We start from the raw sequence: 113,712 nt of genomic DNA, 5'->3' as shown, positions 1-113,712 counted from the left end.
AAAGCTCAGGCCGGTTTCTTTCACCACCAGGCGGGCGAGATTGCGCTCGCTCATGGCAAACAGGCTGGCCCACTGGTTGAGCGTTTGCCACTGGGCAGGCTGGCTGGCCATGGTATCGACCATCTGACGGATTTTAGGATGGGCTGACACGGGCAAGTGCAGGTGCGTTTGTGGCTGCTGCGGTAACTCATCAAACAGCACCTGAACCAGACGCTGCCGGGCCGGGTCCCGCTTCGTCGGGCGGGTCGCCAGCGCCATGATCAACTCACGCACCAGCGACGAAATTTTGAGGGTGCAACAATAATCGGGCATCTCCACCGCCCCCGGCTCAATAAACAAAAAGCAGAGCCTGGCGTCGGGCGTGGCCCGGTTGCTGTGCGGATACTGGCCGGGTATCCACACGGCATATTGCGGAGGCACCATCCACAGTGCGTTTTCCACCTCACAGGTAATGGCCCCCGACAGCGCCAGGATAAGCTGGCCTTTGCGGTGATAATGCTGCGGGATGTACTGCTCGCTGGCCGCAACGTGAATACAAAACGCCGTTGCAGCGTCAGCGTGGCGGTCCGGCTCATAGCCGTCAAGTCCAAGTCCTGGCATAAATTTGTCCGGTTTTAGCGATATTCTGTCAATTTAGCTTGATTTCATCATCTCTGAAAACCGCTAAGGTACGTACTGATTTTTGGAATGAGAAGACAATGATTAAGGTCACCCCCTCTTTAGCCCGGCAAAATATCGTACTCATACTCGGTATGTTGCTGATTGCCACCACCCTTCGCGTCACCTTTACCGGTGCGGCACCGCTGCTGGACGCGATCCGCAGTGACTATGGACTTTCTACCGCGCAAACCGGGCTGCTCACCACGCTGCCGTTGCTGGCCTTTGCGCTGGTTTCACCGCTGGCGGCGGGCATTGCCCGGCGTATCGGTATTGAGCGCAGCCTGCTGCTGGCCCTGCTGCTGATCTGCGCGGGTATTGCCCTGCGTTCCCTGCCGGTTCCGGCGCTGTTATTTACCGGCACGGCCGTGATTGGCTGCGGGATCGCGCTGGGTAACGTGCTGCTTCCGGGTCTGATCAAGCGTGATTTTGCCGGTCAGGTGGCAAAGCTGACCGGCGCGTACTCGCTCACCATGGGGGCTGCGGCTGCGCTGGGCTCAGCGCTGGTGGTTCCGCTGGCGTTAAGTGGATTCGGCTGGCGCGGCGCGCTGCTGGCCTTAATGGCGTTTCCCCTGCTGGCCCTGCTCTTCTGGCTGCCGCAGATGCGTAAACAACATATGCCAGCCACCCTCACCGCCTCCGGCGGGCTGCATAACCGGGGTATCTGGCGCTCATCACTTGCCTGGCAGGTGACGCTGTTTTTAGGTCTTAACTCGCTGATTTATTATGTGATTATCGGCTGGCTACCCGCGATACTGCAAAGCTACGGCTACAGTGAAGCACAGGCAGGATCGCTGCACGGACTACTACAACTGGCAACCGCGGCACCTGGCATTTTGATCCCGCTGATATTGCACCGGTTACGCGATCAACGTTATATCGCCGTTCTGGTGGCGCTCATGTGCGCGGTGGGCACGGTAGGCCTGTGGCTGTTACCGTCGCAGGCGATCCTGTGGACGCTTATTTTTGGCTTCGGATCGGGGGCAACGATGATCCTCGGACTGACCTTTATCGGCCTGCGCGCAAGTTCCGCACATCAGGCGGCGGCCCTGTCAGGCATGGCGCAATCGGTGGGTTATCTGCTGGCGGCCTGCGGGCCACCGCTGATGGGCAGCCTGCATGACACGCTGGGGGACTGGCATCTCCCGCTGCTGCTTTGCGCACTGTTATCCGCGCTGATGGCAGCGTTTGGCGCGTATGCCGGGCGCGATCAGGAAATCAGCGCCCGGTAAAGACTCAGTTGCTGGCGGCGCGCAACAGCGCCTGCACCAGCGGCACAGGCCGCCCGGCCAGCGCGCCCCGCTCGTGCTGGAACAGGGTGGTCACGAAGAACGGATGGGTGACCAGCTCAACGGCACGGATCTCCCCCTCTTCATCCCAGCCGGTGACGCGCAGATCGCCGGTTTCCAGTTCGTCAGCAAAATCACCGGAGACGCCGAAGCTGCAATGGTAACCCTCTTCGATGCTGTCGCGGCCATAGGCTTTGGCAATCAGCGTATTCGGGCGCAGCTCAACCACGCCGGTTTGTTCGACCAGCGAGCAGAGCAGCGGCGTGATCACCATCCGGCCACTGGCGTCGGTTTCAGCATGGGCGGCATCTTCCCAGTCCATGACGTTACGGGCGTATTCGATCATGGCGTGCTGGAATCCGCCGCAGGTGCCAAGGAAAGGAATGCTGTTTTCGCGGGCGTAGCGGATGGCGGTAAACGCACCATCGGCATTTTTATACGGGCTTGCAGGCACAACCCAGATGGCGTCATAGCCGACCAGATCTTCGCCACTGGTCACCTCTTCCGTTGCCAGCCAGTCATAATCAGCGGTGATGTTTAAAACGGCGGCGGCATCGTCGATAGCCAGCGGAATAGCCTGATGCGCGGCAACGTCAGGATTGTAATCACCGACAAGCGCGATACGCAGGGTTTCTTTGGATGGCGTGGTTTCCATGCAAGGTTCCTTATGTGGAGCAATTTTCAGATAACATAAGGCACCTCAAACTACCGATCTTTTGTCGATTTCACAATACCTTAAACAGGTAGCCTGCGATTAAAAGCATTTGCCCGCAGGATGTATTACCCTGACGGAAATCCGTTAAAGAAAGCCCCGTTGAATGAAAACAAAGATACTGGTCAGCGCCTGCCTGATGGGATGTAAAGTGCGCTATAACGGCAGCGATAAAAGTGAACTGACCGCAGCCCTGCAACACTGGCATCAGGAACAGCGGCTGGTGATGCACTGCCCGGAACTGGCCGCCGGGCTGCCTGTTCCCCGTCTGCCCGCTGAAATCGTCGGCGGCAATGGCGCGGACGTAATGCGCGGAGCCGCACGAATTGTGGAAAGCGATGGTCAGGATGTCACAGGCCACTATCAACTGGCGGCGTGGCTGGCGCTGCGTGCCGCGCAGGACGCGGGTTGTGTTGCCGCCCTGCTCACCGACGGCAGCCCCACCTGCGGCAGCGAGGTGATTTATGACGGCAGTTTTAGCGGCAGCCAGCAGCCGGGCATGGGCGTGGCGACGGCCCTGCTCAGGGCGCACGTAATTGCCGTTTTTTCACAGCACCAGATCCCTGAACTCATCAACTGGGTGAATGAGCGGGAGCGATCTTCATGATTTCTCCATTGTTGCCACCGCTTTTCGCGCTACAGTCGTTCTGTTCTCAGCCAACCCTGAGAATAAAATATCATTCCGTAATAAATGTATTTTTTGCCCCGATTTAACCGCGGGGCTTTTTTATGCCCGCGATCGGTGCCCCCGAATTTCACATTCCCCTACTAAAACACGATATATGAAATTTTTGATATTCATGTTTTACTATGCGGCCGTTTAAAAATTCAGCATAAGTACCCTCGCGGTCAGTCCCGGAGTTAGTCATCGTTATGTCAGATATCATCCTTGCTCGCGTCTCAGAAACCCTCTCCTCAGAACAAACCGTTGAAAGCCTGGTGCGGCAGCTTCTGGAAATGCTGGAACTGGTGACCGAGATGGAATCAACCTATCTGACAAAAATCGACCTGGAGAGCCGTTTGCAACAGGTTCTCTATGCCCGTAACAGCAAATCGATGAACATTCCCGAAGGGCTTTCTGTGCCCTGGGGCGACACGCTGTGCAAACGCGCGATGGACGAAAGCTGTTTCTTTAGCGAGGACATTAGCCAGAAATGGGGTGACAGCCAGGCCGCAGCGGCGCTTGGGATCAAATCCTACCTCAGCACACCGATTCATCTGTCTGATGGAACGCTGTACGGCACCCTGTGCGCTGCCAGCAGCGACACCCATTCACTCAGCGTGCGGGCCAATCAGGTGCTGCACCTGTTCGCCGGGCTGATTGCCCAGGCCATTCAAAAAGAGTCGCTGGTAGCGCAGTTGCGTGAAGCGAATGCGGCGCTGATCGCCCACTCTTATACCGATCCGCTGACCGGCCTGCCCAACCGCCGGGCGATTTTTGATAATCTCACCACCCTCTTTTCGCTGGCCCGCCACCTCGATCTTTCCGTGATTATTGCCTTTATCGATCTCGATAATTTCAAAACCATTAATGACGATTATGGTCATGAAGCGGGTGACGCCTTTCTTATCCAGGTCGGCGAGCGCATTTTGCGTCTGTGCCAGGCCGACGACATCGCTGGCAGGCTGGGCGGCGATGAGTTTATGATCGCCTGTCCGGGCAACCCGCGCGATAGCGACACGCGTACCGATCTGGCAGCCATGAAAGCGCGTCTGCATGGACAAATCGCCGGCGAGTATTCCCTGGGCCAGGTGCGTATTTCCTACCCTGGCGCAAGCATTGGCATTATTGAGGTTGATCCGACGCAAAGCGATCCTGATAGCGCGTTGCGACAGGCAGATGTTGCGATGTATCAGGAGAAAAAAAGTAAGCACAAAACCCCGTTTATCCGGCTGGATTAACCCGGCGGGTCATGGCAAGGTAGCCGACACATTTTAATTTGCCCTGTTCGCTGGAGAACACTGTGAAAAAGACCACCATTATTATGCTTATTGTCGCCATCGTTGTTGTCGCCGGAACGCAATTCGGCTGGTGGTAACCCTTATTTATTTTGGTTAAGTAAAACCTTATGCCAGTTAACAGGCTGGCGTGGGTTTTACCCTCTTATTTACTTTACGAAAATAATCCTCAGCTTATTGCCCGCGCGGTGATTAAACGCGTTTCGGGCCATAGCCGCTGTGTTATTTTGATGTTACAAATAGACTAATATTATTACTCTGACACAGAGAAAATCAGCACAGTCATTTGAGCGGGAGCTCGTTATGTTCACCGGACTTAATAAAAATGAAACTAAAAGACTGGCGGCCATTGCGTTGCTTCGAAAGCAGGATATCGCAAGGGACGCCGCGCTTGGCGAATTCGCGAATCTGGCGGGAGAAGTTATGGGCATCAACGGATGCTTTGTGACTATTTTCGACGACGAATACCAGTATATTAAATATGTAAAAAACGTCCCGCTGAAGACGGAAAAAATGCCGGTTCAGGAATCGATGTGTCAGCATTCGGTTCGCACCTGTAGCCCGATTATTTGCGCCGATACCCGTCTCGATTCGCGCTTTTCCGATCATGAACTGTGTGTCTCTGGCGCAGTGATATTTTATGCCGCCGCCCCGCTGATGACCCGTGAAGGGCTGGCGCTGGGCACCCTGTGCGTAACGCATCCTTTAACGCTCACTCCGTCTGAACAGCAGATCAACAACTTTCTGCGCATCGCCGCTCTGGCCAGCACCTATCTGGAAGCCTGGTATTCCCTTGGCCGGGTGGACCCACTGACCGGCCTGCCGAATCGCCAGTTTTTGCTGAAAGAGATGGAAAGACTGGCGCACCAGAAAGAGCACCGCCCGCACACGCTGATTTTGCTCGACTGCATTGATATGCCCAAAGCCTACGAACTGACGCGTTATCTGGGTTTATCGGCGGTGGAGAAAATGCTGCGCGGCTTCGGCCCGCTGCTACGCCTGCGCCTGAAATTGCCAAAGAACGCCCATCTGTATGCGTTTGCGCCGGGGCGCTTCGCCATTCTGGTCGATGCAGGATATGGCAAAGTCTTAATTAAAAAAGCGGAAACCCTGCCGGATATTGAAGCGCAAATTAGCGGCGACATTGATATTCAACTGAAGATTTTTACCGGCTATGTGCAGTTCAGACCCGGCGATGACGATCCGCAGGAAATTCTGCGTCAGGCGATCAGCACGCTTCACGAGGCGATCCGTCTGCGTATACCGGTGCTTAGCTTTAACGCCGATGTCGATCAGAAGCGCAATGATGATTTCAGATTGCTGTATGACTTAAGCGAGGCGATCAAGGCGCAGGATCAACTTTATATGGTCTATCAGCCCAAAATTTCGCTGCATACGGGCCACACCGAAGGGTGCGAGGCGCTGCTACGCTGGGAGCATCCGGTCGTGGGGAACGTCTCTCCCGCTACCATTGTCCGGCTCGCCGAAAAGACCAGCCTGATGACCGATATCACCCACTGGGTGATTAAAACCGTCATTGCACAACTGCAACGCTGGCGCAGCATGGGCATCACCATGCCCGTCTCCATTAACGTGACGGTGAGCGATTTTTCCCGCCAGGGGTTTGCCGATGCGCTGGAAGAGGACATGCTGGCCGCAGGTCTGGTGCCAGCCGACATTCGCATTGAGTGTCTGGAAACGGAAAAAGTGCTGGAGAGTGGCACCGCGCTGGATGAACTGGATCGCCTGAAACTGAAAGGCTTTAAAATTCTGCTCGACGATTTCGGGGCCGGATACAGTAATATCAGCTACTTACGCCGAATTCCTATCGACATTATCAAGCTGGATCGCTCGCTGATAAGCCAGGTCACTACCGATCAGGGCAGTCGTATCATCGCCCGCAACGTCATCATGATGCTCAAGGATCTGGATTATCTGGTGCTGGCGGAAGGCGTGGAGGATCAGGAAACCGCGACGATACTCAAAGAGTACGGTTGCGACGAGGCGCAGGGATATTATTTCTCGCGGCCGCTTGCGCCGGAGGCGATCCCGACCTGGCTTGCGCAAAACAGTCCGCTGGATCTTCACGCCCTCACCCCGCCGCGTCGCCCGTAATAGCGCTGACCCTGTGTGCCGCCGCATACAGGGTAAAAATCCGCCCGATCGTGCCGCTTTTTCACGCTGTCACATAACTGTCACAAAATTCTTTATCGCCAGCATTTCAATGCATTAAGTCACATTTCGCTCCGGTTGCCATTGGCGGTCAGTTAAAGTCGCTCTCCCTTCAGGTCGATATCTCTCAGGCGCGTGATCATGCTCGCTGTTAACTGACCCGGGAAGTAATGAGAAAGATGAAACTTAACCACCTGACTATCGGGCAGCGCCTGGGCGTGCTGTCCACCCTGCTGCTGCTGGCCACCCTGTTTATCGGCATTCGCGGATTACAGATCAACACCGACGGGCTGACGCAAAACCAGCACATTATGGCGACCGAGAAACGCGTCGCACAAAGTATCGATACCGCCCGCAACGCGCAGGTGCAGTTTAAAATCCAGGTCCAGGAGTGGAAAAACATCCTGCTGCGCGGCGGTCAGAGTCAGGAGCAGTTTGATAAATATAAAAATGCTTTCGTCGCACAGGGCCAGAAAACCCAGGATTTGCTGGCGCAACTCAGCGAACTGCTGCCGCAAATTGGCCTCGATAATCAGCTTGATGAGCAGACCCTTCGCCTGCACGCGGAGCTTGAGCAGCACTACCTTTCCGCGCTGGAACAGTTTGTGATTGCTGATGCCACCAGCGCCCAGCGCGTCGATAAACTGGTTTCCGGTATCGACCGCGAGCCGACGCGCATGATCGACGCCATGGTCACTAATACGCTCAAACAGGCGGACGTGATCCGTCAGCAAACCAATGACCGCAGCCAGGCGCTGTATGAGCAGACCCGCCTGATGGTGCTGCTGGTAATGGCGCTGACGCTGATCGCGGGTCTGTTAATCACTTTCTGGCTGGTACGCAGCATCACGCGCCCGCTGGCCCAGGCAGTCTCCATCGCCCGCCATGTCGCCGCCGGAGATTTACAGGCGTCGATTAACGTTAGCGGGCGCGATGAAACCGCTGAGCTGATGCGCGCCCTGCATGAGATGAACGATAACCTGACGCGGATCGTCAACGGCGTGCGCAGCGGAACTGAAACCATCGCCACCGCCTCAAAGCAGATTGCCACCGGCAGTCTTGAGTTGTCTGCGCGCAACGAAGCGCAGGCCAGCGCGCTGGAAGAAACGGTCGCCTCCATGGAAGAGCTGACCTCGGTGGTGAAAAACAACACCGAGAACTCGCGCATCGCCAGCGGCATTACCCGCGAAGCCTGCGCCGTGGCAAGCCAGGGCGGTGAGGCGGTCGCTAAAGTGGTCACCACCATGAGTGAAATCAACAAACTGGCCAGCGAGATCAACAACATCATTGGCGTGATTGACAGCATCGCCTTCCAGACCAATATCCTGGCGCTGAACGCTGCCGTGGAAGCCGCGCGTGCGGGTACCGAAGGCCGGGGTTTTGCGGTGGTCGCCAGCGAAGTTCGTGCTCTGGCGCAGCGTTCAGCTACCGCGGCAAAAGAGATTGGCGAGCTGATCGCCCGCTCGGTGAACCGCATTAGCGAGGGCAATACGCTGGTGAATCATGCCGGGACGGCGATGGAGGAGATCGTGCAGAGCGTCGAGCGCGTCAGCCAGCTGGTGGAGACCATTTCGATTGCCAGCAACGAGCAGAGCGTCGGTATTGACCAGGTGCATATCGCGATGACGCATATGGATACCGCGACGCAGCAGAACGCCACGCTGTCAGAGGAATCGTCGGCGGCAGCGCATTCAATGCAGGATCAGGCGCACAAACTGCTGGATATGGTGCAGGTGTTTAAGCTGCGCACCGACGCGGCGTAAGAGAGGCCCGGCGCTGATTAACGCTTACTCAGCGCCAGCTTTGTGGCAAATAACAGGAACAGCGTGCCGGTACAGCGATCCATCCAGCGTGACACCGCGTCACGTTTTAAGAATCGCGCCAGCGGGCGGGTGGCGAGGATCAGCACCGTTGACCAGCTCATCCCCAGCATCACGTGAATGGCGACCAGTCCAAATGTCCAGGCAATCAGCGGCTGACCCTGCGGGATAAACTGCGGCAGGAACGACACGTAAAACACACCCATTTTCGGGTTTAACAGGTTGCCGAGCAGCCCTTTGACAAACCAGTTTTTCTTCTCTTTGCCCCCGGCATCAACGGCGGTTAATCCGCTGCCGGGGCGCAACAGCATAATGAGCCCGAGCCAGCACAGATAGGCCGCGCCGCAGTATTTTAAAATGTTATAGGCCAGCTCAGACACCGCAATCAGCGCGCCCAGCCCAAAGGCCACCATCGCTCCCCAGATAAAACACCCGACGTTAATCCCCATCGCCGCTTTGAACGCGTTGCTTTTGCTCTCAACCGAGGCGGTGCGCAAAATCAGCGCCGTATCCAGCCCCGGCGTCAGCGTTAAAAGTGCGGCGGCAGCGGTAAAGGCCAGCAGGCTGTCATAGATGTTCACGATGGTTCTCCGTGTTTGGGGTGAATACAACGTGCCGGATAATAACAGAAACCGGCGGCACAGGCGGCGTGACTACTAAAGCCAGGGATGGTAGTTTCGTCAGCTATCGCAATAACATTGAGAAAGAGCGCATGATTTCATTTAAGCCCATGGAGGGAAGCGATTATCAGGAGTTCCTGAGCTATTTTGTCGCTGATTACGCCGCGGAAATAGAAGCGAATTATCGCCTGCGCGCGCAAGCCGCCCTGCTTCAGGCACAAACCGAAATAGAAACCAGCCTTCCGCAGGGTGAAAAAAGTCCGGGCCAGGTATTATTGTGCATTCAGACAGAAATTACCGGTAAGACCGTAACCATCGGTTATTTATGGTACAAGCCAGACAGAGCACTCAAATCCATTTATATCTGTGATTTTTATCTGCACCCCGACTACCGCAATCAGGGTTTTGGCAGCGAGGCCTTAAAAGAGCTGGAAAGGATGCTGCTTGACGAAGGCTATAACCAGATAAAACTACGGGTCGCCGCTGAAAACCATCGCGCTAAACATGTCTATGAAGGCTGCGGATTTAACGTCACCGGCATCAATATGAATAAGATTCTAGGCGAATAGTTCGGGGAATGAGGTCATCAGGCAATCTCACGCGACACACCACCCACTATAAAAATAAGTCAAAAGAATGAGGAAAAGCTTAGCAGGCTGCCTACACTATGAGGTAGTCGTGAAACTTATATCATTTTGCGTGATTCTTCTCGCCAACATTAAAAAAGGATGCATTGATGAACGTATCCAGTCGAACGGTGGTTTTACTTAACGTGCTGGCTGCTGCTGGCCTGTTTCTCGCATTGTCGTCGAAATATAACTGGTTTTAAGACTGTACTTAAGTCGACAAATAAACGGGAGCCATCAGGTTCCCGTTTTTATTAATAAGTGGAGAGCGTATGTGCGGACGATTTGCTCAGGCCCGGACCCGCGAAGAATATCTGGCGTTTCTGGCTAACGAAGCCGAGCGCGATATTCCCTACGATCCCCAGCCGATTGATCGCTATAACGTCGCACCGGGAACCAAAGTTCTGTTGCTGAACGAGCGCGACGATCTGCTGCATCTTGATCCCGTCCACTGGGGTTACGCCCCTGGCTGGTGGGATAAACCGGCGTTAATTAATGCCCGCGTCGAAACCGCTGCCACCAGCCGCATGTTTAAACCGCTGTGGCAGCATGGCCGGGCAATTGTGTTTGCCGATGGCTGGTTCGAGTGGAAAAAAGAGGGCAACCGTAAGCAGCCCTATTTCATTCATCGCGCAGACGGAGAACCCATTTTCATGGCGGCCATCGGCAGCACCCCGTTTGAGCGCGGCGATGAGGCGGAGGGATTTTTAATCGTCACAGCCGCTGCGGATAAAGGGCTGGTGGATATTCACGATCGTCGCCCGCTGGTGTTAACCCCGGAAGCTGCACGCGAGTGGCTGCATCAGGAGACGCGCGGTGTTGATGCCGAAGAACTGGCAAAAACCGGCGCGGTAGCGGCTGAGGAATTCACCTGGCACCCGGTCACACGCGCAGTGGGGAACGTGCAAAATCAGGGCGCGGAGTTAATTGAGCCGGAAGGTGACGTATAAAAACCGCTTAAAAATTCCCCGCCTTCAACTATAATGGTGCCAATCGCACGATCCGCACTATTAGCACGTAATTAAGGAATCCCTATGCTCAGTTTTACTGCGAATCAGGCTAAAACGCAGTTTGGCGAACTCATGACAAAGGCGCAGCGTGAAGCCGTAACCATCACCAAAAACGGTCGCGCGGCAGTCGTCGTTATTCCGGTCGAAGAGTACGAAGATTATGAGGAACTCAAGCTGGCTGTATTGCGCGATAAGCTGGCGCACTCCCTCGCTCAGGCGAAAAAGGGTCAGTTGCATGACGGCGATGCGACCTTTGATGAGTTAATGAAGGACTTGTAATGGGAACATTCACGCTTACGGATGATGCGAAAGAAGATTTAAAAGAAGTGAAAGCTTACTCATTGCAGCACTGGAATTCGGCTATTACGCGGGTGTATTTGCAGGGTATGCGCAATACGATGCAGATTGTGGCTGATAACGACATGGGCATTGATATCAGCGCGGAAACCTGGCCTGGCATACTGTGCTGGCCTTATGAACGCCATTCATTCTTTTTCGTGCGGGTTAAAGGCGTTATTCAGGTAATCGGAATCCTGCATCAGTCGCGATTACCAAAGGTATTGCTTAAACGTCGGCCTGCCTGACGCATAAAAAAACGGGAACCCTTCGGTTCCCGTTCTTGTTTAACCCGTCTTGCGGATTACATGTTCGCGATGATCGCGTCGCCAAACTCTGAACATTTCAGCAGTTTAGCGCCTTCCATCAGACGTTCGAAGTCATAGGTCACGGTTTTGGCAGCGATTGCGCCTTCCATGCCTTTAACGATCAGGTCTGCGGCTTCGAACCACTGCATGTGGCGGAGCATCATTTCAGCAGAAAGGATCACGGAACCTGGGTTCACTTTGTCCTGACCTGCGTACTTCGGTGCGGTGCCGTGGGTGGCTTCAAACAGGGCGCATTCGTCGCCGATGTTAGCACCTGGGGCGATACCGATACCGCCAACCTGAGCGGCCAGGGCGTCGGAGATGTAGTCACCGTTGAGGTTCATACAGGCAATCACGTCGTATTCAGCCGGACGCAGCAGGATCTGTTGCAGGAACGCATCGGCAATCACATCTTTAATGATGATCTCTTTACCGGTGTTCGGGTTCTTGATTTTCTGCCACGGGCCGCCGTCGATCAGTTCGCCACCGAATTCTTCCTGCGCTAACTGGTAGCCCCAGTCTTTGAATGCGCCTTCGGTGAACTTCATGATGTTACCTTTGTGAACCAGGGTCACAGAGTCACGGTCGTTGGTGATGGCGTATTCAATGGCCGCGCGGACCAGGCGCTTAGTGCCCTCTTCAGAGCACGGCTTGATGCCGATACCGCAATGTTCCGGGAAGCGAATTTTCTTCACGCCCATCTCTTCACGCAGGAATTTGATCACTTTTTCCGCGTCGGCAGAGTCAGCTTTCCACTCGATACCTGCGTAGATGTCTTCGGAGTTTTCACGGAAGATCACCATGTCGGTCAGTTCCGGGCGTTTAACCGGGCTTGGGGTACCTTCGTAATAACGTACCGGACGCAGACACACGTACAGATCCAGTTCCTGACGCAGGGCCACGTTCAGGGAACGAATGCCGCCGCCAACTGGCGTAGTCAACGGGCCTTTGATCGCCACGCGGTATTCGCGGATCAGATCGAGAGTTTCAGTCGGCAGCCAGACATCCTGGCCGTATACCTGGGTGGATTTCTCACCGGTATAAATTTCCATCCAGGAAATTTTACGCTCACCTTTGTAGGCTTTCTCCACAGCGGCATCAACCACTTTCAGCATTGGCGGCGTGACGTCCACACCGATCCCATCACCTTCGATGAAAGGGATAATCGGATTATTGGGAACATTCAGCTTGCCGTTTTGCAGGGTGATCTTACTACCTTCCGCCGGAACAACTACTTTGCTTTCCATTAACCTCTCCTTCGAGCGCTTCTGGTTATGACTGATTATTTGTTAATAAATTGTAATGAGCATGTCGATACTAACTGATTGTTGCGCGTCATGAAAGCCGCTCGTGATTCCGTTATAATGCGGCAATTGATAACTTCTGAAAATACCATGAACAAAACTTCTTTTAGAAATCACCGCGTTGAGCGATTCAGCTCACGACAAGCTGCTAAGCGCCGCAACGAAAACGTGCCAAAACGGGTGATCCTGTTCAATAAACCCTACGATGTGTTGCCGCAATTTACCGATGAAGCCGGGCGCAGTACGTTAAAAGATTATATTCCGGTATCCGGAGTCTATGCCGCCGGGCGTCTGGATCGCGACAGCGAAGGGCTGCTGGTGCTGACCAACGACGGCGCGTTGCAGGCGCAACTCACCCAGCCCGGCAAGCGCACCGGGAAAATTTATTATGTGCAAATTGAAGGGGAACCCACGCCTGAGGCGCTTGATGCGCTGCGTAACGGCGTGACGCTTAACGACGGTCCCACCCTGCCCGCAGGCGTGGAACTGGTTGCCGAACCTGACTGGCTGTGGCCGCGTAATCCACCGATTCGTGAGCGCAAAGCCATTCCCACCGCCTGGCTTAAAATCACCCTGTATGAAGGCCGCAATCGCCAGGTTCGCCGTATGACTGCCCATGTGGGCTTCCCGACGCTACGCTTAATACGGTATGCGATGGGCGCTTACACCCTCGATAATCTCGCCAATGGCGAATGGCGCGACACCTCTGTTTAAGGACTCATTAATGTTTAAACCGCATGTCACTGTTGCCTGCATAGTCCATTCACAAGATAAATACCTCGTGGTGGAAGAGACGATTAACGGCAAAGCGCTGTGGAATCAGCCCGCCGGACATCTGGAAGCTGATGAAACGCTGGTACAGGCCGCGCGCCGCGAGCTATATGAAGAAACCGGCATTGAGGCCACTCCGCAGCATTTTATCCGTATGCATCAGTGGATCGCCCCCGACCGGACGCCGTTTTTGCGCTTTCTGTTTGCCATTGAACTTGATGAAATGTGCGCCACTGAGCCGCACGATAGCGACATCGATCGCTGCCTGTGGGTCAGCGCGGAGGAGATTTTAACGGCTAACAATCTGCGCTCTCCGCTGGTTGCGGAAAGCATTCGCAGCTACCTGAGCGGGCCGCGCTATCCGCTTGCGATGATCGGAGAATTTAACTGGCCGTTTACAGGGGATGCCTGAGTCGCTAACGCGTGATAGAATACGCCGCCTTGAAGTTCAATGTCGTGAGTATTCTATGTCTGATAGCCCAAAAAAAGTGATCGTCGGCATGTCCGGCGGTGTCGATTCTTCCGTCTCCGCTTACCTGTTGCAACAACAGGGCTACAAAGTGGAAGGCCTGTTCATGAAGAACTGGGAAGAAGATGACGGCGAGGAATACTGCACCGCCGCCACCGATCTTGCCGATGCGCAGGCGGTGTGCGATAAGCTCGGCATTGAGCTGCACACCGTTAACTTTGCCGCAGAATACTGGGATAACGTGTTCGAGCATTTCCTGGCTGAATATAAAGCCGGACGCACGCCGAACCCGGATATCCTCTGCAACAAAGAGATCAAATTTAAAGCCTTCCTTGAGTTTGCCGCTGAAGACCTGGGTGCGGATTATATCGCCACCGGTCACTACGTGCGCCGTGCGGACGTAGACGGTAAAAGCCGCCTGCTGCGCGGTCTGGATGGCAACAAAGATCAAAGCTATTTCCTCTATACGCTCGGCCACGATCAGATCGCCCAAAGCCTGTTCCCGGTCGGCGAGCTGGAAAAACCGCAGGTGCGCCAGATTGCTGAAGAGCTTGGGCTTATCACTGCGAAGAAAAAAGATTCCACCGGCATCTGCTTTATCGGCGAGCGCAAATTCCGCGAGTTCCTTGGCCGCTACCTGCCTGCTCAGCCGGGTAAAATCATCACCGTTGACGGCGAAACTATCGGCCAGCATCAGGGGCTGATGTATCACACTCTCGGCCAGCGCAAGGGCCTTGGCATCGGCGGCACTAAAGAAGGCAGCGAAGATCCGTGGTACGTGGTGGACAAAGACGTTGAAAACAACGTGCTGGTGGTCGCCCAGGGTCATGAGCATCCGCGCCTGATGTCCGTTGGTCTGATTGCCCAGCAGTTACACTGGGTGGATCGCCAGCCGGTCACCGGGACGCTGCACTGCACGGTGAAAACCCGCTACCGCCAGACGGATATTCCCTGCACCATTACGGCGCTTGACGACGACAGAATTGAGGTTCGCTTTGACGAGCCGGTTGCCGCCGTTACGCCGGGTCAATCCGCCGTGTTCTACAACGGCGAAGTGTGCCTCGGCGGTGGCATTATTGAACAGCGCCTGCCGCTGCCAGTTTAACGACGAAACAGAGAGCGAAAGCACAAGGAGAACGCGTGGCTAAAAATTATTACGACATCACCATCGCCCTGGCCGGTATTTGCCAGTCCGCCCGTCTGGTGCAGCAACTCGCGCACCAGGGACACTGCGATGCGGATGCGCTCCATGTTTCGCTCAATAGCGTTATCGATCTGAATCCCGACTCCACGCTGGGGGTGTTTGGCGGTAGCGAAGCCAATCTGCGGACAGGGCTTGAAACCCTGCTCGGCGTGCTCAACGCCAGCAACCGTCAGGGGCTGAATGCCGAACTGACCCGCTACACCCTGAGTCTGATGGTGCTGGAGCGTAAACTGGCCGCCCACAAAGGCGCGATGGACACCTTAGGCGAGCGCATTGCCGGCCTCGATCGCCAGCTTGAACACTTCGATCTGCAATCGGACACCCTGTTAAGCGCGATGGCGGCGATTTATGTGGACGTGATCAGTCCCCTTGGCCCGCGCATTCAGGTGACCGGTTCCCCGGCGGTGCTGCAAAGCGCGCAGGTACAGGCAAAAGTCCGCTCTGCCCTGCTCGCCGGGATCCGCGCCGCCGTGCTGTGGCACCAGGTTGGCGGTGGCCGCCTGCAATTAATGTTTTCCCGTAATCGCCTGTCCACACAGGCAAAACAAATTCTTGCTCATTGTTAACTCCCGGAGTTGTGACCTATGGAATTATCCTCACTGACCGCCGTTTCCCCTGTCGATGGACGCTACGGCGATAAAGTCAGCGCGCTGCGCGGGATTTTCAGCGAATACGGTTTGCTGAAATTTCGTGTTCAGGTAGAAGTTCGCTGGCTGCAAAAGCTGGCCGCGCATGCAGCGATCAAGGAAGTTCCTGCTTTTGCTGCCGACGCAAACGGTTACCTTGATAAAATCGTTGCCGATTTTAATGAAGAAGATGCCGCACGCATCAAAACCATCGAGCGCACCACCAATCACGACGTGAAAGCGGTGGAATACTTTCTGAAAGAGAAAGTGGCCGACGTTCCGGCGCTGCACGCCGTGTCTGAGTTCATCCACTTCGCCTGTACGTCAGAAGACATCAACAACCTGTCCCACGCGCTGATGCTGCAAACCGCGCGCGAAGAAGTGGTGCTGCCGTACTGGCGTAAAATCATCGACGCCGTGAAAGATCTGGCGCACCAGTACCGCGATATTCCGCTGCTCTCCCGTACCCACGGCCAGCCCGCTACCCCGTCAACCATGGGTAAAGAGATGGCGAACGTGGCGTACCGCATGGAGCGCCAGTACCGCCAGCTCGCGCAGGTGGAGATCCTCGGTAAAATCAACGGTGCGGTCGGCAACTATAACGCCCACATCGCCGCTTACCCGGAAGTGGACTGGCACCAGTTCAGCGAAGAGTTTGTGACCTCACTGGGTATTCAATGGAACCCGTATACCACTCAGATCGAACCGCACGACTACATTGCCGAGCTGTTCGACTGCATCGCGCGCTTTAACACCATCCTGATCGACTTCGATCGCGATGTGTGGGGCTACGTGGCGCTGAACCACTTCAAACAGAAAACCATCGCCGGTGAAATCGGCTCCTCCACCATGCCGCACAAAGTGAACCCGATTGACTTCGAAAACTCCGAAGGCAACCTGGGGCTGTCGAATGCGCTGTTGCAGCATCTGGCGAGCAAACTGCCGGTGTCCCGCTGGCAGCGCGACCTGACCGACTCCACCGTGCTGCGTAACCTCGGCGTGGGTATCGGCTATGCGCTGATCGCTTATCAGTCCACGCTCAAAGGCGTGAGCAAACTGGAAGTGAACCGCGACCGTCTGCTGGACGAGCTGGATCACAACTGGGAAGTGCTGGCTGAGCCGATCCAGACCGTGATGCGCCGCTACGGTATTGAAAAGCCGTATGAGAAACTCAAAGAACTGACGCGCGGTAAACGCGTTGACGCGGAAGGCATGAAGCAGTTTATCGACAGCCTTGCGCTGCCGGAAGACGAAAAAACGCGTCTGAAAGCGATGACGCCTGCCAACTACATTGGCCGTGCGACGGCGTTTGTTGACGAGCTGAAGTAACCGCCCTCTGCCCCCTTTCCGCCCGGAGAGGGGGCTGTTGAAGCAATGTTTATCCCATCAGTGACATAATCCGCGTTAAACTAAATTCATCAAAATACGAGGGGAACCGGACGATGCGCGTACTGGTTGTGGAAGACAATGCCCTGCTTCGTCACCATCTTAAAGTGCAGCTTCAGGAACTGGGGCATCAGGTGGATGACGCCGAAGATGCGAAAGAAGCCGATTACTATCTGAATGAACATCTGCCGGACATTGCTATTGTTGACCTCGGGCTGCCCGATGAAGACGGCCTGTCGCTTATTCGCCGCTGGCGTTCCCATGATGTGTCACTTCCGGTGCTGGTCCTGACCGCCCGTGAAGGCTGGCAGGACAAAGTGGAAGTGCTGAGCGCCGGGGCCGATGACTACGTGACCAAGCCGTTTCACATCGAAGAGGTGGCAGCGCGGATGCAGGCACTGATGCGCCGCAATAGCGGGCTGGCCTCGCAGGTGATCTCCATGCCTCCGTTCCAGGTCGATCTCTCCCGCCGTGAACTGTCGGTGAATGGCGAGCCTATCCGGCTGACCGCTTTCGAGTACACCATCATGGAGACGCTGATCCGTAACAGCGGCAAAGTGGTGAGCAAAGATTCGCTGATGCTCCAGCTTTACCCGGACGCCGAGCTGCGCGAAAGCCATACCATTGACGTGCTGATGGGCCGCCTGCGTAAGAAAATTCAGGCGCAATATCCTGTTGATGTCATTACCACCGTGCGCGGTCAGGGCTACCTGTTCGAACTGCGCGAATGAAAAAATTGCTGCGTCACGTCCTGCCGCTCTCCCTGCGGGTTCGCTTTCTGCTGGCCACCGCCGCCGTGGTGATGGTGCTCTCCCTCTCCTATGGCCTGGTGGCGCTGGTCGGTTACAGCGTCAGTTTTGACAAGACCACCTTTCGCCTGCTGCGCGGAGAGAGCAACCTTTTCTATACCCTCGCAAAATGGGAAAACAACAGGTTCAGCATTGAGCTACCGGAAAACCTGAATCTGCAAAGCCCCTCCATGGCGGTGATTTACGATGAGAAAGGCAAACTGCTGTGGGCGCAGCGCGACGTGCCCTGGCTTATCAAGCGCGTTCGCCCGGAGTGGCTCAGCGCTAACGGTTTTCACGAGATTGAAGCGGATGTGGACGCCACCAGCCTGTTATTGCGTAACGATCACCGCGCACAGCAGCAGTTAAAAGCCTTCCGTGAAGACGATGACGACAGCGCAATGACGCACTCGGTGGCCGTGAATGTCTACCCTGCCACGGCGCGTATGCCGCAGCTGACCATCGTGGTGATCGACACCATTCCCATCGAGCTTAAACGTTCTTATATGGTCTGGAGCTGGTTCATCTATGTGCTGGCAGCCAATCTCCTGCTCGTCATTCCCCTGCTCTGGCTTGCCGCGCGCTGGAGTTTGCGCCCTATCGAAGCGCTGGCAGGCGAAGTGCGCGAACTGGAAGAGCATCACCGCGAACGACTGAATCCGGAAACCACCCGCGAACTGACGAGCCTGGTGCGCAATCTGAATCGCCTGCTCAAAAGCGAGCGCGATCGCTACGACAAGTACCGCACCACCCTGACCGATCTGACCCACAGCCTGAAAACGCCGCTGGCGGTGCTGCAAAGCACACTGCGCTCGCTACGCAGTGAAAAACTCAGCGTCAGCGAGGCGGAACCGGTGATGCTGGAGCAAATCAGCCGGATCTCGCAACAAATCGGCTACTACCTGCATCGCGCCAGTATGCGCAGCGGCAATATGTTACTCAGCCGTGAACTGCATCCGGTGGCCCCGCTGCTCGATAATCTCACGTCGGCACTGAATAAAGTTTATCAGCGCAAAGGCGTGGACATTACGCTGGATATTTCGCCGGAAATCAGCTTTGTCGGTGAGCAAAATGATTTTATGGAAGTGATGGGCAATCTGCTGGATAACGCCTGTAAATACTCCCTTGAATTTGTTGAAGTTTCCGCGCACCAGTCAGACGATAAACTGCATATTGTAGTGGAAGATGACGGCCCCGGTATTCCGGCCTCTAAACGCGATATGGTGTTCGATCGCGGCCAGCGGGCGGATACGCTACGACCCGGCCAGGGCGTGGGGTTATCAGTGGCACGGGAAATCGTCGAGCAGTACGACGGGCAGATCCTCGCGGGTGAAAGTCCGCTGGGCGGTGCGCGTATGGAAGCGATTTTTGCCCGCCAGCAGGCTACCGCCGGTGATAATTAACGCAGACAGTTAAGAGTTCGTTAAAAATAAGCGGCCGCCCCACACGCAGCCCGTCATCCTTCCGTTATAATCCGTCTCAGGTACGTAAGCCCTGGAAAATTATATGGACTATCACTTAACGTTAGACTGGCCCGACTTTATCGCACGCTACTGGCAAAAACGCCCGGTGGTGCTGAAGCGGGGTATTGCGAATTTTGTCGATCCTCTTTCGCCGGATGAACTGGCGGGGCTGGCAATGGAAAGCGAAGTAGACAGCCGCCTGGTCAGTCATCACGAGGGCAAATGGCAGGTCAGTCACGGGCCATTCGAAAGCTACGATCACCTGAGTGAAAACAACTGGTCGCTGCTGGTGCAGGCCGTCGATCACTGGCACGAGCCGACCGCCGCGCTGATGCGCCCGTTCCGCGCCCTTCCCGACTGGCGCATCGACGATCTGATGATCTCGTTTTCCGTACCGGGCGGCGGCGTAGGGCCGCATTTCGATCAGTATGACGTGTTTATCATTCAGGGCACCGGTCGCCGCCGCTGGCGCGTGGGCGAAAAAGTGCCGATGAAGCAGCACTGCCCGCACCCGGATTTGCTCCAGGTCGATCCGTTTGACGCCATCATTGATGAAGAGATGGAGCCGGGCGATATCCTTTATATTCCGCCAGGATTCCCGCACGAAGGCTATTCGCTGGAAAATTCGATGAACTATTCGGTGGGCTTCCGCGCGCCGAGCGGTCGCGAGCTGATCAGCGGTTTCGCCGATTATGTGCTGCAACGCGAGCTGGGTAGCCATCGCTATACCGATCCGGATGTCCCGATGCGCGATCACCCGGCGGATATTCTGCCGCAGGAACTGGACGGACTGCGCGGGATGATGCTCGATTTGATCAATCAGCCGGAGCATTTCCAGCAGTGGTTTGGGGAATTTGTCTCGCAGTCACGTCACGAATTGGACGTGGCTCCGCCGGAGCCGCCGTATCAGCCGGATGAAATCTACGATGCCTTACAACAGGGCGACAAGCTGGTGCGTCTCGGTGGACTGCGCGTGCTGCGCATTGGTGACGATGTGTTTGTTAACGGCGAGAAGATTGATTCGCCGCATCGCCCGGCCCTCGCTGCGCTGGCTAATCATATTGTGATCAAAGCTGACACGCTCGGCGATGCGCTGGAAGATCCGTCATTCCTCGCGATGCTCGCCGCACTGGTCAACAGCGGGTACTGGTTCTTCGAAGATTAAGCGGTAAAAACAGGCCGGGGTGAAGGGACTTCCCCTCACCCCGGCCCTCTTCCCCGGAAAGGGGGAAACTAAACCCGTCTTTCAGGATTGATTCTTCGCCACCAGCTCCGCAATTCGCACAATCACTTTCACCGCTTTTTCCATCCCCTCCAGCGTCACAAACTCATGCTTGCCGTGGTAGTTGTAGCCGCCGGTGAAAATGTTCGGGCATGGCAGTCCCATAAAGGAAAGTTGCGAGCCGTCGGTGCCGCCGCGAATCGGTTTTAACTGCGGTTCGATATCGCAGTCGCGCATCGCCTGCTGAGCGATATCAAGGATAAACGGATACTCAAGGACCTTCTCACGCATGTTGTAGTAGCTGTCTTCGATGATCAGCTCAATGTAACAATCCGGGTGCAGCCCTTTACCGACCTTTTTGGCGATCTCCATCATCTTACGTTTGCGGGCTTCAAACATTTTGCGGTCGAAATCGCGGATGATGTAATGCATTTCGGCACGATCTACCGTGCCTTTAATGCTGGTCAGATGATAAAAACCTTCGTAGCCTTCGGTCTGCTCCGGGCTTTCTTCCGCGGGCACTTCTGCGTGGATCCGCGTGGCAAGCGACAGCGCGTTCACCATCACCCCTTTCGCCGAGCCGGGATGGACATTATTGCCGACGATTTTAATGGTCACCGATGCGGCGTTGAAGTTTTCAAACTCCAGCTCGCCTACTCCACTGCCATCAATGGTATACGCCCACTGTGCGTTAAAGGCGGCGACGTCGAAATGCTTCGCCCCTTTGCCCACTTCTTCATCCGGGGTAAAGGCTACGCGAATATCACCGTGGGGAATGTCTTTGGCGATCAACACCGCCAGCGCGGTCATGATCTCCGCCACGCCCGCTTTGTCATCCGCGCCGAGCAGCGTTTTGCCGTCGGTAGTGATCAGCGTCTGCCCCATCAGTTGATGCAGCACCGGGAACATCACCGGGGAGAGCACTTCGTCGCCGATACCGAGCGCAATATCGCCGCCACGGTAGTTTTCAATAATCTGCGGTTTGACATTCTTACCGCTAAAATCGGGTGAGGTGTCAACATGAGAGATAAACCCGACGGCGGGAATATCGCCCTCAACGTTGGCGGGAAGGGTCGCCATGACCGTGCCTTTCTCGCTCAGCGTAACGTTAACCAGCCCCATCTCTTCCAGTTGTGTTTTGAGCAACTCTAACAGTTTCCATTGCCCCTCCGTGCTCGGAACCTGTCTGACACCGGGTTTCGATTGCGTATCCAGCGACACGTAGTGCAAAAAACGCTCAAGTAATTTATCCATGCGGGCCATCCTCACTATTTGAGACAACATTATTGATAAGCGCGAAAACTTAAATATTGCGTCAGGTCACTTTTACTCCTGCAAACGTTATTTTTTTATCCCGCTCCGCCGCGCAAATAAGCCGGGTTAAGAAATTACCTGGCCGACAGGGTAAATAATAACAAGCATTGGCGATTTCAGTGGTTTGCCGTAGAATGCCAGGCCTCAATAATGTGTCAGACCCTAAGGTGGTTAATCACAAACCCCGCACCGGTTAAGCTATCCGCTGCGTTTACACGGGACAGAGTCAAAAATTGAATACACAAACACGTTCGCGTTCGCCGCTGGTGCATCTGGAGGGAATTCGAAAAGGTTTTGATGGCAAAAATGTCATTTCCGATCTCGATCTCACCATCAATAATGGCGAATTTCTCACACTGCTTGGCCCTTCCGGCTGCGGTAAGACCACCGTTCTGCGCCTGATCGCAGGGCTTGAATCGGTCGATGCCGGTTATATTCACCTGGACCAACAGGACATCACGAACGTCCCGGCGGAACATCGCCACATCAATACCGTCTTCCAGAGTTACGCCCTGTTCCCGCACATGACCGTGTTTGAAAACGTGGCCTTTGGCTTGCGGATGCAAAAAACACCGTCCGATCAAATCCCCCCGCGCGTGACTGAAGCGTTACGAATGGTGCAACTCGACGAGTTTGCCGACCGTAAACCCCATCAGCTTTCCGGTGGCCAGCAGCAGCGTGTGGCGATTGCCCGCGCCGTGGTCAATAAACCGCGACTGTTACTGCTCGATGAGTCGCTTTCCGCGCTCGATTACAAACTGCGTAAGCAGATGCAAAACGAGCTGAAAGCACTGCAACGTAAGCTCGGCATTACCTTTGTCTTCGTCACCCACGATCAGGAAGAAGCCCTCACCATGTCCGACCGCATCGTGGTGATGCGCGACGGCCGCATTGAGCAGGACGGTACCCCGCGTGAAATTTACGAAGAGCCGAAAAACCTGTTCGTCGCCAGCTTCATCGGTGAAATCAATATCTTCAGCGCGACTGTCATTGAACGTATTGACGGCCAGCGCGTGCGCGCCAACGTCGAAGGCCGCGAATGCAATATCACCGTCACCTTCCCGGTGGAAAAAGGCCAGCGCCTGAACGTGATGCTGCGCCCGGAAGATCTGCGCGTGGACGAGGTCAACGACAGCAGCGAAGTGGAAGGCCTGATTGGTTTTGTGCGCGAGCGCAACTATAAAGGCATGACGCTGGAATCGGTGGTGGAGCTGGAAAACGGCAAGATGGTGATGGTCAGCGAATTTTTTAATGAAGATGACCCGGACTTTGACCACTCGCTGGATCAGAAAATGGTCATCAACTGGGTAGAAAGCTGGGAGGTCGTACTGGCTGATGAAGAGCACAAGTAAATTCCAGAATGTGGTAATTGCCACTATCGTCGGTTGGCTTGTGCTGTTTGTCTTTCTGCCTAACCTGATGATCATCGCCACCAGTTTTTTGACCCGCGACGATACCTCATTCGTTAAGCTGGTCTTTACGCTGGAAAACTATTCGCGCCTGCTTGATCCGCTCTATTTTGAGGTGCTGCTGCATTCGCTGAATATGGCGCTGATAGCCACCCTCGCCTGCCTGGTGCTCGGCTATCCCTTCGCCTGGTTTCTGGCGAAACTGCCGCAAAAAGTGCGTCCGCTGCTGCTGTTTTTACTGATTGTTCCTTTCTGGACCAACTCGCTGATCCGCATTTACGGCCTGAAACTGTTTCTCAGCACCAAAGGCTACCTGAACGCCTTTTTGCTGGAGATGGGGATCATCGACACGCCGATCCGCATCATGTTTACGCCGGGTGCGGTGATCGTCGGGCTGGTGTATATCCTGCTGCCGTTTATGGTGATGCCGCTCTATTCCAGCATTGAAAAGCTGGATAAACCGCTGCTGGAGGCGGCAAAAGATCTGGGTGCCAGTAAGCTGCAAACCTTTATTCGCATCATTATTCCACTGACCATGCCGGGCATTATCGCCGGGTGCCTGCTGGTGATGCTGCCTGCGATGGGGCTGTTTTACGTGTCGGATCTAATGGGCGGGGCGAAAAACCTGCTGATCGGCAACGTCATCAAAAGCCAGTTCCTGAATATCCGCGACTGGCCTTTCGGTTCAGCCACCAGCATTACACTGACGGTCGTGATGGGACTGATGCTGCTGGTCTACTGGCGGGCGATGCGTTTCCTGAATAAAAAGGGGGATCTGGAATGATTGGTCGCCTGCTCCGCGGCGGTTTCATGACCGCCATTTATGCGTACCTGTATATCCCGATCATTATTCTGATCGTTAACTCGTTTAACAGCGCGCGCTTTGGCATTAACTGGCAGGGGTTCACCACCAACTGGTACCGCCTGCTGATGAACAACGACAGCCTGCTCCAGGCCGCGCAGCACTCGCTGACCATGGCGGTGCTCTCCGCCACCTTTGCCACGTTGATTGGCTCGCTGACGGCGGTGGCGCTCTACCGCTACCGTTTTCGCGGCAAGCCGTTTGTCAGCGGAATGCTGTTTGTGGTGATGATGTCGCCGGATATCGTGATGGCGATTTCCCTGCTGGTGCTGTTTATGCTGATTGGCATCCAGCTTGGCTTCTGGTCGCTGTTGTTTTCACACATCACTTTCTGCCTGCCGTTTGTGGTGGTCACCGTCTATTCACGGCTGAAGGGCTTTGATGTGCGGATGCTGGAGGCGGCTAAAGATCTGGGGGCCAGCGAAATCACCATTCTGCGCAAAATCATTCTGCCGCTGGCGATGCCTGCGGTGGCGGCGGGCTGGGTGTTAAGTTTTACCCTGTCCATGGATGACGTGGTGGTGTCGTCGTTCGTCACCGGTCCCGGCTATGAAATTCTACCGTTGAAAATCTATTCGATGGTGAAAGTCGGCGTGTCACCGGAGGTGAATGCGCTGGCGACTATTCTGTTAGTACTCTCGCTGGTCCTGGTGGTTGCCAGTCAGCTTATTGCACGTGATAAAACCAAATCTCAGGGGACGTTAAAATGATCACATGGTCACGCCACCTGCTCGCTGCGGGCGCTCTGGCACTGGGTATGAGCACCGCGCATGCGGACAATAAAACCCTTTATTTCTATAACTGGACGGAGTACGTGCCGCCTGGTTTGCTTGAACAGTTCACCAAAGAGACCGGCATCAAGGTGATCTATTCGACTTATGAATCGAACGAAACCATGTACGCCAAGCTTAAGACCTACAAAGAAGGCGCGTACGACCTGGTGGTTCCGTCTACCTACTTCGTCGATAAAATGCGCAAAGAAGGCATGATCCAGAAGATCGACAAAACGAAGCTGACCAACTTCCATAATCTCGATCCGGACATGCTGAACAAGCCGTTCGATCCGAATAACGATTACTCCATTCCGTATATCTGGGGAGCCACGGCGATTGGCGTCAACGGCGATGCGATCGATCCTGACACCGTGACCCGCTGGGCAGATCTGTGGAAACCGGAATATAAAAGCAGCCTGCTTTTGACCGACGATGCGCGCGAAGTGTTCCAGGTAGCGCTGCGCAAACTGGGGCTGTCCGGCAACACCACCGATCCGAAAGAGATCGAAGCGGCGTATAAAGAGCTGCAAAAACTGATGCCAAACGTGGCGGCGTTTAACTCCGACAACCCGGCAAACCCGTATATGGAAGGCGAAGTGAATCTGGGGATGGTGTGGAACGGTTCGGCATACGTGGCGCGTCAGGCAGGCACGCCGCTGCGCGTGGTCTGGCCGAAAGAAGGCGGCATTTTCTGGATGGATAGCCTGTCGATCCCGGCTAATGCCAAAAACGTCGATGGCGCGATAAAACTGATCAACTTCCTGCTGCGCCCGGACGTGGCGAAACAGGTCGCAGAAACCATCGGCTATCCGACGCCTAACCTCGCCGCGCGTAAACTGCTGTCGCCGGACGTGGCAAACGATAAGTCGCTCTACCCGGATGCAGACACCATCAGCAAAGGCGAATGGCAGAACGATGTCGGCGACGCCAGCCGTATTTATGAAGAGTATTACCAGAAGCTGAAAGCCGGGCGTTAATCCCTCTCTGCCGGGGCGTTAATGCCCCGGTATCTTGATAAATTCTGATTTATTCCAGCCGACACGTTACATGCAAAGCGCCATGGTAATCTGCTGAGGTTTAACAACCTCTACTAACGCCATGGATGAGCTTAATGACCCCTGAAAAAAAAGTGGCTCCACGCAGCCTGCAAATTATCATCAGCGCACTGGTCGTGCTGTTTCTGCTGTTTCTCTCTTATTACACCATCAACGAAGGCGAACGTGGCGTGCTGCTGCGCTATGGAAAAATCGTGAAAGTGGCCGACCCGGGACTGGGATTTAAGATCCCGTTTATTGAACGCATTGAAAAAATCTCAACCCGTAATCAGGCGCTGGTTTACGAAGGCGTTCAGGCCTACAGCCGCGATCAACAACCCGCAACGATGAAAGTATCGGTGAGTTTTCATTTACAGCCATCTGATATCGCAGCCGTGTATGCGACCTATAACACTATCGATGCCTTAAAAGAACGCTTAATCATCCGGCAGTTGCCGACCCAACTGGAAAACGTCTTCGGTCAATACACAGCGATTAGCGCCGTCCAGGACAGAACCCGGCTGGTTCAGGATCTGCAAAACGCTATTCGTAAGGCCATTGTCGGGCCGGTGATCATTGACAGTGTGCAGATAGAGAACATTGATTTTTCAGACGCGTATGAAAAATCGATTGAAGACCGCATGAAAGCAGAAGTGGCTATTGCGACCCGCAGACAGAATCTGGAGACGGAGAAGATTCAGGCCCAAATTGCAGTGACACAGGCGCAGGCCGAAGCAGACAGCCGACTGGCCGCCGCTAAAGCAGAGGCGGAGAGCATTCGCCTGAAAGGGGCCGCCGAAGCAGAAGTTATTCGCCTGCGCGGTCAGTCAATTCGCGAAAACCCCGCGCTGATTGAACTGACGACCGCAGAGAAATGGGACGGTAAACTGCCACAAACGATGCTGCCCAACGCTACCGTACCGTTTATTTCCACGACCCGATAAGGTCCCCCCTCACCCCGGCCCTCTCCCTCAGGGAGAGGGAGAAAGGCGGTCCCGCACTCGATCTGTCCCCTCTCCCCATGGGAGAGGGTTAGGGTGAGGGGAAAAAACAAATCCGCACTCGATCTCTCCCCGTGGGAGAGGGCTAGGGTGAGGGGAAAAAACAAATCCGCACTCGATCTCTCCCTGTGGGAGAGGGCTAGGGTGAGGGGAAAAAACAAATCCGCACTCGATCTCTCCCCTCTCCCCTCTCCCCGTGGGAGAGGGTTAGGGTGAGGGGTCATCTGATCTCATCGCAAATCCCCGCCGCCAGGCTACGCTTGAAACATCCCTTTATTCTCTCATCCGAGTGAATAACCATGAACACACTCTATCTGCTGATTCAGCTGGCTAACCTTGTGGTCTTCGTCGTGTTTATCTACGACAAACCCAACAAGCCGGGCGTGCTGCCGCTCATCGATCCCCGCGCCATCACCCTGTTAAAAATCCTTTATCCGCTCCCCATTCTCACCTTCGCTTACAGCCTCTTTTTACCCGCTGTCATCACGCACCTCGACTGGATTGCTATGGGGCTGGCGATCATCGGGACGGGACTGGTGGTGAAAGGAAAAATCGATTTGGGAGAGAGTCATACCTGGGCGGGCTACTATTTGCCCCATGCGCCGGTAGTGGAGGATGGGATCTTTCGCTGGCTGGCGCATCCCATGTACTGCGGAATTATTATCGTGATCCTGTCATGCAGCACGGTCTACGTGACGCGTCTGCCGTGGTTTGTCAGCATGATCGCCCTGCTGTGCTGCATTTATATTATTGCGTTTCTGATCCTGGCGGCGCGGCGGGAAGAAGGGCTACTGCTTCAGGTGCAGTAGCCCTCAGGCGGTTACAACCCTTTAAGCAGCTTATCGATATACTCCGGCACCACCGCGCTTGCCAGCCCGTAGTGCTTCTCGGCAAACTCGCTGCCGACCTGGCTTGGCTCCAGATTCAGCTCGACGGTGTGCGCGCCATGCAGACGGGCTTCATGCACAAACCCGGCGGCGGGATAGACGTGCCCGGAGGTGCCGATGGCGATAAACACATCGGCCATCGCCAGCGCGCTGTAAATTTCATCCATGCCCAGCGGCATCTCGCCAAACCACACCACGTGCGGGCGAAGCGCAGCCGGGAACTGGCAGCAATGGCATTTGTCTTCCGGAGTAACATCGCCTGTCCACTCCAGCACCTGCCCGCTGCTTGCACAGCGCACCTTGAGTAATTCGCCGTGCATATGGATCACATTGCGGTTACCCGCGCGCTCGTGCAGGTTATCGATATTCTGCGTTACCAGCACAAAGCGGTCGCCCAGTTCCTCTTCCAGACGGGCCAGCGCCAGATGCGCAGGATTAGGCGCGATATCGGGCTGCTGGAGCTGACGACGGCGGGCGTTATAAAACGACTGCACCAGTTCCGGGTCGCGGGCAAAACCTTCCGGCGTGGCCACGTCTTCCACATGATGCTCTTCCCACAGGCCATCAGCCGCGCGGAAAGTACGAATACCTGACTCGGCGGAAATGCCCGCCCCGGTCAGTACAACGACTCTGGGTTTTTCCATCACATCTGGCCCCACTCTGTCTCGGAAAAATAAACGCTGACGTAGACGCTCACGCAGACGACGCTTGTTGCGACGAAAACGGGTCAGTCGGTGTAACCGGCGCGACTGCATAGCAACCTCTTCTGGTTAATCGGTGAGGTGAAGGAATGCGGCACCCCGCATGCCACCTGCATCGCCGTGCCGTGCCCGCTCTATGCGCGGAACCCGGGCCACGGGCAGCAAATGCGCAGGCAAACGTTCGGCCAGCAGGGTAGTCAGGGCGCTGAAATTCGACAATCCGCCGCCAAGCACCAGCAAATCAGGATCCACTATGGTGAGTATATTACCCAAACACACCGCCAGCAGATCGGCGTAGCGATCCACGTGCGCGCGGGCTTTGGCATCATGTTGCTCCCAGCGGGCGATAATTTCTGGCGATGATAATGGCTGATCGTAGACGTGGTTGTACAGCCACGCAAAACCGCGACCGGAAAGATAATTCTCGATACAGCCGAGTTTGCCGCAGCCGCAGCGGGTGAGCGGAAAATCCCACCCGACCACATCAAAGGCATCGACAGGCAGGCGAATGTGACCAAACTCGCCGGTGATATAACTGCGACCGGTCACCGATTTACCGTTAATCACCAGCCCGCCGCCGACGCCGGTGCCGAGGATCAGCCCCATAACCAGCGGATACTGGGTGAATTCATCATCCCAGGCTTCGGACAGCGCGAAACAGTTAGCATCGTTGTCGAGGCGCACGTCGCGCCCAAGCAGTGCGGTTAAATCAGCGCGCAACGGTTTGCCGCTGGCAGCGGGAACATTGGCCGCATAGAGCGTGCCGTCTGCCGTTTCCGGCATGCCGGGAATGCCGATGCCGACGGAGCCTTTCACGCCAAAGCGCGCATCGGCTTCGTGAACCAGCGCGGCAATCGCCTGTAAAAAATCGTCATAACTACTGCGAGGTGTGGCGATGCGTTTTTCCCATTGCAAACAGCGGTTAGCGTCAAACACACCCAGCGCAATTTTAGTGCCACCGATATCAAATCCGTAATACATCGCCACTCCTTGTTAGTTATTGTCCGCTTAAAACCCTCGCCGGATCGATGTTGCTGGCCCGGCGCGCGGGATACCAGCTCGCCAGCAGGCTCAGCACCAGCGCGGTGACCAGCACGTACACCACATCCAGCGCATGCAGTTCCGACGGCAGGAAGTCGATAAAATAGATGTCGCCGGAGAGGAACTGATGGCCGATAAGTTTCTCAATGCCGTTCATAATTGGCGTTAGATTAAGCGCCACGACCACCCCAATCACCACCCCGCACAGGCTGCCGAACAGCCCGGCCAGCAGGCCATACCAGACAAAAATGGCGCGGATCAGGCCATCTTTTGCCCCCAGCGTGCGCAGTACGGCGATGTCACCGCTTTTATCTTTCACCGCCATCACCAGCGTCGAAACGATGTTAAAGCAGGCGACGCCGATCACCAGCACCATCGCCAGATACATAATGGCGCGGATCATCTGAATGTCGCGGTACATGTAGCCGTAGGTGCCGATCCAGCTTTTGATGTAAACGTAGCTGTTGGAGACTTCGCCCGCGTCACGCACCAGTTTCTGGGCGTTAAACACGTCATTCACTTTGATGGCAATGCCGGTGACGCTGTTGTTCATCTCCAGGTACTGCTGCGCATCCTGCATCGGGATCATGGCAAAACTATGATCGAGCTGGCCGCTTAACTGCAAAATGCCTGCGACCTGGAGGCGAATGCGCTTAGGCTGCAACAGCTTATGATCGGCGCTGGAGTTGGGGATCATAATCGACACCCAGTCGCCCTGCTTCACCTTCAGACCGTCGGCCACGCCTTTGCCAATAATGACCTGCTGCTGTCCGGCCTTAAAACTGGCCCAGGCGTTGTTTTGCACAAAGCCCGGCAGCGCGCTCAGACGCGTTTCCTGAACCGGATCGACGCCTTTGACCTGAATGGCGCGCAGATTGACGCCGCTTTCCACCAGCCCGGTAAAGTTAATGTAGGGCGCGGCGGCGACAATGCCCGGCACCTTTTCAACTTTGGTCAGCGCTTCCTGCCAGTTGTTCCACGGCTGATTCACCGGCTCGATTTCACCGTGCGGCACCACCGCCAGAATGCGGTTGTTAAGCTCGCGCTCAAAACCGTTCATGGCGCTAAGACCGACGATCAGTACCGCCACGCCCAGCGCAATGCCGATGGTGGAGATCACGGAAATAAGCGACACCATTCCGCTGCGGCGGCGGCCCCGGCTAAAACGCAGGCCAATCAGTAACGATAACGGCGACACCATTAATCCGCTCCCATCAGCGTCATTTCAGCGGTCAGGCGACCGTCGCGCATTTCAAGCTGGCGGTTCATGCGTTTCGCCAGATGCAGATCGTGCGTCACCACCAGAAAGGCGGTGCCCTGAGACTGGTTCAGTTCGCCCAGTAACTGAAAAATGCTGTCGGCGTTGCGGGCATCGAGGTTCCCGGTCGGTTCATCGGCCAGCACCAGGCGCGGTTTGTTGACCAGCGCACGGGCAATCGCCACGCGCTGTCTTTCACCGCCGGAAAGCTCAGACGGACGGTGCTTCGCCCGGTGCTCAAGGCCGACAGAACGCAGCATATCCCGCGCGCGCTGTTCAATTTCAGCGGGCTTGATTTTGCCAATTAACAGCGGCATCGCCACGTTTTCCAGCGCGGTGAAATCCGGCAGCAGGTGGTGGAACTGATAGATAAAGCCCAGCTCGCGATTACGCAGTTCCGCTTTTGCCGTTGAGGAGAGCTTACTCATCGCCTGATTGTCGAAAATCACATCCCCGGAGGTCGGCGTGTCCAGCCCGCCCAGAAGATGCAGCAGCGTACTTTTGCCGGAGCCGGAGCTGCCGACAATCGCCATCATTTCGCCCTGCCCTACGCTGAAGCTGACGTCGTGCAACACATCGGTTTGCACGTTCCCTTCCTGATAGCGTTTGCACAGGTTGTCGCATTGCAACAGGATCTTATTCATAACGTAAAGCCTCAGCGGGTTGAGTGGCGCTCGCACGCCAGGAGGGGTAAAGCGTTGAAAGGAGCGCGATAGCCATTGCCACCAGCGCAATCCCGACGACCTGTAGCGGATCGATGGCGACCGGCAGGGCCGCGCCGTCCAGCAATGCGCCGATAATCGGCATTAAATTATTAAGCTGGCTGGCAAGCAGTGCGCCCAGCAATGCGCCAAGCAGTGCGCCGATGACACCGGCGCTGGCACCCTGCACCATAAAGACCGCCATGATTTGACGCGGCGTCAGCCCCTGGGTTTGCAGGATCGCCACTTCGCCCTGCTTCTCCATCACCATTAAGCCCAGCGAGGTAATGATGTTAAACGCGGCGACCGCAACGATCAGGCTCAGGAGCAGCCCCATCATGTTTTTTTCCATGCGCACGGCCTGGAACAGTTCGCCTTTGCGATCGCGCCAGTCGTGCCAGGCGGTGCCCGCAGGCAGCGTTTGCTGGCTGAGTTCATCCACTTTCAGCGGCTCGTTAAGCCACAGCCGCCAGCCGGTAATATTGCCCGCCGGATAGCGCATCAGGCGCGAGGCGTCCTGAATGTTGACCAGCATCTGATAGCCGTCCACTTCGCTGCTGGCAGCAAAGGTGCCAATCACGTTAAACAGGCGCTGACTTGGCAGGCGGCCCATCGGCGTAAACTGGCTGGCCGACGGCACCATGACACGCAGTTGGTCGCCGCGATTTACGCCCAGTTGCCCGGCCAGTTGTTCGCCAAGAATGACGTTGTACTTGCCCGGCTGGAGATCGCTTTGCTTTACGTTGACCAGAAACGGCGTTAAGGGATCGTTTTGCGCCGGATCGACGCCCAGCATCACACCTACTGAGACGCTGCGCGCGCTTTGCAGCACCACATCACCGGTGGTGAGCGGCGCAATGCGGCTCACGCCCTGTAATTTGACGGCGTTTTCAGGAAGTTGTTGGGGATTAAGCGACCCCTGCTGCGAGGTCAGGACGGCCTGCGGCATCAGCCCCAGGATGTTGTTTTGCAGCTCGCGCTCAAAGCCGTTCATTACGGAAAGCACCGTGACCAGCGCCATCACGCCAAGCGTAATGCCAATGGTCGAAAGCCAGGAGACAAAGCGACCGAAACGGTCGGCTGCACGCCCGCGCATGTAACGCAGGCCAATAAATAAAGCGACAGGTTGGTACATGAAATCCGTCTGGTTGCGATGAGCAGACTCACGAGTATATAAGCGAAACCGGGGATGGTAAATCGCTTATACGTGACGAATTCTTGCGCAGGCGCTTAAAAAATTCTGAAAAATCAATTCACTACTCTGCCGCTGCCCGCCGTGTCTGCCCTGCCCGGCCTGATCTTTTTCCGAAAAGTCTTTATTAAAAACCAAATCCAGACTGTTACGCATTACAGCCGGGGGCATCACCACCACTATTACACGCTATGTTTATGGCAAATCAGGCTGACCGTTCCAATGAAAGAAAAAGCATTATGGCTTAACCAAATCAAAGGGTTATGCATCTGTCTGGTGGTGATTTACCACTCGGTGATCACGTTTTATCCGCATCTTGAGGGATTATCGCATCCCCTCTCAGGCTTACTGGCTAAGTGCTGGATCTATTTTAATCTCTACCTCGCGCCGTTCCGCATGCCGGTGTTTTTCTTTATTTCGGGCTTTTTGATCCGCCGTTATGTCGAGAGCGTGGCGTGGGAGGGGTGCATTGATAAGCGCATATGGAGCATCGTTTATGTGCTGGTACTGTGGGCGATGCTGCAATGGCTGGGCTTAAGCCTGATCAACGCCTGGCTGGCCCCGGAGCGCGATCTCAGCAATGCCGCTAATGCGGCCTATGCCGACTCCTTTAGTAGCTTCCTGCACGGCCTGATCACCGCCAGCACCAGCCTGTGGTACCTCTATGCGCTGGTGGTCTATTTTGTGCTCTGTAAAGTACTCGCCCGCTGGAAAGGGCCGGTGATGGCGGTGCTGGTGCTGGCGTCGATTGCGATTAATTTCCTGCCGCTGCCGTGGTGGGGAATGAACAGCGTGGTGCGCAATATCGTTTACTACAGCCTCGGGGCCTGGTATGGCGCAACGGTGATGGAGATCATCAAAACCGTTCCGCTTCGCCGTTACGCCATTGGTCTGACGCTCAGTTTTTTGGCGGCGGTGCTGCTGTGGTTTGCCAACGTGCCGTTGCTGCTGTCGCTGTTTTCTATTGTGCTGGTGATGAAGTTTTTCTGGCAGATGGAGCAGCGCTTCCCGCCGGGTGAGAACAATATTCTCAATGTGGTGGGCTCCAATACCATCGCCATTTACACCACCCACCGTATTCTGGTGGAAGGCTTCAGTCTGGCGCTGATCCCGCTGCTCAATCAGGGGCGTTTTTCACCGGCGACGGAGCTGGCCCTGCTGCTGGTTTACCCTTTCCTCAGCCTGCTGATTTGCACGCTCGTCGGGCTGTGGGTGCGCAAACTGTCCACGCGACTTTTCGGCGACGTGTTCTTCTCGCCGCCCGTGGATTTACGACCTGTGATGGCGACCCGCTAAAGCCGGACGTTGCTAAAATGGCGTGATGAAGGATAATAAACTGCATTGTGTTTCAGCGATATGCCCCCATTTAGGGGGCGTACCCATAAGAGATCCTGACAGCCGCTATGCCTGAACAATACCGTTATTCCCTGCCCAGCAAAGCGGGCGACCAACGCCAGTTGGGTGAACTCACCGGCAGTGCCTGTGCCACCGAAGTGGCGGAAATTATTGAACGTCACGCAGGCCCGGTAGTCCTTATCGCCCCCGATATGCAAAATGCGCTGCGCCTGCACGACGAAATCAGGCAGTTTACCGACAATCTGGTGATGAACCTGGCTGACTGGGAAACGCTGCCGTACGACAATTTCTCGCCGCATCAGGAAATTATCTCCTCGCGTCTTTCCACGCTCTATCAGTTGCCCGCCATGCAGCGCGGCGTGCTGATCATGCCGGTTAATACCCTGATGCAGCGCGTCTGCCCGCACAGCTATTTGCACGGTCATGCGCTGGTGATGAAAAAAGGCCAGCGCCTGTCGCGCGATGCGCTGCGTGCGCAACTGGACAGCGCCGGGTATCGCCACGTCGATCAGGTGATGGAGCACGGCGAGTACGCCACGCGCGGTGCGCTACTGGATCTCTACCCGATGGGCAGCGCGCAGCCCTATCGCCTCGATTTCTTTGATGATGAAATCGACAGCCTGCGTCTGTTTGATGCCGATACCCAGCGCACGCTGGAGGAAGTTGACGCCATCAACCTGCTGCCCGCCCATGAATTCCCGACCGACAAAGCCGCGATTGAGCTGTTCCGCAGCCAGTGGCGCGATAATTTCGACGTTAAGCGCGACGCCGAGCATATCTATCAGCAGGTGAGCAAAGGCACGCTGCCGACGGGGATCGAATACTGGCAGCCGCTGTTTTTTAGCGAGCCGCTGCCGCCGCTGTTCAGCTATTTCCCGGCGAATACGCTGGTGATCAATACCGGCGATCTGGAAAGCAGCGCCGAGCGCTTCCAGAGCGAAACGCAGGCGCGCTATGAGAACCGGGGCGTGGACCCGATGCGCCCTCTCCTGCCACCGGCAAAACTCTGGCTGCGCACCGACGAGCTGTTTGCGGAGCTTAAACGCTGGCCGCGCCTGCAACTGAAAACCGACAAGCTGGCGGATAAAGCCGCCAATACCAATCTCGGCTACCAGACGCTGCCGGATCTGGCGGTGCAGGCGCAGCAAAAATCACCGCTGGATGCGCTGCGCAAGTTCCTCGAATCGTTCGACGGCCCGGTGGTGTTCTCGGTGGAGAGCGAAGGCCGCCGCGAAGCGCTGGGCGAACTGCTGGCACGCATCAAAGTCGCGCCTAAACGTATTCTGCGTCTGGATGAAGCCACCGACACGGGCCGCTATCTGATTATTGGCTCCGCCGAGCACGGTTTTATCGACACGCTGCGCAATCGCGCGCTGATTTGTGAAAGCGATCTGCTGGGCGAGCGCGTTTCCCGCCGCCGCCAGGATAATCGCCGCGCCATTAATCCCGATACTCTGATCCGCAACCTGGCGGAACTGCATCCCGGCCAGCCGGTGGTGCATCTTGAACACGGCGTCGGGCGCTACGCGGGCATGACCACTCTCGAAGCGGGCGGTATTAAAGGCGAATACCTGATGCTGACCTACGCGGGCGACGCCAAACTTTATGTACCGGTGTCGTCCCTGCATCTGATCAGCCGCTACGCCGGGGGCGCAGAGGAGAACGCGCCGCTGCATAAACTCGGCAGCGATGCCTGGACCCGCGCGCGGCAAAAAGCCGCCGAGAAAGTGCGCGATGTGGCGGCAGAACTGCTGGATATTTACGCCCAGCGGGCAGCCAAAAGCGGTTTTGCTTTTAAGCATAACCGTGAACAGTATCAGCTTTTCTGTGAAGGCTTCCCGTTCGAAACCACCCCCGATCAGGCGCAGGCGATTAACGCCGTCCTCAGCGACATGTGCCAGCCGCTGGCGATGGATCGTCTGGTCTGCGGCGATGTGGGCTTCGGTAAAACCGAAGTGGCGATGCGCGCCGCTTTCCTCGCCATTGAAAACAACAAGCAGGTGGCGGTGCTGGTACCCACTACCCTGCTGGCGCAACAGCACTTCGATAACTTCCGCGATCGCTTTGCCAACTGGCCGGTGCGCATTGAGATGCTGTCGCGTTTTCGCAGCGCCAAAGAGCAGGCGCAAATTATTGAACAGGCTGCCGAAGGGAAAATCGATATTCTGATCGGTACCCACAAGCTGTTGCAGGACGACGTCAAACTGCGCGATCTGGGCCTGCTGATTGTCGATGAGGAGCATCGCTTCGGCGTGCGCCATAAAGAGCGCATTAAAGCGATGCGCGCCGACGTGGATATTCTGACGCTGACCGCCACGCCGATACCGCGTACGCTGAATATGGCAATGAGCGGAATGCGCGATCTGTCGATCATCGCCACGCCGCCTGCCCGCCGTCTGGCGGTGAAAACCTTCGTGCGGGAGTATGACAATCTGGTGGTGCGCGAGGCGATGCTGCGTGAAATTCTGCGCGGCGGCCAGGTCTACTATCTCTATAACGATGTGGAAAATATCCAGAAAGCCGCGCAACGCCTGGCAGAGCTGGTGCCGGAGGCGCGCATTGCCATCGGTCACGGGCAGATGCGCGAGCGCGAACTGGAGCGGGTGATGAATGATTTCCACCATCAGCGTTTTAACGTGCTGGTGTGTACCACGATCATTGAAACCGGCATCGATATTCCGACTGCCAACACCATTATCATTGAGCGTGCCGATCACTTCGGCCTGGCGCAGTTGCACCAGTTACGTGGTCGCGTCGGGCGTTCGCACCATCAGGCCTACGCCTGGCTGCTCACCCCGCATCCGAAGGCGATGACCACCGATGCGCAAAAACGTCTGGAAGCTATCGCCTCACTGGAAGATCTGGGCGCGGGCTTTGCGCTGGCGACGCACGATCTGGAGATCCGTGGCGCGGGCGAACTGCTCGGCGAAGGCCAGAGCGGACAGATGGAAACCATCGGCTTCTCGCTGTATATGGAGATGCTGGAGAACGCGGTGGATGCGTTAAAAGAGGGGCGCGAGCCGTCGCTGGAAGATCTGGTCAGCCAGCAAACGGAAGTCGAGTTGCGGATGCCTGCCCTGATCCCTGACGATTACATTCCTGACGTCAATACCCGCCTGTCGTTCTATAAGCGGGTAGCCAGCGCCAAAACGGAGAATGAGCTTGATGAGATTAAAGTTGAGCTGATCGATCGCTTTGGCCTGCTGCCGGACCCGGCGCGCACTCTGCTGGACATCGCCTTGCTGCGTCAGCAGGCACAGCGCCTGGGTATTCGTAAGCTGGAAGGCAATGACAAAGGCGGGGTGATTGAGTTTGCGGAAAATAATCACATCAATCCGGTGTGGCTGATTGGCTTGCTGCAAAAACAGCCGCAGCATTTCCGGCTTGATGGCCCGACCCGGCTTAAATTTATGCGGGATCTGGGCGAGCGTAAACTGCGCATGGACTGGATCCGTCAGTTTATGCAGCAACTCGCGGAAAACGCTACCGCTTGATCCTGATGGCGCACGTCGCAATGACGTGCGCCAACCTTTACATACTCTTTGCACTTCTCGCGGTTTCCCGACAATCCCCCCAGCCATACTTACCTGTTCAATAACAATAACCTGATAGTCGTGGATGATAATAATGATGAAACCTGTGCGCCTTTCACGCTGGCTGACGTTTTTTGCCGTCGCCGCTACGCTCACCCTCGCCCTCCCCGCCCGGGCAAACACCTGGCCGCTTCCCGCCAATGGCAGCCGACTGGTGGGCGAGAATCGTTTTCATGTGGTGGAAAATGACGGCGGTTCGCTTGAGGCGATCGCTAAGAAATACAACGTCGGGTTTCTGGCGCTATTGCAGGCTAATCCTGGCGTCGATCCCTATGTGCCGCGCGCCGGAAGCGTGCTGACTATTCCGTTGCAAACGCTGCTGCCGGATGTCCCGCGTCAGGGGATCGTCATCAATCTGGCGGAACTGCGCCTGTACTACTTCCCGGCGGGCAAAAATGAGGTCACTGTTTATCCAATTGGTATTGGCCAGTTAGGTGGCGATACCCTGACGCCGACCATGACCACCAGCGTCTCCGATAAGCGCGCCAATCCGACCTGGACGCCGACGGCGAATATTCGCGCCCGCTATAAAGCTCAGGGCATTGACCTGCCGCCGGTGGTACCTGCCGGGCCGGATAACCCGATGGGGCATCATGCCATTCGTCTGGCCGCTTACGGCGGTGTCTATTTAATTCATGGTACGAATGCAGACTTCGGTATTGGGATGCGCGTCAGTTCGGGCTGCATACGCCTGCGCGACAACGATATTGAGACGCTGTACAGGCTCGTGACGCCGGGTACGAAGGTCAACATCATTAACGCTCCGCTGAAAACTGCCGTGGAGCCGGATGGTACCCGCCTGGTGGAAGTGCACCAGCCGTTGTCAAAATCTATTGATGACGATCCGAAAACGCAGCCTATCATCGTTCCTGCCAGCATGGAGGCGTTTAAAATCGATGCGCAAACCGACGGTATGTTAATGGATCAGGCGATCCAGCTGCGCTCCGGGATGCCCGTTGATGTGACCGCGCATGATGCGGTGCCGCAGGCGATGTAATCTGCGCCTAATAAAAAAGCCTTGCCGGTGATGCCGGCAAGGCTTTTTTTATAGCAACTTTTTACAGCAACACGGGCTTATTTATAGATAACCGCAGTACCGTGCAGAGTGTTAGGACCAGTTACGGAAGTGATGCGGTAAGAGGTTGCCCCCATTTCATCCGCTTTCTGTGCCAGTTGGTCTTGCAGTGAACTCAGGTTAGCACCCGCAGTGGCGGTAATGGAACCGACCTGCTGCTGATTAGCCGGGGTGGCCTGAACTTCTACGGCTGCAACGCTTGCAAAAGAGACGGAACCGAGGATGGCAGCAACGAACAGAGCTTTAACGTTTTTCATGATTTTTTACCTGTATCAGTTTTAGGGGCGTCGCAAGGATTAACTTAACGATCGATAGGTAAATCATAAACGTGATCTGCGTCACTCGTCAATATTATTTTATAATGATCGTTATATTAATTTTTAACGCCTTAAATTTCATAACGATAGGATGAAAATATTTTTAGGAAAACGTTGCTGGTCACGGGCGTGGTTTATTTTTATAATGATTGTTCAACAAACCAACACCTTTAAGGCGGCACAATGACTCACGATGTCACCAGTTGTACAAAAAAAAGCCGTGGCCGACCGAAAGTGTTCGACAGAGAGGCGGCGCTGGATAAAGCGATGACGCTTTTCTGGAAGCACGGGTATGAAGCGACCTCGCTCTCCGATCTGGTCGAAGCGACGGGGGCGAAAGCGCCGACGCTGTATGCGGAATTTACCAATAAAGAAGGGTTATTCCGGGCGGTGCTGGATCGCTATATCACCCGGTTTGCGTCGCGCTACGAAGCGCAGTTGCTGTGCGAGGAGAAATCCGTTGAGCAGGCGCTACTGGATTATTTCTCCGCCATTGCCACCTGCTTTAGCAATAAAGATACGCCAGCGGGTTGCTTTATGATTAATACGTCGGCCACGCTTGCTGCCTCATCGAATGAGATTGCGCATACGATCAAGTCGCGTCATGCCTTGCAGGAAAAAACACTTTTGCAGTTCTTGCAGCAGCGCCAGTCGCGCGGTGAGTTACCTGCCAGTGCCGATACGGCAAATCTGGCGCAGTTTTTAAGCTGTATTTTGCAGGGGATGTCGGTAAGTGCCCGTGAAGGCGCAAGCCTTGAAACGCTGATGCAAATTACGCATACCACCCTGCGTTTGTGGCCTGAATTAGTTAAGACCGCATAATGTATAAGGCCCGGCGGTTAACCGCGGGCCTTATAAATCACCCGTCACTTTTCGCTTCCTCATGCTTTCAGCCTATGGCAACGATAGGCAAAACCTTTTATGCTCCCGCCCCGCTTTGCTATGCTTATTTTAAGATTATTCTCCTGCTAACAATTTCAGGAGTGTGATCGGGATAACATCATTATGTCATGAAGACGCAGCGGCAGATTTTTGATTTTTCAGCGACGGAATCAGGACTTTTAACGGGCTTCACATGCAGAAGGAAAATGAAAATGATTTTGCTATTACCATTCATTAAAGTGCTAATAGTAATAACATTGTTATTTAGTCTCTGGGTATTATGTGGTGGTTCAGTACTGTTTGCGTTTATCTCTGTATTAATTACAGGGTGTCTCCTTATCCGCCAACATAATGCGATTTGAGTAAATAACGTTAATGCAAAAAAAGGACTCCCCAGCCTGAGCGAATGGGGAGTCAATCTGTAGGGACTGCTTTTTTATACTTTGTTATTCAGAATCAACTGGCCGTTACCGTCCAGAGGAATTTGGGTACCAGGTTCTTTATCCATCCGGATTTTGCCCTGCTGGTCACCGATTTTATAGGTGACATCGTAGCCGAGCATTTTTTCTGATTTGTCGTACACCGTTTTGCAGCGCTGCTGCGTGCTGGTGTAGGTGTCGTTATCCTGCATCGATCCCTGGATCTGATTGCCTGCATAACCACCGCCGAGCGCACCTACCACTGTGGCAACATCTTTACCGCGTCCACCGCCAAACTGGTGACCAATTACCCCACCAGCGACTGCGCCCAGTACCGAACCGGTCAGGCGATTTTCATCCTGTACCGGACGGCGGTGCGTGACGGTGACGTTACGACACTCCTTGCGCGGCGTCTTGATCGTTTCTTTGATCGGCGTGGCCGACACGACCTGCGCATACTGCGGGCCGCGATCAAATACATTCAAGCCTGCCACTGCCGCAACGCCCAGAGCCGCAGCGACCCCAATGCCAATACCCGCTAACATTGATTTATTCACAGGATTCTCTCCCTTCTTTGCTATTAGTAACAATTCTGCAATTAAAGGGGGAAGTAAGCCAATCAGAATGCGCGTAAATGGTGGGAGGTTGTGCGGGAAAATAACATGATTCAGATGAGTCTTAAGCACATTCCCGGAATTAACAGAAGGATATGCTGAATTGCCCCGCCGGTTCCCGACGGGGCGATGTGCATTAATTAATGCAGTTTCAGACGCGGACGAATAACGCGGTTAATACTGCCAACCAGCATCATCAGACCGGTTTTGAAATAACCGTGCAGCGCAACCTGGTGCATACGGTACAGAGAGATATAGACAAAGCGCGCCATACGCCCTTCAATCATCATTGAACCGCGCATCAGGTTACCCATCAGGCTGCCGACCGTGGAGAAGTTAGACAGCGATACCAGCGAACCATGATCTTTATAGACGTATGCTTTCTGCGGCTTACCTTTGATCTGCGCCAGGATGTTGTGCAGCGCACAGGTCGCCATCTGATGCGCAGCCTGCGCACGCGGCGGCACAAAGCCACCTTCCGGACGGGCGCAGGAGGCACAGTCGCCGATAGCGTAGATATCCGCATCGCGGGTGGTCTGCAATGTCTGCTCAACGACCAGCTGATTAATACGGTTGGTTTCCAGTCCGCCAATGTCCTTCATAAAGTCCGGCGCTTTGATCCCGGCGGCCCAGACCATTAAATCGGCCTGAATGTATTCGCCATCTTTGGTATGCAAACCGCCCTGATCGGCGCTGGTCACCATGGTCTGCGTGAGGACGCGTACGCCCATCTTAGTCAGTTCATTGTGCGCCGCACCCGAGATGCGCGGCGGCAGTGCAGGCAGAATGCGCTCGCCCGCTTCCACCAGCGTCACGTTCAGCGCTTCGTTGGACAGCCCTTTATAACCGTAGCTGTGTAACTGTTTCACCGCGTTATGCAGTTCAGCCGACAACTCCACGCCCGTTGCGCCACCGCCGACAATGGCGATGTTGACTTTGCCATTCACGCCGAGGTTAGCGGAATACTTCAGGAACAGGTTCAGCATTTCCTGATGGAAACGACGCGCCTGATGCGGGTTATCGAGGAAAATGCAGTGCTCTTTCACGCCCGGCGTGTTGAAGTCATTGGAGGTACTGCCCAGCGCCATCACCAGCGTGTCATAGGCCAGTTTGCGCTCAGGCATCAGCAGTTCGCCCTTCTCATCGCGCAGTTCGGCCAGCGTCAGGGTTTTGCTTTCGCGATTGATATCCACCACCGATCCCAACTGGAACTGGAAATTGTGGTTACGCGCGTGGGCGAGGTAGCTCAGCGCATCCACACCCTCATCCAGCGATCCGGTCGCCACTTCATGCAGCAGCGGTTTCCACAGATGGCTGTGGTTGCGATCGACCAGCGTAATTTTTGCTTTTTTACCGCGCCCTAATTTTTTGCCCAGTTGCGTTGCCAGCTCCAGTCCGCCAGCCCCACCGCCAACAATCACAATCTTTTTCAATGGTGTAGTCAACGTGACCCCCTAAATTATTAACCAATTGTTAACTAAAAGTTATATAAATAACGTTTAATTAACAACAAGTTACTGAAATGAAACCGCAAATCTGTATCGAGAATAACACGAACGGTGCATTGGTCATACCAAAATTGATATACATCAAGTTTTGCTGCTTAAAAGATAGGCTTTTTTAACGCGGAGGGTAAAAAAAGTCAGCCATCTGGCTGACTTTTATAAAAAGGCTGGCATTAACCGAGCGTCTTAAACGCTTTGATACGCTGTAAATGCGGCGAGATATTTTTAAATTTATGGCTCTGTTCTTCATCCCAGACGATTTCATACCAGGTATGAAGCAGTGCCGCGCTACGTTGATTGTCCAGCGCCTCATCGCGGCGGGAGAGAATGGCCAGGCAACGATCGCGATTTTTCTCACGAAAATTTGTCACGCACTTGGTTGCGATATCGGCATATTCTTCCGGCCTGTCGATTTTGCCTTCCATATTCTCTTCCGGGAAAAGATTAGGATTGAAAATCACCTGACGGATATCACAAAGAAAACCGATACGTTCAGCCCAGTAGCCGCCCAGCCCCACACCGCAAATCAGCGGACGCTCATCAATGTTAAGCTGCAACATTTTGTCCACTTCTTTAAGCAAATGCTGCATATCATGCTTAGGATGGCGCGTACTGTAGCTAATCAATCGCACATCGGGATCGATAAACTGTAGTTGCAGCACCTTTTCATGATTACCCGGGCTGTTTGAATCAAAACCGTGTAAATAAATGATCATTGTGTCCTCACCACACTACAACTCCCCTCTAAGGGCGGATTAATGGGCTTTGTGTTCCTGCCAGCGCTCATGTAGCTGTTCAAGCCGGGCGCTGACCGTTTTCCACTTCGCGGAATCCATCAATTCCTGACGCGTAAATGAACCTTTATGATACAACTGCGTAACACGCTCTGCATTGATCGGTGACAAGTTATCCAACACGCTTACCGCGCCTTTACGATTATTACACACCAGGATCATATCGCAGCCCGCATCCAGCGACGCCTGGCCGCGTTCGGCATAACTGCCCATGATGGCGGCCCCTTCCATCGACAAATCGTCAGAGAAAATGACGCCGTTAAAGCCCAGCTCTTCGCGCAACACCGTTTTTAACCAGTACGGTGAACCGCTGGCCGGACGCGGATCGGCGTCGCTGTAAATCACATGCGCGGGCATGATGGCGTCGAGTTTATTGTCGGTGATCAGCGTGCGAAACACCGACATATCTTTGGCGCGGATTTCTGCTTCTTCGCGCGGATCGCGCGGGGTTTCTTTGTGCGAGTCGGCACTCACCGCTCCGTGACCGGGGAAATGCTTGCCGGTGGTTTTCATTCCGGCGCTGTGCATTCCGTCGATAAAACGCGTGGCGACCGCAAGCGCAGTGGCGGGATCGGCATGATAGGAACGCTCGCCGATGGCTGCGCTGATATGACCGACATCGAGCACCGGTGCGAAGCTGATATCAATGTCCATGGCGATCATTTCACTCGCCATCAGCCAGCCCGCTTCTTCAGCACACTTTGCGCCCTCTTCCACGCCCAACAGCGCAGCGAAGGACTGGGCAGCCGGCAGCCGGGTGAATCCTTCACGGAAACGCTGAACGCGCCCGCCTTCCTGATCCACCGCCACCACCAGCCGGTGACGGGAGGCGTCGCGGATCTGACGCACCAGTTCCCGAAGCTGCTCGGGATCGTGATAGTTGCGGGTAAAGAGGATTAAGCCCCCCACCAGCGGATGCGCCAGAATTTCGCGCTCTTCCGCATCCAGTTCATAGCCTTCGACATCTAACATTACCGGACCCACACTGACCTCTCTTATCCTTTTGTTTGTAACTGACACCATGTTTCATTTGCCAGAGTGATAAATTGTTGTTCACCCGTCTGTCGCCAGCGGCATTCGTACCAGCCTACCATCAGCATTAAGACCCAGGGACGCCACTGACGGACATGATGCCAGAGCACATCTGCCTCAACACGGGCGGAACGGGCATAGGCATCTACCAGATCCCGGCGCGCGTGCTCATTGTCAGTCCAGACCGACGCCAGTTCCAGCGCGATATCACCGTCTCCCGCATATTCCCAGTCAATCAGCCGTAGCCCCTGGGCGGTATTGACGAGATTCCCGGCATGGACATCCATGTGCAGCGGCGCAAGGCGAAACACATTCGGCTCTTTGAGCTTGCGCAGACGTTTAAGTTCACGCAGCCACCGTGGGGTGCGGCGTGCCGGGGATGCGCCCTGCCAGTACGCCTCAAGCAGGGGCAATAACGTTATTCGCCAGCCAAAGCGGGTTTGCTGATGCAGATGATACAACAGCCCGGCGAGCGCGTCGGTAGCCGGTAGCGCGCTTTTTACCTCTCCTTCAAGGTAATCGACCGCCATCCAGCCTTCACAGTAAAACACCGGGGCGGGCGCAAGCGTAGACGGCAGACGCTTGAGGGCGCGGTACTGACGCAAAAATGGCGCGGAGGCGTTTGCGGCATGCGCATGGCGCAACACAAGACGTTGATGGGCGTTTTCAATGATCACACTGCCGCCGCCAAGCCCAACAGAAGTCAGGCTGGCGGCGAGTGAATAGTGCGGAAAAAAGCGTGACAGTACCTCGTCACGCGAAAACTTATTGTTGAGAGACGGCACCCTTACCCGACCAGACTATTTCACCCGTTTGAACCAGCATCAGCTGCATTTGCAGCGACGGGGAATTCACATTGCCGGAGACGTTGGAGTACAGCACATACTGCGCACCGACATTGCGGGCAATGCCAATGGCTTTACTGCGCGAACCGAGGCTGTCCTGGGCGGAAAGCCCCAGTTGCTGTTTCGCCATCGCTAATTGCTGCGCTGACACCAGCGTGAATTTACCGTTATTCGCCAGCGCATTGCGCAGGGTTTCCGTTCCTTCAGCCGTGTTAAGCGAACCGTTGGTGCGGTTATTGATGCTGTCTACTAACAGAACGCTGCCGCCGCTGGCACCGCTGGCCTGAAGCATTTTGCCCACCATCGGCTGCATTGCACCATTCCAGTCATAATGACGTTCACGCGGCGCAGGCTGAGCAGGTTCATCCGTATGTTCAATAGGACCCGGCTGCGACGGTACGGAAGGCACCGACGGTACGGTGGGCAGAGGTTGCGCAGGCACGGTAGGTTGTGGCTGCACAGGTTTTACTTCTTCAACCGGCGCAGGCGGCTGTTCGCGCGGCATCTGACACGCGGTCAGAACGAGGGCTACCGTCATCAGTAGCGTATAGCGCACCATATTTCTCATCAAATTCACCCCTTACAAATAGAGATAAAGTCGGACTTTATGCGCGCCCAGCATACTGGCGCTGCCATAAAGCGTTACCGACGAGTTGCCCGGCACCGTCACACTTCGCGGTGCTTCGAGTGGATGCATTTCCAGACCTCTGGCGTCATACCAGTAAAAGCGGTAATTAACGGTGATCGGTTCACGCCTTTCATTGTAGAGCGAGGAGGAGGCCGAGGCCTGAATATCTGTTCGCGTCAGTTCAGGCTTTTCCGCGCTGATCCCGGCGGCCAGCACGGTAGATTCCATTACCAGCGTTTGCTCATCGCTCACCGGGATTTCCGGACGCGAGCTGCATCCGGCAAGCAGAATCGCCGCCAGTAACGCGCACATGCACCCTTTATTCATTATTTTTAACCTTTATGCGTCAGCATGGGGCCCAGCGCGCGGCCACCCAGGAGATGCATATGAATATGATAGACTTCCTGCCCGCCATGGCGGTTACAGTTCATAATCAAGCGATAGCCGTCTTCCGCGATCCCTTCCTGCTGTGCGATTTTTGCCGCCACGGTCATCATGCGGCCCAGCGCCTGCTCATGCGCTTCGGTTACATCATTCACCGTAGGAATAAGAATATTGGGGACGATCAGAATGTGCGTTGGAGCCTGCGGAGAGATGTCGCGAAACGCGGTAACAAGCTCATCCTGCCAGACGATGTCTGACGGTATTTCGCGACGAATAATTTTGCTGAAAATGGTTTCTTCGGCCATGTCATCTTCCTTCTTTATGACTGCATAATATTGCCTGAGAGTATGAGCGAGAATCTCCTGATGTTTCAACTATAAACCTCTTTTTCTTCCCTGCTGAAAATCCCAGACAACAGGTAACTGACTGACTGCCGGGTAAAGCCCTTCTTTGTAATAAAACTTACGTCTGTTTACATCCTGAACTGTAATGCGTATATTTCGCATTTGCATTTCCATGCGTATTTCATACCTGAATAAACAACACGCTCAGTAACGACAACGTATCGCTAGTGGGCCTTAACTTTCTAACACGCAAAAGGGTTTATGATGTCTTTCACCATTCACACCAGGAATGGACAACGTCCGCCTGCCACGAATCCATCTCTGCTGGCGGTCTGCATTGCCTTCGCTCTTACCCCTGCCGCCACGCTGGCTGCGGAAGCTAATGCCACGGAAGATACCGTTGTCGTTGACGGAACAATGACTAACGACGTTGTCGATAGTCAGGATCAGGATTACAGCGTTAAAACCACCACCACCGGGACCAAACTGCTGTTGGTACCGCGTGATATTCCGCAGTCAGTCAGCGTGATGAGCCAGCAACGTATGCAGGATCAGGAACTGACCACGATTGAGGACGTGCTGGAGAATACGACCGGCGTAAGCGCTTCCCGTATTGATACCAACCGCACCAATTTCTATTCCCGCGGCTTTATCATCAGCAACTTCGCGTATGAAGATATGCCGACGTTCCTCGATAACCGCTGGAACTTTGGCGATACCACGGGTGACACCGCCATATACGATCGTATCGAAGTGGTCCGTGGCGCAGCGGGCCTGATGAGCGGCACCGGCAACCCGTCGGCTTACGTCAACATGGTACGTAAGCACGCAGACAGCAAAGAATTTAAAGGCTCCGCTTCCGCGACCTACGGCAGTTGGGGTAAAGAGCGCTATGTGCTGGATTTGCAGGCTCCGCTGACTGAATCCGGTAATGTGCGTGGCCGAGTGATCACCGGTTACGAAGATGGCGACTCTTTTGTTGAACGTAACAGCACGCGCAAAAAATTTGTTTACGGCGTGGTTGATGCGGACATCACCGACTCCACGCTGCTCTCGTTAGGCTACAGCTACCAGGAAAGCGACAGCGACAGCCCGACCTGGGGCGGGTTCCCGTCGTTGTACAGCGATGGCAGCCGCACCCATTTCCGTCGTGGTTTTAATACCGCCGCTGACTGGGCCTACTCCAATAAAGATGACACCAAAATTTTCGCAAACCTGACGCAGCGTTTCGACAACGGCTGGGAAGCGAAAATTAACGCCATGCACGCGGAAACCAATTTCGACAGCCGCCTGATGTATATCGACGGCTTCCCGGACAGAGCCACTGGCCTGTACAACTCAGCGCTGTTCCAGGGCGCGTGGGGTGGCTGGAACGTCGGCGAGCGTAAGCAGGATTCCGTGGATGCCTTTGTTCGCGGTGGCTACGAGCTGTTAGGCCGTCAGCACGAACTGATGTTCGGCGGCAGCTACAGTCGTCAGCGCAACAACTATGACAACTCCTATCCGGTCAACGATAACTTCGGCCTGATGGACGTGGGGAATATTCACAACTACAACGGCAATTCGCTGGCTTACCCGGCGTGGTCCGACTTTGCCCTGTATCAGCGTGAAGTGATCCGTCAGAAGTCCGGCTATCTTGCCACCCGTCTTTCCCTGGCTGACCCGCTGCACCTGATCCTCGGCGCGCGTTATACCGAGTGGAGCGCCAAATACAACCTGGAGCGTAAGCCGGACGAGATCCGCAACGCTAAGTTTGACAAGGTGACGCCCTATGCCGGGCTGATCTACGACATTGACGATACGTTCTCCGTTTACGGCAGCTACACCTCGATCTTCCAGCCGACCGGTCAGCGTGACGCGAACAGCGTGTTCCTCGATCCGACCACCGGCGACAGCTACGAAGCGGGGATTAAAGGTGACTGGTTCAACACCCGTCTGACCGCATCGCTGGCCGTGTTCCGCACTGAGCAGGACGATGTGGCGGTTAGCACTGGCGTGACCATCCCGAACTCTGGCGGCCAGACGGCTTACAAATCTGTCAGCGGCACTGTCAGTAAAGGCGTTGAGTTTGAGCTGAACGGCGCGTTAACGGATAACCTGCAACTGACCTTTGGTGCCACCCGCTATGTTGCAGAAGATGGCGATGGCGTAGCCGTCAGCCCGGAGCAGCCGCGCACCACGATGAAACTGTTTACCCGCTACCAGCTACCGATGCTGCCTGAACTGGCAATCGGCGGCGGCGCACGCTGGCAGAACAAAACCTGGCAGGACATCGCGGGCCCGAATGGTCCGACGCGTATCTCTCAGAACGGTTATACCGTGGTTGATCTGTTCACCCGCTATCAGGCAACGAAAAACCTTAGCGTGCAGGCGAACCTGAACAACGTATTCGATAAAGAGTATTACGATTATCTGGGCACTTACGGCGTGTACGGTGCGCCGCGTAACTTCTCTGTGAGCGCAAGTTACAGCTTCTGATTGATGTGAAATGAACAGGGGGAGCCAGCTGGCTCCCCTTTTTTTATTCGGTTACCCCCTCACCCTAACCCTCTCCCACAGGGAGAGGGGACAGATCGAGCATGAACTGGTCTTTCCCCCTCTCCCCTGGGGAGAGGGCCGGGGTGAGGGGCAAGCAACAAAGCACAGACGTAAAAAAGGGAGCCATTCGGCTCCCTCAGTCTCCCCAGACTATGACTTAGTTGCTGCGGATGTATTCATCCATTTCGGTTTTCAGGTTATCGGATTTGGTACCGAAAATGGCCTGAACGCCGGAACCTGCGACAACCACGCCTGCGGCACCCAGTTTTTTCAGGCCAGCCTGATCAACTTTCGCCACATCGGCCACGCTTACACGCAGACGAGTAATACAGGCATCAAGGTTAGTGATGTTGTCTTTACCACCGAATGCTGAAACCAGAGCCGGTGCCATTTCGCTGGTGCCGGTTGCTTTCACATCGTCAGACGCATCTTCACGACCTGGAGTTTTCAGATCCATCGCTTTAATCAGCACACGGAACACGGTGTAATAAATCGCCGCGTAGCACAGGCCAACAATCGGGAACAGCCAAATTTTGCTGCCGTTACCGGAGAGAACGATGAAGTCGATCAGACCGTGAGAGAAGGACGTACCGTCACGCATACCCAGCAGGATACAGATCGGGAAGGCCAGGCCTGCCAGAACTGCGTGAATTCCGTACAGGATCGGCGCAACAAACATGAAGGAGAACTCGATCGGCTCGGTGATACCCGTCAGGAACGAGGTCAGCGCCGCGGAGATCATGATACCGCCCACTTTCGCACGGTTCTCAGGTTTCGCTGAGTGCCAGATGGCGATAGCCGCAGCCGGCAGACCGTACATTTTGAACAGGAAGCCACCAGACAGTTTGCCCGCAGTCGGGTCGCCTGCCATGTAACGCGGAATGTCACCGTGGAAGACCTGACCTGCGGCGTTGGTGAATTCACCAATCTGCATCTGGAAAGGAACGTTCCAGATGTGGTGCAGACCAAACGGTACCAGGCAACGCTCGATGAAGCCGTAAATACCGAATGCCACAACCGGGTTCTGGTAAGCAGCCCACTGAGAGAAGGTCTGAATCGCAGAGCCAATCGGCGGCCAAATGAAGGACAGCACAACGCCGAAGACGATCGCGGTCAAACCAGAGATGATCGGTACAAAGCGTTTACCGGCGAAGAAGCCCAGATACTCAGGCAGCTTGATGCGGTAGAAGCGGTTGAACATATAGGCTGCAATCGCACCGGAGATGATACCGCCCAGAACACCGGTATCTGCCAGGTGTTTCGCCGCGATTTCTTCAGCAGGTAAATGCAGCACCAGCGGCGCAACCACCGCCATGGTTTTCACCATGATGCCGTAAGCGACTACAGCGGCCAGCGCAGAAACGCCGTCGTTGTTGGTGAAGCCAAGCGCCACACCGATCGCGAAAATCAGCGGCATGTTTGCAAAAACAGAACCGCCCGCTTCTGCCATAACGTGAGAAACCACGCCTGGCAACCAGCTGAAGTTTGCCGCACCGACGCCCAGCAGGATACCTGCGATAGGCAGTACGGATACTGGCAGCATCAGTGATTTACCGACCTTCTGCAGGTTAGCAAATGCATTCTTAAACATAATTGAGAGTGCTCCTGAGTATTTGTACTTTTTTTACGTTTTCACGCATTGGCACGGGGGGAGAGCCGCGCCGTGGACAGGTCATCTAAGTGCCCTTTATTTATTACGCAGAGTAAAATAAATCGGCGTAACTTTGTTTGACGACTATCACGTTTCAGCCAGCGGCCTTCGTGAAACTTGCGTTAATTTACAAAAGTCGTGTCTGAATGTGTCAAAAGAGTACGTCACCGCCCCTTTTGTGGCGGTGAACTTTACTCGCAATAAATATTAATTACGAGCTAAAAAAAAACTGAACGATCAGGCGGATTGCAGGCGGGCGGGGTCGATATGGAAGAGTCTGGCGAAGTTTTGCGTGGTCTGTTGCGCCAGTTCTTCAACCGGAACACCTTTCAGTACCGCCATGTAGTCGGCTACATCGCGGGCCATCGCAGGCTGGTTCTCTTTACCCCGGTGTGGTACCGGTGCCAGATACGGTGAGTCCGTCTCTACCAGCAGCCTGTCGAGCGGCACGTAGCGCGCGGCATCACGAAGTTGCTCTGCGTTACGGAAAGTGACAATCCCGGAAAACGAGATATAAAAGCCCATGTCCAACAATTTACCGGCTGTTTCTCTGTCTTCTGTGAAGCAGTGTAGTACACCACCACAATCCGTCACCTTTTCTTCTTTCAGGATAGACAGCGTGTCTTCCCTGGCGTCACGGGTGTGCACAATAACGGGCTTATTGAGCTCGCGACCGATGCGGATATGGTTGCGGAACGATTCCTGCTGTAACGCTTTGGTTTCCGGGGTGTAGAAATAGTCGAGGCCGGTTTCGCCCATTGCGACAACGCCCTCTTCCGCCGCCCACTTGCGCAGCGTTTCGACATCATAAGTTTCATCCTGGTTTAGCGGATGGACGCCGCAGGAAAAAACCACGTCGTCGCGCTCGCCCACCAGCTCACGCATGGTGCGGTAACCTGGCAGAGTCGTGGCAACCGCCAGACAGAATTTCACGTCGCGCGCCGCGGCTTTCGCCAGCACATCGGCAACGTCTTTATGCAATGACTGATAATCCAGGCCATCAAGATGGCAGTGGGAGTCGACTAAAAACATAATGTCTCTCTCAGAGATGGGATACAGGAAGTACCGTGCCGGGTTGCAGGCAATGCTCCCAGCACAATAAAAGATCGGTTAATAATAGTTCGCGGTTCACGCCGGTGACCGTCAGCAATTGCTCCCGGCAGCGGAAAAGCGCTGTCAGCATCGCCTGCAGGCGTGTCGCGCGGATCTGGTGGGCCAGACGGGTGACCAGCGGCTGTACGTCCATGTTGGTGAGAAGCGTCGCGCCTTGCTGGATCTTTAACGCATCCATTAACAGCGACGCCAGCCATTGCAGCCGTTCAGCCCCCTGCTCATGATTGAGCACGCTGAGTAGCGATAACCAGTCAGCCTGATTCAGGGCGCTATCAAAGGCGTTGCACAGCGTCTCACGGTGTGTCCAGTTATCGGCAAGCAATTGCTGTGCTGCGCCCGGCGAACCGCCGCTCAAACGCAGGGCGGTTTGTCTGGCTTCAGGGGAGGCAGTACTTTCACGCCCTAACCATGCCAGCGCATAGTTTTCCGCAGGCGGGGAAAGATGATGCATCCGGCAGCGACTACGCAGCGTCGCCAGCAGGCGGGCCGGTTCGCGGCAGGCGAGGAAAAACCACGTGCTGACAGGCGGCTCTTCAAGCGTTTTCAGCAGCGCATTGGCAGCCGCGTCAGTCAGCAGCGCAGCATCGCTGATCCAGACGACTTTTGCGCCACCCAGCCGGGCATGTTCATACAGCTTTTCACTGACTTCCCGCACCGCATCAATACCGAGGGTTGATTTCCCCTTCTCCGGGGTCAGCGCGTAGTAATCAGGATGCGTCCCGGCCTGCATCAACTGGCAGCCTTTACACTGGCCGCAGCTTTTGTGCTCCACCGGGTGCTGGCACATCAGGTAGCGGGTGATGGCGTAAATCAGCGCATCCTCGCCCATACCGGGCAGCGCGTGGATGAGTAACGCATGGTGTCCGCGTCCGGCCTGATAGCTGGCAATCAGTTGTTCAAAGTCCGGGCGTAACCATGGATACCATTTCATGCGCCCTGCTCCTCTACCCAGGCCGTGACGGTGTGGCGAACATCGCGGATCACCGCATCCAGCGTCTGGGTGGCGTCAATGGTGCGGATCCGTGGATCCTGCGCCGCCAGTTCCAGATAACGGGCGCGGGTGCGGTTGAAGAAATCCAGCGACTCCTGCTCGATACGATCCAGTTCACCGCGAGCGCGGGCGCGTTTTAAGCCCACTTCCGGGGTAACATCCAGATAGAGCGTTAAATCGGGACGGAAATCACCCAGCACCGCATCGCGCAGCGTCACCAGCATTGTGTTGTCGATACCGCGCCCGCCGCCCTGATAGGCTTGAGTGGAGAGGTCGTGACGATCACCAATCACCCAGCAGCCACGTGCCAGCGCAGGCTGGATCACTGTTTCAACCAGTTGCACACGGGCAGCATAAAACATCAGCACTTCGGCTTTGTCGGTAATGATCTCATCGCCAACGGATTTAATATCCAGCACCAGGCTGCGTAATTTTTCCGCCAGTTGGGTACCGCCCGGCTCGCGGGTAAAAATCATCTCGCTGACGCCAAGATCTTTTAGCGTTTCGACCACTACGTCACGCGCCGTGGTTTTTCCCGCGCCCTCAAGCCCTTCGATAACGATGTATTTACTGCCCATTTTTTTCCTTAAGCACTTTCAGATAGTCCTGCACTGACCGGTTGTGGCTGGCAAGATTGGTATTAAAGGTATGCCCGCCTTTACCATCTGCCACAAAATAGAGATAGGGTGTTTTCGCCGGATGAGCCGCTGCCTTAAGCGACGCCTCGCCTGGTGTGGCAATCGGACCTGGCGGCAAGCCGCTAATGGTGTAGGTATTGTACGCGGTTGGGGTCTCAAGATCGCTACGTCCCAGCTTGCCGGTGTATTTTTCACCCATACCGTAGATTACCGTCGGATCGGTCTGCAAGCGCATGCCAATGCGCAGGCGGTTAATAAACACCGACGCCACCCGATCGCGTTCACTGGCCACTGCCGTCTCTTTTTCAATAATCGACGCCATGGTCATTAGCTGGTTTTTATCCTTATACGGTAGCCCTTCCATGCGTCCGTCCCAGGTTTTATCGACTGCCGCGACCATTTTTTGATGCGCACGCTTAAGCAGCGCGATGTCAGTGGTATTGGCGGTGTACATCCAGGTATCCGGCCAGAACCAGCCCTCAATCAGCTCAGGATGTTCAAAATCCAGCGCCGCAGCGACCGTCTGATAGCTGTCGTCTTTTAAGGTGTGCTTAATCCAGGGCGCATCGCGCAACTGGCGAAGGTAATCACTCAGGCGCATCCCTTCCACCAGACGCAGCGGAAACTGCGCTTCTTTACCGCTTTCCAGCAAAATGAGCATATCGCGCACTGTCATGCCTGGCGTCAGGCGATAGGTGCCGGCTTTGAAGTGCGACAGATCGGGCTCAATGCGTAATAGCCACTGGAATACACGCGGGCGATTGATGATTTTTTCGCCGTGAAGCTGATTACCCAGCGCCACGCGCCCGGTTCCCGCTTTCAGCGTAAAAATCGTCTCATCTTTAATGAGTAATTTGCTGTCCGCAAGCTGGCGGACTTTCCATATACCTGCACCTGCGGCGATGCCCAGCACCACCAGCAGCAATAAAATAAACCGAAACATTTTCTTCATGACGAGATCGAATGCTCACAAAGTGGGGCTAAAAAGTCGTAAAGCGCGCGCGATGTCCATGTCAAATCATCACACGCACGAACAGGAACCAGCGGCATTAACGCATTACAGATCAGCACTTCATCGGCGTCCACGAGCGCGTCAGGCGTGGCGTTCACTTCCGTCACCCGAAAAGAGGATGACGCCAGCATGGCGATGCAGTGCTCCCGCATAATGCCCTTCACACCCGCATGATCAAGCCGGGGGGTGAACACTGTGCTTCCCTTGCGCCAGAATAAATTCGCGGCACAGCATTCCGTAAGCCACCCGTCACTGTCAAGAACCAGGGCTTCTTCGGCTTCTGTCTGCTCAAGATGAGTACGGATCAGCACCTGCTCAAGACGGTTGAGATGTTTTATGCCAGCAAGATGAGGATTGCGTCCGAGGCGAACCGGACTGGGTGCCAGGCGAATGCCCTCTTCCCGCCAGCGAGAATAGTGTGCAGGATAGTCCGAAACGCGAAGGATCCGCGATGGCGAATGACAAGCCGCAGCGCTGTAACCACGCCCGCCGCTGCCGCGGGTGATAATGACCTTAAGCACGCCGCTGTCATGATCCCGCGCCAGGCGCACCATTTCCTCTTCCAGTACCGACCAGTCCTGGAAGGCGAGCATAAGTTTTTCGCAGGCGTCCCGCAGCCGCCGCAAATGGGCAGTCAGAAACGTAACGTTACCCGCCTGGATGCGGGCGGTAGTAAAACAACCATCGCCAAACTGAATGGCTCTGTCGCTCGCCGCAAGCATTTCCTGCTCACGACCATTTATCAAGAACATAGCGGCTCCTGTTCGCATGGCCGTTCAGTTTGGCAGGCAGAAAGAAGATCGACAAGCGGAGAAAACTGAATCAAAAAAACGAAAGGCCCGACGAGCGGGCCTTTATCAGTTGAGCGGGCAGGATCAGACTCTTTTGAAGATCAGAGAGCCGTTGGTGCCGCCGAAACCGAACGAGTTACACAGGGTGTACTCGAGATTACTCACCTGACGCGCAACATGCGGCACAAAGTCCAGATCGCAACCTTCATCCGGGTTATCCAGGTTGATGGTCGGTGGGATCATTTGGTCGCGCAACGCAAGGATAGAATAAATAGATTCTACCGCGCCCGCCGCACCCAGCAGGTGACCGGTCATGGATTTCGTTGAACTGACCATTACGCGGCTTGCTGCGTCGCCAAATACGGATTTAACAGCCTGCGTTTCAGCTTTATCGCCCGCAGGGGTCGAGGTGCCGTGCGCATTGATGTAACCGATTTTAGCGGGATCGAGCTGGGCATCACGCAGTGCATTGGTCATAGCCAGTGCTGCACCAGCGCCATTCTCCGGCGGAGACGTCATGTGGTAAGCATCGCTGCTCATCCCAAAGCCGACCAGTTCCGCATAGATTTTCGCGCCGCGTTTTTTCGCATGCTCATACTCTTCAAGCACGATAATGCCTGCGCCGTCGCCCAGGACAAAACCGTCACGCTCTTTATCCCACGGACGGCTCGCCGCTTGCGGGTTGTCGTTACGGGTTGAGAGCGCACGTGCCGCGCCGAAGCCACCCACGCCAAGCGGGGTACTGGCTTTCTCAGCACCACCGGCCAGCATGACGTCTGCATCGCCGTAAGCGATAATACGTGCGGCGTGGCCAATGTTGTGTACGCCTGAGGTGCAGGCGGTAGCGATAGAGATGCTCGGGCCTTGCAGACCCAACATGATGGTCAGATGTCCGGCCACCATATTAACAATCGTCGAAGGTACAAAGAACGGGCTGATTTTGCGTGGGCCACCGTTCACGAGTGAACTGTGGTTCTCTTCGATCAAACCGAGGCCGCCAATACCGGAGCCGATAGCAGCACCAATACGGGTCGCGTTCTCTGCCGTCACTTCCAGACCAGAATCCTGCATGGCCTGAACACCGGCGACAACTCCATATTGAATGAAGGCATCCATCTTGCGCTGTTCTTTGCGCGAGATAATGTCATCACAGTTAAAATCCTTTACTAAGCCAGCAAATTTCGTTGCATAGGCGCTAGTATCGAAATGGTCGATCAGGCTGATGCCACTCTGACCGGCAAGGAGAGATTTCCAGGTGGACTCTACGGTATTGCCGACAGGAGACAACATGCCAAGTCCGGTCACAACTACACGACGCTTAGACACGTTTGTCCTCCAGGGAGGGATAAAAAACAGACTTGTGGGAATAAAAAATAAAACTCAGGCGGTCGAATGACCGCCTGGAGATGTTCACTTACGCCTGGTGACCGTTGATGTAATCAATGGCAGCCTGAACGGTGGTGATTTTCTCAGCTTCTTCGTCCGGAATCTCAGTATCAAACTCTTCTTCCAGAGCCATTACCAGCTCAACGGTGTCAAGAGAATCTGCGCCCAGGTCTTCAACGAAAGAAGCATTGTTGGTCACTTCTTCCTGCTTAACGCCCAGCTGCTCGCCGATAATTTTCTTAACGCGTTCTTCGATAGTGCTCATACTCTTAAATTTCCTATCAAAACTCGCTTTCGCGATGGTTTTCGTAGTGTATAAAATGTTGAAAAATTTGCAACTAAATCCCGGCAGGTCTTACCACGATTTTACGCTATTTTGAGGCTTTTTGCCCTGATAACGCAAATGAAATTATTCCCTTAACGTGCTTTAGGGAATAACGTGGTTAAACCATGTACATTCCGCCGTTGACGTGCAATGTTTCACCCGTGATGTAACCCGCCTCGTCAGAAGCCAAAAATGCAACTGCATTGGCGATTTCCTGAGCGCCGCCGAGACGACCCGCAGGAACCTGCGCCAAAATACCCGCACGCTGATCGTCAGATAGCGCACGCGTCATGTCCGTTTCAATAAAGCCCGGAGCAACAACGTTTACGGTAATACCGCGGGACGCGATTTCGCGCGCCAGCGATTTACTAAAGCCAATCAGACCTGCTTTCGCCGCAGCGTAGTTAGCCTGACCCGCATTTCCCATGGTACCAACCACAGAACCGATAGTGATAATACGACCATGACGCTTTTTCATCATAGCGCGCATTACCGCTTTTGACAGACGGAAGACTGATGACAGGTTGGTTTCGAGGATATCGTTCCACTCATCATCTTTCATTCGCATTAACAGGTTGTCGCGAGTGATCCCGGCGTTATTGACAAGGATATCTACTTCGCCAAACTCTGCGCGAATATTTTCCAGAACAGATTCAATAGATGCAGGATCGGTCACGTTTAACAGCAAACCTTTTCCGTTAGCACCTAAATACTCGCTAATGGCCTGTGCGCCATTTTCGCTGGTTGCCGTGCCGATCACTTTCGCGCCGCGCGCAACCAGTGTTTCAGCAATCGCGCGGCCAATGCCACGACTTGCACCGGTAACCAGCGCAACTTTTCCTTCAAAACTCATGGTTTTGGTTTTCCTCTATTATTGCGCAAGTGCCGCTGACATAGCCGCTGGCTCGTTAATCGCCGTGGCAGTCAGAGTGTCAACAATACGCTTAGTCAGACCGGTTAATACCTTGCCTGGCCCTACTTCATACAGGTGCTCAATGCCCTGTGAAGCCATGAATTCTACGCTCTTCGTCCACTGCACCGGGCTGTAAAGCTGGCGAACCAGAGCATCACGGATTGCCGCTTCATCTTTTTCACACTTCACATCTACGTTGTTAACAACCGGAATCGCAGGGGTGTTGAAGGTGATTTTCTCAAGTTCTGCGGCCAGTTTCTCAGCGGCCGGTTTCATCAGTGCACAGTGCGACGGTACGCTTACCGGCAGCGGCAGCGCACGTTTAGCTCCTGCAGCTTTGCAGGCAGCGCCCGCACGCTCAACGGCTTCTTTATGACCCGCGATCACCACCTGGCCTGGCGAGTTGAAGTTAACCGGAGAAACAACCTGCCCTTCGGCAGCGTCTTCACAGGCTTTAGCAATCGCCGCATCGTCAAGACCGATGATCGCTGACATACCGCCGGTACCCGCAGGTACAGCTTCCTGCATGAATTTGCCACGCAGTTCGACCAGGCGAACGGCGTCTGCGAAATCAATCACACCGGCGCAAACCAGCGCGGAGTATTCGCCCAGACTGTGGCCTGCCATCATCGCAGGCGTTTTGCCACCCTGCTGTTGCCAGACGCGCCACAGCGCGACGGAAGCGGTCAGCAGCGCAGGCTGCGTCTGCCAGGTTTTGTTCAGTTCTTCTGCCGGGCCAGACTGCGCCAGCGCCCACAGGTCGTAACCAAGAACTGCTGAAGCTTCGCGAAAAGTCTCTTCAATTACCGGATAGTCTGCCGCCAGTTCAGCGAGCATGCCCACCGCCTGAGAACCCTGTCCCGGAAACACAAATGCAAATTGCGTCATTTTTTAATCCTTAAATCCTAGAAGCGAACCAGTGCAGAACCCCAGGTGAAACCGCCACCGAAAGCCTCAAGCAGAACCAACTGGCCAGGCTTAATGCGGCCATCACGTACCGCTTCATCCAGCGCACACGGCACGGAAGCGGCAGAGGTATTGCCATGTCGGTCGAGCGTGACAACGACGTTATCCATCGACATGCCAAGCTTTCTCGCGGTCGCGCTGATAATACGCAGGTTAGCCTGATGCGGCACCAGCCAGTCGAGCTCAGAACGGTCGAGATTATTGGCCGTCAGCGTCTCTTCCACGATGTGCGCAAGCTCAGTCACCGCGACTTTAAAGACTTCGTTACCCGCCATGGTCAGGTAAGTGGAGTTATCCGGGGTGACGCGATCGAGATTTGGCAGCGTCAGCAGTTCACCATAGCTCCCGTCGGCATGCAGATGAGTAGAGATAATGCCCGGCTCTTCAGATGCGCCAAGCACCACGGCACCCGCACCGTCACCGAAAATAATGATTGTACCGCGATCGGCAGGATCGCAGGTGCGCGCCAGCACGTCAGAACCAATCACCAGCGCGTTTTTTACCGCGCCGCTTTTTACATATTGATCGGCAATGCTCAATGCATAGGTGAAGCCCGCGCAAGCCGCAGCCACATCAAAAGCCGGGCAGCCTTTAATACCCAGCATGCTCTGCACCTGGCAGGCTGCGCTCGGGAATGCGTGCGTGGCAGACGTGGTCGCGACAATGATCAAACCAATCTGGTCTTTATCAATACCTGACATTTCAAGCGCGCGCGTTGCGGCTTCAAATCCCATGGTAGAAACCGTTTCATTTGGTGCGGCAATACGGCGTTCACGGATACCTGTGCGCGTGACAATCCACTCGTCAGACGTATCCACCATTTTTTCCAAATCGGCGTTGGTTCGCACTTGTTCGGGCAGATAGCTGCCGGTACCAATAATCTTCGTATACATGTACGCTCAGTCTTTTTCCGGTAACACAGATTCCAGGCGAGCGGCAATTCGCGAAGGAACTTGCCGCTGCACCGCCTGCACTGCCTGTTCAATCGCGACGGCGAACGCTCGCTGATTGGCTGCACCATGACTCTTAATCACCGTGCCGCGCAATCCTAACAGACAGGCACCATTATACTGGTCGGGGTTGAGGTGACTGAATCGCCTGCTCAGGCTTTTTTGTAACCAATGCTTTAATAAAATCAGCCACCACGACCGTTTTTTCCCCTCGCCCTGTGATTTAAGCAGCGAAAGGAACATTCTGACCACACCTTCCATCGTCTTTAATGTAACGTTTCCTGTAAAACCGTCACATACCAGCACATCCGTTTTGCCGGTGAGTAATTCGTTTGCTTCAAGATAACCAATATAGTTGATAGAAGGGATAGTCTTTAATAACGCCGAGGCATCGCGAATGCTGTCGAGGCCTTTGGTCTCTTCTTCACCAATATTGAGCAGCGCCACGCGGGGTCTGGCAATGCCGATCACTTCTTCAGCCATTACCGAGCCCATTATCGCAAACTGCACCAGCATGGTGCTGTCGCAGTCGACGTTTGCGCCTAAATCCAGCACTACCGTTTTACCCTTCTGCTGATGCGGCAGAACCGTCACCAACGCCGGACGCTCAATACCCTCGATGGGCTTGAGCAACAGTTTTGCCAGCCCCATCAAAGCGCCGGTATTGCCTGCGCTGATACAGGCTTGCGCACGCCCTTCTTTTACTAACTCTAATGCCACTCGCATAGAGCTGCCACGACTATTGCGTACAGCCTGCGACGCACGTACATCACTGGCAATAACTGACTGCGCAGGAATAATCTGCAGATGCGAACGTTGTTCGAAATCAGCTTTGGCAAGTAATGGCGTGATTGCGTCGGGATCGCCGACTAAAAGAAGATTGAGTTGAGAATTAGAATTCAGTGCCTGCAAAGCTGCAGGCACTGTCACCGAAGGGCCAAAATCGCCCCCCATGACATCTAACGCCAGGGTTAGACGTGTCAAGGCGGTATATCCCCGCTTACGCGGGGAAATCCTCACTAAGCTTCATCACGCTTGCGCGTGATTACTTAGTGATGACCTTACGACCACGGTAGTAACCGTCAGCGGTCATGTGGTGACGCAGGTGAGTTTCACCAGAAGTTTTGTCTACAGACAGGCTGGTGACTGCGGTCAGCGCGTCATGGGAACGACGCATGCCACGTTTGGAACGGGTTGGTTTATTTTGTTGTACGGCCATGGACCTTACTCCTCAATTACGGTATCCCAGTTGCAACAGGGAATACCAATTACTTACGCTTTAAGCTGGCTAATACGGCAAATGGGTTTGGCTTTTGCGCTTCATCAGGCAGTTCACCAAAGACCATGTCCGCCTCGGACACTTCACAGTGTTCAGAATCATGCACCGGAACGACCGGCAAGGAGAGGATGATTTCATCTTCTACCAGTGCCAGAAGATCGATTTCGCCAAATTCGTTGACCTGAATTGGCTCATACGCTTCCGGGAGTGCTTCGGCCTGCTCGTCTTTGACGATCGGGCTAAAACAATACTGTGTGTAAACATGATGGGCAAACGGCTTGCCGCAACGCTGACATTCGAGTGTGACTGACACCTTCGCATCGCCGGTCAGAACCGCAAGGCGTTGGTTGTCAATCGCAAACGACATAGAGCATTCCACATCACTGTCTACACTGACTACGGACTCGGTGACGCGCTCAACCAGATCACGAGTGAAGATGCCCTCGTAATCTAAACGTTTTTGAGCCGTACGAACCGGATCAAGAGTCAGGGGTAATTTTACCTTTTGCATAGGGCGCGCATATTAACTTTGTAACGTCATAGAGTCAAAGAAAAAGGCAACCAGAGGATGCCTTTCGCCAATTATTCGCACACATTGCGGCCTGTAGTTTAAAATGCCTGACAACAATACGCTATATAAGGCGAAAAAAATATGTCCCGACTCGTACTGGCTTCAACCTCACCTTATCGTCGCGCGATGCTTGAAAAGCTCGGCGTCACGTTTGAATGCGCCGCACCCGGCGTGGATGAAACGGCGCTACCGGGCGAAACGCCCCGCCACCTCGTCCTGCGTCTTGCCCAGGCGAAAGCGCAGGCGCTGGCTGAACGTTACCCACAACATTTAATTATTGGTTCCGATCAAGTCTGCGTGCTGGATGGTGAAATTACCGGCAAACCGCTGACCGAAGAAAATGCGGTAAAACAGTTAATGAAAGCGCGCGGCAATATCGTGACGTTTTATACCGGCCTCGCGTTATACAATTCCGCCACGGGCCATCTTCAAACGGAATGCGAACCGTTTGATGTGCATTTCCGCCATTTAAGCGAGCAGGAAATTACCGATTATTTGCGCAAAGAACGTCCGCTTAATTGCGCTGGCAGCTTTAAAAGCGAAGGTCTGGGCATCACCCTTTTTGAACGACTTGAAGGACGTGATCCTAATACGCTGGTGGGCTTACCTCTGATTGCGCTGTGCCAGATGCTACGCCGCGAAGATTGCAATCCGTTGTTAAATTAATCAATTAGCGATCACGGTTTCTGACCGTGATTGCTCTATTATTCATCATCTGAATATTAAAACGACGTTTTAATTTAAAGGGCAGATGATGTTTCAATCACGTAAAATATTTCTGGCACTACTCTTTGTCACCGCAAGCGCCAGCAGCGCCCCGCAAAGCGGAATTATCGAAGGAAATCTTCCGGCTAATGTGGCGCAATTAAAAGCGCAAATGACCTATCCTGACGCCTGGCTTTCCGGCAACTATCACGATTTTACTCAATGGCAACAACACGCGCGTGGGCTTTTGCGCAGCGCTCTGCTCACGCCGGAATCGCACCGTGCCTTTTCCCCTCAGACCGTGGCGGAAGAGGATCGCGGCAGTTATGTCGCGCAGAAAGTTGCACTAAATATTACCGACGATAACCGGATTAACGCGTTAATGCTGACGCCCAAATCGTCAGGCCCGCACCCTGCCATTGTCCTGCTGCACGATCACGGTTCAAAGTTTGATATAGGCAAAGAGAAAGTGATCCGCCCGTGGAATGATGCGGAAAAACTGACCAGCGCCCAGGCCTGGGCCGATAAATTCTTCACCGGTCGTTTTATTGGGGATGAGCTGGCAAAGCGTGGCTATGTGGTGATCGCCATCGACAGCACAGGTTGGGGGGAACGCGGCCCCATGGTATATGAGCAACAACAGGCGCTGGCAAGTAACTATTTTAACCTTGGCCGCTCGCTGGCCGGAGAAATGGCCTATGAAGATACGCGCACCGTGGATTTTCTTGCCAGTCTCAACAACGTGGACCCGCAACGCATCGGCGTGCTTGGGTTTTCGATGGGCGGATTTCGTGCCTGGCAGTTAGCGGCACTCTCTGACAAGGTTGCTGCTACCGCCGTGATTTCATGGTTTGGTACCTATGATGGCCTGATGCAGCCGGGCAATAACGTGCTGCGCGGACAATCTGCTTTTTATATGCTCCACCCCGGCATGCCCGCCCATCTTGATATTCCGGATATTGCCAGTATTGCTGCACCAAAACCGATGCTCATCTATAGCGGTGATAAAGACAAATTGTTCCCACCGCAGGCGGTGAAAGACGCCTATGCAAAAGTCCACAAAGTCTGGGCGTCGCAAAACGCCGAAGATAAGTTGATCACTAAAAGCTGGCCAGAACTGGGCCATGTATTTTACAAAGAACAGCAGGATGAGGTTTTCCCGTGGCTGGATAAATGGCTCAAGCCCTGAGAGAAATACGCCGCGCGGGTCAGGTAAGTCTGCCCGCGCGAGCGCTTATTTGGCGTTGCGCAGCACTGTCAGACAGCGCTTAAGCTGTTCATCAAGCGGCGCTTCAATGCGGATCACTTCTCCCGTATTGGGATGCGTGAACTTGAGCGCAGCGGCATGCAGGAACAGGCGATTCAGCCCGGTGCCTGCCAGTTGACGATCAAAATCACGGTCGCCGTAGCGATCGTCAAAAGCGATAGGATGACCGGCATGTTGCGTATGCACGCGGATCTGGTGGGTACGCCCGGTGACAGGACTGCATCGCACCAGCGACGCATTTTCATAGCGTTCTTCCACTTTGAAGCGCGTCTCTGACGGTTTACCTTCCTGACTGACACGGACAATGCGTTCGCCGCTTTGCAGAATGTTTTTCAGAAGCGGAGCCTGCACCACTTTCACATGGGACTGCCATTGCCCGCGCACCAGCGCCAGATAATCTTTCTGCATGCCCTTCTCGCGCAACTGCTCATGCAGCGAACGCAGCGCAGAACGTTTTTTGGCAACCAGCAGCACACCCGAAGTGTCACGGTCAAGACGATGCACCAGCTCAAGGAAACGCGCTTCCGGACGCAGCGCACGTAAACCTTCAATCACCCCAAAGCTCAGACCACTGCCACCGTGCACGGCGGTACCTGACGGTTTATTGAGCACCAGAATATGATCGTCTTCATAAAGGATGACATCGGAGAGCGCGGCCACTTTTTGCAGATGCGGCGACACCGCCTCTTCATCGCGCTCAGCGACGCGAACGGGTGGGATACGCACCTCATCGCCATCCTCGAGCTTGTACTCCGGCTTCACGCGCTTTTTGTTGACCCGCACTTCGCCTTTACGCAGGATGCGGTAGATCATGCTCTTTGGTACCCCTTTTAACTGGGTACGCAAAAAGTTGTCGATTCGTTGCCCGGCTTCATCAGCCGAAATAGCAACCATTTTTACGGATGGAGTCTCTGTTTTCATGGGGGGCGATTCTAAATATCCACGCGGATTCGCGCCACTCATTTTTCTATGCTTATATTTATGTCTACCCGGATACAGATTTATCACTAGTTACGCTTTTTGATGTGTTTTAGAACAATCATCAGGCAATGGTGAAAAAACTGTGAATAACCGGGTGATAAATGGCAAAAGTCATCTTGCTATAACAAGGTTAGCAGGGAATAATGATTCGGTTTTCCGTGTTGCATCTTGTTAAAACAAGAAAATTTGCGGAATCACCCATTTTGTCTGTCCGATCATCCACGCAGCAATGGCGTAAGACGTATTGATCGTTCAGGCAGTTAGCGGGCTGCGGGTTGCAGTCCTTACCGGTACATGGAATTTTCTCTGGAGAGTTTTCCCAGGTTGTTCCCCTGATAATTGCGCTGTTTTTCCGTATGAAAGACAGGCAACCGACACTCTGCGCCTCTTATGCGTGCGACAACCGTGAGGTTGGCGACGTCAACAGTCACGAGGCCATCGGTTCACTCCGGAAAGGCGATACTTTGCCCGCAGCTTAGTCGTCAATGTAAGAATAATGAGTAAGTTACGATGAAAAGAATGTTAATCAACGCAACTCAGCAAGAAGAGTTGCGTGTCGCCCTGGTAGATGGGCAGCGACTGTATGATCTGGATATCGAAAGCCCAGGCCATGAGCAGAAAAAAGCGAACATCTACAAAGGCAAAATCACCCGCATTGAACCGAGCCTGGAAGCTGCATTTGTTGATTACGGTGCAGAGCGCCACGGCTTCTTACCTCTCAAAGAAATCGCCCGCGAGTATTTCCCTTCTAACTACAACTCCCATGGTCGCCCGAACATCAAAGATGTACTGCGTGAAGGCCAGGAAGTGATTGTTCAGATCGACAAAGAAGAGCGTGGAAATAAAGGTGCGGCCTTAACCACGTTTATCAGCCTCGCCGGGAGCTACCTGGTCCTGATGCCAAACAACCCGCGTGCGGGTGGCATCTCTCGCCGCATCGAAGGCGATGACCGTACTGAACTCAAAGAAGCGCTGGCCAGTCTCGAACTGCCAGACGGCATGGGCCTGATTGTCCGCACCGCGGGCGTCGGTAAATCTGCCGAAGCGCTGCAATGGGACTTAAGTTTCCGTCTTAAGCACTGGGAAGCGATCCAGAAAGCCGCCGAAAGCCGCCCTGCTCCGTTCCTGATCCACCAGGAAAGCAACGTTATCGTGCGCGCTTTCCGTGACTATCTGCGCCAGGACATCGGTGAAATCCTCATCGATAACCCGAAAGTGCTGGAGCTGGCTCGCCAGCATATTTCCGCACTCGGCCGCCCGGATTTCAGCAGCAAAATCAAACTGTACACCGGTGAAATCCCGCTGTTCAGCCATTATCAGATCGAATCGCAGATTGAATCCGCTTTCCAGCGTGAAGTCCGTCTGCCGTCCGGTGGTTCCATCGTTATCGACTCCACCGAAGCGCTGACCGCCATCGACATCAACTCCGCGCGCGCAACCCGTGGTGGCGACATCGAAGAAACCGCCTTCAACACCAACCTTGAAGCGGCCGATGAAATCGCCCGTCAGCTTCGTCTGCGCGACCTCGGCGGCCTGATTGTTATCGACTTTATCGATATGACCCCGGTTCGCCACCAGCGTGCGGTTGAAAACCGTCTGCGTGATGCAGTTCGTCAGGACCGTGCGCGCATTCAAATCAGCCATATTTCGCGTTTTGGCCTGCTGGAGATGTCCCGCCAGCGCCTCAGCCCGTCTCTGGGCGAGTCGAGCCACCATGTCTGCCCGCGCTGTAGCGGTACCGGCACCATTCGTGATAACGAATCCCTGTCACTTTCTATCCTGCGTCTGATTGAAGAAGAAGCGCTGAAAGAAAATACCCAGGAAGTGCACGCCATTGTCCCAGTCCCGGTGGCCTCTTATCTGCTGAACGAAAAACGTGCTGCGGTAAGCGCCATTGAAACCCGTCAGGGCGGCGTGAAATGCGTCATCGTGCCTAACGATCAGATGCAAACCCCGCATTACTCCGTCCTGCGCGTGCGCAAAGGCGAAGAGACGGCCACCCTGAGCTACAAACTGCCGAAGCTGCATGAAGAAGCCATGGCGATGCCGTCTGAAGAGGAATATGCCGAGCGTAAGCAGCCGGAGCAGCCTGCACTGGCCACGTTCGTCATGCCGGACATTCCGCCAGCGCCTGCTGCCGCACCTGCCAGCGTTTCGCAGCCGGAGGCCGCACCTGCTGCCGCATCCGCCCCTGCTTCGCAAGGTCTGTTTGGCCGCATTGCCGGTATGCTGAAGAAACTTTTCGCAGGTGAAGAAGAAGTCAAACCGGCGGAAGTGAAAACAGAAGTTAAAGAAGAGAAACCAGAGCGCTCTTCCGAACGTCGTAAGCCGCGTCAGAACAATCGCCGCGACCGTAACGATCGTCGTGACAACCGTTCCGACCGCGACAACCGCAATGAAGGCGGCGAAGCGCGTGAAGGCCGTGAAAATCGCGATAACCGTGAAGGCCGTGAAGGTCGCGAGGACAACCGCCGTAACCGTCGTGAAAAACCGGCGCAAAATGCAGAAGCGCGTGAAAATCGCCAGCCAGCCGTTGTTGAGGAAGACGCAGATAAAGCGAAATCCCGTGATGAACAGCAGCAGTCTCGTCGCGAGCGTAACCGCCGTCGTAACGACGACAAACGCCAGGCCCAGCAGGATGTTAAAGCGCTGAACCGCGATGAACAGCCGCAACAGCCTGAACAAAACGCGGAGCAGGAAGAACGCGTGCAGGTTATGCCGCGCCGTAAGCCGCGTCAGTTGAGCCAGAAAGTGCGTATTGAGTCCGCTGAATCTCAGATCGCCGCAACCGAAGAAACCCCTGCTACCGTTCCGGCGCACACTGAGCTGGCGAAAGTGGATCTGCCTGCGGTCGTGGAATCTGAAGCGGTGCAGGAAGAGGCGAACGATAACCGTGATAACGCAGGCATGCCGCGCCGTTCACGTCGTTCTCCGCGCCACCTGCGCGTCAGCGGTCAACGCCGTCGTCGCTACCGTGATGAGCGTTACCCGACGCAGTCACCGATGCCGATGACCGTTGCCTGTGCCTCACCTGAAATGGCTTCCGGTAAAGTCTGGATCCGCTACCCGGTTGCACAAACCGTTGAGCCGGTACAGGAAGAATTACCGCGTGAAGAGCCGGTTGTTGAAAGCGCCGCAGTCACGCCAGAAGCCGCGGCTGTAGCTGAGCAAATCGAACAGGTTGTTCTGCCGATTGCTGAGCAGTCCATTCAGGAAGAAACCGCAGTTTCGGCTGAGCCAGAAGTGGTTGAACCGCAGGTTACCGCACAAGAGCCAGAGCCTGTGGTCATCGAGACCACGCATCCGGAAGCGATTGAAACGCCGGTAGACGAGCAACCGCACCTGATTGCGCAGGAAGATGAATCTGTTGCCACGGAAATCGCGCAAGCGGCAGAACCGGTCGCAGAAGAAGTGAAAGCAGAAGCGCCTGTCGCCGTGGAAGAGGTGAAAACCGAAGCACAGCCAGAAGTGAAAGCCGCTGCTGAACCTGCGCCTGCTGCTCCTCAGGCAGAGCCGGTAAAAGCATCGGCGATTGCCAAACCGACGCACAATCTCGCCACCGCGCCAATGACCCGCGCGCCAGCCCCGGAATACACCCCGGAGCCGCCGCGCCACAGTGACTGGGTACGCCCGCACTTTGAGTTCAGCGGCAAGGGTTCTGCGGGTGGTCATAGCGCCACGCATCAGGCCACTGCGCCTGCCACGCGCCCGCAGCAGGTTGACTGATTACGTTCGGTCATAATGAAAAGCCGACCTCAGGGTCGGCTTTTTTACGCCTGTTTTCCAGGCTGCTGCATTCCCGTCAGGCCAGGCATAACCTCGCGCATCAGTTGTATAAAGGCCCGCAGCCGGGCCGGGTAGTAACGCGCCCAGGGATAAACCAGATGGACCGGCAGCGGTGCGGGGTGCCAGTCGGGAAGCAACTGCACCAGCCGCCCCTGACGAATATCCTCCTCGACCGTCCAGCTTGAAATCATCGTCACCCCCAGTCCCGCCAGTGCGGTATTGCGCGCGACATACAGACTGTCGGTATACAAACGTGGGGCTATCGCCACCCGTTCCGTCGCGCCCTGTGAACTCACCATAACCTCATGCTGGTAAAAAAGGCTCAAAGCCACCCATGGCAGCGTCGCCAGTTGTTGCGGGGTATCTATCCGCGTACCGGTCAGTAAAGACGGCGCAGCAACGATACAGCGCGGCACCTCGGCCAGCAGCACCGACACGGTCGCCGGATCGACCTCCGCACCCACGCGGATCGCGCAGTCAATGTTGTCGCTAAGGAAATTAACGGTCTTGTCATTGAGCATCCACTCCACCGAGAGATGCGGATGCTGCTGCAAAAAACGCGTCAGCGGGACCAGCATTTGCTCCTGGCCAAAGGCATGAGGCGCACGCACCCGCAGCATTCCTACCGGCTCATCTCCGGCCTGGTTTAGCTCATCTTCAAGCGTCGCCCAGGCATCAATCAGCCGTTTGGCGTGCTGATAGCAACGCTCACCGTCGTCGGTCAGCTTCATGGCGTGGGTGGTACGCAGCAGCAGCTTGGTGCCGAGCAGACTTTCCAGCGATTGCAGACGGCGGCTGATGGTCGCCTGAGTCGTCCCGAGCAGGCGCGCGGCGTGCGAGAGCGATCCCGCTTCAACAATGCGCACAAACGTGTGCATCAGTTCAACCCGGTCTATACGTTCTGCGCGTTTCATATTCACCATAGTTATACATTACACGTATAACCGTTTTACCACTGCGCTGGCTACCGCGCTACGGTTTATCGGTGAAAAATAGCCTCACACCTTATTGAGGAATTTACTATGAACGCTCAGTCATCCCTATTCGATGTGCCACGCTGGTTAATCTTTCTGCTGGCGACGGGCGCGGGTTTAAGCGTCGCGTCAATTTATTACGCACAACCGCTTCTGCCGCTGATGGGCCAGGATTTGCAGTTAACCATTAATGGCATGGGGCTGGTGCCGACCCTGACCCAGGCGGGCTACGCTCTTGGGATCCTGTTCCTGCTTCCGCTCGGCGACCGTCATGACCGCCGCACATTAATCCTGCTAAAAAGCGGTGCGCTGGCGCTGTTACTGCTGGCCTGTAGCGTGACGACGCAGCTTAATACCCTGCTTGTGGTCAGCCTGCTAATCGGCATGGCGGCAACCATGGCGCAGGATATCGTCCCTGCCGCCGCTATCCTCGCCCCTGAGGGTAAACAGGGTAAAACTGTCGGCACCGTCATGACCGGTCTGCTGCTGGGGATCCTGCTGTCACGGACCATCAGCGGGTTTGTCGGCGCGGCGTTTGGCTGGCGGGTGATGTTCCAGCTTGCGGCGGCAAGCATTGCGTTTATCGGCGTGGTGATGTGGTTTGTGCTGCCGCGTTTTGCCATTCACTCGACGCTGAGCTACCCGGCGCTGATGAAATCAATGGCGCACCTGTGGATGCGCTACCCTGCCCTGCGCCGTGCTGCGCTGGCTCAGGGGTTTCTCTCCGTCGCGTTCAGCGCCTTCTGGTCAACGCTTGCCGTCATGCTGCTGGATCGCTTTCACATGGGCAGCGCGGTCGCCGGGACCTTCGGTATCGCCGGTGCCGCTGGTGCGTTAGCCGCTCCGCTGGCCGGTAGCCTTGCGGATAAAGTGGGTGCCGCGCGGGTCACCCAGTTAGGCGCGATGCTGGTCACCGCCGCCTTTGCCCTGATGTTCGTTATGCCGTTGTTGCCGACAGAAGCGCAACTGGCGGTCATTGCGATTTCGGCCATCGGCTTTGACCTCGGCCTGCAATCAAGCCTGGTCGCGCATCAGAATCTGGTTTACGGCCTTGAGCCGCAGGCACGCGGCAGACTGAATGCGCTGCTGTTTACCATGGTGTTTATTGGCATGGCAGCGGGTTCCGCGCTGGGCAGCAAAGTCTACTCCATGGCAGGCTGGCCGGGCGTGGTGATGCTGGCGACGATCGCGGGGGGCATTGCGCTGGCGATCCGTCTGGTGAGTCTGCCCCGCACTCAGGTACAAAACCGCACACTCTCGTAGGCCCGTCGGCCATATGAAAAAGCCCGCACCATAATGCATGGTGCGGGCTTTTTTACAGGAATGGTGTGGAGATTACTTAATCTGGAACAGCGACATACCCTGCATATCAGAAAACGCTTTGTATGATGCCTGAAGCGCCGCCTGCTGCATGGTGTAGGACGAAATCGCGGCGTTCCAGTCAACATCCACCAGATCGCTCATCTGCTGCGCCTGACCGAGTGAACGATCGCTGCCCAGTGAGTCCAGCGTACTCAGCTCATTTAACTGTGTACCCAGTTCCGCACGCACGCTCAGCACGTTGTTGAGCGAGTTTTTCAGGCCACGGTTGGTTTTATCAATCGCCGCGCGGGCCGTTTCCTGTGCGGTTTCATCGCCGGAAACCGGGGTGTTCAGCGCCCCAATGGCCGAATCCAACATGGCAAACAGGTTGGTTTCAGACGGGGCGGGTGTGGTACCCGGCTCAGGGATGGCATTGCTGCTGATATGGTCGAAAACTTCTTTCCCGGTATGCGCAATCACCATGGTACGGGCGGCATCCACCTGCTGAGTGATCGACTCGTCACCCCCGCCATACACGCCGCTGGTCTGATCGAACGGCGCTTCAGAGGTTTTATAGCCGCCAAAAATATAGCGACCGTTACCGTCGGTGGTGTTCGCCAGGTTCATGATCTGATCGCGGATACCCTGAAGATCTTTCGCCAGTGATGCGCGGTCATCATCACTCAGGGTGCCGTTACCGGCGTTAACGATTTTGGTCTGAGCCGCCTGAATAGCGGTCGTCACCTGGCCGAGCACGTTCTCTTCCAGCGACACTTTCTGGGTCGCAAAGGTACGTGCCAGCGCGTACTGGCTGTTCTGCGCCTGCGCCTGAGAAAGCACGACCGCCTGGGACGCGGCAATCGGATCGTCAGAAGGACGATTGACGCGCTTGCCGGTGGACATCTGCTCACCGTAGCTCAGCCACTCGCCCTGCGCATTGGTGATGCCGCGCATGTTCTGATCGTACATCATCTGGGTACTAATACGCATGATTGACCTCTACTTAGCGTATGTTCAGCAACGCATCAAACAGCGTACTTGCCGTCTGCAATACCTGTGCGTTGGCGAGATAATATTGCTGGAAGCGTTGCAGGTTGCCGTACTCTTCGTCGAGGTTGACGCCAGAGATAGACTGCTGCTGATTGCTCAGTTGGGTGACCACGTTAGCCTGCGTTTTGCTGCTGGTTTTCAGCGTCGCGGTGGTGCTGCCGACGGTACTGACCAGCGAGGCGTAGGCATCGTTAAAGGTTTTATTGCCGCCCACCTGCTTGCTGTTTTGCAGATCCAACAGCGCCTGACCGTTACGGTTATCGCTCTCACCGCCGTCGGTGGTTTTCGCCAGCGCCACTTTCGATTCGTCAGAAATCGCCAGGCTCATGTTGACGATAGCGTTGCTCACCGGTTTCACGGTGAAGCTGTCGTTCACATCCGGCGCAGTGCCGCCAACGGTGATTTTCAGGCCATCAAAATTGAGCGTGCCATCCACAGCATCCGGGGTGACGCTAAAAGAGGTGTTATCAGACAGACGGGTAACCTGCCAGCCGCCGCTGGTGTAAGCCACTTTATAGTCGGTCGCCTGCACGTCACTGCTCTTGCTGACATCAGCGGTCAGCGATGCGCCACCGGTATTTCTGCTGTTGCTGAGCGTTGAAGGCTCACCAATATTAAAGAAATTTTCACCTTTAGTGCCGGTGGCATCAAAACCTTGTTCGTGCTGCGCGTTAAAGGAATCCGCAAACGAGAGGGCCAGTTGCCCCAGCGAGTTACGCGTCTGGTCAAGGTTGGTCGAGCGGAAGGTCATCAGACCGCCGAGCGAACCGGTATTGAGCAGTTTCTCCGGGATTTCAATATTGCCTGCCGTCGAGTCAACATACGCCACGGTGGTGCGCGATGGATCGGCGCTTGACGGTACGGCAGCCAGCTGGCGGGCATTGGTGCCCTGCACCAGGGTGTAACCGTTCGCCATCGTGATGTTGAACGTATTACCGTCCTGCACGCTCACTTCCACGCCAACGATTTTGTTCAGTTCGCCCACCAGCTGATCGCGCTGGTCGAGCAGATCGTTCGGTGATGCGCCTGCGCCCACGCCGGTCAGACGGGAAATCTGATCGTTAAGGGTGGCGATCTGCGAGGTGTAGTTGTTGATCAGATCGACGCTTGAGGTGATCGACAGGTTAACCTGTTTATCCTGATCGCGCAGATACTGGTCGGTCACTTTGAACTGGTTTACCAGGCCGTCGGCTTTGCCCAACAGCGTCTGGCGCGCCGCCGGATCTTCGGCGTTGCTGACCAGCGTTTGCAGGCTGGTAAAGAAGCTCTGCATGGAAGTCGACAGTGAGCTGGTGGAGCTGGAGAGCATGTCATCAATTTTTGACATCTGCTCATAGCGCGTGGTCAGACCGCTGCTCTGGTTCTGCGCGGCACGAAGCTGGTTGGTAATGAACGAATCATATTCGCGCTGTACGCCGGAGACATACACGCCATTGCCTGTCCAGCCACCCGCACCCAGCGTGCTGTTTGCTGAAGCAAGTACCGTCGTCTGGCGGGTATAGCCCGCAACGTTATAACTGGAGATGTTATTACTGGCGGTGTTCAACGCAGCCTGAGCTGCGCTAAGCCCGCTCATGGCGCTGTTAATCAAGCTGGACATGAAGGTTCCTTATAAACTTTTAAGACATGCGTCCTGAGACAGATTATCGGCACGCGCTTCGCGAACTTGAGAAATTTCAGAACAGATTTTCGATATCGTTGCCGTACGCTTTGCTGACCTTCTCGCCCATCGACTCGCCCATCGACTTCAACTGCGCAATCATGCTGGTAAGTTTGCGGGCATACTGCGGATCGGTCGCGTACCCGGCATTTTGCAACGCCTGTGCGCCCTGCTCCGCGGTGGCAGCCGTGGTCACGGCGGCGTAACGCGGGTTGCGGCTCAGTACGCCCACGTAATCTGACAGCGCTTCCAGATAGGAGCTGTAAACGCGGAATTTCGCTTTGACCTTTCTGGATTCGCCGTTTTCGAATTCGGTGGTGGTGATCTCGGTCACCGGCCCTTTCCAGCTCGACGTTGCTTTCACGCCAAAAATGTTAAAGCTCGGCTCGCCGTTTTCACGCTTGATTTGGCGCTGGCCCCAGCCGGATTCCAGCGCGGCCTGCGCCAGAATCAGGTGATGCGGCACGCCGCTTTGCTGGCTCGCCAGACGCGCTGGCAACGAAAGCTGCGCCAGAAAGTCTTTGCTGTCGCCGGTTAACGGTTCGTCGCTGGCTTCCGGCGCTTTTGGCACCGCTTTGCGCACCAGTTGCGTCAGCGCCTGGTTCTGATACGAGGTCACCGTTTCCAGCGGGAATTTCATTGGCACCTGTTGCGTGGTGGCGTCCGCGTCGGCAGGTAACGGGCTTGCCTGCTCGCCACCCATCTGCTTAACCATCATATCCGCCAGCCCCAGCCCTTTGCCCGCGGTCATATGCTGGGCAATTTGCTGGTCATACATGCTGGTGTACAGGCGCGTGGAATCACTGCTAAACAGACCGTCTTTCGGCAGCGCTTCACGCATGCTTTTGAGCATCATCTGCACAAACATCCCTTCCACCTGGCGGGCAACAGGGCGAATATTCGCGCCTGGGTCCTGCCCGGCTTTGGCTTTCAGTTCATTCAGCGATTGCGCATCCCATGCCGCGCTCGCCGTCAGTCGGCTGTCGGTTAGCATTAAATGATTTCCAGTTTGGCACGCAGGCAGCCTGCGCTTTGCATGGATTGCAGGATGGACATCAAATCCATCGGCGTGGCACCCAGCGCATTCAGCGCGCGAACCACATTGTTCAGGTTGGCGCTGGAACGCACGGTTTGCAGCGAACCCCCGCTCTGGCGCAGGTCGATCTGCGTCTGCGGCGTCACGACGGTCTGACCGCCGCCAAACGGCGTGTCCGGCTGACTGACGTTCGCCTGCTGATTGACGGTGACCGACAGGTTGCCCTGCGCCACAGCACAGCTATCCAGCGTCACTTCGCGGTTCATCACCACGGAGCCGGTGCGGGAGTTGATCACCACTTTGGCATCCTGCGGCGTCACGCCCACTTCCATATTCTGAATGTCAGCGAGGAAACGCACCTGCGAGCTGTTGCCGGTCGGCACACGCACCTGAATGGTACGGGCATCGAGCGCTGTCGCACTGCCGTAGCCGCGCGAACGGTTGATGGTGTCGGTGATCTGCTGTGCCAGGGTGAAATCTTCCTGGTTCAGTTGCAGATTGATGGTGTTGCCGGAACCGAACTGCGACGGCAGCTCACGCTCAATGACCGCCCCGCCGGTGATACGCCCGCCGTTAAGCTGGTTCACCTGCACGCTGCTGCCACCTGCCGCGGCACCCGCGCCGCCGACCAGAATGTTACCCTGCGCGAGAGCATAAACCTGGCTGTCAACGCCCTTCAGCGGCGTCATCAGAAGCGTACCGCCGCGCAGACTTTTGGCGTTACCCATCGACGAGACGACCACATCAATGGTCTGCCCCTGGCGCGCAAACGCCGGGAAGTTCGCCGTCACCATTACCGCCGCCACGTTTTTCAGCTGCATGTTGGTGCCCGCAGGCACCGTGATGCCCATCTGCGACAGCATGTTGTTCAGGGTTTGGGTGGTAAACGGCGTCTGGGTCGTCTGGTCACCGGTACCATCAAGGCCCACGACCAGGCCGTAGCCGATTAAGGAGTTTTGTCGTACGCCCTGTACGCTGGTGAGATCCCGGATGCGTTCGGCCTGGGCAAAAGTTGCCACCAGCACGAGCGCAATACCAACCAGAGATTTAAACATGGGTCACCTCGGTTACATCGGCGATAAATTAAGGAAGAAACGCTGCAGCCAGCCCATATTCTGCGCTTCGTTTATGTAGCCATTGCCCACATATTCGATACGCGCGTCTGCCACCTGGGTAGACGGAACGGTGTTGCTGCCGCTGATGGTGCGTGGGTTCACGACACCGGAGAAGCGGATGAACTCAGTGCCCTGGTTAATGGCGATCTGTTTTTCACCCACGACATGTAAGTTGCCATTGACCAGTACCTGATCGACGGTCACGGTTAATGTCCCGCTAAAGGTGTTACTCGCATTCGCGCCACCTTTACCGTTAAAGCTGTTGCTGCCGTCGGCCTCTAAATCGGCACGCGCATTGCCGAACAGCCCTTGCAGATAACGCGGTGCGGTATCGACGCCGAAGCTGGTTTTTCCGTCGCGGCTGGCATTGGCTGACGAGCTTTTGCTGGCACTGACGTTTTCCGCCAGCACGATGGTCAGCGTGTCGCCAACGTTACGTGGACGTCGATCCTCAAAGAGCGGCTGATAGCCGTAGTTCACCGGCTGCGCGGACTGAAAAATGGAACCATTCACAATCGGAGCAGGACCCGGCAGCGGCTGAGCGGTGGTCGCCCCCTGCACCAGCGGAGTGGACGGGATCAACGCGCATCCGGTGAGGGACGCGGCCAGTAAGGCCAGGAGCGGATAACGAAACGCGGCGGTTTTGTGCATTGCTTTCATCTTCAAAATCAGGGTGCCGGTGTGGGGTTAACCACACCGGAACACACCTTAGAGTTGCGTCAGTTTTTGCAGCATCTGATCGGTGGTCGATACCGCTTTACTGTTAATTTCGTAAGCACGCTGAACCTGGATCATATTCACCAGTTCTTCGGCCACGTTAACGTTAGAGGTTTCAACATACCCCTGGTACAGCAGACCCGCGCCGTTCAGACCTGGCGTGGTGTCATTCGGCGCACCGGAAGACTGCGTTTCGGTGTAAAGGTTTTCACCAATACTTTCCAGACCGGTATCGTTCATAAAGGTGGTCAGGTTTAACTGTCCAACCTGAACCGGTGCCGCCTGGCCCTGCTGGGTCACGCTAACCACACCGTCACGACCGATAGTGATGCTCAGTGAGTTCGCCGGAATGGTGATCGCAGGCTGTACCTGGAAACCACCCGCCGTCACTAACTGACCGTTCTGATCGACCTGGAACGAACCGTCGCGGGTATAGGCAGCGGTACCGTCCGGCAGCATCACCTGGAAGAAACCCTGGCCTTTGATCGCCACGTCTTTGCTGTTGTTGGTCTGAGACAGGTTGCCCTGGCTGTGCAGACGTTCAGTCGCCACCGGACGCACACCGGTACCGATCTGCAAGCCTGATGGCAGCGTGGTCTGCTCAGAAGACTGCGCGCCAGGCTGACGAACAGTCTGGTAAAGCAGGTCTTCAAATACCGCGCGCTGACGCTTGAAACCATTGGTGCTGACGTTCGCCAGGTTGTTGGCGATAACATCCATATTGGTCTGCTGTGCATCAAGCCCGGTTTTGGCGATCCATAATGAATTGATCATGACTATTCCTGTTTATTAGCTCATTGACAGCAGTGAGTTAGCACGCTGCTCATTTTCGTCAACGCTGCTGATCACCTTCATCTGCATCTCAAAACGACGCGCGCTGGCGATCATATCGGTCATCGCTTCAACCGGCTTAACGTTACTGCCTTCCAGCACCCCGGACATCACGCGGATGGAGGGATCGGCCTGCAGGGTTGCGCCACGTGCCGCCTGAGCCGCCGGGCTCGGACGGAACATGCCGTCATCGCCGCGCACTACTTCACTGCCGCTGGCTTTGACCAGCTTCAGTTTGCCGATCGGGGATACCGTATTCGGCGGGTCCCCCGGCGTCAGTGCAGAGACGGTACCGTCGGCGGCGATGGTGATTTCAGAGCCTTCCGGCACTGCGATCGGCCCGCCGTCGCCCATGACCGGATTGCCCTGGATCGTCAATTGCCCCGCCGGGTTAACCTGGATATTACCGTTGCGGGTATACCCTTCGGTGCCATCCGGCGTTTGTACTGCCAGCCAGCCGTCCTGCTGCAGGGCTACATCGAGCGGACGCGACGTATAGTCCATCTGCCCCTGGGTCATGTCGGCACCCGGCGTGGACGCGGTGACCAGCGTACGCGTCGGCAGCGACAGTCCCTGGACCGGCACGGCGCGCAGCGCGTTGAGCTGGGCGCGGAAGCCCGGCGTTGAGGCGTTCGCGAGGTTGCTGGCGGTAACAGACTGCTGATTGAGCGTCTGACTCGCTGCACCCATCGCGGTATATATTGCGTGATCCATGAAGCCTTCCCGTCAGGCGCTTAGCGCAGGTTAACCAGCGTGTTGAGGATCTGATCCTGGGTTTTGATGGTCTGCGCGTTCGACTGATAGTTACGCTGCGCGACGATCATGTTCACCAGTTCTTTACTCAGATCCACGTTGGAAGCTTCCAGTGCGCCGTTGGTCAGGGTACCGAAGTTACCGTTGCCCGCGGTGCCCAGCAGCGCCACGCCGGAGGCGCCAGATGCAGACCAGACGTTATCCCCTTCGGATTGCAGACCTTCGTTGTTGGCAAAGTTTGCCAGCACGATCTGGCCCAGAAGCTGGGTTTGTTCGTTGGAGTAGTTACCTACCACGGTGCCATCGTCATTGATCTGATAGCTCACCAGGTCGCCCGGCTTGTAACCGTTCTGGCTGGTCGCCACGATGTTGTTGGAACCGGTGTTCTGCTGCATGGAGTTCAGGAAGCTCAGCGAGAAGTTCGCCGGTACTGCACCGTTCAGGGCGCCGGTGGTGATGTTGATCTGCGGCTGGGTGTTCGGAGTAGTGGCCAGATCCCATGTTGCCGGGGTCGTCGTGGTGTTGAGGGTATAGTTGCTCACCTCATCCAGATTGCCGTTGTTATCAAAGCTCATCTGGGCAGATTTAGCCGCAGTCGAGCCCGCTACGCTGGCGTCCTGAGTCCAGACATCCCATTTGTTGTTGGCAGTTTTGACATAATAAACGTTCATGTCATGGGCGTTACCCTGTGAGTCATAAACGGTCACAGAGCCTTTTTTGTTGTAGCTGTCGGCATTGGTCGCATCAAAGGTGGCAATTTTCGGCAGCGCATCTGAGGAGTTCAGGTTGATCTGCATCGCCGCAGTAGTGGTGGTCTTCGCCGACATCAGCGTGTTAGGCACGGAGATGGCGGTCGGGTTCGCACCCTGCTGGATGGTCGGCGGCGTACCGGTAGCCGGATAACCGGTCAGTTGCAGACCCTGCATGTTGACGATGTTACGGTCGGAATCCAGTTTGAACTGACCGTTACGGCTGTAGAACACGGAACCGTTGGCATCCACCATACGGAAGAAACCGTTCTGGCTGATCGCCACGTCCAGACCACGACCGGTGTTGGTGGTGGTACCGTCGGTGAAGTCCTGTGTGATGCCCGCTACTTTAACGCCCAGACCCACTTTAGAACCGGCAAACATATCCGCAAACGAAGCGGTACCGGATTTAAAGCCATAGGTGGCGGAGTTGGCAATGTTGTTACCAATGACATCGAGGTTGGTGGCCGCAGCATTCAGGCCGCTGACCGCTTGTGAAAAGGCCATGACTTACTCCTGATAAGGTTTCGGCTTAGATAATCTGCCGTACTTCGTCGAGTGTGGTGGTACCGTACGTACCCAAATCTAACAAGTTACCGCTGCTGCCACGGGTAACGCCCTGAACCAGCGCGAACTGAAGCGGCTGGGCCACCAGTTGCGTGGTACCGCTGCTGGCGCTGATCGCGACGTTATAAGAACCATCCGGTGCAGACGTGCCGTCGGCCAGAGTGCCATCCCAGCTAAAGGTATGAACGCCCGCTTTCAGCTCGCCAATATCAATGGTACGAACCACCGCACCGGTTTTATCGGTGATGGTGGCAGTAACTTTATCCGCCGCCTGTTGCAGCTCAACGCCAAACGGCGTGGTGGTTTCTTTACCCGACAGCACGGTCGTGCCGGGGATCATCACACCGTGACCAATCAGTGAACTGGCCTGCAATGACTGGCTGTTATCAATCTGACCCGAAATAGAGCCGAGCGTGGTGTTCAGCTTCTCGATGCCGCTCACCGTACTGATCTGCGCAAGCTGCGTGGTCAGTTCGTTGTTTTGCATCGGGTTGGTCGGGTCCTGGTTTTTCAGTTGCGCGACGAGCAGCGTCAGAAAGCTGCCCTGCAGATCGTTCGCACTGCTGCCGGCCAGCGGATTGCCGCTGGTCGCGGACGTCCTTGCGGCGCTGGTGGTGTCATTAACGTTAACGGCGATAGACATATGGCGTTCCTTTACTGGCCGAGAGTAAGCGTTTTAAGCATCATGCTTTTAACGGTGTTAAGCACTTCGACGTTGGCCTGGTAGCTGCGCGAGGCGGACATGGAGTTCACCATCTCCCCCACGACATCGACGTTAGGCATTTTCACGTAGCCTTTGGCGTCGGCCAGCGGGTTGCCTGGCTCATACACCAGTCTGTCGGGTGCCTGGCTCTCAACCACGTCGGACACTTTCACGCCGCCGGTGGCTGCGCCCGGCGCTGCGTCAACCTGGAACACCACCTGTTTGGCGCGGTAAGGCTGACCGTCCGGCCCGGTCACGCTGTCGGCGTTCGCCAGGTTACTGGCGGCGACGTTCAGACGCTTGGACTGTGCGGTCAGCGCAGAGCCTGCGATGTCAAAAATATTGAGTAAGGCCATCGGTTAGTTGCCCCCCTGGAGCACGGTCAGCATGCCTTTAATCTGACCGCCGAGAACGGTAAGGCCGGTCTGGTATTTCAGGCTGTTGTCGGCAAATTGCGTACGCTCGCGATCCATATCGACGGTGTTACCGTCCATCGAAGGCTGGTCAGGAATGCGATACAGCAAATCGGTTGATGGCGCGGTCATCGCCTGTGCCGGAATATGGCGGGTAGAGGTGAGCGCCAGCGATACACCGCTGGTTTCAGCACGACCGCGTTCCATGACCTTTTTAAGTTCACTGCTAAAATCCATATCGCGCGCCTGATACCCCGGGGTATCGGCGTTGGCGATGTTGGCCGCCAGAACCTCCTGACGCTGCGCGCGCAGGTTCAAAGCTTCTTGCTGAAAACGTAGCGCGGCATCGAGTTTATCGAGCATGTCTCCCCCCGCTGATGACAAATTTTACAGGTGACAGCTTAAATCGCCTTGTCCATGCGTCATCGTCTGAATAAGCGCAAAATGCGTCGCTATTTATTGCGTTGATAGATTTGTTGTGCAGGTAGAATCCTGTCATTCCTTTAAACAGGCAGGACTCTGCGATGAACACGTTGAAAGGCGGTTTTGCCGCAATCTTACTGTTATTAAGTACGCAGGCACTGGCGTCAGACCTGAATGCCCAACTGACGGCGTTCTTTGCCAACCGTCTGGCAGGCTTCAGTGACGAAGTGGTGGTGCAGATCCGCTCGGCGCAAAATCTGCTGCCGGCCTGCGAACAGCCCGCGTTAAGCGTGGCGGGGAATGCCAGGCTCTGGGGCAACCTGAACGTGCTGGCGCAGTGCGCCAATGAAAAGCGCTATGTGCAGGTAATGGTGCAGGCCACCGGGAATTATGTGGTCGCAGCACAGCCGGTTGCGCGGGGCAGTCAGTTGCAGCCGGAGAGCGTGACGTTAAAACGGGGTCGCCTTGATCAGTTACCACCGCGGACTATGCTGGATATTAATCAGGCACAGGATGCGGTAAGCTTGCGCGATCTGGTGCCAGGCCAGGCGATTCAGTTATCAATGCTGCGTCAGGCATGGCGCGTTAAAGCGGGTCAAAAAGTGCAGGTTATTGCCAGTGGCGATGGCTTTAGTGTGAATGGCGAAGGTCAGGCGATGAACAATGCATCCGTGGCGCAACGCGCCCGTGTACGCATGGCATCAGGTCAGATTGTCAGTGGCACCGTCGCACCTGATGGGAATATTCTTATTAATCTATAATCTTTTTAAAGAATTCCCGGCCTCTGCCGATAAATAATCAACATATGATGATGGCCGTCCCTGGCGACGCAAAACCTCGATGAGGACAACACTATGAGCATTGATCGCACTTCGCCCCTGAAACCGGTAAGCACCGTTCAACCGCGCGAATCTAATAATGATGTCCAGACGCAGAAAACGCGCCTGGAAAAAGCCCCGACCGCGAACAGCACTAACGTCACTATCAGTGGCGCTCAGGCAAAGCTGATCCAGCCGGGCAACAGCGATATTAATGTCGAGCGCGTTGAAGCGCTGAAAGAAGCTATTCGCAATGGCGAACTGAAAATGGATACCGGTAAAATTGCCGATGCCCTGATTCAGGAAGCACAGAGTTACTTGCAGAGTAAATAACCCTATGAGTCGACTGTCAGAAATACTGGATCAGATGACAGTTATCCTGAGCGATCTGAAAGACGTGATGGATGCTGAGCAACAGCAACTTTCCGCAGGCCGGCTTAATGGCAGTGCCCTGCAGCGCATTACAGAAGAGAAAAGCTCGTTGCTCGCGTCGCTGGACTATCTTGAACAGCAGCGCCGCGTTGAACAGAACGCGAATCGAAGTGCAAACGACGATATCGCCGATCGCTGGCAGACGATTACCGATAAAACGCAGCACCTGCGCGATATGAATCAGCATAATGGCTGGCTGCTCGAAGGGCAGATTGATCGCAATAAACAGGCGCTGGAAGTATTGAAACCGCATCAGGAACCTTCCCTGTACGGCGCAAACGGGCAGACGTCCCCGACCAGTCGCGGCGGCAAGAAAATCTCGATTTAAAAAAAGGGAGTCTTGATCCAGACTCCCTCCGTTTTTTATGCCGTCCGGCGCGCAAACTCTTTTACTTTAAAGCCCAGCACCGCCAGCGTGGCAAAGTAAGCCACCACACCCACCACCACTACCGCCATCAGACGCAGCAAGCGGAAGAACATCGTGCCCTGCGACCATTCAGGCATGACCATCAGGATGCCCACGAGCGCCGCTGCCATGACCAGTACCGCAATCACCAGACGTACCAGAAAACGTCCCCAGCCCGGCTGTGGAGTGAAGATTTTTTGCTTGCGTAACTGCCAGTAAAGCAGCCCGGCGTTCAGGCACGCCGCAAGGCCAATCGACAGCGCCAGCCCGGCATGTTTCAGCGGGCCAATAAACGCCAGGTTCATTAACTGCGTCATCACGATCGTCACCATGGCAATTTTGACCGGGGTTTTGATGTCCTGGCGCGAATAGAATCCGGGAGCCAGCACTTTCACCGCAATCAGCCCCATCAGACCGACCGAGTAGGCCACCAGCGCCCGCTGCGTCATCAGGGCATCAAAGGCGGTAAATTTCCCGTACTGGAACAGCGACACGGTCAGCGGTTTGGCGAGAATACCCAGTGCCACCGCGCACGGCAGCGCCAGCAGGAAACAGAGGCGCAGCCCCCAGTCCATCAGGCGGCAAAACTCATCCTGATTGCCGTTGGCCACGCTTTTTGACAGCGACGGTAGCAGGATTGTCCCCAGTGCCGCACCCAGCACGCCGGATGGCAGTTCCATCAGACGGTCGGCGAAATACATCCACGATACCGAACCGGACACCAGAAACGAGGCAAAAATGGTGTTGATGATCAGCGAAATCTGGCTGACCGAAACGCCGAGGATCGCCGGGCCCATGTGCTTCACCACGCGCATCGCCCCGGCGTCACGCAGGTTAATGCGCGGCAAGACCAGCATGCCGATTTTTTTCAGGTGCGGCAGTTGATACGCCAGTTGCAGCACGCCGCCGACCGTAACCGCCCAGGCGAGCGCCACCACCGGCGGGTTAAAGTATGGCGCAGCAAACAGCGCAAAACCGATCATGCTGACGTTTAAAAACGTCGGCGCAAACGCCGGAACGGAGAAGCGGTTCCAGGTATTGAGGATTGCGCCTGCCAGCGAAGCCAGCGAAATCAGCAGGATATAAGGGAAAGTGATCTGCAAAAGCCGGGAGGTGAGCGCGAATTTATCCGCCGTATCGGCAAAACCGGGTGCCGTCACCATGATCACCCAGGGGGCGGCGAGCATCCCGACCACGGTGACAATCGCCAGTACCAGGGTCAACAGGCCGGAGACATAGGAGACAAACACCCGCGTCGCATCCTCGCCCTGCTTGCTTTTGTACTCCGCCAGAATCGGCACAAACGCCTGCGAGAAGGCCCCTTCCGCAAAAATCCGGCGCAGCAGGTTGGGCAATTTGAACGCCACGAAAAAGGCGTCGGTTGCCACCCCGGCTCCGAATACCCGCGCCACAATGGCATCGCGTGCAAATCCCAGCACGCGGGAAAACATGGTCATTGAGCTGACGGCTGCCAGCGATTTTAATAAGTTCATTACTCTGTGAGTCCAAAACCTGACGGCAAAACGCCTGCAAAGCAGGCGTTGGAAGAAGCGTTAGTCTACCGGGATTAAAGGGAAATACTACCGCGAGATGTTACGCGATTATTCACTCATCGCCTGCCGCCACAGCCGGTCAATCACCCGCTGCGCGAGGATCGCCTGCTCGCCCGCGGTTTCAGGAACCGTCTGATTTTGCACGCATTCAATGAAATGGTGCGCGCAGCCAACAAATCCGCGCTGCTCAAGGGTGCTCTGCCAGCCCGGTACCGGACGGGTTACGACGCCCTGCCCGCGCTCCTCGCGCCATTCACGCATGTCGGTGACGTCAATCAGCGCCCCGTCCGTCACCGCCTGGATCGCTTCACGCTGACTTCCGGCGCGGCGGTGCATGCTGGTGGTAACAGAAAGATGCTCATGGCTGAAATGGTGCTCGGCGTAGAGCATCTGGCCGTCGTCGTTGGTTTGCAGCGTGCCGCTTTGCAACTGGGCGCTGCCGCCCGCCAGCCACAGCGCGGTGTCCACGACGTGCAGGTAGTCATCGAGCAGGGTAAAGCGTAAATCGTGCGGCCCGACGCTGTCGGTGCGGTGCTTATCCATGCGCAGCGAGGCTCCGCCCGTGAGTTGCGTTTTCAGATCGCGGTACAGCGGTGCAAAGCGACGGTTGAAACCGACCATCAGAGTCAGCTTTTTCCGCGCCGCCAGTTCCACCAGCCGCTCCGCATCGGGCAGATTTTCCGCCAGCGGTTTGTCCACGCAGACGTGTACCCCGGCGTTAAGTAACTCGCTCACCACCGCATAGTGCGAGGCGGTGGAGGTGTGCACAAAGACCGCGTCACACTGTTCCGCCAGCGCTGGCAGGGAGGCTGCGTAAGGCATCCGCCAGCGTTCGCAGACCGGCAGCGCCTTTTCCCGCGTCGGCGACCAGGCCGCCTGAAGCGTCCAGTCGGTCGCCGCACCTAAAACCGGCAGCCAGGCTTTTTGCGCGATGCCGCCCAGACCGACCACTCCAATGCGTAATTTTGTCACGTTAATCTCCCAGATGTGCCAGCAGTGAATCCAGACGCTGTTTCAGTTCAGCCACTTCCCCTTCCAGCGCCTCAACGCGCAGGGCGAGATCGCCCCCGGTCGCCGGCTCGTCTTCTGCGGCGGGTGTCTGCACCTCGCCGGAAAACAGGTGCATATAGCGGCTTTCGCGCTTGCCCGGCTCACGCGGAAGGCGCATCACAAACGGCCCGTCTTCCCGGCTGGCAAGTTGCGTCAGGGTATTTTCCACTTCGCTCATATCAGCGAAGTCATGCATTCGTGAGGCGCGGGTGCGTAATTCGCCCGGCGTTTGCGGGCCGCGCAGCAGCAGCGTGGTCACCACTGCCACTTCCGCCGGGTTAAACTTCAGGCTGCCAAATTCGGAATTACAAAAGCGCTGTTCATATTTTGCGACCCGGTTGCCAAACCCGCTCTGGGTGCGCAGAAAATGACGTTTTACCAGCGCGTCGAGGAGATCCTGCACCTCGCCCTCGCTCAGGTTCATCACCGGTTCGCGGTTACTTTTCTGGTTGCAGGCCATGGCAACGCCATTGAGGGAAAGCGGATATTGTTCCGGCGTGGTGACCTGCTTCTCCAGCAGGCAGCCAATCACCCTGGCTTCGGACGGCGTTAACTGATATTTCATTTTTTTTCCTTATCTACCTGGCGTCCAATCCTGCGTAGTCAGTGCAGTCAGTACGTGGTCGCGCCACTGGCCATCAATTAGCAGGTACGATTTGGCGTACCCCTCTTTCTCAAAACCGAGACGTGCCAGCAAATCGCCGCTGCGTTTATTGTGCGGCATATAGTTCGCCATAATGCGATGAATATGTTGCGTGCGCTGCATATAGCGAATGGCGCTGCTGAGTGCTTCAAACATCAGCCCCTGCCCCTGCCATTTTTGCCCGATGGAATAACCCAGATAGCAGGCGTGAAACGATCCGCGCACCACATTAGAAAAGTTTGCCACGCCAATGATCTCTTTTTCCTCAGGATCGAGCAGCGCAAAATAGAATGCGGTCCCCTGTTTGTGGAACTCGTTGATCATGCCAAGACGCGCCTGCCAGCCGGACGGGTAGCAGTGGCTGTCATCGCGCACCGGCTCCCAGGGCTTCAGAAACTGGCGGTTTTCGGCGTAATAATCCGCCAGTCGCCACGCATCCCGCTCGTGCACCAAACGCACCACCAGCCTGTCTGTTGTCAAGCGTGCTTTCGGCACGTTATTGCGATAACCAAACATTCATCCCCACTCCTTCCGCTCACATCTTATTGCCCCTTTCGTTTTACTATACAACGGCAAGCCGCCATTTTCTGCGCCAGAAACTCTTTTCGATGAAGCGCCTCAATCAAAGTGATGGTTTGATAAAAAAATATTGTCACCCGAACGGGTGGGCAAACGTCCTGTACCACCGCAAAATAGCGGGGCACTCTTATTTTTCCCTGGAGGGGAAATGTCCCGCGTATCGCAGGCCCGGAGCCTGGGTAAATATTTCCTGCTCGTCGATAATATGCTGGTCGTTCTGGGCTTTTTTGTCGTTTTCCCGCTGATTTCTATTCGTTTTGTCGATCAACTCGGCTGGGCCGCGTTAATGGTCGGCATTGCGCTTGGGCTGCGTCAGTTTGTCCAGCAAGGACTGGGGATTTTCGGCGGCGCGCTGGCGGACCGCTTTGGCGCAAAACCGATGATCGTGACCGGGATGTTGCTGCGCGCCGCAGGCTTTGCGACGATGGCCGTGGCCCATGAGCCGTGGCTTTTGTGGAGTTCCTGTATTTTATCCGGGCTTGGCGGCACGCTGTTCGATCCGCCCCGCTCGGCGCTGGTGGTTAAGCTGGTGCGTCCCCATCAGCGCGGACGCTTTTTCTCGCTGCTGATGATGCAGGACAGCGCCGGAGCGGTGGTGGGTGCGCTGCTCGGCAGTTGGCTGCTGCAATATGACTTCCGCCTGGTGTGTGCGACCGGCGCGGTGCTGTTCATCCTTTGTGCGCTGTTTAACGCATGGTTCCTGCCGGACTGGAAACTGTCGACGGTGAAAGCCCCGGTACGTGAAGGGCTGACCCGCGTGCTGCGTGACAAGCGCTTTGTCACCTACGTGCTGACGCTCACTGGCTATTACATGCTGGCGGTGCAGGTGATGCTGATGCTGCCGATCATGGTCAACGATATCGCCGGATCGCCCGCCGCCGTGAAATGGATGTACGCCATTGAAGCCAGCTTGTCGTTAACTCTGCTTTATCCGATTGCGCGCTGGAGCGAAAAACGTTTTCGCCTGGAGCACCGCCTGATGGCCGGGCTGCTGTTTATGTCCTTCAGCCTGCTGCCGATTGGGATGGTTCACTCCCTGCAACAGCTTTTCGTGCTGATTTGCACCTTCTATATCGGCTCGATTATTGCTGAACCCGCCCGTGAAACGTTAGGCGCGGAGCTTGCCGATGCGCGGGCGCGCGGCAGCTATATGGGCTTTAGCCGTTTAGGTCTGGCGTTTGGTGGCGCGCTCGGTTACGCGGGCGGCGGCTGGCTGTTCGATGCGGGCAAAGCGTCCGCGCAACCGGAACTGCCCTGGATGATGCTGGCAGCAATCGGCGTGATCACCTTCTTCGCCCTGTGGTGGCAGTTCAGTCACAAACGTCACGCCCCGGAAATACTGGAGCCGGGCGCATAATTTGCCAGGGGCCGCTTTGTTTTCCATACTTATTGCTACGGATGGCAATTACCTGGAGGAGAAACGTGAAGCTCTATATTTACGATCACTGCCCGTACTGTGTTAAAGCCCGCATGATTTTCGGGCTGAAGAATCTCCCCGTCGAGCTGAACGTGTTGCTGAACGATGATGAGGCAACACCCACTCGCATGATTGGCCAGAAAATGGCCCCCATTCTGCAAAAAGATGACAGCCGCTATCTGCCGGAGAGTATGGATATTGTCCATTACGTCGACCAGCTCGACGGCAAACCGCTGCTCACTGGCGCGCAAAAACCGGCCATTGAGGAGTGGCTGCGAAAGGTGAATGGCTACGCAAACCGCCTGCTGATCCCCCGCTTTGCCAAATCGTCCTTTGATGAGTTTGCCACCCCGGAAGCCCGGGCTTACTTTGTGGCAAAAAAAGAGGCCGCACTGGGCAATTTTGAGGAGCACCTCGCGCACTCGCCGGGGCTTATCAAAAACATCAGCGATGATTTACGCGCACTGGATAAGCTCATTGTGCAGCCGAATGCCGTGAACGGTGAACTCTCAGACGACGACATTCATCTCTTCCCACTCTTGCGTAATCTGACGCTGGTGGCCGGTATTACCTGGCCGACACGTGTGGCGGATTATCGCGACAATATGGCAAAACAGACGCAAATCAATCTGCTCTCGCGTATGGCAATTTAACCCACCTGGCGGCGGCACTGGCTGCCGCCCATTTTTAAGCCTTTTCTGCTGGTACGCCCCTGACTGGTGCGGGATGCTGCTTTGTGTCACGATTGAGAAAAGATCGCCATATTGAGGATGTTGATGAAGAGTTTATTTGTGGCTGCCACCCTTCTGGTGAGCGGCCTGCTGGTGGGATGTAATCCGTTAACCCAGTACACCGTGAGCGAACAGGAAATCAACCAGGCCCTGCACAAGCGCAACGATTTCTCCCGTGATATTGGCCTGCCCGGCGTGGCTGACGCCCATATCGTGCTGCGCAATCTGGCGAGTGAGATTGGTCGTGAAGAGCCGAATAAAGTCACCCTGACCGGCGATGCGAATCTGGATATGAATTCGCTGTTTGGCAGCCAGAAAGCCACCATCAAACTCAAGCTGAAAGCCCTGCCGGTGTTTAATAAAGACCAGGGAGCGATCTATCTTCAGGAAATGGAAGTCGTTGACGCCGTCGTTACTCCGCAGAAGATGCAGAGCTTTTTACAAACGCTGATGCCCTATCTCAACCAGTCCCTGCGCAATTATTTTAATGAGAAGCCCGCTTACGTGCTGAGCGAAGACAGCAGTAAAGGCGAAGCGCTGGCGAAAAAATACGCCAAAAGGCTGGAGATTAAGCCCGGCGAGATCGTCATCCCCTTTACGAATTAACCCTGAGGGCGCGCTAAGCGCCCTTTTTTGTGGCGCGCGTTTGTGAAAAAGGATGCAAACGAAAACGTTTATACCCTAAATAATTCGAGTTGCAGGCAGGCGGCAACTGAGTAAATTCCCGGGAGCTTACATAAGTAAGTGACCGGGGTGAGCGAAGGCAGCCAACGCACATGCAACTTGAAGTATGACGGGTATACGCCTATTCTTAGTGCCCGGCATAAAGCAGCCACCCTGACTGATCCTTACGCAAGCCGGAGCCTTCCATGACAGTACTTCCCCAGGTTTTGAAAATTCGCCGCCCCGACGACTGGCACCTTCATCTTCGCGATGGCGACATGCTGAATACCGTCGTGCCTTACACCAGTGAAACCTATGGCCGCGCGATCGTTATGCCGAACCTGGTCCCCCCCATTACCACCGTTGAGGCGGCTGTCGCTTACCGCCAGCGCATTCTGGATGCGGTCCCTGCCGGGCACCATTTTACCCCGCTGATGACCTGCTATCTGACCGACTCGCTGGATGCCAACGAAGTTGAGCGCGGCTTTAATGAAAACGTCTTTACGGCGGCAAAACTTTATCCGGCAAACGCTACGACCAACTCCAGCCACGGCGTCACCAGTATTGATGCGATTATGCCGGTGCTGGAGCGGATGCAGAAAATCGGTATGCCGCTGCTGGTGCACGGGGAAGTGACTCACGCTGACATCGATATTTTCGATCGTGAAGCGCGCTTTATTGAGACAGTAATGGAGCCGCTGCGCCAGCGTCTGCCTGCGCTGAAAGTGGTGTTTGAGCACATCACCACTAAAGACGCAGCCGAATACGTGCGCGACGGTAACGAACTTCTGGCCGCCACTATTACCCCTCAGCACCTGATGTTTAACCGCAATCATATGCTGGTTGGCGGCGTGCGCCCGCACCTGTACTGTCTGCCGATCCTCAAGCGTAATATTCACCAGCAGGCGCTGCGTGAACTGGTCGCCAGCGGCTTTGACCGCGTGTTCCTCGGTACCGATTCCGCCCCGCACGCCCGCCATCGTAAAGAAGCAAGCTGCGGGTGCGCAGGCTGTTTTAACGCGCCGACGGCGCTGGCAAGTTACGCGACGGTGTTTGAAGAGATGGGCGCGCTTGAGCACTTCGAAGCCTTTTGCTCACTCAACGGCCCGCGCTTTTACGGTCTGCCGGTCAACGACACCTTTGTTGAACTGATCCGCGAGGAGTATCAGGTTCCGGAAAGCATTGCCCTGAGCGATGACACCCTGGTCCCCTTCCTTGCCGGTGAAACCCAACGTTTTACGGTAAAATGCTAAAAAAATGATTCCCCCTGTTGAAAACTGTCTGCGTTAACTGTATATATAACCAGTATTCAATACAGGGGCAATTATGCGCATTGAAGTGACTATCGCCAAAACAACACCCTTGCCGCCCGGCGCGATTGACGCGCTGGCTGGTGAATTATCCCGCCGCGTTGATCAGGACTATCCGCAAACGGAAAATAAGATTTCCGTTCGCTACGCCAGCGCCAATAACCTTTCCGTGTTTGGTGCGGCAAAAGAAGACAAAGATCGCGTCAGTGAAATTTTACAGGAAACCTGGGAAAGCGCTGACGACTGGTTTACGTCTGACTAATTTTTCTTTGTTGTGCTTTTTGCCGGGTCGCCCCGGCTTTTTTGTCTTTTTTTTAATCATTTTTCTCATTGCACTTTCAGCATTCACAAAAAATATATCCGCGTTGCCGCTTAATTTTTCAGATAAAACTAAAAAACAACGTGGAAATGCCGATAACTATAATAATTAACGCGCGGTCGTTAATTATTGATATACTTAAACTGCTTCAGAAAATACGCATAGAACCTCGAGAGTCGTTGTCTTATCACACGCATTAGGGGGTTATGATGGTAAAAAATAATGAAGTTATTCAGACTCATCCGCTCGTAGGATGGGACATCAGCACCGTAGACAGCTACGATGCGCTGATGCTGCGATTGCATTACCAGACCCCCAGTCAGGCCGACCGTGACGATACTGAGGTCGGACAGACTTTGTGGCTCACCACTGACGTTGCCCGGCAATTTATTTCGATTTTAGAGGCAGGTATTGCCAAAATCGAATCCGGGGACTACCAGGAAAACGAGTATCGCAGGCATTAATAATCTTAATGCAATCTCTGTTAAACAGGCACCCTGAGGGGTGCCTTATTTATTTGTGGCTTGTATAAAAAAGCCAGGTTAATTACTCTCCTGCGTAAAGAATTTGCCAGGAGAATGCCATGAAATATGACCTGATTATTGTCGGCAGCGGTTCGGTTGGAGCCGCTGCAGGCTACTACGCCACCCGAGCCGGGCTTAACGTACTGATGACCGATGCCTGGCTGCCCCCCCATCAACATGGCAGCCACCACGGAGAGACCCGACTCATTCGCCACGCTTATGGTGAAGGGGAAAAATACGTGCCGCTGGTCCTGCGGGCGCAAACGTTGTGGGATGAACTGGCTGAACTTAGCGGAGAGCCGGTTTTTGAACGTACCGGGGTCGTTAATCTCGGTCCGGCTGATTCAACCTTTCTGGCAACCGTGGCGCAAAGCGCGCAGGAGTTTAACCTTGACGTGCAGCGTCTTGATGCCCAGGCGCTGATGGCCCGCTGGCCTGAGATCCGCGTGCCTGAGGATTACATTGGCCTGTTCGAAGCCAATTCCGGGGTGCTGCGCAGCGAGCTGGCGATAAAAGCCTGGGTTCAGCTTGCCCGTGACGCCGGTTGCGCGCAGTTGTTTAACTGCCCGGTGACGGCCATTCATCACACCGAAGACGGCGTGACCATCGAAACCGCCGATGGCGAATACCATGGCGCGAAACTGCTGGTCAGCGCCGGAACCTGGGTCAATCGCCTGCTCCCCTCTCTGCCCGTTCAGCCAGTGCGTAAAATCTTTGCCTGGTTCCAGGCCGACGGTCGCTACAGCGTCAAAAATAATTTCCCGGCGTTTACCGGCGAGATGCCCAACGGCGATCAATATTATGGCTTCCCGGCGGACGATAACGCGCTGAAGATTGGCAAGCACAACGGCGGCCAGGTGATTGCCAGCGAAGATGAACGCGTGCCGTTTGGCAGCGTCAGTACCGATGGCTCCGAGTCTTTCGCCTTTCTGCGCCAGTTCCTGCCGGGCATTGGCGGCTGCCTGCACGGTGCGGCCTGTACCTACGATAACTCCCCGGATGAAGATTTTATTATTGGTACGCTGCCAGGCCATCCGCAAACGCTGCTGGTGACCGGGCTTAGCGGGCACGGCTTTAAATTTGCCCCGGTGCTGGGTGAAATCGCCGCCGGATTTGCGCAGGGCACCCCGCCCGCGTTTGATTTAACCCCCTTTGCGCTGAGTCGTTTTGATCCCCGCTAATCTATCCCGCGTCAGGCCCCTCCGGGCCTGACTTTTTTATCCCGCCCCGGAGTTATGATGCGCCGCCTTTATCATTATCTCGTTAATAATATACGTGAGCATTTAATGCTCTATATTGCATTATGGTTACTGCTCGCGCTTATCGATATTATTTATATTGTATTCGCCAAATGAATAACACTGACAAAAGCTGACACTTCTTTATATAAAAATAAATTTAGAACAGATTTTTTGAACGATAAATCCACACAAAAAAAGAGACTCAAAGCCCTCTACATGCCTTTTCAGGACTCTTTTAAGCGAATTAACTGAACAGGAAATCATATTTTAAATCAATAAATTTGATTAAAATAAAATAGTCTTTATTTTGGTTCTTTTTCAGTTGCAATATTATTTACGCCGCGCCATGTTAAGCCCACTTTGTTATTTAATGCGGTTATATGTATGCAACTGAGTAATTCTGCTCGCCGCTACGGTGCGGTATCAATAACGCTTCACTGGCTGGTTGCCATCGTGGTTTATGGGATGTTTGCCCTGGGACTGTGGATGGTGACGCTCAGTTATTACGACGGCTGGTATCACCAGGCCCCTGAACTGCACAAAAGCATCGGCGTCTTGCTGATGATGGCGCTGGTGGTACGCATCGTCTGGCGGCATCTCTCCCCGCCGCCGCCTGCGCTGAAAAGCTGGAGCCGCACAACCCGACTCGGTGCCATTGCCGGGCACATCGCGCTTTACGCTCTGCTGTTTGCCATTGTCATCAGCGGTTATCTCATCTCGACCGCAGACGGGAAGCCCATCAGCGTCTTTGGCCTATTCGACGTACCGGCAACGTTTGCCGACGCCGGTGCACAGGCCGATCTGGCAGGCGACCTTCACCTCTGGCTGGCCTGGAGCGTGGTGATCCTTTCTGTTTTACACGGGCTTGCGGCCCTCAAACACCATTTCATTGATAAAGACGACACCCTGAAGCGCATGCTGGGAAAATCGTCACCTGACTCTGGAGCGTAACATGAAAAAAAGTTTACTCGGCCTGACCCTTGGCGCATTGCTGTTCACTACCGGTTCTGCCGTCGCCGCAGATTATAAAATCGATAAAGAAGGCCAGCATGCCTTTGTGAACTTCCGCATCCAGCACCTGGGCTATAGCTGGCTGTACGGTACATTCAACGACTTTGACGGTAGCTTTACTTTTGATGAAAAGAATCCGTCCGCGGATAAAGTGAACGTCACCATCAACACCAACAGCGTGGATACTAACCATGCGGAGCGTGATAAGCACCTGCGCAGCGCGGATTTCCTGAACGTGGCGAAATTCCCGCAGGCGACGTTTGTTTCAACAGCAGTGAAGCAGGACGGCGATGCGCTGGATGTAACCGGCAACCTGACGCTGAATGGCGTGACAAAACCGGTGACGCTGAAAGCCAAAATGATCGGCCAGGGTGACGATCCGTGGGGCGGCGTGCGTGCGGGCTTTGAAGCGGCGGGCAAAATTGCGCTGAAAGATTTTAATATCACCACCGATCTCGGTCCGGCGTCTCAGGACGTGGAGCTGGTGATTTCTGTGGAAGGCGTGCGCCAGAAATAATGTTGCTGCCCGGTGGCATAATGCGACCGGGCAGAAATGATCACTCGGGGTCGGGGATGCCCAGTTTGGTATTCAGGCGACCGCGTGATTTGTTAAAGATTTTATTACCGTTTTCACGCCCGGCACGACGACGGCGCTGCTCTTCCTCCGGCAACTCGCTCTCTTCTTTACACAACTCGCTACAGCAGCCTTTAAACTTCTCTGCACATGACGGGCACTGAATAAACAGCAGATGACAGCCATCGTTCAGACAGTTGGTATGGGTATCGCACGGCGCACCGCACTGGTGGCAATGGGCAATAACATCTTCTGAAATTCGCTCACCCATCCGCTCGTCAAACACGAAGTTTTTACCAACGAAGCGTACCGGTAACCCCTGCTCACGGGCGCGGCGGGCGTACTCAATGATGCCGCCTTCGATATGCCAGACTTTGCTGAAACCGTTGTGTTTCATCCAGGCACTGGCTTTTTCGCAGCGAATGCCACCGGTGCAGTACATGACAATTTTCTTGTCCTTGTGCGTCTGCATCATCTCAACGGCTTTCGGCAACTGTTCGCGGAAGGTATCCGCCGGGATCTCCAGCGCGTTTTCAAAATGGCCCACTTCATATTCGTAGTGGTTACGCATATCGATAAACACGGCATCGGGATCGTCCAGCATGGCGTTAACTTCCGCCGCCTTCAGGTAATCACCGACGTTGCTGGCATCGAATGACGCATCTTCAATGCCGTCGGCCACGATGCGGTCGCGCACTTTCATGCGCAGCACCCAGAAGGATTTACCGTCATCTTCAAGCGCGATGTTCAGACGCAGATCTTTCAACGCCGGATCAAAACCATCCAGACAGGCGCGCAGCGCATCCAGTTTGCTCTGCGGGACGCTAATTTGCGCGTTAATCCCTTCATGCGCCAGATAGATACGGCCAAAAACGTTGAGCGCGATCAGCGCCTGGTACAGCGCATCGCGGGTCGCTTTCGGATCAACGATGGTGAAATATTTGTAGAACGAGACTGTGGTACGCGGCTCGACTTCAGCCAGCATGCGTGCCTTCAGCTCTTCATTGGAAATGCGGTTGTGTAACACTGGCATGGTGTACTTTTCCTGCAATGAAGCGTGAACGATGAAAAAACGGGCGGCATCATATAGCAAATACTGATAATTTACATCCTTACATTTTTTGCTACATTTCTCACATCAGGATTTTCTCATCAACAATCCCCTGATTCGCCCGCCTTTTACCGACTTAATTTGGGCTACGCATAAAAAAATGCGAAAATTCACAGGATAAGTGGTTGAACAACAGGAATGACATGACGCATTTACCCAAATTTTCGGCAGCATTACTGCACCCTCGCTACTGGCTGACATGGACTGGAATTGGCTTTTTATGGCTGCTGGTTCAGTTGCCCTATCCGCTGCTTTACCGCCTGGGGATGGGGCTTGGCCGCTTCGCCATGCGTTTTATGAAACGCCGTGCGCATGTGGCAACACGTAATCTTGAACTTTGCTTTCCTGAGATGAGCGCCCGGGAGCGACATGCGCTGGTAGTAAAGAATTTTGAATCTGTCGGCATGGGCCTGATCGAGACGGGGATGGCCTGGTTCTGGTCAGATAAACGCATGGCCCGCTGGTCTGAGATTATCAATTTTGAGCCGGTGTATGAATTACAGCGCCAGAAGCGCGGCATTTTGTTAATTGGCGTGCACTTTTTAACGCTGGAACTGGGTGCGCGGATGTTCGGCATGCAAACGCCGGGCATTGGCGTTTATCGTCCGAACGATAATCCGGTGATCGACCTGCTCCAGACATGGGGACGCCTGCGCTCGAACAAAAGTATGCTGGATCGCAAAGATCTTAAGGGCATGGTCAAAGCGCTGAAAAACGGTGAAGTAGTGTGGTACGCGCCGGATCACGATTACGGCCCGCGTGCCAGCGTGTTTGTCCCGCTGTTTGCCGTTGAGCAGGCGGCCACCACTTCCGGTACCTGGATGCTGGCGAAGATGTCCAAAGCAAGCCTGGTGCCCTTTGTGCCACGGCGCAAGCCTGACGGGAAAGGCTATGAACTGGTGATGCTGGATCCCGAAAACGATCCGCCGTTGGACGATGCCGAAACCACCACCGCGTGGATGAATAAAGTGGTTGAGAAATGCATTCTGATGGCACCCGAGCAGTATATGTGGCTGCATCGCCGCTTTAAAACGCGACCTGAAGGCGTTCCCTCGCGCTATTAACCCTCCGGCAGGCGCAATCCTGCCTTTTTAGCTTTCCGGGCTTATCGCATTGCCGCTTCTGGCTACCCGGCGTATGATTAGCAGGCTTACGATTTTTCTTACTCCCCTGCTCACGTCACAAACGCGTATAAACCGGAAGGCTATGTCATCCTCAGAGACCCCCGTAAACTGGAAGCGTAATCTTGCTGTTGCCTGGATTGGCTGCTTTTTAACCGGCGCAGCGTTCAGCCTGGTGATGCCTTTTCTTCCACTGTATATCGAGCAACTGGGTATTCAGGATCACAGCGCACTGAACCTCTGGTCTGGTTTAGTCTTCAGCATTACCTTCTTGTTTTCTGCTATTGCCTCGCCGTTCTGGGGCGGCCTTGCCGATCGCAAGGGGCGTAAACTGATGCTGCTGCGTTCAGCGCTCGGTATGGCGATCGTGATGATGCTGATGGGGCTGGCGCAAAATATCTGGCATTTGCTGATCCTGCGCGCCTGCCTTGGGCTGCTGGGCGGGTTTATTCCCAATGCCAATGCGCTTATCGCCACGCAAATGCCGCGTAATAAAAGCGGCTGGGCGCTGGGTACGCTTTCAACGGGCGGCGTCAGCGGCGCGCTGTTAGGTCCGCTGGCAGGGGGACTGCTGGCTGACAGCTACGGTCTGCGTCCGGTGTTTTTCATTACTGCCTCGGTGCTGTTCGCCTGTTTCCTGCTGACGTTATTCTGCATTCGTGAAAATTTCACCACGGTCACCAGAAAAGAGATGCTGCACGCCCGCGAGGTGATCGGTTCACTCAAAAACCCGCGACTGGTGCTGAGCCTGTTTATCACCACGCTGATAATCCAGGTCGCCACCGGCTCTATTGCGCCCATTCTCACGCTCTACGTGCGCGATCTGGCGGGGGATGTCACTAATATCGCCTTTATCAGCGGCATGATTGCCTCGGTGCCCGGTGTGGCAGCGCTGTTAAGTGCGCCCCGGCTCGGCAAGCTGGGCGATCGCATCGGGCCGGAGAAGATCCTGATTGCTGCGCTGATGCTCTCTGTGCTGCTGCTCATTCCGATGGCTTTCGTCCAGACGCCCTTCCAGCTTGGCATATTACGCTTCCTGCTTGGCGCGGCGGATGGCGCGCTGTTGCCTGCGGTGCAAACGCTGCTGGTTTATAACACCACCAATCAGATCGCCGGACGCATCTTCAGCTATAACCAGTCGTTTCGCGATATCGGTAATGTGACCGGGCCGCTGATCGGCGCGGCCGTCTCAGCAAGTTATGGCTTCCGGGCAGTCTTTTGCGTGACCGCCTGCGTGGTGCTGTTTAATGTTTTTTATTCCTGGTTTAGCCTGCGACGCCCGCGGCGCGTGACGGTCATGGAATAACGCGCTCTCTGATTTTTCCGCATTCATACTTGCAAAGCCTGATCTTCAACTATTCTTTCCCTGAACACCACGTCAAACCACAGGGAGAAACCAATGACTATGTACGCCACGCTTGAAGAAGCCATTGATGCCGCACGTGAGGAATTTCTGGCGAATAACCCGACGCTGGATGAAGAAAGCGCCGATATCCAGCAGTTTAATGTGCAGAAGTACGTGCTACAGGATGGCGAAATCATGTGGCAGGCAGAATTTTTTGCCGATGAAGGTCAGGACAGCGAGTGCCTGCCGATGCTTACCGGCCAGGCGGCGCAAAGCGTGTTTGACAATGACTTTGATGAGATTGAAATCCGCCAGGAATGGCTGGAAGAAAATACGCTGCATGAATGGGATGAAGGCGAATTCCAGCTCGAGCCGCCGCTCGACACGGAAGAAGGCCGCGCGGCAGCAGACGAATGGGATGAGCGTTAATTATTCATACGGCCCATGGTGAATATCCAGTGGCAGCAACAGCGTATCGAAAACCAGTGAAAACGGCAGATCGAGAACGGTGATATAGCGCCACTTTGAATCCCGGACGTCCCACTGGACGCCGGGATAATACTGGTTTCCATGCCCCTGCCCCGGCATGGTTCGGCTGATAATGCTGCCACACCCGCTCAGTAACAGCGCCATAATCGCAACGGCGATAATTTTCACGCACACCCCTCTTAATATCATCGGACTGCTTTACCCGGCAGCCAGCCAAAAAAATACCGGCACGCTGGCCGGTATTTTCCTTTACCTGAGTCTTACTTTTCGCGGATGGCCTGCGGGTTAAGCGCCAGGCCTTCATAGTGTGAAATCCACGATGAATAGCGCTCCGGCGCGGCCCACACACGGTAGTGCAGGCGGGCCAGCGTGACCGGATCGCTTAACAGCACCAAACGTCGGTCACGATTAAGTTTATCCGGCGTTTCATTTAACGCCTGCTCAACGTGACGGTCGCGGGCGATTTCCAGCACGTGGCTTGCACGGTGACGTGCAGTTGCCATGGCGGTTGCCAGGGCATTAAACGACGGATGGAACACCGCATGCATAAAGCCATCGTCCAGCGCGCGTGCGCGGTTCTGCGTCAGATACTTATCGGTATCCACCAGCACCTGCGGCGGAGAGTACTCTTCCGGGATCAGGAACAGCTTCCAGCGCTTGGTGCGCAGCCCGACCGTCGAACGGCTGGAAATCACCGACACAAACGGCGACAGGATCAGCGAGAAGACGATAGGTGCCAGCCAGAACAGGAAGCGCAGATCCAGCCACGCCATACCCGCCGCCCAGACCAGACCCAGCAGCAACTGAGAGCCATGGCGCTTAAAGGCTTCACCCCACGGCGTGGAGTCATCGTCACGCTGCGGCGAGTTCCAGACCACTTCCCAGCCGAGGAACGCGCTGACCACAAATACGGTGTGGAACAGCATACGCACCGGGGCCAGCAGGACGGAGAACAGCACTTCTAACAGCAGTGACACAGTCACGCGGAAAAAGCCGCCGTACTCTTTGGAGCCTTTGCACCAGATCAGAATGATACTGAGCAATTTCGGCAGGAACAGCAGCACCATCGTTGAGGCAAACAGCGCAATCGCCAGTTCAGGACGCCACTGCGGCCACACCGGGAACAACTGGCGCGGTTGCAGGAAGTACTGCGGTTCCGTCAGGGCATGCACCACCTGCAAGGCGGTGGAGAGTGCCAGGAACATGAACCACAGCGGCGCGGAAAGATAGGACATTACGCCCGTCAGGAACACCGCGCGGTGTACCGGGTGCATCCCTTTCACCAGGAACAGACGGAAGTTCATCAGGTTACCGTGGCACCAGCGACGGTCGCGTTTCAGTTCATCCAGCAGGTTTGGCGGCAGCTCTTCATAAGAACCCGGCAGATCGTAGGCAATCCACACGCCCCAACCCGCACGACGCATCAGCGCAGCTTCAACGAAGTCATGGGACAGAATGGAACCGGCAAAAGAACCTTCGCCCGGCAGCGGCGCAAGCGCACAGTGCTCGATAAAAGGCTTCACGCGAATGATGGCGTTGTGGCCCCAGTAGTGCGATTCACCCAGTTGCCAGAAGTGCAGACCGGCCGTAAACAGCGGCCCATAGACGCGGGTGGCGAACTGCTGGCAGCGCGCATACAGCGTGTCCATCCCGGACGCTTTCGGCGAGGACTGAATGATCCCGGCGTTTGGATTTGCTTCCATCAGGCGCACCAGCCCGGAGAGACAGTCGCCCGTCATGACCGAGTCAGCATCCAGCACCACCATGTAGCTGTACTGGTTACCCCAGCGACGGCAGAAGTCATCGATGTTACCGCTTTTACGCTTCACGCGACGGCGGCGGCGACGATAGAAGATCTGCCCTTCGCCCTGCACTTCAGCGATAAGCTCCATCCACGCTTTCTGCTCAGCAACACAGATATCCGGGTTGTAGCTGTCGCTTAAGATATAAACGTCAAAATGCGCGGCGTTGCCCGTGGCTTTGACCGATTCCCAGGTGGCGCGCAGCCCGGCGAAGACGCGATCCACGTCTTCATTACAGATAGGCATAATCAGCGCGGTACGGTGCTCGGGATTAAGTGGTTCATCCCCGACCGTGGAGTGCGAAATGCTGTATCTGTCTTTACCGATAAGCAGTTGTAAAAAGCCCATCAGCGCCGTCCAGAAACCGGCTGACACCCAGCAGAACAGAACGGCAAAGAGGATCAGGATCCCCGTTTGCAGGATGTAAGGCAGCAACTGCATAAACGACACCAGCAGATCCTGCCCGACCATGTCTGTCGGGTTGATCAGCGCCCACCCCTGATAGGGCAGGATGGTTTTCATATACCAGGTGGCAACCACGGTTTGCGAGAGCGTCAACAGCAACAGGATATAACGACGGATGGTGCCCATCGTACGCCACTGTTTTTCGCTCTCCTGCTGTTCTTTGGTCAGACGGGCCAGATAGCGCGGCGGCACATCGCGACCGCGCAGCCGATCCCAGAAGCGTCCAATCGGGTTGGTGCGCCACTGCTCAGGGAACATCGAAGAACGCGTGGCTTTCGGCATCGCCTCAAGCTGGGTACGTCCTTCGTCGTCCTTGATCAACTGGCCTTCTTTGAGGGAGTGCGGCCAGGCCTGTTCAAGACGTGCCTGCACAGACCCCAACGGGCTGTCATCATCTCGCGCATAGTGATGATGCTCTGCATCCAGCGCTTCATGCACCGCACGCAGATCCGTGTCGGGCAAGCGCGCTTTATCAGCAGCCGAAATCGGCAGCGCGTCGATATATTCAGTAGTCTTATTCATTGGCAGGTAACTGGTAGCTCCAGGTTTCACTCAGCGGCTGATCGCCATTGGTCAGCGCCGCACGCATGTCGGTGGTGGCCTTCGGATCTTTCACTTTTACGCGCAGCGTTAAGCGCCATCCCTGGGTGACCGGGTTATAACGCACCGCGCTGTCAACGATCTCACCGTTGTCACCAATGCTGGTCTGCGCAGCAACCGGTGTTTCCGGCGGCAGCTTTTTCATATCCTGACCGACAAAATCCACCACAAAGGCGATAGTGCCATCCGGCTGACGAATAAGATTGGACTGTTTCACATCACCGGTTGAGCGACGAGTTTGCAGCGCCCATGCGCTATCCGGCGCATGCAGTTTGTCTTCATCGCGGCTGAACGTGATGCTGTATTTGAAGTTCATCTCTTTCCCGGCTTCCGGCAGTTGATCCGGTGTCCAGTAAGCGACGATGTTATCGTTGGTTTCATCGTTGGTCGGAATTTCAACCAGTTCGATTTTGCCTTTGCCCCAGTCGCCTTGCGGAGTGATCCAGGCGCTTGGGCGCAGATCGTAGCGGTCATCCAGATCTTCAAAGCGCGAGAACTGGCGGCCACGCTGCAACAGGCCAAACCCCTGCGGGTTTTCCATGGCGTAGCTGCTAACGGCAAGGTGTTTCGGGTTGTTAAGCGGACGCCAGATCCACTCACCGTTACCAGCATGGATCGACAGACCGTTGGAGTCATGCAGCTCCGGGCGGAAGTTGGTGGTAGGCGACGGCTGGCCTGGACCAAACAGGAACATACTGGTCAGCGGGGCCACGCCCAGTTTACCCACTTTGTCACGCAGATAGACTTTAGACTGCACGTCCACCACGGTGTCGCGACCCGGAATGATCACAAAACGGTAAGCGCCGGTTGCACGTGGGGAATCCAGCAGCGCATAGATGGTCAGGCGTTTATCGGTCGGTTTTGGACGCTCGATCCAGAACTCACGAAAACGCGGGAACTCTTCACCTGATGGCAAGGCGGTGTCGATAGCCAGACCGCGTGCTGAAAGTCCGTAAACCTGCCCGGCACCAATCACACGAAAGTAGCTGGCACCCAGCATGCTGACGATTTCGTCATTTTTATCTTTATTATTGATGGGGTAGAGCACCTTGAATCCGGCGAAACCGAGGTCTTTAACCGTTTCTTTATCGTGCTGCACATTACCGAAATTGAAGTAATCCGGATTGTATTTGATTTTACGTACGGCCGTCGCGGTCACTTCATTGACGGTGACAGGCATATCGAAGTACATGCCCTGATGGTAGAACTCAAGCTTAAATGGGGTTTTAATATTGTTCCAGTAGGCTTTCTCGTGATTGAACTGGATCTGCTGATAGTCCGCATACTTCATTTCGCGGAAAACAGAAGGCAGGTTGCTTTTAGGGGCTTCATAGCCTTTTCCGGCTAATGACTGTGCCTGTTTTGCTACGTCATCGAGGGTAAATGCCCAACCCGATGAGGTATACAGGGATAACAGTACCGCTGCGCCCAACCAACGCATTTTCATCACTTGTATATTATGTTTCATATAACTAAGCACTTCCCCCTTTGTGTGCTTAAATCGATCCGATCCATTTTAATGGAAACTCTGGCAATCCGACAACTTAATCCCCGCTTTGTTCGCGCGCTGGCTCAGTGTGTAAGCAAATGAAAGTCATCCTGTTCTCAAAACCTCGTTTATCCTAAAGACAGATCCGTTGACTTCGTGTAGGGTTGGCCCCGAATGTAACCATTATTTGGCTCATGGATTAAGGCGATAAGTCTGATAATGTATGGAGTTATATGAGTAAAGTTCCTGCACAACGTGAATATTTTCTGGATTCGATTCGCGCGTGGTTAATGCTGTTAGGTATCCCTTTTCACATTTCCCTCATCTACTCCAGCCATATCTGGCACGTCAATAGCGCGACGCCCTCCTGGGGCCTCACCCTGTTTAACGATTTCATCCACTCTTTTCGGATGCAGGTCTTTTTTGTAATTTCCGGCTATTTTTCCTACATGCTGTTTTTACGCTACCCGGTAAAACGCTGGTGGAAAGTGCGCGTTGAGCGAGTGGGCATACCGATGTTAACGGCGATCCCGCTGTTGACGCTGCCACAATTCATGATGCTGCAATACGTCAAAGGCAAGGCCGATAGCTGGCACACTCTTTCTTTGTACGACAAGTATAACACCCTTGTGTGGGAGTTGATTTCTCACCTGTGGTTCCTGCTGGTGCTGGTCGTTCTGACGACGCTCGGCATGGGGATTTTTCGCCTGCTAAAAGACTGCACCTGGACGCAGCGTCTGTTTGGCCATGTCACCATGGGTAAACTGACCGTGCTGTTTTTGCTGCTGGGCATTGCCTACGCCGCGATCCGCCGGACGTTATTCATCGTCTGGCCGCCGATCCTGAGCGACGGTCTGTTCAACTTCACCGTGATGCAGACGCTGTTTTATATCCCGTTTTTCATGCTTGGCGCACTGGCGTTTATCAGCGCACGGCTTAAAGCGCTGTTCACCACCCCCTCCCCTGCCTGTATCGTCGGCTCTGCGGTGGCGTTTTGCGCCTACCTGCTCAATCAACGCTATGGCAGCGGGGATGTATGGATGTATGAAACCGAAAGCGTAATTACGATGGTACTGGGATTGTGGATGGTGAATGTGGTGTTTTCACTCGGTCATCGCCTGCTGAATTTCCAGTCCGCACGGGTGACCTATTTCGTTAATGCCTCACTGTTTATTTATCTGGTGCACCACCCGCTGACGCTGTTTTTTGGCGCGTGGGTCACGCCGCACATTCATTCCAATCTGCTGGGTTTTATTTCCGGGCTGGTGTTTGTGATTGGCAGCGCGATTATTCTCTACGAAGTGCATTTGCGAGTTCCGCTGTTACGATTTTTGTTCTCCGGCAAGCCGCAACAGCAGCCGGTAAAAAGTCAGGCGTAGTATCGGGAGCTGCTCTGCCGGTCAGAGCAGCCATTCAATCGGCAACCGCGACGCCAGACGGACCAGCATCCGCTCCCAGAATCGGGTTTTCGGCTCCTTTTTCCAGATAATCTCCTGCCCGTCGTTTTGCTCAATCCAGTTAATGCGTCCCCAGCGATCGAGGCGTAATTCCCACGCCACATCGCGCTGGCTTTGCAAAAAGCGTTTATGGATAAGCTGCGCCAGCGGTTCGCTGTCGATCACAAAGCCCATTTCCGTATTCAACATTGCCGAGCGGGGATCGAAATTAAAGGAACCAATAAAAACTTTCTTGCCATCGATACTGAACGTTTTGGCATGCAGACTGGAACCGGAGTTCCCGGTTAACCCGCGGTCATGCGGCTGGCGGCGGTTTTCCTGGGTGGGTTTGAGTTCATACAGTTCAATTCCGTGTCGCAACAGCTTCTTGCGCCAGCGGGCATACCCTGCATGGACGGCGGCCACGTCATTTGCGGCCAGTGAATTGGTGAGGATGGCGATTTTTACCCCCTTGCGCACCAGTTGCAGAAGCTGCGCCACTCCAGCCCGCGTCGGTACAAAATAGGAGGCGATGATATCAATCTGCTGTTCCGGCATACCCATGACATTGACGATGCGCTGCGGCAACAGCGTATGGGGACGCGCTTTCCCCTGCCCTTTACGCGGATCGTCACTCAATAGTCGCGTTTTTGCCCACAGTAACGGCAGCGTACCGGCTTCAAGGTGCGTGGCAAAACGGGTAGATTCCAGCTTGTTCAGGTAACGCTGTGCGGTGGTATCGTTGTACCAGGATTCAGGAATGCGAATATGCTGAACAATATCCTGCTCGGGAATATCCAGCACTTTTTGCAGTGTCGCCACCGACTTACACGACCAGTAGCGCTCAAAATCTTCTGCCACATCTTTGACCACCGGGCCTATCGCCAGCACATCCAGGTCGGAAAATAACGGCTGCTTACCGGCACCGAAGTAGGCGTCACCCACGTTTCTGCCGCCGATGAGTGTCACCTCGCCGTCAATCGTGAAGCTTTTATTATGCATACGGCGATTCAGGCGCGCGAAATCGGTCAGATAACCCAGTGCGCGGATCGTTCGAAAGGAAAAGGGATTAAACAACCGGACTTCAATATTGGGATGCGCATCGAGCATACGCAACGTGTCGTCGAGGCCTACCGTGTTGTTATCGTCCAGTAGCATCCGGACCTGAACGCCACGGGTTGCCGCATCCAGAATAACGGATAGCAACAGCCGCCCGGACATGTCGTTTTCCCAGATGTAGTACTGAATATCGAGCGTACGCTCGGCCATCTCAGCCAGCCGGTAACGCGCGGCAAATGCATCCAGACTGTCATCCAGGGCGAGAATGCCACATTCATCAGGATGCGCGGCGCGAACCGGCGTGATAGCTCGGCCCAGGCGCGTATCATGCGCCAGGCTCATCTCCCTGCTGGGTAAGGAGGCGCTGGTAAAGGCTTGCATTTTCATTGTCATAACAGACAAAGTATACCTGCCCAAACGAAGGGTGCCGGGTTAGATATTCCGAAACTGTCTTCACGGCGATTTCTGCCGCTGCCGCTTTCGGATAACCGTACACACCGGTGCTGATTGCCGGGAATGCCACAGAGCGATAACCGTTAGCCTCCACCAGCTTCAGGCTGTTGAGATATGCGTCTTCTAATATCCGGGCTTCATTATGCTCGCCGCCGTGCCAGACGGGGCCGACGGTATGAATGACGGCTTTAGCGGGCAGCTCACCGGCAAGCGTGATCACCGCATGACCTGGCGAACATTCCCCCATTTGCTGACGCACAACTTTACAGGCTTCCAGCAGAGCCGGGCCTGCCGCACGGTGGATCGCCCCGTCCACGCCGCCGCCCCCCATTAACGATGGGTTTGCCGCATTAACGATGACATCCACCGCCTGCGTGGTTATATCACCCTGAATCACTGCTATACGCGAATGCATACACGCCTCCATCAATCATTTCTTAAGGCTAAGTGTACAGCAGTGGGAAAACGTCAGTAACGGCTTATTGCACAGCGATTACATTTCCTGTTCCGGCGACCATTGCCGGGATAAATGCAAACTGTTGCCGTCAGAGACGGTAACGGTGATCTTCACCGTATCCTGCGGGGAAATATTCATACTCATGCGGGACAAGGGGGTTAACTGGTTCGCATTAAAATTGAGGGTGTTGCGCTGCTGAGTGGTGCTTTGCCCGCTTTCGCCGCTGCGTACTGCGCTGATTTGTACCTGACATACGCAGGCCTGAGTGAGGACGATTTGCGGAGTAATGATGTACATTTCTCCCTGTCGTTGGGTATCAAAGGTGATTTGACTGGACAGGGCTGCCAGCAACAATAAAGGATGCATGGTCGTCTCCAGATAAAAAAACAGGGCCGAAGCCCTGTTTTTAGCAATACGGAAGATTAGTACTGGTTAGCTGTTGCGTTGTTGCCAAAACCAACCTGGCGAACTTCAACATAAGACTGAGAAGCAGTCTGGTTAACCAGAGCACCGTTTGCTACACCGTACTGGCTGACGCTGATGTCAGAGTTACGGCTGTTCCACTGGTCGATGGTGGCGTTGTTACGGCTACCGGTCTGAGACAGAGAAATGGTGCTGTCATCAGAGCCCTGACCCACATCGGCGGCGTTACCCTGGCCATGTTGAGTCACTTCCAGGCTGGAATCACGGGCGTCAGTTTGCAGCGCCAGTGCGGAGTTAGAGCTACCGTACTGGTAAATACTCAGTTCTGAGTTCGGGCCATTGTAGCCGCCATTGCCTGGACCACCGTGTCCGTACTGCGGAATGCTACCTGCGAAAGCGCTGGTGGAAACAACAACTGCTGCCAAAACTGCCACTTTGATAAATTTCATGGTAAACCCCCATCGGATTGATATGTAAGCGTCGAACAGGTATTAGCGTTGAATAACGCGAACTGCCATATTCGACTGCCTTTGCACTACAACTGCCGTTTTTTGTGTACCATATTGCGTAATATTCGCTTTATTACCCGAGCCTTTCTGGATAATCATCGCGGTATTACCATAAGCACCTTGCGTAATATTCGCATCGTTGGAGTTACCCCCCTGATCGATATAAGCAATGTTGAAACTGCCAGACTGCTGAACATTTGCCCGGTTATTTGCACCTTCCTGTGAAATAACCGACAATAACTTCGATCCTTCCTGGTGAAGCTGAGCGCTATTACTGTTACCTTGTTGACCGATAATAGCCGCCTTATTATAGGAAGCATTACTCAGCTCATTCACTGCAAAGTTATATTCCGATGATGCCAGATCATAACCCGCTGCGAAGGTAATTCCAGGCGCACCCAGCATCGTTAACACCATAAATAACGCTCTGTTTTTCATGTTGTCACCGGGACCTGGTTAACGGTTAATATCGCTTATTTACTGGCGTTAACTTATTTCAATATTTGTTAACGCCTCGTTACGTTAGACAGTATGTCCCTGGACACTTCCTAAATATCTCACCCGCCATTCGTATTTTTATATTTATGCTCACCCCAAAGTATGAGTTAAAAGAAAAGCGGGTTTATTTCTGTGTTTTCTCTTTAAGGCGCGCGTAAAAAATAAGGCCATTATAATTGTGCGTACTGAGTTATACCCCCGCCCCTACCCCGTGACGGCTCCTGACAGCAATTTTCATATCATTTGATCATCGTCGTCATTTCTTTCGATGTTAACAATCCTGCTGGAGTACCAGAGATGTATCATTCTTTTTCAGTAAGAATATATCCTTAGTTGGACACTATAATTTACTTAAAAAACATGATGTTATATTAAAAAATCACATTTTTAAATTTGATACAAGCGTATTACTTTGTACAACTTAACCATTAAAAAAGAGGCGTCAAAAACCGCCATTTACACAAATTAATATCTAATTTTACATCTTGTTACATGTTTAACACTTGCTTTAAGGTTGGTTATGACTAGATTGAAATCAGCAGTATGTTTTTATTTTGTTAATTTAGCCCATATGCGGGCTCCTTATTTTTACTACACACAGCAGTGCCACATCTGACAGTACTTCTGGTTTCCTCGTTAGCGCGAGGGATAACTGCAGGTGTACCTAACAGCGGGGTTTCATCATGTTAAATGAAGTCCATAGTTTGCATGGTCAATCTATCTTGTTGATCACTAAACCATCTCTTCAAGCGACAGCATTGTTACAGCATTTAAAAAATTCTCTGGTCATTACAGGGAAACTCCATAATATTCAACGATCTCTTGAGGATATTCCCTCAGGCAGTGTGATCTTATTTGATATGATGGAGGCGGATAAGAAACTTATCAGTTACTGGCAGGAAAATTTAAGCCGCAGAAACAACAGCATAAAATTGCTGTTACTCAATACTCCCGACGAATATCCCTTCCGCGACATCGAAAACTGGCCACATATCAATGGTGTATTTTATGTGACAGAAGACGAATCCCGCGTAGTCGACGGCCTGCAAAGTGTGCAACGTGGTGAATGCTACTTTTCGCAAAAGCTGGCCAGCTATCTGATTACCCACTCGGGTAATTACCGTTACAACAGCGCCGAATCTGCCCTGCTCACTCACCGTGAAAAGGAGATTTTGAATAAGCTGCGTATCGGGGCATCAAATATCGAGATCGCCCGATCTCTCTTCATCAGCGAAAATACGGTTAAAACGCATCTTTATAATCTTTTCAAGAAGATAGCGGTAAAAAATCGTACGCAGGCGGTTTCCTGGGCAAACGACAACCTCAGGCGATAGCATTATGAAACCTTACATAGCCTGGCTTGTAGCCGCAGAACTCATGCTGGCTACGGGGGATTTGCACGCTGTTGAAGTGGAAGTGCCGGGATTACTGACTGACCATACTGTCTCTTCCGTTGGACATGATTTTTATCGTGCATTTAGCGATAAATGGGAAAGCAGTTATACCGGCAACTTAACGATTAATGAACGCCCCAGTGCGCGCTGGGGTAGCTGGATCACCATTACGGTTAATCAGGATCTGGTTTATCAGACCTTTTTATTTCCGACCAAACGCGATTTCGATAACAACGTGAATATCGCAATAGCGCAAACCGAAGAAGCATTAAACCGGCGGCAAATCGATCAGGTATTACTCAGTACCGGCGATCTGGCGCAAGACGAATTCTAAATTTTACCTTTTTATCCGGAGGCTGTTATGCGTATCGCCTATGCCGTAGTCACGCTTATGCTTGTCTCGCCCCTGACCTGGGCTGGAAATATGACGTTCCAGTTCCGAAATCCTAATTTCGGTGGCAACCCAAATAACGGTGCGTTTTTACTAAATAGTGCGCAGGCACAAAACTCCTATACCGATCCTAAATACAAGGATGATTTTGGCATTGAGACGCCATCAGCCCTGGACAACTTTACTCAGGCTATTCAGTCGCAAATATTAGGTGGCTTACTCACCAATATTAATACCGGCAAGCCTGGCCGCATGGTGACGACGGATTATATCGTCGATATCGCCAACAAAGACGGGCAATTACAACTCAATGTTACCGACAGAAAGACCGGTAAAACATCAACTATTCAGGTCTCTGGTTTGCAGAGCAATTCTACCGACTTTTAAGTTATTACTACTACACACAGGATAATTATCATGCGGCGCTTACTTATTTTACTGGCGGTGTGTTTACTCAGCGGATGCTTAACGGCTCCGCCGAAGCAGGCAGCCAAACCGACCCTGATGCCAAGGGCGCAAAGCTTTCGCGATTTGACGCACCTGCCGATGCCAGCGGGTAAAGTCTTTGTTTCGGTCTATAACATTCAGGATGAAACCGGGCAGTTTAAGGCGTATCCGGCAAGTAACTTCTCAACCGCGGTGCCGCAAAGTGCGACAGCCATGCTGGTTACCGCGCTGAAAGACTCCCGCTGGTTTGTACCGCTTGAGCGCCAGGGCCTGCAAAACCTGTTGAATGAACGTAAGATCATTCGTGCGGCGCAGGAAAACGGCACCGTCGCCGTCAATAACCGCTTCCCGCTACAGTCTCTGACTGCCGCAAACGTGATGATTGAAGGCTCGATTATTGGCTATGAGAGCAACGTAAAATCCGGCGGCGTGGGTGCGCGGTACTTCGGTATCGGCGGTGATACGCAGTATCAGCTCGATCAGGTGGCGGTAAACCTGCGTGTGGTTAACGTCAGCACCGGCGAGATCCTCTCCTCCGTTAACACCAGCAAAACCATTCTGTCTTATGAAGTGCAGGCGGGTGTCTTCCGCTTCATTGATTATCAGCGTCTGCTGGAAGGTGAGATTGGCTATACCGCCAACGAACCGGTGATGCTGTGTCTGATGTCAGCCATTGAAACCGGCGTCATCTTCCTGATCAATGATGGCATCGATCGCGGGCTGTGGGATTTGCAGAGTAAAGAAGAAAGTAAGAACCCGATCCTGGTGAAATATCGCCAGATGGCGACGCCGCCCGAGTCCTGATAATAATAATAACGTGCGCAGGCGTGACGATTTTCGTCACGCCTTTTTTATTCGGTCAGCGCAAGGTTTTTGCCCGCTTTTTCCCGTCGTGCTGCCAGCCACAGGCCGCTGTTTTTCATCGCAAAGCCAAAGATCAGCCCAACGATTAACGACGGTACAACCAGTCGCCAGTCGCCCTGCCCGGCAAACGTCGCACAGGCCCCAATAAAGGTGCCCGGCACGAATGAGAGCAACAGGCTTTTTGCCTGCATGCACATGAGAAAAGCCACCACGCCAGTAATGGCATAACTGGCGATCTCCAGATGGGGCATCAGCGCGCTGCTATGAATAATTAACTGTGCCCAGGCGACGCCGCTTAACAGGGTACAAAATGAGATGAGAAGCCCTTTCATTCCCCCTTGCGGACAGGCGAAATAGGCCGTACAACCGAGAAAACCGGCCCAGCTCAGTAAACCTAAGGAAACGGCAACCCATCCCCAGATTCCGGAGAGAATGCCCGTCGTGAGTGCGATAGAAAAGAGTATGTTCATGGCGCGCATGTTAGCAGATGCGCGCCATTTTTATGCGATCTCCCGCACGTAATTTGCAATGCGGTTGATGTCGTTACATTTATATAGTGACGTGAATCACATTATTTTGCGGATTCTTCCTGCAATTCATCCCACATCGCTGAAAGCGCATCGCGGGTGAGCGGTGCCAGCGTGCGCCAGAATGGAGAAGTGGCATGGGCTTCGACTTTGCCCAGGAAGGTGCCACACCATGGCAACAGGTAATCCGCAAACAGTTCTTCCAGCGCTTCGCTCTCACCCTCGCCCGCATGATCTTCCAGCCATGAAGCGGCGAGCAGCAGCGTACCAAAATGATCGGCTGGCGCATCCGTCAGCGGCATCCCGCGTGTGCTTAAAAAGTTACGCGTTTCACCATCAGTCGCACCCTCAACCCAGGCGCTGCGGAATGGAGGCACGCTGGCGTTATCGCCAACAAACAGCGCGTCGTAATCCGCGGTCAGCGCGGGCATATCGACGCTTTTTTGCAAACGTGCCAGCAACTCGTCCTGCTCCAGCGGCCAGTTTTGTGCCAGCCTGCCTTCGCGGATCAGCGTGTAGAGCGGCTCCAGAACCGGGTCCTGCGGCTGACGGTAAAAAAGCGAGCCGAGCACGCGGCAAAGGATTGAAAACTCATTCATTGATTTATTCCATTACTCATTAAAGTTCAGCAAATTCAGCAATTGGCGGCATCCCGCGCGATTCCAGGAAATCCAGCAGGCGACGTGGCGACACATTCAGGATGCGCTCTTCCGGGAAGTTTACGTCATCCAGCACCTTACGGCATTCGGTAAAATCGCCCAGTGAAAAGGCGGTATGCGAATCCGAGCCCAGCGCGACCCATCCCCCGGCATCGCGCACGGCGGCGGCAATCGCCCGGCAGTTCGCCCCGCTGCCCTTACGCGAATGAATAAAGGACGAGTTATTGATTTCCAGCGCCACCTGATATTTTGCAGCGGCTTCAGCAATTGCCTGAATATCAACGGGATATTTTGGATTTCCGGGGTGGCTGATGATGTGTACATTCCCGCTCGCCATCGTAGCGATCATCGCCTGGGTATGGGTCTGTTGATCCTGCGGAGCAAACACAGGCTCATGGAAACCGGCAATAATCAGATCCAGTGAGTCCAGCATCGGGCCGGTACAGTCGATTTCACCGTCGGTATTCTTAATATTGGCTTCGATACCGCGCAAAATGCCGACGCCATCCACCAGACGCGGCCAGATGCGCATGTTGATAAAATGCCAGTGGTGCGGCGCATCGGCCATATCCGGCCCGTGATCGGTGATCGCGAAGAGCTTCAGCCCTTTCGCTTTGGCGATAGCAATGTAATCGTGCAATGTGCTGTAAGCGTGGGTACTGGCGACGGTATGCATGTGCAGGTCAACGGGATACATAATTCTCTCCTGTATTGTTTCCGCAAGGATACCACTTTTTTATGACAAACCCGGCGTGCGCCGGGTGAAATCAGTAACCCCGCGTGCGATCGACCTGTCCGGTAACCGGCTTGCCCTCTTCCAGTTGCGAGATGGTCCACGCAATATAGGTGATCGCTTCCAGTGGCCGGGTGACGGCGGCAACATGTGGCGTCATCGCCACGCGCGGATGCGCCCACAGCGGGCTGGTGGCAGGAAGCGGCTCTTCACTGAACACATCCAGCATCGCCCCTTTGAGCTTGCCCTCATCAAGCGCCTTAAGCAGATCGTCTTCCACCACATGCACACCGCGAGCAAGGTTGATCAGATAGCTGTCGTCTGCCAGCTGGTTTAATAAAGAAAGATTGATAATGCCGACGGTTTCCGGGGTGTATGGCAGCAGATTAATCAGCACCCGCGTGCCCTGCAAAAACGCGCCCAGTTCTTCCTCTCCGGCAAAGCTCTTTACGCCGGGCCAGTTTTTGCGGCTACGACTCCAGCAACGCAGCGGGAATCCCCATTCCTGGAGACTTTCGGCAACTTTTGAACCTAAAACGCCTGCCCCCAGCATACCGATAGTAAAGTCTTCACGCTGATACTCATCGAGCGGCTGCCACGTCGCCTGCTGTTTTAATAAGGCGTAATCATCAAAACGACGGAACCAGTGCAGCACCTGGCTGACGGCATACTCCTGCATTTGCAACGCCATGCCCGTATCTTCGAGGCGAAACAGAGGAACAGACAGCGGCAGCATTTCCGGGTGGGCTTTCAGTTGACTTAAAATCGAATCCACGCCTGCGCCTAATGCGAAAACCGCTTTCAGCGAGCGGCCTTGCAGCATTTCGACTGGCGGGTGCCAGACCAGCGCATAATCAGCAGGGTCATTGTCACCGGCTTTCCATTCGCGGATGCGGGCGGCGGGCATCACCCTGCTCAGTTCGTCCAACCAGAATGCGGTATCAAACGACGGGTGATAGAAAATGATATCCATTTTAGCTCCCCTGGCATGACCAGTATGCGTAGTTTTTATTCATGAGATTTATCAGGTTAGCAGCATAGCAAATTTCCGGACCTGCGGGCGGCGAGTGTAATGATGATAAAAAAATCAATTCCAGAACGATTAAGAAGCAGGTTGCCTGAAGTTTGTCTAAACGCGCTAATTTATTGAAAAAGAAGATTGACGCTGGGTGAGGATTTCCCTACATTAGCGCCGTCCCGCACAACAACGGGAAGACAATATGGTGAGGTGTCCGAGTGGCTGAAGGAGCACGCCTGGAAAGTGTGTATACGGCAACGTATCGGGGGTTCGAATCCCCCCCTCACCGCCA

General features: G+C 54.8%; 118 protein-coding genes and 1 tRNA gene (1 of these 119 cut by a window edge). 56 read left to right on the top strand and 63 right to left on the bottom strand.

The features are described 5' to 3' along the window. Positions 1 to 600 carry the 5' portion of an AraC family transcriptional regulator gene (locus tag BM373_RS03425; RefSeq protein ID WP_090459453.1) on the bottom strand. It extends 180 nt beyond the left edge of the window, so only the first 600 of its 780 coding nucleotides appear in the window; its start codon is at positions 598 to 600; its stop codon lies off the left edge, out of view. Between the two features lie 98 nt (positions 601 to 698). On the opposite strand from BM373_RS03425, the gene BM373_RS03420 reads away from it, so the two are divergent. After that, positions 699 to 1,889, top strand: a complete 1,191-nt coding sequence (locus tag BM373_RS03420; protein WP_090459451.1) for a CynX/NimT family MFS transporter — start codon at positions 699 to 701, stop codon at positions 1,887 to 1,889. 4 nt (positions 1,890 to 1,893) lie between these two features. Here the strand turns inward: BM373_RS03420 and BM373_RS03415 are convergent, their stop codons facing one another. Then, positions 1,894 to 2,601, bottom strand: coding sequence for a CTP synthase C-terminal region-related (seleno)protein (locus tag BM373_RS03415; RefSeq protein WP_090459448.1), 708 nt, complete (start codon positions 2,599 to 2,601; stop codon positions 1,894 to 1,896). Positions 2,602 to 2,764: 163 nt separating this feature from the next. Between BM373_RS03415 and BM373_RS03410 the strand changes: the two genes are divergently transcribed. From BM373_RS03410 to BM373_RS03395, 5 genes are all read left to right on the top strand, one after another. Next, positions 2,765 to 3,265 (top strand): 2-thiouracil desulfurase family protein, encoded by a 501-nt coding sequence (locus BM373_RS03410; protein WP_090459447.1) that lies wholly within the window; start codon positions 2,765 to 2,767, stop codon positions 3,263 to 3,265. A gap of 266 nt (positions 3,266 to 3,531) precedes the next feature. Beyond that, positions 3,532 to 4,560, top strand: a complete 1,029-nt coding sequence (locus BM373_RS03405) for a sensor domain-containing diguanylate cyclase (RefSeq protein WP_090459445.1) — start codon at positions 3,532 to 3,534, stop codon at positions 4,558 to 4,560. 62 nt (positions 4,561 to 4,622) lie between these two features. Next, entirely contained in the window at positions 4,623 to 4,697 is a 75-nt protein-coding gene (gene yoaJ, locus BM373_RS21910) for a protein YoaJ (RefSeq protein ID WP_143102621.1), read from the top strand. A gap of 223 nt (positions 4,698 to 4,920) precedes the next feature. Further along, positions 4,921 to 6,732: a sensor domain-containing phosphodiesterase gene (locus BM373_RS03400; RefSeq protein WP_090459443.1), complete on the top strand. Its 1,812-nt coding sequence runs from the start codon at positions 4,921 to 4,923 to the stop codon at positions 6,730 to 6,732. Between the two features lie 236 nt (positions 6,733 to 6,968). Continuing rightward, positions 6,969 to 8,552, top strand: a complete 1,584-nt coding sequence (locus tag BM373_RS03395) for a methyl-accepting chemotaxis protein (protein ID WP_090459440.1) — start codon at positions 6,969 to 6,971, stop codon at positions 8,550 to 8,552. Between the two features lie 17 nt (positions 8,553 to 8,569). Here BM373_RS03395 and BM373_RS03390 read toward each other — a convergent pair whose 3' ends face one another. Next, positions 8,570 to 9,190 carry a LysE family translocator gene (locus BM373_RS03390; protein ID WP_090459437.1) on the bottom strand — a complete coding sequence of 207 codons (621 nt, stop codon included), beginning with the start codon at positions 9,188 to 9,190 and terminating at the stop codon, positions 8,570 to 8,572. Positions 9,191 to 9,258: 68 nt separating this feature from the next. Between BM373_RS03390 and BM373_RS03385 the strand changes: the two genes are divergently transcribed. The 5 genes from BM373_RS03385 to BM373_RS03365 all read left to right on the top strand — a co-directional run bounded on the left by BM373_RS03385 (position 9,259) and on the right by BM373_RS03365 (position 11,449). Next, positions 9,259 to 9,798: a GNAT family N-acetyltransferase gene (locus BM373_RS03385; protein ID WP_256214545.1), complete on the top strand. Its 540-nt coding sequence runs from the start codon at positions 9,259 to 9,261 to the stop codon at positions 9,796 to 9,798. A 167-nt stretch (positions 9,799 to 9,965) separates the two neighbouring features. Further along, positions 9,966 to 10,058 (top strand): stress response membrane protein YncL, encoded by a 93-nt coding sequence (yncL, locus tag BM373_RS03380; protein ID WP_090459433.1) that lies wholly within the window; start codon positions 9,966 to 9,968, stop codon positions 10,056 to 10,058. Between the two features lie 69 nt (positions 10,059 to 10,127). Beyond that, the gene (locus BM373_RS03375) at positions 10,128 to 10,805 is read left to right on the top strand and encodes an SOS response-associated peptidase (RefSeq protein ID WP_090459431.1); all 678 of its coding nucleotides are present in this window, start codon (positions 10,128 to 10,130) and stop codon (positions 10,803 to 10,805) included. An 84-nt stretch (positions 10,806 to 10,889) separates the two neighbouring features. After that, entirely contained in the window at positions 10,890 to 11,144 is a 255-nt protein-coding gene (locus BM373_RS03370; RefSeq protein WP_090459429.1) for a type II toxin-antitoxin system Phd/YefM family antitoxin, read from the top strand. After that, positions 11,144 to 11,449 (top strand): type II toxin-antitoxin system RelE/ParE family toxin, encoded by a 306-nt coding sequence (locus BM373_RS03365; protein WP_090459425.1) that lies wholly within the window; start codon positions 11,144 to 11,146, stop codon positions 11,447 to 11,449. Before BM373_RS03370 ends, BM373_RS03365 begins: the two co-directional genes overlap by 1 nt. Positions 11,450 to 11,505: 56 nt before the next feature. Here BM373_RS03365 and icd read toward each other — a convergent pair whose 3' ends face one another. Next, positions 11,506 to 12,756 carry an NADP-dependent isocitrate dehydrogenase gene (gene icd, locus BM373_RS03360; RefSeq protein ID WP_090459422.1) on the bottom strand — a complete coding sequence of 417 codons (1,251 nt, stop codon included), beginning with the start codon at positions 12,754 to 12,756 and terminating at the stop codon, positions 11,506 to 11,508. A 117-nt stretch (positions 12,757 to 12,873) separates the two neighbouring features. On the opposite strand from icd, the gene rluE reads away from it, so the two are divergent. The 8 genes from rluE (at position 12,874) to BM373_RS03320 (ending at position 20,685) form a co-directional block, all read left to right on the top strand. Next, a complete protein-coding gene (gene rluE / locus BM373_RS03355; protein WP_090459980.1) occupies positions 12,874 to 13,527 on the top strand; it encodes a 23S rRNA pseudouridine(2457) synthase RluE in 654 nt (217 codons plus the stop codon). A 10-nt stretch (positions 13,528 to 13,537) separates the two neighbouring features. Beyond that, positions 13,538 to 13,996: an NUDIX hydrolase gene (locus tag BM373_RS03350; protein ID WP_090459420.1), complete on the top strand. Its 459-nt coding sequence runs from the start codon at positions 13,538 to 13,540 to the stop codon at positions 13,994 to 13,996. Further along, a complete protein-coding gene (gene mnmA, locus BM373_RS03345; RefSeq protein WP_256214544.1) occupies positions 13,989 to 15,158 on the top strand; it encodes a tRNA 2-thiouridine(34) synthase MnmA in 1,170 nt (389 codons plus the stop codon). The genes BM373_RS03350 and mnmA overlap by 8 nt, the downstream gene beginning before the upstream one ends. Positions 15,159 to 15,193: 35 nt before the next feature. After that, complete coding sequence (gene hflD, locus BM373_RS03340) at positions 15,194 to 15,823, top strand: high frequency lysogenization protein HflD (RefSeq protein ID WP_090459415.1); 630 nt, start codon at positions 15,194 to 15,196, stop codon at positions 15,821 to 15,823. 18 nt (positions 15,824 to 15,841) lie between these two features. Then, entirely contained in the window at positions 15,842 to 17,212 is a 1,371-nt protein-coding gene (gene purB, locus BM373_RS03335; RefSeq protein ID WP_090459413.1) for an adenylosuccinate lyase, read from the top strand. A 113-nt stretch (positions 17,213 to 17,325) separates the two neighbouring features. After that, the gene (gene phoP, locus BM373_RS03330; protein WP_090459411.1) at positions 17,326 to 18,000 is read left to right on the top strand and encodes a two-component system response regulator PhoP; all 675 of its coding nucleotides are present in this window, start codon (positions 17,326 to 17,328) and stop codon (positions 17,998 to 18,000) included. After that, positions 17,997 to 19,460, top strand: a complete 1,464-nt coding sequence (gene phoQ / locus BM373_RS03325) for a two-component system sensor histidine kinase PhoQ (RefSeq protein ID WP_090459408.1) — start codon at positions 17,997 to 17,999, stop codon at positions 19,458 to 19,460. Before phoP ends, phoQ begins: the two co-directional genes overlap by 4 nt. A gap of 103 nt (positions 19,461 to 19,563) precedes the next feature. Then, positions 19,564 to 20,685: a ribosomal protein uL16 3-hydroxylase gene (locus tag BM373_RS03320; RefSeq protein ID WP_090459405.1), complete on the top strand. Its 1,122-nt coding sequence runs from the start codon at positions 19,564 to 19,566 to the stop codon at positions 20,683 to 20,685. Between the two features lie 81 nt (positions 20,686 to 20,766). On the opposite strand, the gene pepT is transcribed toward BM373_RS03320, so the two are convergent. Beyond that, positions 20,767 to 21,996 (bottom strand): peptidase T, encoded by a 1,230-nt coding sequence (pepT, locus tag BM373_RS03315; protein ID WP_090459403.1) that lies wholly within the window; start codon positions 21,994 to 21,996, stop codon positions 20,767 to 20,769. Positions 21,997 to 22,256: 260 nt separating this feature from the next. Between pepT and potA the strand changes: the two genes are divergently transcribed. From potA to BM373_RS03285, 6 genes are all read left to right on the top strand, one after another. After that, positions 22,257 to 23,408 (top strand): spermidine/putrescine ABC transporter ATP-binding protein PotA, encoded by a 1,152-nt coding sequence (potA, locus tag BM373_RS03310; protein ID WP_177220115.1) that lies wholly within the window; start codon positions 22,257 to 22,259, stop codon positions 23,406 to 23,408. After that, a complete protein-coding gene (gene potB / locus BM373_RS03305; protein WP_090459399.1) occupies positions 23,392 to 24,249 on the top strand; it encodes a spermidine/putrescine ABC transporter permease PotB in 858 nt (285 codons plus the stop codon). Before potA ends, potB begins: the two co-directional genes overlap by 17 nt. Then, positions 24,246 to 25,037 carry a spermidine/putrescine ABC transporter permease PotC gene (gene potC, locus BM373_RS03300; RefSeq protein WP_090459397.1) on the top strand — a complete coding sequence of 264 codons (792 nt, stop codon included), beginning with the start codon at positions 24,246 to 24,248 and terminating at the stop codon, positions 25,035 to 25,037. Before potB ends, potC begins: the two co-directional genes overlap by 4 nt. Continuing rightward, complete coding sequence (gene potD / locus BM373_RS03295) at positions 25,034 to 26,077, top strand: spermidine/putrescine ABC transporter substrate-binding protein PotD (RefSeq protein ID WP_090459395.1); 1,044 nt, start codon at positions 25,034 to 25,036, stop codon at positions 26,075 to 26,077. Before potC ends, potD begins: the two co-directional genes overlap by 4 nt. Positions 26,078 to 26,211: 134 nt before the next feature. Next, positions 26,212 to 27,078 carry a prohibitin family protein gene (locus BM373_RS03290; RefSeq protein WP_256214543.1) on the top strand — a complete coding sequence of 289 codons (867 nt, stop codon included), beginning with the start codon at positions 26,212 to 26,214 and terminating at the stop codon, positions 27,076 to 27,078. A gap of 356 nt (positions 27,079 to 27,434) precedes the next feature. After that, on the top strand, positions 27,435 to 27,944 hold the full coding sequence (locus BM373_RS03285) for a methyltransferase (protein WP_090459390.1): 510 nt from the start codon (positions 27,435 to 27,437) through the stop codon (positions 27,942 to 27,944). 11 nt (positions 27,945 to 27,955) lie between these two features. Here BM373_RS03285 and cobB read toward each other — a convergent pair whose 3' ends face one another. From cobB to lolC, 5 genes are read right to left on the bottom strand one after another with little or no spacing between them, the layout of a single operon-like run. After that, complete coding sequence (gene cobB / locus BM373_RS03280) at positions 27,956 to 28,777, bottom strand: Sir2 family NAD+-dependent deacetylase (RefSeq protein WP_090459388.1); 822 nt, start codon at positions 28,775 to 28,777, stop codon at positions 27,956 to 27,958. Positions 28,778 to 28,792: 15 nt separating this feature from the next. Further along, the gene (gene nagK, locus BM373_RS03275) at positions 28,793 to 29,704 is read right to left on the bottom strand and encodes an N-acetylglucosamine kinase (protein WP_090459387.1); all 912 of its coding nucleotides are present in this window, start codon (positions 29,702 to 29,704) and stop codon (positions 28,793 to 28,795) included. Between the two features lie 16 nt (positions 29,705 to 29,720). After that, positions 29,721 to 30,965: a lipoprotein-releasing ABC transporter permease subunit LolE gene (gene lolE, locus BM373_RS03270; protein WP_090459384.1), complete on the bottom strand. Its 1,245-nt coding sequence runs from the start codon at positions 30,963 to 30,965 to the stop codon at positions 29,721 to 29,723. Further along, a complete protein-coding gene (gene lolD / locus BM373_RS03265; RefSeq protein ID WP_090459382.1) occupies positions 30,965 to 31,666 on the bottom strand; it encodes a lipoprotein-releasing ABC transporter ATP-binding protein LolD in 702 nt (233 codons plus the stop codon). The genes lolE and lolD overlap by 1 nt, the downstream gene beginning before the upstream one ends. Then, positions 31,659 to 32,858, bottom strand: a complete 1,200-nt coding sequence (gene lolC / locus BM373_RS03260; protein ID WP_090459380.1) for a lipoprotein-releasing ABC transporter permease subunit LolC — start codon at positions 32,856 to 32,858, stop codon at positions 31,659 to 31,661. The genes lolD and lolC overlap by 8 nt, the downstream gene beginning before the upstream one ends. Positions 32,859 to 33,137: 279 nt before the next feature. On the opposite strand from lolC, the gene BM373_RS03255 reads away from it, so the two are divergent. The 3 genes from BM373_RS03255 (at position 33,138) to BM373_RS03245 (ending at position 38,861) form a co-directional block, all read left to right on the top strand. After that, entirely contained in the window at positions 33,138 to 34,211 is a 1,074-nt protein-coding gene (locus tag BM373_RS03255) for an acyltransferase family protein (protein WP_090459378.1), read from the top strand. Positions 34,212 to 34,318: 107 nt separating this feature from the next. Further along, positions 34,319 to 37,765 (top strand): transcription-repair coupling factor, encoded by a 3,447-nt coding sequence (gene mfd / locus BM373_RS03250; RefSeq protein WP_090459376.1) that lies wholly within the window; start codon positions 34,319 to 34,321, stop codon positions 37,763 to 37,765. A gap of 133 nt (positions 37,766 to 37,898) precedes the next feature. Next, complete coding sequence (locus BM373_RS03245; protein ID WP_090459374.1) at positions 37,899 to 38,861, top strand: L,D-transpeptidase LdtC; 963 nt, start codon at positions 37,899 to 37,901, stop codon at positions 38,859 to 38,861. A gap of 77 nt (positions 38,862 to 38,938) precedes the next feature. Here the strand turns inward: BM373_RS03245 and bhsA are convergent, their stop codons facing one another. Further along, the gene (gene bhsA / locus BM373_RS03240; protein ID WP_090459371.1) at positions 38,939 to 39,196 is read right to left on the bottom strand and encodes a multiple stress resistance protein BhsA; all 258 of its coding nucleotides are present in this window, start codon (positions 39,194 to 39,196) and stop codon (positions 38,939 to 38,941) included. A gap of 243 nt (positions 39,197 to 39,439) precedes the next feature. On the opposite strand from bhsA, the gene BM373_RS03235 reads away from it, so the two are divergent. Continuing rightward, positions 39,440 to 40,078, top strand: a complete 639-nt coding sequence (locus tag BM373_RS03235; protein ID WP_090459369.1) for a TetR/AcrR family transcriptional regulator — start codon at positions 39,440 to 39,442, stop codon at positions 40,076 to 40,078. A gap of 496 nt (positions 40,079 to 40,574) precedes the next feature. On the opposite strand, the gene BM373_RS03225 is transcribed toward BM373_RS03235, so the two are convergent. The 8 genes from BM373_RS03225 to hinT form a co-directional block, all read right to left on the bottom strand. Further along, complete coding sequence (locus BM373_RS03225; protein WP_090459365.1) at positions 40,575 to 41,114, bottom strand: glycine zipper 2TM domain-containing protein; 540 nt, start codon at positions 41,112 to 41,114, stop codon at positions 40,575 to 40,577. Between the two features lie 197 nt (positions 41,115 to 41,311). Then, the gene (locus tag BM373_RS03220; protein WP_090459362.1) at positions 41,312 to 42,616 is read right to left on the bottom strand and encodes an NAD(P)/FAD-dependent oxidoreductase; all 1,305 of its coding nucleotides are present in this window, start codon (positions 42,614 to 42,616) and stop codon (positions 41,312 to 41,314) included. Positions 42,617 to 42,849: 233 nt separating this feature from the next. Continuing rightward, positions 42,850 to 43,392, bottom strand: a complete 543-nt coding sequence (ycfP, locus tag BM373_RS03215; protein WP_090459360.1) for an alpha/beta hydrolase YcfP — start codon at positions 43,390 to 43,392, stop codon at positions 42,850 to 42,852. 39 nt (positions 43,393 to 43,431) lie between these two features. After that, positions 43,432 to 44,454 carry a beta-N-acetylhexosaminidase gene (gene nagZ / locus BM373_RS03210; RefSeq protein ID WP_090459358.1) on the bottom strand — a complete coding sequence of 341 codons (1,023 nt, stop codon included), beginning with the start codon at positions 44,452 to 44,454 and terminating at the stop codon, positions 43,432 to 43,434. A gap of 11 nt (positions 44,455 to 44,465) precedes the next feature. Next, positions 44,466 to 45,287: a thiamine kinase gene (gene thiK / locus BM373_RS03205; protein WP_090459355.1), complete on the bottom strand. Its 822-nt coding sequence runs from the start codon at positions 45,285 to 45,287 to the stop codon at positions 44,466 to 44,468. Then, positions 45,268 to 45,915, bottom strand: coding sequence for a penicillin-binding protein activator LpoB (lpoB, locus tag BM373_RS03200; RefSeq protein ID WP_090459353.1), 648 nt, complete (start codon positions 45,913 to 45,915; stop codon positions 45,268 to 45,270). Before lpoB ends, thiK begins: the two co-directional genes overlap by 20 nt. 12 nt (positions 45,916 to 45,927) lie before the next feature. Next, on the bottom strand, positions 45,928 to 46,302 hold the full coding sequence (locus BM373_RS03195) for a YcfL family putative periplasmic lipoprotein (RefSeq protein ID WP_090459350.1): 375 nt from the start codon (positions 46,300 to 46,302) through the stop codon (positions 45,928 to 45,930). 5 nt (positions 46,303 to 46,307) lie between these two features. Next, positions 46,308 to 46,664, bottom strand: a complete 357-nt coding sequence (gene hinT, locus BM373_RS03190; protein WP_090459348.1) for a purine nucleoside phosphoramidase — start codon at positions 46,662 to 46,664, stop codon at positions 46,308 to 46,310. Between the two features lie 303 nt (positions 46,665 to 46,967). Here hinT and fhuE point away from each other — a divergent pair, with 303 nt between their 5' ends. Next, complete coding sequence (gene fhuE / locus BM373_RS03185; RefSeq protein ID WP_090459346.1) at positions 46,968 to 49,181, top strand: ferric-rhodotorulic acid/ferric-coprogen receptor FhuE; 2,214 nt, start codon at positions 46,968 to 46,970, stop codon at positions 49,179 to 49,181. Between the two features lie 217 nt (positions 49,182 to 49,398). On the opposite strand, the gene ptsG is transcribed toward fhuE, so the two are convergent. The 14 genes from ptsG to yceD all read right to left on the bottom strand — a co-directional run bounded on the left by ptsG (position 49,399) and on the right by yceD (position 61,767). Continuing rightward, a complete protein-coding gene (gene ptsG, locus BM373_RS03180; protein WP_090459344.1) occupies positions 49,399 to 50,832 on the bottom strand; it encodes a PTS glucose transporter subunit IIBC in 1,434 nt (477 codons plus the stop codon). A gap of 297 nt (positions 50,833 to 51,129) precedes the next feature. Continuing rightward, complete coding sequence (locus tag BM373_RS03175) at positions 51,130 to 51,924, bottom strand: metal-dependent hydrolase (protein ID WP_090459342.1); 795 nt, start codon at positions 51,922 to 51,924, stop codon at positions 51,130 to 51,132. Between the two features lie 10 nt (positions 51,925 to 51,934). Continuing rightward, positions 51,935 to 52,936, bottom strand: coding sequence for a DNA polymerase III subunit delta' (gene holB / locus BM373_RS03170; protein ID WP_090459340.1), 1,002 nt, complete (start codon positions 52,934 to 52,936; stop codon positions 51,935 to 51,937). Further along, positions 52,933 to 53,574, bottom strand: a complete 642-nt coding sequence (gene tmk, locus BM373_RS03165; protein ID WP_090459337.1) for a dTMP kinase — start codon at positions 53,572 to 53,574, stop codon at positions 52,933 to 52,935. The genes holB and tmk overlap by 4 nt, the downstream gene beginning before the upstream one ends. Next, complete coding sequence (yceG, locus tag BM373_RS03160; protein WP_090459334.1) at positions 53,564 to 54,586, bottom strand: cell division protein YceG; 1,023 nt, start codon at positions 54,584 to 54,586, stop codon at positions 53,564 to 53,566. The genes tmk and yceG overlap by 11 nt, the downstream gene beginning before the upstream one ends. Then, positions 54,583 to 55,398 (bottom strand): aminodeoxychorismate lyase, encoded by an 816-nt coding sequence (gene pabC, locus BM373_RS03155; RefSeq protein ID WP_090459332.1) that lies wholly within the window; start codon positions 55,396 to 55,398, stop codon positions 54,583 to 54,585. Before pabC ends, yceG begins: the two co-directional genes overlap by 4 nt. Positions 55,399 to 55,521: 123 nt before the next feature. Beyond that, positions 55,522 to 56,763 carry a beta-ketoacyl-ACP synthase II gene (gene fabF, locus BM373_RS03150; RefSeq protein ID WP_090459331.1) on the bottom strand — a complete coding sequence of 414 codons (1,242 nt, stop codon included), beginning with the start codon at positions 56,761 to 56,763 and terminating at the stop codon, positions 55,522 to 55,524. Positions 56,764 to 56,851: 88 nt separating this feature from the next. Continuing rightward, positions 56,852 to 57,088, bottom strand: a complete 237-nt coding sequence (gene acpP / locus BM373_RS03145; protein WP_000103754.1) for an acyl carrier protein — start codon at positions 57,086 to 57,088, stop codon at positions 56,852 to 56,854. A 178-nt stretch (positions 57,089 to 57,266) separates the two neighbouring features. Next, a complete protein-coding gene (fabG, locus tag BM373_RS03140) occupies positions 57,267 to 58,001 on the bottom strand; it encodes a 3-oxoacyl-ACP reductase FabG (protein WP_090459328.1) in 735 nt (244 codons plus the stop codon). Between the two features lie 18 nt (positions 58,002 to 58,019). Then, the gene (gene fabD, locus BM373_RS03135) at positions 58,020 to 58,949 is read right to left on the bottom strand and encodes an ACP S-malonyltransferase (RefSeq protein ID WP_090459325.1); all 930 of its coding nucleotides are present in this window, start codon (positions 58,947 to 58,949) and stop codon (positions 58,020 to 58,022) included. 17 nt (positions 58,950 to 58,966) lie between these two features. Beyond that, a complete protein-coding gene (locus tag BM373_RS03130; protein WP_090459322.1) occupies positions 58,967 to 59,920 on the bottom strand; it encodes a beta-ketoacyl-ACP synthase III in 954 nt (317 codons plus the stop codon). 6 nt (positions 59,921 to 59,926) lie between these two features. Then, positions 59,927 to 60,961, bottom strand: coding sequence for a phosphate acyltransferase PlsX (gene plsX, locus BM373_RS03125; RefSeq protein WP_090459319.1), 1,035 nt, complete (start codon positions 60,959 to 60,961; stop codon positions 59,927 to 59,929). A 61-nt stretch (positions 60,962 to 61,022) separates the two neighbouring features. Continuing rightward, positions 61,023 to 61,196, bottom strand: a complete 174-nt coding sequence (gene rpmF / locus BM373_RS03120; protein ID WP_090459317.1) for a 50S ribosomal protein L32 — start codon at positions 61,194 to 61,196, stop codon at positions 61,023 to 61,025. Between the two features lie 49 nt (positions 61,197 to 61,245). After that, positions 61,246 to 61,767, bottom strand: coding sequence for a 23S rRNA accumulation protein YceD (gene yceD / locus BM373_RS03115; RefSeq protein WP_090459315.1), 522 nt, complete (start codon positions 61,765 to 61,767; stop codon positions 61,246 to 61,248). Positions 61,768 to 61,908: 141 nt separating this feature from the next. Here yceD and BM373_RS03110 point away from each other — a divergent pair, with 141 nt between their 5' ends. Continuing rightward, positions 61,909 to 62,493, top strand: a complete 585-nt coding sequence (locus BM373_RS03110; RefSeq protein WP_090459313.1) for a Maf family protein — start codon at positions 61,909 to 61,911, stop codon at positions 62,491 to 62,493. Positions 62,494 to 62,581: 88 nt separating this feature from the next. Further along, positions 62,582 to 63,721 (top strand): dienelactone hydrolase family protein, encoded by a 1,140-nt coding sequence (locus BM373_RS03105; protein ID WP_371261078.1) that lies wholly within the window; start codon positions 62,582 to 62,584, stop codon positions 63,719 to 63,721. 45 nt (positions 63,722 to 63,766) lie between these two features. Here BM373_RS03105 and rluC read toward each other — a convergent pair whose 3' ends face one another. Beyond that, positions 63,767 to 64,720: a 23S rRNA pseudouridine(955/2504/2580) synthase RluC gene (gene rluC / locus BM373_RS03100; RefSeq protein ID WP_177220103.1), complete on the bottom strand. Its 954-nt coding sequence runs from the start codon at positions 64,718 to 64,720 to the stop codon at positions 63,767 to 63,769. A gap of 570 nt (positions 64,721 to 65,290) precedes the next feature. On the opposite strand from rluC, the gene rne reads away from it, so the two are divergent. Further along, positions 65,291 to 68,506: a ribonuclease E gene (gene rne, locus BM373_RS03090; RefSeq protein WP_090459308.1), complete on the top strand. Its 3,216-nt coding sequence runs from the start codon at positions 65,291 to 65,293 to the stop codon at positions 68,504 to 68,506. Positions 68,507 to 68,550: 44 nt separating this feature from the next. Here rne and BM373_RS03085 read toward each other — a convergent pair whose 3' ends face one another. Continuing rightward, positions 68,551 to 69,480 (bottom strand): LysR family transcriptional regulator, encoded by a 930-nt coding sequence (locus BM373_RS03085; protein WP_090459977.1) that lies wholly within the window; start codon positions 69,478 to 69,480, stop codon positions 68,551 to 68,553. A 108-nt stretch (positions 69,481 to 69,588) separates the two neighbouring features. Here BM373_RS03085 and BM373_RS03080 point away from each other — a divergent pair, with 108 nt between their 5' ends. After that, complete coding sequence (locus tag BM373_RS03080; protein ID WP_090459306.1) at positions 69,589 to 70,803, top strand: MFS transporter; 1,215 nt, start codon at positions 69,589 to 69,591, stop codon at positions 70,801 to 70,803. 72 nt (positions 70,804 to 70,875) lie between these two features. On the opposite strand, the gene flgL is transcribed toward BM373_RS03080, so the two are convergent. The 11 genes from flgL to flgB form a co-directional block, all read right to left on the bottom strand. Beyond that, positions 70,876 to 71,832: a flagellar hook-associated protein FlgL gene (gene flgL, locus BM373_RS03075; protein WP_090459304.1), complete on the bottom strand. Its 957-nt coding sequence runs from the start codon at positions 71,830 to 71,832 to the stop codon at positions 70,876 to 70,878. Between the two features lie 13 nt (positions 71,833 to 71,845). Beyond that, entirely contained in the window at positions 71,846 to 73,492 is a 1,647-nt protein-coding gene (flgK, locus tag BM373_RS03070; protein ID WP_090459301.1) for a flagellar hook-associated protein FlgK, read from the bottom strand. A 76-nt stretch (positions 73,493 to 73,568) separates the two neighbouring features. After that, positions 73,569 to 74,546, bottom strand: a complete 978-nt coding sequence (gene flgJ, locus BM373_RS03065; RefSeq protein ID WP_090459299.1) for a flagellar assembly peptidoglycan hydrolase FlgJ — start codon at positions 74,544 to 74,546, stop codon at positions 73,569 to 73,571. Next, positions 74,546 to 75,643 (bottom strand): flagellar basal body P-ring protein FlgI, encoded by a 1,098-nt coding sequence (locus BM373_RS03060; protein ID WP_090459297.1) that lies wholly within the window; start codon positions 75,641 to 75,643, stop codon positions 74,546 to 74,548. Before BM373_RS03060 ends, flgJ begins: the two co-directional genes overlap by 1 nt. A 12-nt stretch (positions 75,644 to 75,655) precedes the next feature. After that, on the bottom strand, positions 75,656 to 76,354 hold the full coding sequence (locus BM373_RS03055; RefSeq protein WP_090459975.1) for a flagellar basal body L-ring protein FlgH: 699 nt from the start codon (positions 76,352 to 76,354) through the stop codon (positions 75,656 to 75,658). Between the two features lie 57 nt (positions 76,355 to 76,411). Beyond that, complete coding sequence (gene flgG, locus BM373_RS03050) at positions 76,412 to 77,194, bottom strand: flagellar basal-body rod protein FlgG (RefSeq protein ID WP_090459294.1); 783 nt, start codon at positions 77,192 to 77,194, stop codon at positions 76,412 to 76,414. Between the two features lie 15 nt (positions 77,195 to 77,209). Then, the gene (locus BM373_RS03045; protein WP_090459291.1) at positions 77,210 to 77,965 is read right to left on the bottom strand and encodes a flagellar basal body rod protein FlgF; all 756 of its coding nucleotides are present in this window, start codon (positions 77,963 to 77,965) and stop codon (positions 77,210 to 77,212) included. Between the two features lie 20 nt (positions 77,966 to 77,985). Continuing rightward, entirely contained in the window at positions 77,986 to 79,260 is a 1,275-nt protein-coding gene (gene flgE, locus BM373_RS03040) for a flagellar hook protein FlgE (RefSeq protein ID WP_090459289.1), read from the bottom strand. Positions 79,261 to 79,285: 25 nt separating this feature from the next. Next, on the bottom strand, positions 79,286 to 79,963 hold the full coding sequence (flgD, locus tag BM373_RS03035; RefSeq protein WP_090459286.1) for a flagellar hook assembly protein FlgD: 678 nt from the start codon (positions 79,961 to 79,963) through the stop codon (positions 79,286 to 79,288). A gap of 11 nt (positions 79,964 to 79,974) precedes the next feature. After that, positions 79,975 to 80,379, bottom strand: a complete 405-nt coding sequence (flgC, locus tag BM373_RS03030) for a flagellar basal body rod protein FlgC (RefSeq protein ID WP_090459284.1) — start codon at positions 80,377 to 80,379, stop codon at positions 79,975 to 79,977. Between the two features lie 3 nt (positions 80,380 to 80,382). Next, the gene (flgB, locus tag BM373_RS03025; RefSeq protein ID WP_090459281.1) at positions 80,383 to 80,799 is read right to left on the bottom strand and encodes a flagellar basal body rod protein FlgB; all 417 of its coding nucleotides are present in this window, start codon (positions 80,797 to 80,799) and stop codon (positions 80,383 to 80,385) included. Between the two features lie 161 nt (positions 80,800 to 80,960). Here flgB and flgA point away from each other — a divergent pair, with 161 nt between their 5' ends. From flgA to flgN, 3 genes are all read left to right on the top strand, one after another. After that, on the top strand, positions 80,961 to 81,620 hold the full coding sequence (flgA, locus tag BM373_RS03020) for a flagellar basal body P-ring formation chaperone FlgA (RefSeq protein ID WP_090459279.1): 660 nt from the start codon (positions 80,961 to 80,963) through the stop codon (positions 81,618 to 81,620). Between the two features lie 93 nt (positions 81,621 to 81,713). Continuing rightward, on the top strand, positions 81,714 to 82,010 hold the full coding sequence (flgM, locus tag BM373_RS03015) for a flagellar biosynthesis anti-sigma factor FlgM (protein ID WP_090459275.1): 297 nt from the start codon (positions 81,714 to 81,716) through the stop codon (positions 82,008 to 82,010). A gap of 4 nt (positions 82,011 to 82,014) precedes the next feature. Then, positions 82,015 to 82,437, top strand: coding sequence for a flagella biosynthesis chaperone FlgN (flgN, locus tag BM373_RS03010; protein WP_090459273.1), 423 nt, complete (start codon positions 82,015 to 82,017; stop codon positions 82,435 to 82,437). Between the two features lie 35 nt (positions 82,438 to 82,472). On the opposite strand, the gene murJ is transcribed toward flgN, so the two are convergent. From murJ to rimJ, 4 genes are all read right to left on the bottom strand, one after another. Next, positions 82,473 to 84,008 (bottom strand): murein biosynthesis integral membrane protein MurJ, encoded by a 1,536-nt coding sequence (murJ, locus tag BM373_RS03005; protein WP_090459271.1) that lies wholly within the window; start codon positions 84,006 to 84,008, stop codon positions 82,473 to 82,475. A 108-nt stretch (positions 84,009 to 84,116) separates the two neighbouring features. Continuing rightward, a complete protein-coding gene (locus BM373_RS03000) occupies positions 84,117 to 85,040 on the bottom strand; it encodes a Gfo/Idh/MocA family protein (protein WP_090459269.1) in 924 nt (307 codons plus the stop codon). 1 nt (position 85,041) lies between these two features. Continuing rightward, positions 85,042 to 85,683 (bottom strand): YceH family protein, encoded by a 642-nt coding sequence (locus BM373_RS02995; protein ID WP_090459267.1) that lies wholly within the window; start codon positions 85,681 to 85,683, stop codon positions 85,042 to 85,044. 9 nt (positions 85,684 to 85,692) lie between these two features. After that, positions 85,693 to 86,277: a ribosomal protein S5-alanine N-acetyltransferase gene (gene rimJ, locus BM373_RS02990; RefSeq protein WP_090459265.1), complete on the bottom strand. Its 585-nt coding sequence runs from the start codon at positions 86,275 to 86,277 to the stop codon at positions 85,693 to 85,695. A gap of 211 nt (positions 86,278 to 86,488) precedes the next feature. Here rimJ and mdtH point away from each other — a divergent pair, with 211 nt between their 5' ends. From mdtH to BM373_RS02940, 10 genes are all read left to right on the top strand, one after another. Beyond that, on the top strand, positions 86,489 to 87,697 hold the full coding sequence (gene mdtH / locus BM373_RS02985; RefSeq protein ID WP_090459263.1) for a multidrug efflux MFS transporter MdtH: 1,209 nt from the start codon (positions 86,489 to 86,491) through the stop codon (positions 87,695 to 87,697). Between the two features lie 65 nt (positions 87,698 to 87,762). Continuing rightward, positions 87,763 to 88,410 carry a glutaredoxin 2 gene (grxB, locus tag BM373_RS02980; protein WP_090459261.1) on the top strand — a complete coding sequence of 216 codons (648 nt, stop codon included), beginning with the start codon at positions 87,763 to 87,765 and terminating at the stop codon, positions 88,408 to 88,410. Between the two features lie 123 nt (positions 88,411 to 88,533). Beyond that, entirely contained in the window at positions 88,534 to 89,094 is a 561-nt protein-coding gene (locus BM373_RS02975; protein ID WP_090459258.1) for a lipoprotein, read from the top strand. Between the two features lie 263 nt (positions 89,095 to 89,357). Continuing rightward, positions 89,358 to 90,404, top strand: coding sequence for a dihydroorotase (gene pyrC, locus BM373_RS02970; RefSeq protein ID WP_090459256.1), 1,047 nt, complete (start codon positions 89,358 to 89,360; stop codon positions 90,402 to 90,404). 73 nt (positions 90,405 to 90,477) lie between these two features. Then, entirely contained in the window at positions 90,478 to 90,723 is a 246-nt protein-coding gene (gene dinI / locus BM373_RS02965) for a DNA damage-inducible protein I (protein ID WP_090459254.1), read from the top strand. Positions 90,724 to 90,989: 266 nt separating this feature from the next. Beyond that, positions 90,990 to 91,244, top strand: coding sequence for a biofilm formation regulator BssS (bssS, locus tag BM373_RS02960; protein ID WP_090459252.1), 255 nt, complete (start codon positions 90,990 to 90,992; stop codon positions 91,242 to 91,244). Positions 91,245 to 91,363: 119 nt separating this feature from the next. Beyond that, positions 91,364 to 92,485: an N-methyl-L-tryptophan oxidase gene (solA, locus tag BM373_RS02955; protein ID WP_090459249.1), complete on the top strand. Its 1,122-nt coding sequence runs from the start codon at positions 91,364 to 91,366 to the stop codon at positions 92,483 to 92,485. Positions 92,486 to 92,542: 57 nt separating this feature from the next. Then, the gene (locus BM373_RS02950; protein WP_090459247.1) at positions 92,543 to 92,659 is read left to right on the top strand and encodes a DUF2770 family protein; all 117 of its coding nucleotides are present in this window, start codon (positions 92,543 to 92,545) and stop codon (positions 92,657 to 92,659) included. Between the two features lie 270 nt (positions 92,660 to 92,929). Beyond that, entirely contained in the window at positions 92,930 to 93,496 is a 567-nt protein-coding gene (locus BM373_RS02945; RefSeq protein WP_090459245.1) for a cytochrome b, read from the top strand. Position 93,497: 1 nt separating this feature from the next. Beyond that, positions 93,498 to 94,073, top strand: coding sequence for a YceI family protein (locus BM373_RS02940; protein WP_090459242.1), 576 nt, complete (start codon positions 93,498 to 93,500; stop codon positions 94,071 to 94,073). A 40-nt stretch (positions 94,074 to 94,113) separates the two neighbouring features. Here the strand turns inward: BM373_RS02940 and BM373_RS02935 are convergent, their stop codons facing one another. After that, on the bottom strand, positions 94,114 to 95,163 hold the full coding sequence (locus BM373_RS02935) for an oxygen-dependent tRNA uridine(34) hydroxylase TrhO (protein WP_090459240.1): 1,050 nt from the start codon (positions 95,161 to 95,163) through the stop codon (positions 94,114 to 94,116). 221 nt (positions 95,164 to 95,384) lie between these two features. Between BM373_RS02935 and BM373_RS02930 the strand changes: the two genes are divergently transcribed. The 3 genes from BM373_RS02930 to BM373_RS02920 all read left to right on the top strand — a co-directional run bounded on the left by BM373_RS02930 (position 95,385) and on the right by BM373_RS02920 (position 98,136). Next, positions 95,385 to 96,305 (top strand): Kdo(2)-lipid IV(A) acyltransferase, encoded by a 921-nt coding sequence (locus BM373_RS02930; protein ID WP_090459238.1) that lies wholly within the window; start codon positions 95,385 to 95,387, stop codon positions 96,303 to 96,305. 142 nt (positions 96,306 to 96,447) lie between these two features. Further along, a complete protein-coding gene (gene mdtG / locus BM373_RS02925) occupies positions 96,448 to 97,668 on the top strand; it encodes a multidrug efflux MFS transporter MdtG (protein WP_090459236.1) in 1,221 nt (406 codons plus the stop codon). Positions 97,669 to 97,761: 93 nt separating this feature from the next. Beyond that, positions 97,762 to 98,136 (top strand): MysB family protein, encoded by a 375-nt coding sequence (locus tag BM373_RS02920; RefSeq protein ID WP_090459234.1) that lies wholly within the window; start codon positions 97,762 to 97,764, stop codon positions 98,134 to 98,136. On the opposite strand, the gene BM373_RS02915 is transcribed toward BM373_RS02920, so the two are convergent. From BM373_RS02915 to mdoG, 3 genes are all read right to left on the bottom strand, one after another. Continuing rightward, positions 98,137 to 98,385, bottom strand: a complete 249-nt coding sequence (locus tag BM373_RS02915; protein WP_371261077.1) for a YceK/YidQ family lipoprotein — start codon at positions 98,383 to 98,385, stop codon at positions 98,137 to 98,139. It lies immediately after the preceding gene. 71 nt (positions 98,386 to 98,456) lie between these two features. Next, positions 98,457 to 100,985: a glucans biosynthesis glucosyltransferase MdoH gene (gene mdoH, locus BM373_RS02910; RefSeq protein WP_090459230.1), complete on the bottom strand. Its 2,529-nt coding sequence runs from the start codon at positions 100,983 to 100,985 to the stop codon at positions 98,457 to 98,459. Continuing rightward, positions 100,978 to 102,513: a glucans biosynthesis protein MdoG gene (mdoG, locus tag BM373_RS02905; protein WP_143102620.1), complete on the bottom strand. Its 1,536-nt coding sequence runs from the start codon at positions 102,511 to 102,513 to the stop codon at positions 100,978 to 100,980. Before mdoG ends, mdoH begins: the two co-directional genes overlap by 8 nt. 272 nt (positions 102,514 to 102,785) lie before the next feature. Here mdoG and mdoC point away from each other — a divergent pair, with 272 nt between their 5' ends. Next, on the top strand, positions 102,786 to 103,931 hold the full coding sequence (mdoC, locus tag BM373_RS02900; protein WP_090459225.1) for a glucans biosynthesis protein MdoC: 1,146 nt from the start codon (positions 102,786 to 102,788) through the stop codon (positions 103,929 to 103,931). Positions 103,932 to 103,952: 21 nt separating this feature from the next. Here mdoC and BM373_RS02895 read toward each other — a convergent pair whose 3' ends face one another. The 5 genes from BM373_RS02895 to csgB all read right to left on the bottom strand — a co-directional run bounded on the left by BM373_RS02895 (position 103,953) and on the right by csgB (position 107,327). Next, positions 103,953 to 105,428 (bottom strand): phospholipase D family protein, encoded by a 1,476-nt coding sequence (locus BM373_RS02895; RefSeq protein WP_256214559.1) that lies wholly within the window; start codon positions 105,426 to 105,428, stop codon positions 103,953 to 103,955. Next, complete coding sequence (gene ymdB, locus BM373_RS02890) at positions 105,373 to 105,915, bottom strand: O-acetyl-ADP-ribose deacetylase (RefSeq protein WP_090459221.1); 543 nt, start codon at positions 105,913 to 105,915, stop codon at positions 105,373 to 105,375. Before ymdB ends, BM373_RS02895 begins: the two co-directional genes overlap by 56 nt. A gap of 78 nt (positions 105,916 to 105,993) precedes the next feature. Continuing rightward, positions 105,994 to 106,323, bottom strand: coding sequence for a curli assembly chaperone CsgC (gene csgC / locus BM373_RS02885; protein WP_143102613.1), 330 nt, complete (start codon positions 106,321 to 106,323; stop codon positions 105,994 to 105,996). Positions 106,324 to 106,379: 56 nt separating this feature from the next. Next, positions 106,380 to 106,829 carry a curli major subunit CsgA gene (gene csgA, locus BM373_RS02880; protein WP_090459218.1) on the bottom strand — a complete coding sequence of 150 codons (450 nt, stop codon included), beginning with the start codon at positions 106,827 to 106,829 and terminating at the stop codon, positions 106,380 to 106,382. A gap of 42 nt (positions 106,830 to 106,871) precedes the next feature. Beyond that, positions 106,872 to 107,327, bottom strand: a complete 456-nt coding sequence (gene csgB, locus BM373_RS02875; protein WP_090459215.1) for a curli minor subunit CsgB — start codon at positions 107,325 to 107,327, stop codon at positions 106,872 to 106,874. 743 nt (positions 107,328 to 108,070) lie between these two features. Between csgB and csgD the strand changes: the two genes are divergently transcribed. The 4 genes from csgD to csgG are packed head-to-tail and all read left to right on the top strand — an operon-like array spanning position 108,071 to position 110,423. Then, complete coding sequence (csgD, locus tag BM373_RS02870; protein ID WP_090459213.1) at positions 108,071 to 108,721, top strand: biofilm master transcriptional regulator CsgD; 651 nt, start codon at positions 108,071 to 108,073, stop codon at positions 108,719 to 108,721. Positions 108,722 to 108,725: 4 nt separating this feature from the next. Further along, a complete protein-coding gene (csgE, locus tag BM373_RS02865; RefSeq protein WP_090459210.1) occupies positions 108,726 to 109,115 on the top strand; it encodes a curli production assembly/transport protein CsgE in 390 nt (129 codons plus the stop codon). Between the two features lie 27 nt (positions 109,116 to 109,142). Beyond that, on the top strand, positions 109,143 to 109,559 hold the full coding sequence (gene csgF, locus BM373_RS02860; RefSeq protein WP_090459208.1) for a curli production assembly/transport protein CsgF: 417 nt from the start codon (positions 109,143 to 109,145) through the stop codon (positions 109,557 to 109,559). Between the two features lie 30 nt (positions 109,560 to 109,589). After that, the gene (csgG, locus tag BM373_RS02855; protein ID WP_090459205.1) at positions 109,590 to 110,423 is read left to right on the top strand and encodes a curli production assembly/transport protein CsgG; all 834 of its coding nucleotides are present in this window, start codon (positions 109,590 to 109,592) and stop codon (positions 110,421 to 110,423) included. Positions 110,424 to 110,470: 47 nt separating this feature from the next. On the opposite strand, the gene BM373_RS02850 is transcribed toward csgG, so the two are convergent. From BM373_RS02850 to ghrA, 4 genes are all read right to left on the bottom strand, one after another. Then, complete coding sequence (locus BM373_RS02850; protein ID WP_143102612.1) at positions 110,471 to 110,953, bottom strand: DUF1097 domain-containing protein; 483 nt, start codon at positions 110,951 to 110,953, stop codon at positions 110,471 to 110,473. 101 nt (positions 110,954 to 111,054) lie between these two features. After that, positions 111,055 to 111,609: a TorD/DmsD family molecular chaperone gene (locus BM373_RS02845; protein ID WP_090459201.1), complete on the bottom strand. Its 555-nt coding sequence runs from the start codon at positions 111,607 to 111,609 to the stop codon at positions 111,055 to 111,057. 19 nt (positions 111,610 to 111,628) lie between these two features. Beyond that, on the bottom strand, positions 111,629 to 112,366 hold the full coding sequence (locus tag BM373_RS02840) for a phosphatase (protein WP_090459199.1): 738 nt from the start codon (positions 112,364 to 112,366) through the stop codon (positions 111,629 to 111,631). A 70-nt stretch (positions 112,367 to 112,436) separates the two neighbouring features. After that, entirely contained in the window at positions 112,437 to 113,375 is a 939-nt protein-coding gene (gene ghrA / locus BM373_RS02835; RefSeq protein WP_090459196.1) for a glyoxylate/hydroxypyruvate reductase GhrA, read from the bottom strand. A 249-nt stretch (positions 113,376 to 113,624) separates the two neighbouring features. Between ghrA and BM373_RS21645 the strand changes: the two genes are divergently transcribed. After that, a tRNA-Ser gene (locus tag BM373_RS21645) sits at positions 113,625 to 113,712 on the top strand.

The organism is Enterobacter sp. kpr-6 (genome assembly GCF_900116015.1).
Classification (GTDB): domain Bacteria; phylum Pseudomonadota; class Gammaproteobacteria; order Enterobacterales; family Enterobacteriaceae; genus Enterobacter_D.
Note: the sequence above shows the minus strand (reverse complement) of the source record. Positions and strands in the feature narration are given on the sequence as shown.

Excerpts from the sequence above, each read along its gene's own strand:
- BM373_RS03420 (WP_090459451.1), top strand. The coding sequence starts at position 699 with ATGATTAAGGTCACCCCCTCTTTAGCCCGGCAAAATATCGTACTCATA.
- BM373_RS03415 (WP_090459448.1), bottom strand. The coding sequence starts at position 2,601 with ATGGAAACCACGCCATCCAAAGAAACCCTGCGTATCGCGCTTGTCGGT.
- BM373_RS03410 (WP_090459447.1), top strand. The coding sequence starts at position 2,765 with ATGAAAACAAAGATACTGGTCAGCGCCTGCCTGATGGGATGTAAAGTG.
- BM373_RS03405 (WP_090459445.1), top strand. The coding sequence starts at position 3,532 with ATGTCAGATATCATCCTTGCTCGCGTCTCAGAAACCCTCTCCTCAGAA.
- BM373_RS03400 (WP_090459443.1), top strand. The coding sequence starts at position 4,921 with ATGTTCACCGGACTTAATAAAAATGAAACTAAAAGACTGGCGGCCATT.
- BM373_RS03395 (WP_090459440.1), top strand. The coding sequence starts at position 6,969 with ATGAAACTTAACCACCTGACTATCGGGCAGCGCCTGGGCGTGCTGTCC.
- yncL (WP_090459433.1), top strand. The coding sequence starts at position 9,966 with ATGAACGTATCCAGTCGAACGGTGGTTTTACTTAACGTGCTGGCTGCT.
- BM373_RS03375 (WP_090459431.1), top strand. The coding sequence starts at position 10,128 with ATGTGCGGACGATTTGCTCAGGCCCGGACCCGCGAAGAATATCTGGCG.
- BM373_RS03370 (WP_090459429.1), top strand. The coding sequence starts at position 10,890 with ATGCTCAGTTTTACTGCGAATCAGGCTAAAACGCAGTTTGGCGAACTC.
- BM373_RS03365 (WP_090459425.1), top strand. The coding sequence starts at position 11,144 with ATGGGAACATTCACGCTTACGGATGATGCGAAAGAAGATTTAAAAGAA.
- icd (WP_090459422.1), bottom strand. The coding sequence starts at position 12,756 with ATGGAAAGCAAAGTAGTTGTTCCGGCGGAAGGTAGTAAGATCACCCTG.
- rluE (WP_090459980.1), top strand. The coding sequence starts at position 12,874 with ATGCGGCAATTGATAACTTCTGAAAATACCATGAACAAAACTTCTTTT.
- BM373_RS03350 (WP_090459420.1), top strand. The coding sequence starts at position 13,538 with ATGTTTAAACCGCATGTCACTGTTGCCTGCATAGTCCATTCACAAGAT.
- mnmA (WP_256214544.1), top strand. The coding sequence starts at position 13,989 with ATGCCTGAGTCGCTAACGCGTGATAGAATACGCCGCCTTGAAGTTCAA.
- purB (WP_090459413.1), top strand. The coding sequence starts at position 15,842 with ATGGAATTATCCTCACTGACCGCCGTTTCCCCTGTCGATGGACGCTAC.
- phoP (WP_090459411.1), top strand. The coding sequence starts at position 17,326 with ATGCGCGTACTGGTTGTGGAAGACAATGCCCTGCTTCGTCACCATCTT.
- phoQ (WP_090459408.1), top strand. The coding sequence starts at position 17,997 with ATGAAAAAATTGCTGCGTCACGTCCTGCCGCTCTCCCTGCGGGTTCGC.
- BM373_RS03320 (WP_090459405.1), top strand. The coding sequence starts at position 19,564 with ATGGACTATCACTTAACGTTAGACTGGCCCGACTTTATCGCACGCTAC.
- pepT (WP_090459403.1), bottom strand. The coding sequence starts at position 21,996 with ATGGATAAATTACTTGAGCGTTTTTTGCACTACGTGTCGCTGGATACG.
- potB (WP_090459399.1), top strand. The coding sequence starts at position 23,392 with ATGAAGAGCACAAGTAAATTCCAGAATGTGGTAATTGCCACTATCGTC.
- potC (WP_090459397.1), top strand. The coding sequence starts at position 24,246 with ATGATTGGTCGCCTGCTCCGCGGCGGTTTCATGACCGCCATTTATGCG.
- potD (WP_090459395.1), top strand. The coding sequence starts at position 25,034 with ATGATCACATGGTCACGCCACCTGCTCGCTGCGGGCGCTCTGGCACTG.
- BM373_RS03290 (WP_256214543.1), top strand. The coding sequence starts at position 26,212 with ATGACCCCTGAAAAAAAAGTGGCTCCACGCAGCCTGCAAATTATCATC.
- BM373_RS03285 (WP_090459390.1), top strand. The coding sequence starts at position 27,435 with ATGAACACACTCTATCTGCTGATTCAGCTGGCTAACCTTGTGGTCTTC.
- cobB (WP_090459388.1), bottom strand. The coding sequence starts at position 28,777 with ATGCAGTCGCGCCGGTTACACCGACTGACCCGTTTTCGTCGCAACAAG.
- nagK (WP_090459387.1), bottom strand. The coding sequence starts at position 29,704 with ATGTATTACGGATTTGATATCGGTGGCACTAAAATTGCGCTGGGTGTG.
- lolE (WP_090459384.1), bottom strand. The coding sequence starts at position 30,965 with ATGGTGTCGCCGTTATCGTTACTGATTGGCCTGCGTTTTAGCCGGGGC.
- lolD (WP_090459382.1), bottom strand. The coding sequence starts at position 31,666 with ATGAATAAGATCCTGTTGCAATGCGACAACCTGTGCAAACGCTATCAG.
- lolC (WP_090459380.1), bottom strand. The coding sequence starts at position 32,858 with ATGTACCAACCTGTCGCTTTATTTATTGGCCTGCGTTACATGCGCGGG.
- BM373_RS03255 (WP_090459378.1), top strand. The coding sequence starts at position 33,138 with ATGAAAGAAAAAGCATTATGGCTTAACCAAATCAAAGGGTTATGCATC.
- mfd (WP_090459376.1), top strand. The coding sequence starts at position 34,319 with ATGCCTGAACAATACCGTTATTCCCTGCCCAGCAAAGCGGGCGACCAA.
- BM373_RS03245 (WP_090459374.1), top strand. The coding sequence starts at position 37,899 with ATGATGAAACCTGTGCGCCTTTCACGCTGGCTGACGTTTTTTGCCGTC.
- bhsA (WP_090459371.1), bottom strand. The coding sequence starts at position 39,196 with ATGAAAAACGTTAAAGCTCTGTTCGTTGCTGCCATCCTCGGTTCCGTC.
- BM373_RS03235 (WP_090459369.1), top strand. The coding sequence starts at position 39,440 with ATGACTCACGATGTCACCAGTTGTACAAAAAAAAGCCGTGGCCGACCG.
- ycfP (WP_090459360.1), bottom strand. The coding sequence starts at position 43,392 with ATGATCATTTATTTACACGGTTTTGATTCAAACAGCCCGGGTAATCAT.
- lpoB (WP_090459353.1), bottom strand. The coding sequence starts at position 45,915 with ATGAGAAATATGGTGCGCTATACGCTACTGATGACGGTAGCCCTCGTT.
- BM373_RS03195 (WP_090459350.1), bottom strand. The coding sequence starts at position 46,302 with ATGAATAAAGGGTGCATGTGCGCGTTACTGGCGGCGATTCTGCTTGCC.
- hinT (WP_090459348.1), bottom strand. The coding sequence starts at position 46,664 with ATGGCCGAAGAAACCATTTTCAGCAAAATTATTCGTCGCGAAATACCG.
- fhuE (WP_090459346.1), top strand. The coding sequence starts at position 46,968 with ATGTCTTTCACCATTCACACCAGGAATGGACAACGTCCGCCTGCCACG.
- ptsG (WP_090459344.1), bottom strand. The coding sequence starts at position 50,832 with ATGTTTAAGAATGCATTTGCTAACCTGCAGAAGGTCGGTAAATCACTG.
- BM373_RS03175 (WP_090459342.1), bottom strand. The coding sequence starts at position 51,924 with ATGTTTTTAGTCGACTCCCACTGCCATCTTGATGGCCTGGATTATCAG.
- holB (WP_090459340.1), bottom strand. The coding sequence starts at position 52,936 with ATGAAATGGTATCCATGGTTACGCCCGGACTTTGAACAACTGATTGCC.
- tmk (WP_090459337.1), bottom strand. The coding sequence starts at position 53,574 with ATGGGCAGTAAATACATCGTTATCGAAGGGCTTGAGGGCGCGGGAAAA.
- yceG (WP_090459334.1), bottom strand. The coding sequence starts at position 54,586 with ATGAAGAAAATGTTTCGGTTTATTTTATTGCTGCTGGTGGTGCTGGGC.
- pabC (WP_090459332.1), bottom strand. The coding sequence starts at position 55,398 with ATGTTCTTGATAAATGGTCGTGAGCAGGAAATGCTTGCGGCGAGCGAC.
- acpP (WP_000103754.1), bottom strand. The coding sequence starts at position 57,088 with ATGAGCACTATCGAAGAACGCGTTAAGAAAATTATCGGCGAGCAGCTG.
- fabG (WP_090459328.1), bottom strand. The coding sequence starts at position 58,001 with ATGAGTTTTGAAGGAAAAGTTGCGCTGGTTACCGGTGCAAGTCGTGGC.
- fabD (WP_090459325.1), bottom strand. The coding sequence starts at position 58,949 with ATGACGCAATTTGCATTTGTGTTTCCGGGACAGGGTTCTCAGGCGGTG.
- BM373_RS03130 (WP_090459322.1), bottom strand. The coding sequence starts at position 59,920 with ATGTATACGAAGATTATTGGTACCGGCAGCTATCTGCCCGAACAAGTG.
- rpmF (WP_090459317.1), bottom strand. The coding sequence starts at position 61,196 with ATGGCCGTACAACAAAATAAACCAACCCGTTCCAAACGTGGCATGCGT.
- yceD (WP_090459315.1), bottom strand. The coding sequence starts at position 61,767 with ATGCAAAAGGTAAAATTACCCCTGACTCTTGATCCGGTTCGTACGGCT.
- BM373_RS03110 (WP_090459313.1), top strand. The coding sequence starts at position 61,909 with ATGTCCCGACTCGTACTGGCTTCAACCTCACCTTATCGTCGCGCGATG.
- BM373_RS03105 (WP_371261078.1), top strand. The coding sequence starts at position 62,582 with ATGTTTCAATCACGTAAAATATTTCTGGCACTACTCTTTGTCACCGCA.
- rluC (WP_177220103.1), bottom strand. The coding sequence starts at position 64,720 with ATGAAAACAGAGACTCCATCCGTAAAAATGGTTGCTATTTCGGCTGAT.
- rne (WP_090459308.1), top strand. The coding sequence starts at position 65,291 with ATGAAAAGAATGTTAATCAACGCAACTCAGCAAGAAGAGTTGCGTGTC.
- BM373_RS03085 (WP_090459977.1), bottom strand. The coding sequence starts at position 69,480 with ATGAAACGCGCAGAACGTATAGACCGGGTTGAACTGATGCACACGTTT.
- BM373_RS03080 (WP_090459306.1), top strand. The coding sequence starts at position 69,589 with ATGAACGCTCAGTCATCCCTATTCGATGTGCCACGCTGGTTAATCTTT.
- flgL (WP_090459304.1), bottom strand. The coding sequence starts at position 71,832 with ATGCGTATTAGTACCCAGATGATGTACGATCAGAACATGCGCGGCATC.
- flgK (WP_090459301.1), bottom strand. The coding sequence starts at position 73,492 with ATGTCCAGCTTGATTAACAGCGCCATGAGCGGGCTTAGCGCAGCTCAG.
- flgJ (WP_090459299.1), bottom strand. The coding sequence starts at position 74,546 with ATGCTAACCGACAGCCGACTGACGGCGAGCGCGGCATGGGATGCGCAA.
- BM373_RS03060 (WP_090459297.1), bottom strand. The coding sequence starts at position 75,643 with ATGTTTAAATCTCTGGTTGGTATTGCGCTCGTGCTGGTGGCAACTTTT.
- BM373_RS03055 (WP_090459975.1), bottom strand. The coding sequence starts at position 76,354 with ATGCACAAAACCGCCGCGTTTCGTTATCCGCTCCTGGCCTTACTGGCC.
- flgG (WP_090459294.1), bottom strand. The coding sequence starts at position 77,194 with ATGATCAATTCATTATGGATCGCCAAAACCGGGCTTGATGCACAGCAG.
- BM373_RS03045 (WP_090459291.1), bottom strand. The coding sequence starts at position 77,965 with ATGGATCACGCAATATATACCGCGATGGGTGCAGCGAGTCAGACGCTC.
- flgE (WP_090459289.1), bottom strand. The coding sequence starts at position 79,260 with ATGGCCTTTTCACAAGCGGTCAGCGGCCTGAATGCTGCGGCCACCAAC.
- flgD (WP_090459286.1), bottom strand. The coding sequence starts at position 79,963 with ATGTCTATCGCCGTTAACGTTAATGACACCACCAGCGCCGCAAGGACG.
- flgC (WP_090459284.1), bottom strand. The coding sequence starts at position 80,379 with ATGGCCTTACTCAATATTTTTGACATCGCAGGCTCTGCGCTGACCGCA.
- flgB (WP_090459281.1), bottom strand. The coding sequence starts at position 80,799 with ATGCTCGATAAACTCGATGCCGCGCTACGTTTTCAGCAAGAAGCTTTG.
- flgA (WP_090459279.1), top strand. The coding sequence starts at position 80,961 with ATGAACACGTTGAAAGGCGGTTTTGCCGCAATCTTACTGTTATTAAGT.
- flgM (WP_090459275.1), top strand. The coding sequence starts at position 81,714 with ATGAGCATTGATCGCACTTCGCCCCTGAAACCGGTAAGCACCGTTCAA.
- flgN (WP_090459273.1), top strand. The coding sequence starts at position 82,015 with ATGAGTCGACTGTCAGAAATACTGGATCAGATGACAGTTATCCTGAGC.
- murJ (WP_090459271.1), bottom strand. The coding sequence starts at position 84,008 with ATGAACTTATTAAAATCGCTGGCAGCCGTCAGCTCAATGACCATGTTT.
- BM373_RS02995 (WP_090459267.1), bottom strand. The coding sequence starts at position 85,683 with ATGAAATATCAGTTAACGCCGTCCGAAGCCAGGGTGATTGGCTGCCTG.
- rimJ (WP_090459265.1), bottom strand. The coding sequence starts at position 86,277 with ATGTTTGGTTATCGCAATAACGTGCCGAAAGCACGCTTGACAACAGAC.
- mdtH (WP_090459263.1), top strand. The coding sequence starts at position 86,489 with ATGTCCCGCGTATCGCAGGCCCGGAGCCTGGGTAAATATTTCCTGCTC.
- BM373_RS02975 (WP_090459258.1), top strand. The coding sequence starts at position 88,534 with ATGAAGAGTTTATTTGTGGCTGCCACCCTTCTGGTGAGCGGCCTGCTG.
- pyrC (WP_090459256.1), top strand. The coding sequence starts at position 89,358 with ATGACAGTACTTCCCCAGGTTTTGAAAATTCGCCGCCCCGACGACTGG.
- dinI (WP_090459254.1), top strand. The coding sequence starts at position 90,478 with ATGCGCATTGAAGTGACTATCGCCAAAACAACACCCTTGCCGCCCGGC.
- bssS (WP_090459252.1), top strand. The coding sequence starts at position 90,990 with ATGGTAAAAAATAATGAAGTTATTCAGACTCATCCGCTCGTAGGATGG.
- solA (WP_090459249.1), top strand. The coding sequence starts at position 91,364 with ATGAAATATGACCTGATTATTGTCGGCAGCGGTTCGGTTGGAGCCGCT.
- BM373_RS02950 (WP_090459247.1), top strand. The coding sequence starts at position 92,543 with ATGCGCCGCCTTTATCATTATCTCGTTAATAATATACGTGAGCATTTA.
- BM373_RS02945 (WP_090459245.1), top strand. The coding sequence starts at position 92,930 with ATGCAACTGAGTAATTCTGCTCGCCGCTACGGTGCGGTATCAATAACG.
- BM373_RS02940 (WP_090459242.1), top strand. The coding sequence starts at position 93,498 with ATGAAAAAAAGTTTACTCGGCCTGACCCTTGGCGCATTGCTGTTCACT.
- BM373_RS02935 (WP_090459240.1), bottom strand. The coding sequence starts at position 95,163 with ATGCCAGTGTTACACAACCGCATTTCCAATGAAGAGCTGAAGGCACGC.
- BM373_RS02930 (WP_090459238.1), top strand. The coding sequence starts at position 95,385 with ATGACGCATTTACCCAAATTTTCGGCAGCATTACTGCACCCTCGCTAC.
- mdtG (WP_090459236.1), top strand. The coding sequence starts at position 96,448 with ATGTCATCCTCAGAGACCCCCGTAAACTGGAAGCGTAATCTTGCTGTT.
- BM373_RS02920 (WP_090459234.1), top strand. The coding sequence starts at position 97,762 with ATGACTATGTACGCCACGCTTGAAGAAGCCATTGATGCCGCACGTGAG.
- BM373_RS02915 (WP_371261077.1), bottom strand. The coding sequence starts at position 98,385 with ATGATATTAAGAGGGGTGTGCGTGAAAATTATCGCCGTTGCGATTATG.
- mdoH (WP_090459230.1), bottom strand. The coding sequence starts at position 100,985 with ATGAATAAGACTACTGAATATATCGACGCGCTGCCGATTTCGGCTGCT.
- mdoC (WP_090459225.1), top strand. The coding sequence starts at position 102,786 with ATGAGTAAAGTTCCTGCACAACGTGAATATTTTCTGGATTCGATTCGC.
- BM373_RS02895 (WP_256214559.1), bottom strand. The coding sequence starts at position 105,428 with ATGCAAGCCTTTACCAGCGCCTCCTTACCCAGCAGGGAGATGAGCCTG.
- ymdB (WP_090459221.1), bottom strand. The coding sequence starts at position 105,915 with ATGCATTCGCGTATAGCAGTGATTCAGGGTGATATAACCACGCAGGCG.
- csgC (WP_143102613.1), bottom strand. The coding sequence starts at position 106,323 with ATGCATCCTTTATTGTTGCTGGCAGCCCTGTCCAGTCAAATCACCTTT.
- csgA (WP_090459218.1), bottom strand. The coding sequence starts at position 106,829 with ATGAAATTTATCAAAGTGGCAGTTTTGGCAGCAGTTGTTGTTTCCACC.
- csgB (WP_090459215.1), bottom strand. The coding sequence starts at position 107,327 with ATGAAAAACAGAGCGTTATTTATGGTGTTAACGATGCTGGGTGCGCCT.
- csgD (WP_090459213.1), top strand. The coding sequence starts at position 108,071 with ATGTTAAATGAAGTCCATAGTTTGCATGGTCAATCTATCTTGTTGATC.
- csgE (WP_090459210.1), top strand. The coding sequence starts at position 108,726 with ATGAAACCTTACATAGCCTGGCTTGTAGCCGCAGAACTCATGCTGGCT.
- csgF (WP_090459208.1), top strand. The coding sequence starts at position 109,143 with ATGCGTATCGCCTATGCCGTAGTCACGCTTATGCTTGTCTCGCCCCTG.
- csgG (WP_090459205.1), top strand. The coding sequence starts at position 109,590 with ATGCGGCGCTTACTTATTTTACTGGCGGTGTGTTTACTCAGCGGATGC.
- BM373_RS02850 (WP_143102612.1), bottom strand. The coding sequence starts at position 110,953 with ATGAACATACTCTTTTCTATCGCACTCACGACGGGCATTCTCTCCGGA.
- BM373_RS02845 (WP_090459201.1), bottom strand. The coding sequence starts at position 111,609 with ATGAATGAGTTTTCAATCCTTTGCCGCGTGCTCGGCTCGCTTTTTTAC.
- BM373_RS02840 (WP_090459199.1), bottom strand. The coding sequence starts at position 112,366 with ATGTATCCCGTTGACCTGCACATGCATACCGTCGCCAGTACCCACGCT.
- ghrA (WP_090459196.1), bottom strand. The coding sequence starts at position 113,375 with ATGGATATCATTTTCTATCACCCGTCGTTTGATACCGCATTCTGGTTG.